Origin of the sequence: Thermus scotoductus DSM 8553, from assembly GCF_000381045.1 — a bacterium.
Classification (GTDB): domain Bacteria; phylum Deinococcota; class Deinococci; order Deinococcales; family Thermaceae; genus Thermus; species Thermus scotoductus.
The window spans coordinates 33,966-118,902 of the sequence record NZ_KB905732.1 but is presented as its reverse complement, the minus strand read 5'-3'; the positions used below and the strand labels follow the sequence as shown (position 1 = coordinate 118,902).

General features: G+C 65.0%; 88 protein-coding genes, 7 tRNA genes and 4 pseudogenes. 62 read left to right on the top strand and 37 right to left on the bottom strand.

Annotation, left to right across the window (positions count from 1 at the left end; all coding sequences use genetic code 11):
- From F604_RS0102770 to F604_RS0102760, 3 genes are all read left to right on the top strand, one after another.
- The coding region (locus tag F604_RS0102770) for a transposase (RefSeq protein ID WP_019550329.1) at positions 1-279 on the top strand (279 nt) is incomplete at its 5' end.
- A 174-nt stretch (positions 280-453) separates the two neighbouring features.
- Positions 454-1,062 carry a C39 family peptidase gene (locus F604_RS0102765; RefSeq protein ID WP_248644108.1) on the top strand — a complete coding sequence of 203 codons (609 nt, stop codon included), beginning with the start codon at positions 454-456 and terminating at the stop codon, positions 1,060-1,062.
- Positions 1,053-1,784 (top strand): hypothetical protein, encoded by a 732-nt coding sequence (locus tag F604_RS0102760; RefSeq protein WP_019550327.1) that lies wholly within the window; start codon positions 1,053-1,055, stop codon positions 1,782-1,784. Before F604_RS0102765 ends, F604_RS0102760 begins: the two co-directional genes overlap by 10 nt.
- Before the next feature lie 2 nt (positions 1,785-1,786).
- Here F604_RS0102760 and F604_RS0102755 read toward each other — a convergent pair whose 3' ends face one another.
- On the bottom strand, positions 1,787-2,530 hold the full coding sequence (locus F604_RS0102755) for a hypothetical protein (protein ID WP_018111708.1): 744 nt from the start codon (positions 2,528-2,530) through the stop codon (positions 1,787-1,789).
- A 32-nt stretch (positions 2,531-2,562) separates the two neighbouring features.
- Positions 2,563-3,454 (bottom strand): annotated as a pseudogene (locus tag F604_RS13500) (transposase family protein).
- Positions 3,455-3,535: 81 nt separating this feature from the next.
- Between F604_RS13500 and F604_RS0102745 the strand changes: the two are divergent.
- On the top strand, positions 3,536-5,272 hold the full coding sequence (locus F604_RS0102745) for a GNAT family N-acetyltransferase (protein WP_019550326.1): 1,737 nt from the start codon (positions 3,536-3,538) through the stop codon (positions 5,270-5,272).
- Here the strand turns inward: F604_RS0102745 and F604_RS0102740 are convergent.
- Complete coding sequence (locus tag F604_RS0102740; RefSeq protein WP_015717877.1) at positions 5,238-5,603, bottom strand: ASCH domain-containing protein; 366 nt, start codon at positions 5,601-5,603, stop codon at positions 5,238-5,240. The two genes, F604_RS0102745 and F604_RS0102740, sit on opposite strands and share 35 nt — an antisense overlap.
- A 23-nt stretch (positions 5,604-5,626) precedes the next feature.
- Between F604_RS0102740 and nth the strand changes: the two genes are divergently transcribed.
- From nth to F604_RS0102720, 4 genes are all read left to right on the top strand, one after another.
- The gene (nth, locus tag F604_RS0102735) at positions 5,627-6,280 is read left to right on the top strand and encodes an endonuclease III (protein ID WP_015717876.1); all 654 of its coding nucleotides are present in this window, start codon (positions 5,627-5,629) and stop codon (positions 6,278-6,280) included.
- A 40-nt stretch (positions 6,281-6,320) separates the two neighbouring features.
- Positions 6,321-7,466, top strand: coding sequence for an MFS transporter (locus F604_RS0102730; RefSeq protein ID WP_019550325.1), 1,146 nt, complete (start codon positions 6,321-6,323; stop codon positions 7,464-7,466).
- Positions 7,467-7,495: 29 nt separating this feature from the next.
- A complete protein-coding gene (locus F604_RS0102725) occupies positions 7,496-8,710 on the top strand; it encodes a molybdopterin molybdotransferase MoeA (protein WP_019550324.1) in 1,215 nt (404 codons plus the stop codon).
- A 75-nt stretch (positions 8,711-8,785) separates the two neighbouring features.
- Positions 8,786-10,351 (top strand): DEAD/DEAH box helicase, encoded by a 1,566-nt coding sequence (locus F604_RS0102720; protein ID WP_019550323.1) that lies wholly within the window; start codon positions 8,786-8,788, stop codon positions 10,349-10,351.
- Positions 10,352-10,430: 79 nt separating this feature from the next.
- On the opposite strand, the gene F604_RS0102715 is transcribed toward F604_RS0102720, so the two are convergent.
- Positions 10,431-10,507: transfer RNA gene (locus tag F604_RS0102715), tRNA-Arg, on the bottom strand.
- 158 nt (positions 10,508-10,665) lie between these two features.
- On the opposite strand from F604_RS0102715, the gene F604_RS0102710 reads away from it, so the two are divergent.
- From F604_RS0102710 to fba, 6 genes are read left to right on the top strand one after another with little or no spacing between them, the layout of a single operon-like run.
- Positions 10,666-10,899 (top strand): DUF433 domain-containing protein, encoded by a 234-nt coding sequence (locus F604_RS0102710; RefSeq protein ID WP_015717872.1) that lies wholly within the window; start codon positions 10,666-10,668, stop codon positions 10,897-10,899.
- Positions 10,896-11,153 (top strand): DUF5615 family PIN-like protein, encoded by a 258-nt coding sequence (locus tag F604_RS11820; protein ID WP_019550322.1) that lies wholly within the window; start codon positions 10,896-10,898, stop codon positions 11,151-11,153. Before F604_RS0102710 ends, F604_RS11820 begins: the two co-directional genes overlap by 4 nt.
- 57 nt (positions 11,154-11,210) lie before the next feature.
- Entirely contained in the window at positions 11,211-13,166 is a 1,956-nt protein-coding gene (gene tkt, locus F604_RS0102700; protein WP_019550321.1) for a transketolase, read from the top strand.
- 30 nt (positions 13,167-13,196) lie between these two features.
- Positions 13,197-14,060, top strand: a complete 864-nt coding sequence (locus F604_RS0102695) for a phosphoribulokinase (protein WP_019550320.1) — start codon at positions 13,197-13,199, stop codon at positions 14,058-14,060.
- 9 nt (positions 14,061-14,069) lie between these two features.
- Positions 14,070-14,738 (top strand): ribulose-phosphate 3-epimerase, encoded by a 669-nt coding sequence (rpe, locus tag F604_RS0102690; protein WP_019550319.1) that lies wholly within the window; start codon positions 14,070-14,072, stop codon positions 14,736-14,738.
- Positions 14,719-15,642, top strand: a complete 924-nt coding sequence (gene fba / locus F604_RS0102685) for a class II fructose-1,6-bisphosphate aldolase (protein WP_019550318.1) — start codon at positions 14,719-14,721, stop codon at positions 15,640-15,642. Before rpe ends, fba begins: the two co-directional genes overlap by 20 nt.
- An 88-nt stretch (positions 15,643-15,730) precedes the next feature.
- Here the strand turns inward: fba and F604_RS0102680 are convergent.
- Positions 15,731-15,807 (bottom strand) — tRNA-Pro (locus F604_RS0102680).
- A gap of 57 nt (positions 15,808-15,864) precedes the next feature.
- Between F604_RS0102680 and F604_RS0102675 the strand changes: the two genes are divergently transcribed.
- A complete protein-coding gene (locus F604_RS0102675; protein WP_019550317.1) occupies positions 15,865-16,182 on the top strand; it encodes a cupin domain-containing protein in 318 nt (105 codons plus the stop codon).
- A 42-nt stretch (positions 16,183-16,224) separates the two neighbouring features.
- Entirely contained in the window at positions 16,225-17,499 is a 1,275-nt protein-coding gene (locus F604_RS13180) for a sensor histidine kinase (protein WP_019550316.1), read from the top strand.
- Here F604_RS13180 and F604_RS0102665 read toward each other — a convergent pair.
- Complete coding sequence (locus F604_RS0102665; protein WP_019550315.1) at positions 17,467-18,639, bottom strand: MFS transporter; 1,173 nt, start codon at positions 18,637-18,639, stop codon at positions 17,467-17,469. The two genes, F604_RS13180 and F604_RS0102665, sit on opposite strands and share 33 nt — an antisense overlap.
- 36 nt (positions 18,640-18,675) lie before the next feature.
- Between F604_RS0102665 and F604_RS0102660 the strand changes: the two genes are divergently transcribed.
- The 4 genes from F604_RS0102660 to F604_RS0102645 are packed head-to-tail and all read left to right on the top strand — an operon-like array spanning position 18,676 to position 22,445.
- Entirely contained in the window at positions 18,676-19,530 is an 855-nt protein-coding gene (locus F604_RS0102660) for an NAD(P)H-dependent flavin oxidoreductase (protein ID WP_020700620.1), read from the top strand.
- Positions 19,531-19,555: 25 nt separating this feature from the next.
- On the top strand, positions 19,556-21,277 hold the full coding sequence (locus tag F604_RS0102655) for an FAD-dependent oxidoreductase (protein ID WP_019550313.1): 1,722 nt from the start codon (positions 19,556-19,558) through the stop codon (positions 21,275-21,277).
- A gap of 9 nt (positions 21,278-21,286) precedes the next feature.
- Positions 21,287-21,781 carry a DJ-1/PfpI family protein gene (locus F604_RS0102650; RefSeq protein WP_019550312.1) on the top strand — a complete coding sequence of 165 codons (495 nt, stop codon included), beginning with the start codon at positions 21,287-21,289 and terminating at the stop codon, positions 21,779-21,781.
- A 25-nt stretch (positions 21,782-21,806) separates the two neighbouring features.
- The gene (locus tag F604_RS0102645) at positions 21,807-22,445 is read left to right on the top strand and encodes a TetR/AcrR family transcriptional regulator (RefSeq protein WP_019550311.1); all 639 of its coding nucleotides are present in this window, start codon (positions 21,807-21,809) and stop codon (positions 22,443-22,445) included.
- Here F604_RS0102645 and uvrA read toward each other — a convergent pair.
- Positions 22,442-25,300 (bottom strand): excinuclease ABC subunit UvrA, encoded by a 2,859-nt coding sequence (gene uvrA / locus F604_RS0102640; RefSeq protein WP_019550310.1) that lies wholly within the window; start codon positions 25,298-25,300, stop codon positions 22,442-22,444. The genes F604_RS0102645 and uvrA overlap by 4 nt on opposite strands.
- A gap of 75 nt (positions 25,301-25,375) precedes the next feature.
- Here uvrA and F604_RS0102635 point away from each other — a divergent pair, with 75 nt between their 5' ends.
- A complete protein-coding gene (locus tag F604_RS0102635; RefSeq protein WP_026328929.1) occupies positions 25,376-26,407 on the top strand; it encodes an SIS domain-containing protein in 1,032 nt (343 codons plus the stop codon).
- Here F604_RS0102635 and F604_RS0102630 read toward each other — a convergent pair.
- Together F604_RS0102630 and F604_RS0102625 are read right to left on the bottom strand one after the other, a co-directional pair.
- A complete protein-coding gene (locus F604_RS0102630) occupies positions 26,404-26,733 on the bottom strand; it encodes a tRNA-binding protein (protein WP_015717854.1) in 330 nt (109 codons plus the stop codon). The two genes, F604_RS0102635 and F604_RS0102630, sit on opposite strands and share 4 nt — an antisense overlap.
- 82 nt (positions 26,734-26,815) lie before the next feature.
- Positions 26,816-26,892 (bottom strand) — tRNA-Ile (locus F604_RS0102625).
- A gap of 80 nt (positions 26,893-26,972) precedes the next feature.
- On the opposite strand from F604_RS0102625, the gene F604_RS0102620 reads away from it, so the two are divergent.
- Together F604_RS0102620 and F604_RS0102615 are read left to right on the top strand one after the other, a co-directional pair.
- Complete coding sequence (locus F604_RS0102620) at positions 26,973-27,164, top strand: YgaP family membrane protein (protein ID WP_015717852.1); 192 nt, start codon at positions 26,973-26,975, stop codon at positions 27,162-27,164.
- Positions 27,165-27,236: 72 nt separating this feature from the next.
- Positions 27,237-27,761 (top strand): DUF402 domain-containing protein, encoded by a 525-nt coding sequence (locus F604_RS0102615; protein ID WP_019550308.1) that lies wholly within the window; start codon positions 27,237-27,239, stop codon positions 27,759-27,761.
- On the opposite strand, the gene F604_RS0102610 is transcribed toward F604_RS0102615, so the two are convergent.
- The 4 genes from F604_RS0102610 to F604_RS0102595 form a co-directional block, all read right to left on the bottom strand.
- Entirely contained in the window at positions 27,758-28,777 is a 1,020-nt protein-coding gene (locus F604_RS0102610) for a hypothetical protein (protein ID WP_019550307.1), read from the bottom strand. The genes F604_RS0102615 and F604_RS0102610 overlap by 4 nt on opposite strands.
- A 3-nt stretch (positions 28,778-28,780) precedes the next feature.
- Entirely contained in the window at positions 28,781-29,329 is a 549-nt protein-coding gene (locus F604_RS0102605; protein ID WP_019550306.1) for a LabA-like NYN domain-containing protein, read from the bottom strand.
- A 67-nt stretch (positions 29,330-29,396) separates the two neighbouring features.
- Complete coding sequence (locus F604_RS0102600) at positions 29,397-30,404, bottom strand: NAD(P)/FAD-dependent oxidoreductase (protein WP_015717848.1); 1,008 nt, start codon at positions 30,402-30,404, stop codon at positions 29,397-29,399.
- Between the two features lie 152 nt (positions 30,405-30,556).
- Positions 30,557-31,588 (bottom strand): zinc-binding dehydrogenase, encoded by a 1,032-nt coding sequence (locus F604_RS0102595; protein ID WP_019550305.1) that lies wholly within the window; start codon positions 31,586-31,588, stop codon positions 30,557-30,559.
- Positions 31,589-31,704: 116 nt separating this feature from the next.
- Between F604_RS0102595 and F604_RS0102590 the strand changes: the two genes are divergently transcribed.
- The 9 genes from F604_RS0102590 to ttuA all read left to right on the top strand — a co-directional run bounded on the left by F604_RS0102590 (position 31,705) and on the right by ttuA (position 40,911).
- Positions 31,705-33,456 (top strand): ABC transporter substrate-binding protein, encoded by a 1,752-nt coding sequence (locus F604_RS0102590; RefSeq protein WP_019550304.1) that lies wholly within the window; start codon positions 31,705-31,707, stop codon positions 33,454-33,456.
- A gap of 55 nt (positions 33,457-33,511) precedes the next feature.
- Complete coding sequence (locus F604_RS0102585) at positions 33,512-34,495, top strand: ABC transporter permease (RefSeq protein ID WP_019550303.1); 984 nt, start codon at positions 33,512-33,514, stop codon at positions 34,493-34,495.
- Between the two features lie 9 nt (positions 34,496-34,504).
- A complete protein-coding gene (locus F604_RS0102580; RefSeq protein ID WP_015717844.1) occupies positions 34,505-35,863 on the top strand; it encodes an ABC transporter permease in 1,359 nt (452 codons plus the stop codon).
- Between the two features lie 71 nt (positions 35,864-35,934).
- Positions 35,935-36,954 carry an ABC transporter ATP-binding protein gene (locus F604_RS0102575; protein WP_019550302.1) on the top strand — a complete coding sequence of 340 codons (1,020 nt, stop codon included), beginning with the start codon at positions 35,935-35,937 and terminating at the stop codon, positions 36,952-36,954.
- Positions 36,951-37,934, top strand: coding sequence for an ABC transporter ATP-binding protein (locus F604_RS0102570; RefSeq protein WP_015717842.1), 984 nt, complete (start codon positions 36,951-36,953; stop codon positions 37,932-37,934). The genes F604_RS0102575 and F604_RS0102570 overlap by 4 nt, the downstream gene beginning before the upstream one ends.
- A 48-nt stretch (positions 37,935-37,982) precedes the next feature.
- A complete protein-coding gene (locus F604_RS0102565) occupies positions 37,983-38,609 on the top strand; it encodes a CBS and ACT domain-containing protein (protein ID WP_019550301.1) in 627 nt (208 codons plus the stop codon).
- A complete protein-coding gene (locus tag F604_RS0102560) occupies positions 38,603-39,730 on the top strand; it encodes an acetoin utilization protein AcuC (protein WP_019550300.1) in 1,128 nt (375 codons plus the stop codon). Before F604_RS0102565 ends, F604_RS0102560 begins: the two co-directional genes overlap by 7 nt.
- A 4-nt stretch (positions 39,731-39,734) precedes the next feature.
- The gene (locus F604_RS0102555; protein ID WP_015717839.1) at positions 39,735-39,956 is read left to right on the top strand and encodes a sulfur carrier protein ThiS; all 222 of its coding nucleotides are present in this window, start codon (positions 39,735-39,737) and stop codon (positions 39,954-39,956) included.
- The gene (gene ttuA / locus F604_RS0102550) at positions 39,946-40,911 is read left to right on the top strand and encodes a tRNA-5-methyluridine(54) 2-sulfurtransferase (RefSeq protein ID WP_015717838.1); all 966 of its coding nucleotides are present in this window, start codon (positions 39,946-39,948) and stop codon (positions 40,909-40,911) included. The genes F604_RS0102555 and ttuA overlap by 11 nt, the downstream gene beginning before the upstream one ends.
- Positions 40,912-40,943: 32 nt before the next feature.
- Here the strand turns inward: ttuA and F604_RS0102545 are convergent.
- Both F604_RS0102545 and F604_RS0102540 read right to left on the bottom strand, forming a co-directional pair.
- A tRNA-Val gene (locus tag F604_RS0102545) sits at positions 40,944-41,020 on the bottom strand.
- 6 nt (positions 41,021-41,026) lie between these two features.
- Positions 41,027-41,101 (bottom strand) — tRNA-Cys (locus F604_RS0102540).
- A gap of 83 nt (positions 41,102-41,184) precedes the next feature.
- On the opposite strand from F604_RS0102540, the gene F604_RS0102535 reads away from it, so the two are divergent.
- The gene (locus F604_RS0102535; protein ID WP_019550299.1) at positions 41,185-42,618 is read left to right on the top strand and encodes an ATP cone domain-containing protein; all 1,434 of its coding nucleotides are present in this window, start codon (positions 41,185-41,187) and stop codon (positions 42,616-42,618) included.
- Positions 42,611-42,949: a hypothetical protein gene (locus F604_RS0102530; RefSeq protein WP_026328928.1), complete on the top strand. Its 339-nt coding sequence runs from the start codon at positions 42,611-42,613 to the stop codon at positions 42,947-42,949. The genes F604_RS0102535 and F604_RS0102530 overlap by 8 nt, the downstream gene beginning before the upstream one ends.
- On the opposite strand, the gene F604_RS0102525 is transcribed toward F604_RS0102530, so the two are convergent.
- The 4 genes from F604_RS0102525 to F604_RS0102510 all read right to left on the bottom strand — a co-directional run bounded on the left by F604_RS0102525 (position 42,922) and on the right by F604_RS0102510 (position 45,689).
- Positions 42,922-43,218: a hypothetical protein gene (locus F604_RS0102525; protein WP_019550297.1), complete on the bottom strand. Its 297-nt coding sequence runs from the start codon at positions 43,216-43,218 to the stop codon at positions 42,922-42,924. The two genes, F604_RS0102530 and F604_RS0102525, sit on opposite strands and share 28 nt — an antisense overlap.
- Entirely contained in the window at positions 43,218-43,532 is a 315-nt protein-coding gene (locus tag F604_RS0102520; protein ID WP_015717834.1) for a hypothetical protein, read from the bottom strand. Before F604_RS0102520 ends, F604_RS0102525 begins: the two co-directional genes overlap by 1 nt.
- Before the next feature lie 12 nt (positions 43,533-43,544).
- Entirely contained in the window at positions 43,545-44,600 is a 1,056-nt protein-coding gene (gene thrC, locus F604_RS0102515; RefSeq protein ID WP_019550296.1) for a threonine synthase, read from the bottom strand.
- A gap of 90 nt (positions 44,601-44,690) precedes the next feature.
- Positions 44,691-45,689 carry a homoserine dehydrogenase gene (locus tag F604_RS0102510; protein WP_019550295.1) on the bottom strand — a complete coding sequence of 333 codons (999 nt, stop codon included), beginning with the start codon at positions 45,687-45,689 and terminating at the stop codon, positions 44,691-44,693.
- A 49-nt stretch (positions 45,690-45,738) separates the two neighbouring features.
- On the opposite strand from F604_RS0102510, the gene queG reads away from it, so the two are divergent.
- On the top strand, positions 45,739-46,887 hold the full coding sequence (gene queG / locus F604_RS0102505; RefSeq protein ID WP_019550294.1) for a tRNA epoxyqueuosine(34) reductase QueG: 1,149 nt from the start codon (positions 45,739-45,741) through the stop codon (positions 46,885-46,887).
- Here the strand turns inward: queG and F604_RS0102500 are convergent.
- Positions 46,795-47,499, bottom strand: a complete 705-nt coding sequence (locus F604_RS0102500) for a metallophosphoesterase family protein (RefSeq protein WP_019550293.1) — start codon at positions 47,497-47,499, stop codon at positions 46,795-46,797. The genes queG and F604_RS0102500 overlap by 93 nt on opposite strands.
- A 69-nt stretch (positions 47,500-47,568) precedes the next feature.
- Here F604_RS0102500 and lnt point away from each other — a divergent pair, with 69 nt between their 5' ends.
- Positions 47,569-48,900, top strand: coding sequence for an apolipoprotein N-acyltransferase (lnt, locus tag F604_RS12510; RefSeq protein ID WP_019550292.1), 1,332 nt, complete (start codon positions 47,569-47,571; stop codon positions 48,898-48,900).
- Positions 48,879-48,965, top strand: a tRNA-Leu gene (locus F604_RS0102490). The genes lnt and F604_RS0102490 overlap by 22 nt, the downstream gene beginning before the upstream one ends.
- 61 nt (positions 48,966-49,026) lie before the next feature.
- Here the strand turns inward: F604_RS0102490 and F604_RS0102485 are convergent.
- The 3 genes and pseudogenes from F604_RS0102485 to F604_RS0102475 form a co-directional block, all read right to left on the bottom strand.
- A pseudogene (locus F604_RS0102485) lies at positions 49,027-49,197 on the bottom strand (methyltransferase); the annotation flags it as partial.
- Between the two features lie 6 nt (positions 49,198-49,203).
- Positions 49,204-50,790 (bottom strand): alpha-amylase family glycosyl hydrolase, encoded by a 1,587-nt coding sequence (locus tag F604_RS0102480; RefSeq protein WP_015717827.1) that lies wholly within the window; start codon positions 50,788-50,790, stop codon positions 49,204-49,206.
- Between the two features lie 63 nt (positions 50,791-50,853).
- Positions 50,854-51,063 carry a CDGSH iron-sulfur domain-containing protein gene (locus F604_RS0102475; RefSeq protein WP_015717826.1) on the bottom strand — a complete coding sequence of 70 codons (210 nt, stop codon included), beginning with the start codon at positions 51,061-51,063 and terminating at the stop codon, positions 50,854-50,856.
- A gap of 31 nt (positions 51,064-51,094) precedes the next feature.
- Here F604_RS0102475 and F604_RS0102470 point away from each other — a divergent pair, with 31 nt between their 5' ends.
- The 3 genes from F604_RS0102470 (at position 51,095) to F604_RS0102460 (ending at position 53,094) form a co-directional block, all read left to right on the top strand.
- Entirely contained in the window at positions 51,095-51,487 is a 393-nt protein-coding gene (locus F604_RS0102470; RefSeq protein WP_019550291.1) for a hypothetical protein, read from the top strand.
- Positions 51,480-53,024 carry a tRNA lysidine(34) synthetase TilS gene (tilS, locus tag F604_RS12505; RefSeq protein ID WP_019550290.1) on the top strand — a complete coding sequence of 515 codons (1,545 nt, stop codon included), beginning with the start codon at positions 51,480-51,482 and terminating at the stop codon, positions 53,022-53,024. The genes F604_RS0102470 and tilS overlap by 8 nt, the downstream gene beginning before the upstream one ends.
- Positions 53,003-53,094: transfer RNA gene (locus F604_RS0102460), tRNA-Ser, on the top strand. The genes tilS and F604_RS0102460 overlap by 22 nt, the downstream gene beginning before the upstream one ends.
- 21 nt (positions 53,095-53,115) lie before the next feature.
- Here F604_RS0102460 and F604_RS0102455 read toward each other — a convergent pair.
- Both F604_RS0102455 and F604_RS0102450 read right to left on the bottom strand, forming a co-directional pair.
- The gene (locus F604_RS0102455; RefSeq protein ID WP_019550289.1) at positions 53,116-53,724 is read right to left on the bottom strand and encodes a YkgJ family cysteine cluster protein; all 609 of its coding nucleotides are present in this window, start codon (positions 53,722-53,724) and stop codon (positions 53,116-53,118) included.
- Positions 53,721-53,933 (bottom strand): hypothetical protein, encoded by a 213-nt coding sequence (locus F604_RS0102450; protein WP_015717822.1) that lies wholly within the window; start codon positions 53,931-53,933, stop codon positions 53,721-53,723. The genes F604_RS0102455 and F604_RS0102450 overlap by 4 nt, the downstream gene beginning before the upstream one ends.
- Before the next feature lie 21 nt (positions 53,934-53,954).
- Between F604_RS0102450 and F604_RS0102445 the strand changes: the two are divergent.
- Both F604_RS0102445 and F604_RS0102440 read left to right on the top strand, forming a co-directional pair.
- Positions 53,955-54,332 (top strand): annotated as a pseudogene (locus F604_RS0102445) (DinB family protein); the annotation flags it as partial.
- A 38-nt stretch (positions 54,333-54,370) separates the two neighbouring features.
- A complete protein-coding gene (locus F604_RS0102440) occupies positions 54,371-54,766 on the top strand; it encodes a DUF3197 domain-containing protein (protein ID WP_019550287.1) in 396 nt (131 codons plus the stop codon).
- On the opposite strand, the gene F604_RS0102435 is transcribed toward F604_RS0102440, so the two are convergent.
- The 8 genes from F604_RS0102435 to guaA are packed head-to-tail and all read right to left on the bottom strand — an operon-like array spanning position 54,763 to position 61,155.
- Positions 54,763-55,626, bottom strand: coding sequence for a hydroxymethylglutaryl-CoA lyase (locus F604_RS0102435; RefSeq protein ID WP_019550286.1), 864 nt, complete (start codon positions 55,624-55,626; stop codon positions 54,763-54,765). The two genes, F604_RS0102440 and F604_RS0102435, sit on opposite strands and share 4 nt — an antisense overlap.
- Positions 55,627-55,634: 8 nt before the next feature.
- Positions 55,635-57,317, bottom strand: a complete 1,683-nt coding sequence (locus F604_RS0102430; protein ID WP_019550285.1) for an acyl-CoA carboxylase subunit beta — start codon at positions 57,315-57,317, stop codon at positions 55,635-55,637.
- Between the two features lie 24 nt (positions 57,318-57,341).
- Entirely contained in the window at positions 57,342-57,827 is a 486-nt protein-coding gene (rnhA, locus tag F604_RS0102425; protein WP_015717817.1) for a ribonuclease HI, read from the bottom strand.
- A complete protein-coding gene (locus F604_RS0102420; protein ID WP_019550284.1) occupies positions 57,824-58,345 on the bottom strand; it encodes a Uma2 family endonuclease in 522 nt (173 codons plus the stop codon). Before F604_RS0102420 ends, rnhA begins: the two co-directional genes overlap by 4 nt.
- A gap of 4 nt (positions 58,346-58,349) precedes the next feature.
- Complete coding sequence (locus F604_RS0102415; RefSeq protein WP_019550283.1) at positions 58,350-58,730, bottom strand: VOC family protein; 381 nt, start codon at positions 58,728-58,730, stop codon at positions 58,350-58,352.
- Positions 58,730-59,017 (bottom strand): glutamine synthetase/cystathionine beta-lyase binding protein, encoded by a 288-nt coding sequence (locus F604_RS0102410; RefSeq protein ID WP_019550282.1) that lies wholly within the window; start codon positions 59,015-59,017, stop codon positions 58,730-58,732. The genes F604_RS0102415 and F604_RS0102410 overlap by 1 nt, the downstream gene beginning before the upstream one ends.
- Before the next feature lie 54 nt (positions 59,018-59,071).
- Positions 59,072-59,644, bottom strand: coding sequence for a Uma2 family endonuclease (locus F604_RS0102405; protein WP_019550281.1), 573 nt, complete (start codon positions 59,642-59,644; stop codon positions 59,072-59,074).
- The gene (gene guaA, locus F604_RS0102400) at positions 59,644-61,155 is read right to left on the bottom strand and encodes a glutamine-hydrolyzing GMP synthase (protein ID WP_026328926.1); all 1,512 of its coding nucleotides are present in this window, start codon (positions 61,153-61,155) and stop codon (positions 59,644-59,646) included. The genes F604_RS0102405 and guaA overlap by 1 nt, the downstream gene beginning before the upstream one ends.
- A gap of 31 nt (positions 61,156-61,186) precedes the next feature.
- On the opposite strand from guaA, the gene F604_RS0102395 reads away from it, so the two are divergent.
- The 11 genes from F604_RS0102395 (at position 61,187) to F604_RS0102345 (ending at position 71,848) form a co-directional block, all read left to right on the top strand.
- Positions 61,187-61,654: an S-ribosylhomocysteine lyase gene (locus tag F604_RS0102395; RefSeq protein WP_019550279.1), complete on the top strand. Its 468-nt coding sequence runs from the start codon at positions 61,187-61,189 to the stop codon at positions 61,652-61,654.
- On the top strand, positions 61,651-62,316 hold the full coding sequence (gene mtnN / locus F604_RS0102390; protein ID WP_019550278.1) for a 5'-methylthioadenosine/S-adenosylhomocysteine nucleosidase: 666 nt from the start codon (positions 61,651-61,653) through the stop codon (positions 62,314-62,316). The genes F604_RS0102395 and mtnN overlap by 4 nt, the downstream gene beginning before the upstream one ends.
- Before the next feature lie 14 nt (positions 62,317-62,330).
- On the top strand, positions 62,331-63,254 hold the full coding sequence (locus F604_RS0102385; protein WP_019550277.1) for a ribose-phosphate diphosphokinase: 924 nt from the start codon (positions 62,331-62,333) through the stop codon (positions 63,252-63,254).
- 87 nt (positions 63,255-63,341) lie between these two features.
- On the top strand, positions 63,342-63,962 hold the full coding sequence (locus tag F604_RS0102380; protein ID WP_019550276.1) for a 50S ribosomal protein L25: 621 nt from the start codon (positions 63,342-63,344) through the stop codon (positions 63,960-63,962).
- A gap of 98 nt (positions 63,963-64,060) precedes the next feature.
- Complete coding sequence (pth, locus tag F604_RS0102375) at positions 64,061-64,639, top strand: aminoacyl-tRNA hydrolase (protein ID WP_019550275.1); 579 nt, start codon at positions 64,061-64,063, stop codon at positions 64,637-64,639.
- Positions 64,640-64,648: 9 nt separating this feature from the next.
- Entirely contained in the window at positions 64,649-65,617 is a 969-nt protein-coding gene (gene ddl, locus F604_RS0102370) for a D-alanine--D-alanine ligase (protein WP_019550274.1), read from the top strand.
- Between the two features lie 94 nt (positions 65,618-65,711).
- Positions 65,712-66,308: an MFS transporter gene (locus tag F604_RS11785; protein WP_155984143.1), complete on the top strand. Its 597-nt coding sequence runs from the start codon at positions 65,712-65,714 to the stop codon at positions 66,306-66,308.
- Between the two features lie 12 nt (positions 66,309-66,320).
- Positions 66,321-67,769 (top strand): glycoside hydrolase family 36 protein, encoded by a 1,449-nt coding sequence (locus F604_RS0102360; RefSeq protein WP_019550272.1) that lies wholly within the window; start codon positions 66,321-66,323, stop codon positions 67,767-67,769.
- Positions 67,753-68,823: a galactose-1-phosphate uridylyltransferase gene (gene galT, locus F604_RS0102355; protein ID WP_019550271.1), complete on the top strand. Its 1,071-nt coding sequence runs from the start codon at positions 67,753-67,755 to the stop codon at positions 68,821-68,823. Before F604_RS0102360 ends, galT begins: the two co-directional genes overlap by 17 nt.
- The gene (gene glpK, locus F604_RS0102350) at positions 68,820-70,313 is read left to right on the top strand and encodes a glycerol kinase GlpK (protein WP_019550270.1); all 1,494 of its coding nucleotides are present in this window, start codon (positions 68,820-68,822) and stop codon (positions 70,311-70,313) included. The genes galT and glpK overlap by 4 nt, the downstream gene beginning before the upstream one ends.
- Positions 70,310-71,848 carry an FAD-dependent oxidoreductase gene (locus F604_RS0102345; protein WP_019550269.1) on the top strand — a complete coding sequence of 513 codons (1,539 nt, stop codon included), beginning with the start codon at positions 70,310-70,312 and terminating at the stop codon, positions 71,846-71,848. The genes glpK and F604_RS0102345 overlap by 4 nt, the downstream gene beginning before the upstream one ends.
- On the opposite strand, the gene ftsH is transcribed toward F604_RS0102345, so the two are convergent.
- Complete coding sequence (ftsH, locus tag F604_RS0102340) at positions 71,845-73,698, bottom strand: ATP-dependent zinc metalloprotease FtsH (RefSeq protein ID WP_019550268.1); 1,854 nt, start codon at positions 73,696-73,698, stop codon at positions 71,845-71,847. The two genes, F604_RS0102345 and ftsH, sit on opposite strands and share 4 nt — an antisense overlap.
- Before the next feature lie 73 nt (positions 73,699-73,771).
- On the opposite strand from ftsH, the gene F604_RS0102335 reads away from it, so the two are divergent.
- Positions 73,772-75,124, top strand: a complete 1,353-nt coding sequence (locus F604_RS0102335) for a tetratricopeptide repeat protein (RefSeq protein WP_019550267.1) — start codon at positions 73,772-73,774, stop codon at positions 75,122-75,124.
- Here F604_RS0102335 and F604_RS0102330 read toward each other — a convergent pair.
- Together F604_RS0102330 and ruvB are read right to left on the bottom strand one after the other, a co-directional pair.
- A complete protein-coding gene (locus F604_RS0102330) occupies positions 75,121-76,158 on the bottom strand; it encodes a DUF4388 domain-containing protein (RefSeq protein WP_019550266.1) in 1,038 nt (345 codons plus the stop codon). The genes F604_RS0102335 and F604_RS0102330 overlap by 4 nt on opposite strands.
- A gap of 3 nt (positions 76,159-76,161) precedes the next feature.
- Positions 76,162-77,133 (bottom strand): Holliday junction branch migration DNA helicase RuvB, encoded by a 972-nt coding sequence (ruvB, locus tag F604_RS0102325; RefSeq protein ID WP_038044496.1) that lies wholly within the window; start codon positions 77,131-77,133, stop codon positions 76,162-76,164.
- A gap of 31 nt (positions 77,134-77,164) precedes the next feature.
- On the opposite strand from ruvB, the gene panB reads away from it, so the two are divergent.
- The 5 genes from panB (at position 77,165) to F604_RS0102300 (ending at position 81,251) form a co-directional block, all read left to right on the top strand.
- Positions 77,165-77,950, top strand: a complete 786-nt coding sequence (gene panB, locus F604_RS0102320; protein ID WP_019550264.1) for a 3-methyl-2-oxobutanoate hydroxymethyltransferase — start codon at positions 77,165-77,167, stop codon at positions 77,948-77,950.
- Between the two features lie 97 nt (positions 77,951-78,047).
- Positions 78,048-78,788, top strand: coding sequence for a metal ABC transporter ATP-binding protein (locus F604_RS0102315; protein ID WP_019550263.1), 741 nt, complete (start codon positions 78,048-78,050; stop codon positions 78,786-78,788).
- Positions 78,781-79,587 carry a metal ABC transporter permease gene (locus F604_RS0102310; RefSeq protein WP_019550262.1) on the top strand — a complete coding sequence of 269 codons (807 nt, stop codon included), beginning with the start codon at positions 78,781-78,783 and terminating at the stop codon, positions 79,585-79,587. Before F604_RS0102315 ends, F604_RS0102310 begins: the two co-directional genes overlap by 8 nt.
- Before the next feature lie 23 nt (positions 79,588-79,610).
- Positions 79,611-80,057, top strand: coding sequence for an RrF2 family transcriptional regulator (locus F604_RS0102305; RefSeq protein ID WP_026328925.1), 447 nt, complete (start codon positions 79,611-79,613; stop codon positions 80,055-80,057).
- 48 nt (positions 80,058-80,105) lie between these two features.
- Entirely contained in the window at positions 80,106-81,251 is a 1,146-nt protein-coding gene (locus F604_RS0102300) for a cysteine desulfurase family protein (protein WP_019550260.1), read from the top strand.
- Between the two features lie 2 nt (positions 81,252-81,253).
- Here F604_RS0102300 and F604_RS0102295 read toward each other — a convergent pair whose 3' ends face one another.
- Positions 81,254-82,936, bottom strand: a complete 1,683-nt coding sequence (locus F604_RS0102295) for a long-chain-fatty-acid--CoA ligase (RefSeq protein WP_019550259.1) — start codon at positions 82,934-82,936, stop codon at positions 81,254-81,256.
- A gap of 88 nt (positions 82,937-83,024) precedes the next feature.
- Between F604_RS0102295 and F604_RS0102290 the strand changes: the two genes are divergently transcribed.
- The 3 genes and pseudogenes from F604_RS0102290 to F604_RS13415 all read left to right on the top strand — a co-directional run.
- Positions 83,025-83,651, top strand: coding sequence for a phosphoribosyltransferase (locus F604_RS0102290; protein ID WP_019550258.1), 627 nt, complete (start codon positions 83,025-83,027; stop codon positions 83,649-83,651).
- Positions 83,639-84,019 (top strand): cupin domain-containing protein, encoded by a 381-nt coding sequence (locus tag F604_RS0102285; RefSeq protein WP_015717783.1) that lies wholly within the window; start codon positions 83,639-83,641, stop codon positions 84,017-84,019. The genes F604_RS0102290 and F604_RS0102285 overlap by 13 nt, the downstream gene beginning before the upstream one ends.
- Before the next feature lie 221 nt (positions 84,020-84,240).
- Positions 84,241-84,937: pseudogene (locus F604_RS13415) on the top strand (ISAs1 family transposase); the annotation flags it as partial.

The window sequence follows — 84,937 nt, the reverse complement described above, 5'->3', positions numbered from 1 at the left end:
CGGTTCTACGGGTACCCCAAGGTGCTTTGGCCGTACCTGCGGAGCACCAACCTGATGGAGCGGTTTATCCGGGAAGTGCGGCGGGGGACGAAGGTGCGGGACCACAAGTTTCCTAAGGAAGAGGCGGTGTACAAGCTTCTTTACCTGGAGTCGGAGAGGCAGGAAGGGAGGTGGGCAGAACGGAAACTAAAGGGGTTCTCGGAGGTGAAGGAGGTGCTGGAGAAGATGCTTCAGGAGCGGTATGCCCCCCGTACACAGACTCTTACACATAACTCTTGACACGACCCTGAGCCTTAGCCTTTGATGATTTTCTTGTCAGATCGAACACCAGGCTGGTTCTACTCAGGATGGCTAGGGTGGAGCTAAGAGGTAACACAGGAAGGCGTAAGTCAAAAGATGGCTTGTGTCCCCGCGGCTCCTATATTGCATCTCATCCTCCCACTTCTCTTCTGGGTGTTTTTTGCCGAAGCAAGTGCCCTGTCTTCTTATCGCACCCTTCGCTACACCCACGTCGTCGGCCAGACGGACTGGTACACCTGCGGCGCGGCGGCGGTGGCCACGCTGCTCACCCACTACTATGACGACCCGGCCACGGAAAGCGAGGTCCTGGAGGTGGCCGTCCGTGAGACGGAGGCCTCGGGGAAGGACCCGCGGGAGGGGCTTACCGCCCTTTCCTTGAAGCGGTACCTGCAGGGGCGGGGGTACGAGGTGAAGGCCTACCGGGTGGACCTGGAGGGGCTCGCCGACTACTTCCGCCGCGGAGGGCTTCCGGTCATCGGCCACGTCACCAAGCCCCAGCTCCACTTTCTGGTGATCGCGGGCATCGTGGACCCGCCTGGGGGCGGCCCTGCCCAGGTGCTCCTCGCCGACTCCTCGTGGGGCCGGCGCATCGTACCCATAGAGGCCCTAGTGACGGAGAAGGGCTTCTCCGGGGTCATCCTGCTGGCCCTTCCCCGGTCGGCGGCCCAGATGGGGCGGGTAAGGGCCAACCAGGAGGCGGAGCTCTCCTGGGCGCTTTCCCGGCTTCGCCGGCTGGAGGCCCTCGGGGGGAGGTGGCCTTGAGGCTTCTGCCCCTCTTCCTGGCCTTCGCCGCCTGGGCCCTGGCCCAGGTGGACCCCTTGCGCCCGGCGGAGGAGCCCCCCCTGGGCTACCGCCTCACCCTCTCCTACGCCCCCTCTGCCCTCCAAGGGGTGGGGGCGGACGAACGGGGTCCCTACGCTTTCCTGCGGGTGGGGCACGGATTGAGCCTGTCCTTGGGTCTCAGCTACCGGGTGGCTCCAGACCTCTTCCTGGAGGGCAGGCTGGGGGGCGGCTACACCCTCTTTGGGGAGAGGCGGGACTACGGGGAGGCAGGGGAAGTCCTCTGGCGAGGGGAGGGCAGGCCTTCCCTTGGGGTGGGGCTGGCCTACCGGTTTCCCGACCTCTGGGGCCGCCCCCGGGTGCGCCTGGGGCTGGGGTACCCCTGGGCCCTGGAAGGGGAGGCCAGTGGGAGCCTCCTCAGGGATCCGGTGGTGGCCACCTGGGCCCTGGGGGTCTCCTACCCCCGGGGCGGTGTGCCTCTCCTGGGGCTGGGCTTGGGCTTATCCCTGGTGGCCAACGAGGTGTGGAGCCTAGGGCTTGGGACCTCCCTCTCCCTGCCTCTGGGGCTGGAGCCCCCCGGGGGAGCCCTCCTCCTGCGGGCGGGGTACGCCCTGGACCCCGAAGGGAAGGGAGAGGTGGGGGTGTGGGTAAGGTACGGCGACGGGGGCTTTGCCCTAGGCCTGGAACTCACGGGCCCCCTCTAGCCTCAGCGGAATAGGGCTTCCTCCAGGGGGAGGCTCACCTGGGCTTCCAGGGTTTCTCCCCGGGAGAAGAGGACCCACCGGTCCCCCGTCCGGAGGTAGCCCTCCGACCTCACGGGATAGCCCGCGCTCCCCTCCTTCCGAAGGTCCCGGTAGAGGGTCAGGGTCTCCATCCCGAGCACGGGGGAGAAGTGCCCCTCCCCCACCACCTTCCCTTCCTGTACGTAGACCTCTCCCTCGTAGGGTTTAGCCTCCAGCACTCCCTTGGGGAGACAGGCGTGGGACCGGCGCGCCACCCGGTAGGCCTCCGCCTCGCTGCCATCGGGGAGGGTCACTTTCCCCAGGGAAGCCACCTCGTCATAACCGAAGGCGGCCCCGGTGAAGCCTGTCTGCCAGGCGAAGATGAGCTCCAGGAAGAGGCGGTCGTCCAGGGGGGTTTCCCTGCCGTCCGGGAGGCGGAGGAACTGGCGCTCCCGGGTGTAGACCAGGGTGGCGGGCGCCTTCTCGCCCTCGGGGGCGATCTCCAGGCGAAGGCGGCAACCGCCGAGGTCAAGGTAGGTCCGGATCCGCAAGACCTGCGTTTCCTGGCCCTCGGGGGTGAAGTAGACTACCCGGTCCAGGCCCTGGTAGGTCTTGCCCCTCCAGTCGCCGAAGGCGGCCTTGAGGGCGGATTCCACCGCTTCCTTGGGGGACTGGGTGAGGGCCAACGGGCTGAACAAGGCCAGAATCAGGGCAAGGGATCGTTTCATGGTATGAGCTTAACATTCCTTCGTGTGCTACCTCATAGCTCCACCCCGGCCATCTTCAGGAGCACCCGGCTACGGATGAGGTTGTGAACGAGCAGGATGAGGTTCACCCGGGCCACCAGACCCCAGTAGGACCGCGCTTCTATCCGATGAAGCCCCAAAGACCGGACCATCACGCTGAAGCGGGTCTCTATCCAGTTCCTGACCCTCCCCATCCACTCTCTCCACCCCGTCTCCACCACCTTCCCTCCCCTGACCCGATAGGGCGGGGTCTTGACCCCCTGGACCCAGCGGAAGCCCCGGTCCCCCAAGACCGCGGGCAGACCGTCCAGCAGGTCCCTCCCCCAGGTCTCCCGGGCATTTCCGGGGAGAAGGGCCCAGCGAAAAAAGAGGCCCCGCTCGTTCATCACCGGCATGAGAACGTAGCCCGCGAAAGCCCCCAGGGGTCCCACCCCCACGGCGGCCTCAGGAAGAGAGAGGCCGTGAATCCGGTGGCCGTGAGCCAGGGGGATGGGTTTAAGGTCCACCACCTGCAGGAGGCCTTTTCCCCCGGAGAGCCTCATGGCCAGGTGAGCCAACAGCCCCTGGGCCTTCTGAAGGACCCGGTAGAAGCGAGAGCTGCTTCCCCGAAGGGGAACATCTTGGGGTGGGGGAGGGAGGGGAAGTAGGCCTTGAGGGTGGTCTTGGCGGCCAGGTAGCCTTTGGCGAGGTCCTGGCCCTGGAGGAGCAAAAAGATGGCGAGGGTCAGGAGCTCGGCCAGGGTGGCTTTCTGGTGCTTTTGCTTTGGGGGGAGCTTGAAGCCTTGGGCCTGCAGGGCCTTCAGTTCGTCATCTACCCAGATGTAGGTAGCCACCAGAAGGGTCTCTGCGTCAAGATAGTAGGTCAGCCAAAGGCTACGTTCTGGGGGTGCTCACGATCTTGCCGCATGGCACCCCCTCTTTTTTCACACCCCGAGGGTCTAGGTCAAGTAGCACACGAAGGCATTAAGTGGGGTACCATGGGGGCACGATGCGCGTCTTGGGGCGGAGGGTTTACTGGCGCTGGTTTGGGGAGGTTTTCCTCGAGGGGGGCCTGAGGCTTCGCATGACCGGGGATGCGGCCAAATGGCTTCGCCCCGCGGACCGGGTCAGGCTGGCCACGGAATACCGCAAACCCCTTCTGGACTTTGACGAGTACGCCCTCGAGGGGGCTTTCCCCTTGTGGCCTTTATTTTCCAGGGCGCTGGACCACGTGAGGGAAAGCCCCTTAGGGGGCGAGGTGTACCGCTACCGCCTCCGTGCGCGGGAGGCCATGTATGAGGCCGATTTCGAGGCCATCGCCGAGTTGGAGCAGTACCACTATGCCTCGGAGAAGGAGGTGGTGGCCCTATGGGTCTGCCCCCGCTGTGGCGAGACCCTCTTCGCCAACACCAAACCCCTTTGCGAATGCGGGGGGGAGGCCCGGCTAAAGGAGATCAGGGGTTCTACCCCGGCCAGCCGCTTCCTCATCCTGGAGCTGGTGGAGCGCTTACCCTTTGAGCCCAGGATCCTGGGCTATGTGCGTTTGGACCCCCCCATTCCCCGGATGCACCGCAGGGTTCCTGGGGGCGTGGAGCGGAACATCCGGGAGCGCATCTTTCCCAAGGACTGGTTCCACCCGACCTTTGAGGGCGGGAAGGACTGGGAAAGCGCTCTGGACCGGGTGCACACCGCCGCCAGCCGCATCGCCCGGGTGGTGGTGCACCCCGACTACCGCTCGGAGGGCCTGGGGGCTCTTTTGGTGGAGCTGGCTTTGGCCTGGGTGAAGGAGCGGGCTGTACCCGAGGGAAGGCGGGAGAAACACCTGGTGTACACCGTGGCCCAGATGGCCCGCTACCACCCCTTTTTTGAGAAGGTGGGCTTCCGCTACCTCTTCGACACCGCCTCGGGAAGGCCCGTGCTGGCCTATCCCCTTACGGAGGAGGCGGAGCACTACCTGGATCGGTTTTTGAAGGAAGACCCTTACGCCAGGGCTCATGGGGGAAGGCTTTTCGTTTCCCGTTTCGGGAGGGTGAGGGGGCTTCCGGGGTCCATCCGGCTGGTGGGGGTTCGTAAAGGCTACCGGAGCCACCTGGACCTTTCCGACCTTTCCCCAGAGGTGCAGGAAACCCTTGCCGCCTTCGGGGTCAAGGCCCGGGTGTTGGAGCGGGCGATCCTTAGGGAGGCGGACCTCGAGGTTCCCCCGGGCAGCGTGGTGGCCCTGGCCGGGGCCAGCGGAGCGGGGAAGACCACCCTCCTTCGCCTCCTCCTGGGGGAGCCCCCGGATGGGGGAGAGGTGGAGGTACCCGAGGGCAGGCGGGTGGCCTATATCCCTGGGGAGCGGGAGGTGGACCTGGGCCAGGAGCCCCTCTTGGAGCGGCTTTACCGCCAGCTTCAGGATGTGGGGGCGGCCATTGAGGTGTTAAACCGGGTGGGGCTTTCCGACGCCGTGCTCTACCGGGCCAGGCCGAAGGAGCTTTCCACGGGCCAGCGGGAGCGCTACCGCTTGGCCCTCCTCCTGGCCCAGCGCCCCGACCTCCTCCTGATCGACGAGTTTGCCGCTCACCTGGACGTGCCCACCGCCAGGCGGGTGGCCCTGGGTCTTGGGAAGCTGGTGCGCCAGGCGGGGATCACCCTGGTGGTGGCCACCCACCGCCAGGAGGTGATCGCTTCCTTGGACCCCGACCTCCTGGTCTTCGTGGGGTACGGGGGGCTTATGGCCATACCTCGGAAAGATCCACGAACATGACCCTACCGGGCTTTTTGGGTATGAGGAGGGGTTTTTCGTAGCGGAAGGCGTTGTGCAAAACCCAGGCGTAAAGGGGCTGTTCCCCGGCATAGGCCCTGAGAAAGGCTTCCTCCGCCAGGTGCTTTTCCGGGTGGGCCAGAAGCTCCTCCACGGTGAAGGGGCCCTGCACGTCCAGCAGGTTCGCCTGGCCGATGAGATACCCTCCGGTGATGATCCCCAAGGGACCCCGGTGTCGGGTCTGGCGTTTGCGGATCTCCCAGGTCTTCCTTCCGTCCACGATGAAGCTGGCGTAGGGCTCCCGCACGATGAGGCCCAGCTTGGGCTTTTCCACGCCTTCATTGTAGAGTAGACCCCGTGGGTTGCCCTAAGGAAGGGCAAAAGGAGAAGAAAGCGCGGGCCTTGGCCATCCTGAAGGCCCTGAAGGCGGCGTATCCGGGGGCTAAAACGGAGCTAAAGCACAATAACCCCTTCCAGCTTTTGGTGGCCACGGTGCTTTCTGCCCAGGCCACGGACAAAAGCGTAAACGAGGCCACCCCGGCCCTCTTTGCCCGTTTCCCCGATCCCCAGGCCCTAGCCAAGGCGACTCCCGAGGAGGTGGAGCCCTATATCCGGCGCATCGGTCTTTACCGCACTAAGGCCAAAAACCTGGTGGCCCTGGCCCGGAGGCTGGTGGAGGAGCATGGGGGGGAGGTGCCGAGGGATAAAAAGGCCCTGATGAAGTTGCCCGGGGTGGGTTGGAAGACGGCTACCGTGGTCCTGGGAGCGGCCTTCGGCGTGCCGGGTATCGCCGTGGACACCCATGTGGCCCGCCTGGCGCGGAGGCTTTGCCTTTCCCTGGCCAAGGCTCCCGAAAGGATTGGGGCCGAACTGGAGGCCCTTTTCCCCAAGGAGGAGTGGGTGTTCGTCCACCACGCCCTGGTCCTTCACGGGCGGTACGTGTGCCTGGCCCGTAAGCCCCGGTGCGGGGCCTGTTCCCTGGCGCCTCACTGCCCATGCCGACAGGGGTAGGGGCCTTGGATCCGGGCTTGTTTCCTCGGAGAAGGGTTTTGTGAAGTATATACTCGGTTCACCAGCCTATCGCTTCCTCGCGGCCAGCTTCCTCTGGTCCTTCGGGGCTAACCTCATCTACTTTTTCCTGAACTTTCACCTCGAGGGCCTGGGCTTTAGCCGCCAGGCCATTGGGTTCGCCCAGGCCCTTTTGCTCCTGGTGGGCGTGGTCTTTGCCCTGCCTCTGGCCTACCTCATCCCCCGCCTGGGCTACCGGAAGAGCTTTCTTCTGGCTTTGGCCCTGGCGGTGGGAAGCGGGCTTCTTTTGGGGTTTGGTCTGCTGGTGTTCCCCTCGTTGGCGGGGTACGGGCTGGCGGGAGCCTTGGTGCAGGGGGCGGGGGCACCTCTCATGGCCCGGTTGATCCCTGCCGAGAGGCGGGTTTCCCTTTTCAGCTTGCAAGCAGCCCTTACCACTGCCTCGGGGTTTTTCTCCACCTTGCTTGCCGGGTTCCTTTCCGAATGGGTGGGGGCCAGGTGGGTGATCCTCTTCGCCCTTCCCTTTTTCCTCCTGACGCTTCCCTTTCTGGTTGGCCTTCCCGAAGGGCAGGGAACGCCCCCGAGGCTTGCGGGGCGGTTTGGGATTTGGCTGCGCCTCTTTTTGCCCCAGGCGGTGATCGGGTTTGGGGCCGGGCTGGTCATCCCCTTCTTGAACCTGTACCTTCGGGAAAAGTTTGGCCTCAGCTACGGAACCACGGGGCTGGTCTTCGCCCTTTCCGCCTTGGCTACTGGGGTGGCCATGTTGCTCCAGCCCCTTCTGGTGCGCCGGCTTGGGAAACTGGGGGCCATCGTGTTCGTGCAGGCCTTGTCCCTGCCCTTTATGGCCATCCTGGCCTGGGTCCCTTGGCTACCCCTGGTTACCGTGGCCCTCCTCATCCGGGGAGCCCTTATGAACGCTGCCGGGCCTGTGTACGCCGCCTTGGTGGTGGACTACCTGGGGGAAGACGAGCGCCCGGGCTTCTTCCTGATGGAGTCCGCCCTCTGGAGCCTTCTCTTCGCCTTGGGGGGTGTCTTGTCCGGCATGGTGCAGGAGGCCTGGGGCCTTGTCGCCTTCAACTACCTCTTTGCCCTTACCCTGGGCCTTTACGCCGTGGGGATCGCCCTTTGGCCGTGGACCTTTGGCCGCGCCTACCGGGAATCTTCTTCCTGAGGCCTTGGCCTTTGCCCTAGACTGGGCCTATGCGCACGGGCATCAGCGTGGAGGAAGCGTTGGAGCTGGTCCTGGCGGAGGCCAAAGGGGAGCTTCCCGTGGAGGAGGTACCCCTGAAGGAAGCCTATGGCCGTGTCCTGGCGGAGGACCTGGTTTCCTTGGTGAACCATCCCGACCAGGACGACACGGCCATAGACGGGTACGCCTGCCGGCAGGAGGATGCCCTGGGGGCAAGCCGGGAGAACCCGGTGCGCCTCAGGGTCATCGGGCAGTCGCCGGCGGGAAGGCCCTTTGCCGGACGGGTGGGGAGGGGGGAGGCGGTGGCCGTCTACACCGGTGCCCCCATCCCCGAGGGGGCGGATGCCGTCATCCGGGTGGAGGACACCCGGCGGGAAGGGGATTACGTGCTCCTCTTCGCCCCGGCGAGCCCCAAGGACATCCGGCCCCAGGGGGATGACCTAAGGAAGGGAGAAGTGTACCTGCGCCGGGGGGACCTCCTCACCCCGGGAAGGCTGGGCCTGGCGGCGGCCATGGGCTACCCGCGCCTTAAGGTCTTCCGGCGCCCCCGTGTGGGCATCCTTTCCACGGGGGATGAGGTGGTGGAGCCAGGGGAGCCCCTGCCCTTTGGGGGGGTTTATAACTCCAACGCCTACAGCCTTCTGGGACTGGTAAAGGAGGCGGGAGGTGAGCCTGTTCTCCTGGGCAAGGTGGAGGACCAGCCGGAGAGGGTATTGGAAAAACTGGAAGCTGCGGGGCCTCTGGACCTTCTCCTTACCTCCGGGGGGGTATCCATGGGGGAGTACGATGTGGTGCGTAAGGTTTTGGAGACAGCGGGGGAAGTGGTCTTCTGGAAGGTGAAGCAGCAGCCTGGGGGGCCCCTGCTCCTGGCCCGTTTGGGTGGGCTTCCCATCCTTGGGCTTCCGGGAAACCCGGTTTCCAGCATGGTTACCTTCTTCCTCTACGGCAGACCCTTCCTTTTCCGGCTCCAGCGCCGCACCGACTCCCCTTACCGCTCCCTCGAGGCCAGGGTCCTTACCCCCTTTAAGGGCGCCCAGGGCAAAAAGGTCTTCCGCCGCGGGGTGCTCTCCTTTGAGGGGGAGATTGTGGTGCGCACCACCGGGAGCCAGTCCAGCGGGGTCTTGCGCTCCATGGCCTTGGGCAACGCCCTGGTGGTCCTCCCCCCCGACCGGGATGCCAGGGAAGGGGAAAGGGTGGAGGTCATTCCCTTGACATTCGTGCTCTAGTTCACTAAACTTGAAAGGTTTACGGGCTTTGCCCCTCCTTTTCGGGCGCGGGTGGGGCCCGGGAAGCGAGAGAGAATGGAGTTCAAAGATTTTCCCCTGAAGGACGAGATTAAGGAAGCTCTTTTGCGCCGGGGCATCACCGCCCCCACCCCCATCCAGGCGGCGGCCTTGCCCCTGGCCCTCGAGGGCAAGGACCTCATCGGCCAGGCCCGCACGGGCACCGGCAAGACCCTGGCCTTCGCCCTGCCCATCGCGCAAGGCCTCGAGGCCTCCAAGGAGCGGGGCCGCCTCCCCAGGGCCTTGGTGCTGACCCCCACCCGGGAGCTGGCCCTCCAGGTTTCCGGGGAGTTGCAGGCGGTGGCCCCCCACCTCAAGGTGGTCACGGTGTACGGGGGCACGGGCTACGGCAAGCAGAAGGAGGAGCTTACCCGGGGGTGCGATGTGGTGGTGGTCACCCCTGGGCGGGCCCTGGATTACCTGAGGCAAGGGGTGTTGGACCTTTCCCGGGTACAGATCGCTGTCTTGGACGAGGCCGATGAGATGCTCTCCATGGGCTTTGAGGAGGAGGTGGAGGCCATCCTCTCCGCCACCCCCAAGGAGCGCCAGACCCTTCTCTTCTCCGCCACCCTGCCCTCCTGGGCCAGGAAGCTGGCGGAGCGGTACATGAAAAGCCCCGTGGTCATCAACGTGGTGCGGGAGGAGGGCATCACCTACCAGGAGGAGGCTATTCCCGCCCCTGGGGACCGCCTTTCCCTCCTGTCCGATGTCCTTTTTGTCAAAGCCCCCAAGCGGGCCATCGTCTTCACCCGTACCAAGGCGGAAACCGAGGAGGTGGCCACGGGGCTTCTTCGCCTCGGGCACCCGGCGCGGGCCATCCACGGGGATCTTTCCCAGACGGACCGGGAAAGGGTCATGAGGGCCTTTCGGGAAGGGGAAGTAAGGGTTCTGGTGGCCACGGATGTGGCCGCCCGGGGCCTGGATATCCCGGAGGTGGACCTGGTGGTGCACTACCGCTTCCCCGACAAGCCGGAGACCTACCAGCACCGTTCGGGGCGCACGGGCAGGGCCGGGCGGGGGGGTGAGGTGGTGATCCTCTACGGCCCCCGGGAAAGGCGGGAGCTTTCCGAGCTGGAAAGGGCCGTGGGCCGCACCCTCAAGCGGGTGAATCCCCCCACGCCCGAGGAAGTCCTCGAGGCCAAGTGGCACCATCTCCTGGCCCGTCTGGCCCGGGTACCCGAGAGGGACTACAAGCTGTACCAGGATTTCGCCAGCCGTCTGTTCGCCGAGGGGCGGGTGGAGGTGGTGGCGGCCCTCATGGCCCTTCTCCTGGGCGGGGCACCCAAGGAGAAAAGCCTTCTTACCGGCGAGGAGGGCTGGCTTACCTTCAAGGCCACGGGGCCCAGGCTCACCCTGCCCCGGCTGGTGGCCCTCTTGAAGGAAGCGGGCCTCGAGGTGGGCAAGATCGCCCAGGGAGAGGAGGGCTTTTACGTGGACCTCCGCCCCCAGGACCTGCCGAGGCTTTCCGAGGTGCAGGGGGTGAAGCTGGAAAGGGCTAAGCGGGTGGAGGTTCTCCCTGAAGCCTATGCGGGTGCTGCCTCCCGGGGGGGATCGCCTCGAGGCCGCCGCACCAGCCGCTTCTAATACCACCCCACCCTGGCGAAGCCAGGGCGGGGGCCCCGGCAAAAATCAAGGGCCCGCCCCCCAGGGGGGCGGGCTTTCTTGGTGCGCCCGGAGGGATTCGAACCCCCGGCCTAGGGCTTAGGAAGCCCCCGCTCTATCCTGCTGAGCTACGGGCGCCCACACCTAGGTGCTTTGCCCGTAGGGCAAACACACTTAAGGATTCTAGCAGCCCTGGGGGGCCAAGGCAAGCGGATGGTCCTCGGGTAAGGGAGCGATTTGGAAAACACCTTTGCTATCCGCTGCCGAGAGGTTCGGGGTGGTATACTGGAGGACATATGGAAGCCTGGGTCATCAGGGATCCCGAGGTGATGCTGGGCAAGCCCGTGGTGGCCGGTACCCGGATCACCGTGGAGGAGATCCTCCGCCGTTTGGCTGCTGGGGAAACACCCGAGGAGGTTCTAGCTGCCCACCCCCGCCTTACGCCAGAGGGTCTGAGGGCAGCGTTGCTCTATGCAGCCGAAACCCTCGGGGCAGAGGTGTACTACCCGGTCCCTGATAAGGTGGCGTGAAGATTCTCGCTGACGAAGAGGTAGACGCCCCGATTGTGGCACGGCTACGGGCTGAGGGTCACGAGGTTCTGTACGTGGCTGAGCTGGCCCCTGGGTTGAGAGATCAGGAGGTGGTGGCCTTAGCCAGCAGACTATGGGCACTCGGGGTTTCCCCTGAAAGCTGGCCCGGAGCCTCGGCAAGGAGGAAGGGGGGCGGAAGAGGGTATAGTCTTTCACCGGGGGAAACGGGGTTCTACATAAGCCCCGGCTTATAGTAGGGCTCCCTGGCTCCGCTTGTGCCCTCCTTCACGGGGGCGTACCCTGGAGGCAACATGACCGAGACCAAGGACCTCACCCGCCTTTCGGTGAACGCCATACGGTTTTTGGCCATAGATGCCGTGGAAAAGGCCAAAAGCGGCCACCCCGGTATGCCCATGGCCATGGCCCCCCTGGCTTATCTCCTTTACCGGGAGGTCATGCGCCACAATCCTTTGAACCCCACTTGGCCCAACCGCGACCGCTTCGTGCTATCGGCGGGCCATGGCTCCATGCTCCTCTATGCGGTCTTGCACCTTACGGGCTATGACCTCTCCTTGGACGAGATCAAACGCTTCCGCCAGTGGGGCTCCAAGACCCCGGGCCACCCCGAGTACGGCCACACCCCAGGGGTGGAGGTAACCACCGGCCCCCTGGGCCAGGGTATATCCACCGCCGTGGGCTTGGCGTTGGCGGAAAGAAAGCTGGCTGCGGAGTTCAACCGCCCAGGGTACCAGGTGGTGGACCATTACACCTACGTGTTGGCCTCGGATGGGGATTTGATGGAGGGGGTTTCCGGGGAAGTCAGCTCCTTGGCGGGCCACTGGAGGCTATCCAAGCTCATCGTGTTTTGGGACGATAACCATATCTCCATTGACGGCCCCACCGATTTGGCCTTCACTGAGGACGTTTTGGCCCGCTACCGGGCCTATGGCTGGCACACCCAGAGGGTGGAGGATGCCAACGACCTCGAGGCTCTCCGCCACGCCATCCGCCTGGCCCAGCTGGACGAAAGGCCTTCCCTCATCGCCGTGCGGAGCCACATCGGCTACGGCTCCCCCAAGCAGGACTCCCCCAAGGCCCACGGGGAGCCCTTGGGTCCGGAGGCGGTGGAGGCCACCCGCAAGAACCTGGGTTGGCCCTATCCCCCCTTTGAGGTACCCCAGGAGGTCTACCGGCACATGAACATGTGGGAAAAGGGAAAGGCCTGGCAGGAAGCTTGGGAACAGCTTATGGAGGCCTACGCTAAGGCCTATCCTGACCTCCACCAGGAGCTTGTGCGCCGTCTGAAGGGCGAACTCCCCTCCCTTCCCGAGGAACCCCCAGCCTTTGACAAGCCCGTGGCCACCCGGGCAGCCAGCGGTAAGGCTCTGGATGCCATCGCCCCCAGGATGCCCGAGCTTCTTGGTGGGAGCGCTGACCTCACTCCTTCCAACAACACCCAGGCCCAGGGCATGGCGGACTTCTCCCCCCAAAACCCCACCGGGCGCTATATCCACTACGGGGTGCGGGAGCATGGGATGGGGGCCATTCTGAACGGCTTGAACCTGCACGGGGGCTACCGGGCCTACGGAGGCACCTTCTTGGTCTTCTCCGATTACATGCGCCCGGCCATCCGCCTGGCGGCCCTCATGGGCACCCCCACGGTCTTCGTCTTCACCCACGACTCCATCGCCCTGGGGGAGGATGGCCCCACCCACCAGCCCGTGGAGCACCTCATGAGCCTGAGGGCCATGCCCAACCTCTGGGTCATCCGCCCCGCCGATGCCTATGAGACCTTCTACGCCTGGCAGGTGGCCTTAAAGCGCAAGGAGGGCCCTACCGCCCTGGTGCTCACCCGCCAGGCCGTCCCCCTCCTTTCCCCGGAAAAGGCCAAGGGAGCCCTGAAGGGAGGGTACATCCTCGAGGATGTGGAGAATCCTGAGGGGGTCCTGGTGGCCACGGGAAGCGAGGTGCACCTGGCCTTGAAGGCCAGGGCCCTTTTGGCGGAGAAGGGCCGCCGGGTGCGGGTGGTGAGCCTGCCTTCCTTTGAACTCTTTGCCGCCCAGCCGGAGGAGTATAGGCGGGAGGTGCTTCCTCCAGGCCTCCCCACCGTGGCGGTGGAGGCGGGGGCTACCCTGGGCTGGGAGCGGTACGCCCACAAGGTGGTGGGTCTGGACCGCTTCGGCGCCAGCGCCCCTTACCCTGAGGTCTACGAGAAGCTGGGCTTCACCCCGGAAAGGGTGGCGGGGGCCTTGGAAGAACTCCTATGAGGTTTAGGGTGGATCCATGCCGGCACCGCCGTGGGCAAGCTGGAAGGCGACTCCAACAAGTACGACCGCAAGCAGCGCAAGGAGCTGGGCATCACCCCCTTGAACCCGGAGTGCAACTACATGGACATCATGGATCAGCACGTGAGGCTTCTTTACGAGGGGGAACCCATCCTGAAGCCGGTGTACAACCACTCCACGGGTACCTTTGACCCGCCGGTATACATTCCTGCCCCCCGGGCGGTGGAAGAGGAGGGTAGGCTTATCCCCCGGGTGGTGATCCTGGAAGGGCTCCTTATCCTTTTTTCCCCGGCCTTGAGGAGCCGCTACCACCTCACCGTCTACCTGGACCCCGAGGAGGAACTCAGGCGGGAGTGGAAGGTGAAACGGGATGTGGCCAAGCGGGGCTACACCCCGGAGGAGGTCATCGCCGACATCGAAAGGCGCATGCCCGACTCCCGGGCCTTTATCTGGCCGCAGAAGGAGCATGCGGACATCATCGTGCGCTTCTACCGGCCCGCTGGCTACGATCCGGAAAACCCCAGCACTCTGAACGTGAGGATCACCTTCAAGCACACCCTGCCCCGCCTGGATCTTTCCGAGGTGCTTCACTCCGCCTACGAGGACGAGGCCCTGATCCGCCTGGAAACCCGGAAGGAAGCCGATATCCTGGATATCACCGGCAACATTCCCCCTGAGCGGGCCCTTGCTTTTGAGCACATCATCTGGGACCACCTGGGCCATCACGTGGAGCACTTTGCCCCCAGCCTGGTGGGCACCTTCCTGGACAAGGCCGGGCAGAGCTACCCCCTGGCCCTGACCCAGCTCATCATCGCCTACTATCTGGTTAAGATGCGGGAGCTGGCCATCGAGCGGGGGCACCTGCGGGTGGCCTAGGGGGAAAGGATGCTGAAGTTTGCGCCCTCCATCCTCACGGCGGACCTGGCGAGGCTTAAGGACCAGATAGAGGAGGCCGAGGCGGCTGGGGTGGACTGGATCCATCTGGACGTCATGGACGGGGTTTTCGTTCCCAACCTCACCTTCGGGCCCCTTTTGGTGGAGGCGGTGCGGCGGGTTACCTCCTTGCCCTTGGATGTGCACCTGATGATTGTGCAGCCCGAGCGGTACCTGGAGGACTTCGCCCGGGCGGGGGCCGACGTCATCACCGTGCACTTTGAGGCCACCCCGCACGCCCACCGGGCGGTGCAGAAGGTGAAGGAGCTGGGGAAGAAGGCGGGGCTTGCCATCAACCCCGCCACGCCCCTCGAGGCCTTTGAGCCCCTGTTGCCCGAGCTGGACCTGGCCCTCCTCATGAGCGTGAACCCGGGGTTTGGGGGGCAGAGGTATATTCCCACCTCCACGGGAAGGCTTCGCCGGCTCAAGGAGATGCGGGATAGGCTGAACCCCTCCTGCCTCATTGAGGTGGATGGGGGCGTGAACCGGGATACCGTGGCCGAGGTGTACCGGGCGGGTGCGGACGTGGCCGTGGCGGGAAGCGCTCTTTTCAACAGACGGCCCGTGGCTGATAACCTTAAGGAGCTAAAGGAGGTGCTTTATGCCCTTGGCGATAGGTAAAGAGGTTTTGGACAAGGCGCGGCGGGAAGGCTATGCTGTACCCGGCTTCAACACCAACAACCTGGAGATCACCCAGGCCATTCTGGAGGTGGCCGAGGAGGTGCGGGCCCCGGTCTTCATCCAGATCTCGGACGGGGCCAGGAAGTACGCTGGGATGGAGAACCTGGCCAACCTGGTGAAGGACATGGCGAGCCGGGTGCGGGTGCCCGTGGTCCTTCACCTGGACCACGGGGCCGACTTCAAGATGGTGATGCAGGCCCTGAGGGCGGGCTTTACCAGCGTGATGATCGACGTCAGCCACCATCCCTTTGAGGAGAACGTGGCCGAAACCAAGAAGGTGGTGGAGGCGGCCCATGCGGTGGGGGTGAGCGTGGAGGCGGAGCTGGGCCGGATTCAGGGCATTGAGGACAACATCCAGGTGTCCGAGGCGGAGGCCTTCCTCACCGACCCCGATGAGGCGGAGCGCTTCGTGGCGGAAACGGGGATCGACTACCTGGCCATCGCCATCGGCACCAGCCACGGGGCCTACAAGGGGAAGGGCCGGCCCTACATCGACCACAAGCGCCTCGAGGAGATCAGCCAGCGGGTTTCCATTCCCCTGGTGCTCCACGGGGCGAGCGGGGTTCCCACCTGGCTTAAGGAGAAGCTCTTGGCCACGGGGGCCGAGCTCAAGGAGGCCACGGGCATCCACGACGAGGACATCAGGAAAGCTATCCCCAACGGCATCGCCAAGATCAACATCGACACCGACCTGCGCCTGGCCATGACCCTGGGGATCCGCGAGGTGGTGGTGGGGAACCCCAAGGAGTTCGACCCCCGGAAGATCATCGGCAAAGGTCGGGACTACCTCAAGCAGGTGATCCGGGAGAAGTTTGAACTGATGGGCACGGTGGGCCGGGCATAATACCACCCCACTCTGCCGCTAGGCAGAGTGGGGACCCCGGAAAAGGCCCAGAGAAAAGTTAAGCCCCGCCTAGCTAGGCGGGGCCTTTTGGTCGGGGAGGCCGGATTTGAACCGACGACCACACGCACCCCAAGCGTGTGCGCTACCAGGCTGCGCTACTCCCCGGCGCGCAAAGGTTAGTGTAGTGCCCCACTTAGGCTTTCGTCAAGTAGACTTGGGGCCATGGAGATTAAGGACCTGCGGAGTCTCGTGCGCTATAACCCGGAGAAAATGGCCAAAATCCCGGTTTTTGAATCCGACAAGATGTTCTTTGACCTTTACGCCCTCCTTCCTGGTCAGGCGCAAAAGACCCACACCCACGAGGGTTCCGATAAGATCTACTACGTGCTGGAAGGGGAAGTGGTGGTACGCATCGGGGAGGAGGAGGCCCTTTTGGCCCCGGGGATGGCGGCTTTGGCCCGTTCAGGGGAGGCCCACGGCGTGCGCAACGAGTCGGCGAACCCGGCCCTCCTCCTGGTGGTGATGGCTCCTAGGCCTTAGGTTTTCACAGGCTTTTCAAGGGCCTCGAGTAGCGTGGAGTAGATGGTAAAGGCCCCGCCCGCTCACCTAGGGTTTCTGGCGGAGGTCCTCCGCCGCTACCCGGTGCGGGTTTTCTTCCGGGGTGAGGTCCTTCCCGAGGGGCCCTTGCGGGGCGAGAAACTTTTTGAAGAAGGGGACCTCGCCCTTTACTGGGAAGGACCGCCCCCTTCCCGGGAGGTCCAGGAGGCCCTGCGGCTTCTCCTTCAGGTCTTTCGGGAGGTTTTGGAGCTAAAGGAGCGGGAGCTCGCCCTCCTAAGAAGCCAGGAGGAAAGCGCAAGGCTTCTGGGTCTCCTCCTCCACGAGATCAAGAACCCCTTGATGAGCGTTCTGGGAGCCTTGGAGCTTGCCTTAGAGACCGAAGGTCTTCCCCAGGAAGGCAAGGAACTTCTGGCCATTGCCGAAAAGAGTGCCCGTCGTATTCAAGAGCTTCTGCAGAAAGCTCAGGAATACCTACGCCTGGGCCAGGGGGTTCGGCTCAAAAGCGAGCGGGTAGACCTAAAGGCCCTTCTCCGCCAGGTGGCCGACGAGATACGGCCTTTGGCCCGCAGGAAGGGAATCCAGCTCCGCTTGGTCCTGCCGAAACGGGAGGCCTGGGTGTATGGGGACCGGGAATGGCTTTACCAGGCTGTGCTGAACGTCCTTAACAATTCGGTGAAATACACCCCGGAAGGGGGGCGGGTGGCAGTGCGCCTTCTTGTGGGGCAGGACCAGTATGGGATGGCTATTTCCGATACGGGTCCAGGTATTCCCCAGGAGGAGCAGGCCAGGGTCTTTGAGCCTTTTTACCGGGCCTCCACCCGGGGGGAGGTGGAGAACCGCTGGCACCGGGGGCTATGGGAGGTGCTTTGGAACCACCGCATCATGCTCTTCAACCCCCGGTATGGTCGGTTGGGCCTGGTGGCCATGCCCTACTTCCTCCTCTTTGAGGCCTTGGGTCCGGTGGTGGAGGTCCTGGGGTATGTGAGCCTACCCCTTTTTGCTGCCCTAGGCCTCCTTAACCCCCCTTTCGCCCTCCTCTTCCTTCTCTTCGCCCTGGGGTATGGGGTTTTGCTCTCCCACCTGGCCGTGGGGGTGGAGACCCCCCTCCTTAAGCGCTACCCTAGCCTGGGGGAGCGCCTGAGGCTTCTCCTCCTGCCCTTCCTCGAGGTCTTGGGCTACCTGCAGGTCCTGGCCCTGGAGCGCTTCTTGGCCACCTTCCAGGTGTGGCGCAAGCGGGGGGTTTGGGGGGAGATGAGAAGGAAGGGGCTAGAGCCTTCGCAGGAGAAGGACCACGCCTAACCGTAGGCCCAAGGAGAGCAGGATAGGGAGATGATAAGGGCTTGGTCCCACGCCCAGGCTGGCAACGCCTCCCGCTATTACACTTCCGGCAAGTCCGCCTAGACCCATGGCTAGCCAGAAGAGGACGAGGTAGCCGTTCCGACCTTCCCGAGGAGCCTGGGCCAAGACGGCGTTGACCAAAGCGGTGCCCAGGCCGCTCCAGGCCAGGGCGTCAGCAAGGGCAGAGAGCCATATGGGCCAGGGAAGGGCTGAAGAGCCCAAAAGCCAAAGGCCGGGCATAAGGGCTGCCACCATTCCCGTGCGGAAGAGAACCACCTTGTGCCCCTCGCGGTCGGCTACCCGTCCCCACATGGGACCGAACAAGAGGCCGCTGGTGGCGGAGATCACCGTCCATAGGCCCACTTCGGTCATGGACAAACCGCCAACCCTTATGAAATAGGGCACCACGTAGGGCCCCCCAACCATAACTGCTCCATACCACAGGAAGACGAGGACCAGGTACCGCCGGTAGGCTAGGTCCCGCCAGGCTATCCCGAGGGCCTTCCAGGCCGGGGGAGGTGGGGACTCCGGGGGCTCGGATTGCAGGCGGAGAAGCAAGACGGAAAGAAGGCCTGCGCCTACTCCCACAAGGAGGATGACTTGGTAGCCCGTGGGGGGCGGGAGGCGATCGGCCACCATGCCTCCCATGAGGTTCCCCAAGGTACCCACCAGGCCCAAGAGGGCATTCCTGAAGCCGAAGTAGCGCCCCCGCCTTCCCTCCGCCACCAGATCGGCCATCCAGGAGAGCCAAAGCACGCCCACGGGAGCGGCTAGAAGCTGGGAAAGCCCGGCAAAGAGGAGAAGGCTCGGTACCCTTAGGTCCTCCGGAAGAAAGCCAGCCAAGACAGCGGGCAGAAAGAGCAAGCGGGCTAGAAAGTTCAGCCGCACCACTAGGGCCTTGCGGCTTCCCCGTAGGAAAAGGGCCAGTGGAGCCAGGAGCTGGGCCAGGAAGGGAAGGGCCCCCAGGAGGGCCAAGGCCTGGGGGGAGGCCCCCAGAGCCAGGGCATACCCGGTGACGATCACCCCTGTGCTCCAGTTGAGGAAGAGGATGGCCAGGGCTCCTTCCCAGATGGAAAGCCTTAGGGAGCGTTCCGGTTCCACCCCATGATTATCCTTGAACCCAGTAAAATCTCTCCCATGGAAACCGCTATCACCCGCATGCTGGGTATCCGCTACCCCATCGTGGCGGCCCCCATGTTTTTGGTCTCGGGGGCTAGGCTCCTTAAGGCGGTGGCCGAGGCTGGGGCCATCGGGGTCATCCCCAGCTTGAACTTCCGAACCCATGCGGCTTTCCGGGAGTTCCTGGAGAGCTTTCCCCAGGGCCTGCCCTTTGGGGTTAACCTGATCCTCAAGGACAACCCCCGCCTCGAGGAGGACCTAAAGGCCGTGGTGGAACGCCGGGTACCCTTGGTGGTCACCTCCTTGGGGGATCCTACCCGGGTGGTGGAGCGGGTCAAGGCCTATGGTGGCGTGGTCTGGTGCGACGTGGTGGGGTTAAGGCATGGAAGAAAGGCCGTGGAAGCCGGGGCCGATGCCCTGGTGGCGGTGGCCAGTGGGGCTGGGGGGCATGCCGGGATGGTGAGCCCCTTTGTCCTCGGGCCCTGGCTTAGGGAGGAACTCGGGGTGCCGGTGCTCATCGCTGGAGGCATCGCCACAGGAAGGCAGCTTCTCGCCGCCTTGGCCCTGGGGGATGCTGCCTATATCGGCACCCGCTTCATCGCCACCCTGGAGTCCGAGGCCCCCTTGGAGTACAAGGAAGCCCTCTTGAGGGCCACTCCTGAGGACATCCAGTACACCCCGGAGGTGACCGGGGTGCCCGCCAACTTCCTCAAGGAATCCCTGGAGCGCTTCCGCCAGGGTGGGGGCAAGGCCTGGAAGGAAGTTTATTCCGCCGGGCACGGGGTGGCCTTCATCCGGGATCTCCCTTCCGCCAAGGAGGTGGTTGCCCGGCTGGTGGCCGAGTACCAGGAGGCCAAGCAAAGCCTGCCCTGATTCCATATCGGGGGTTTTCGCCAAGATGCTTACCGCCTTGCGCATCTTCTTTCCCTTTATCCTCTCCCTGGGCTTGACCTACGCCCAGTACGACCTGGTGGTCTACGGTGCCACCCCCCAAGGGGTGACGGCAGCGGTGGCCGCGGCCCAGGAGGGCCTTAGGGTCCTCCTCCTGGAACCCGGGCGGGGGGTAGGAGGGGTTCTCACCCAAGGGTGGCTGGCTACCCTGGACCTGGCCAAGGACCGGGAGGGTCTCCTCCAGGGAGGGCTTTTTCGTGACTTCTACCGCCGTATCGGGCAGGAGCCTTCCTTTGACGTGAGGCGGGCGGAGGAAGCCCTGTGGGCCATGCTCCGGGAGGCGGGGGTGGAGGTCCGGTTGCAGGTGCCCCTGGACCGGGTGGAGGTGGAGGCGAGCCGCCTGACCCTGGTGGCGATCCCTGAGGGCCCCGTTCAGGCTCCCTACTTCGTGGATGCCACCGATACCGCGGAACTCGCCTTTCGCGCTGGGGCCAGCTTCACCCAGGGGAGGGAGGACACGGGTCTGGACCAGCGGAGCATGGCGGCCACCTTGGTCTTCCGGTTGGAGGGGGTTCCCTGGGGTGCCGTCTTTCTGGCCCTCAACTACGAGGGCCAGGTGCGGCGCACGGGGGCGGGGGCCTGGGGGAGGAGCGGCTGGGGTTTTGCAGGCCTGGTGCGGGGTTACCTCCCCTCCGATCCCAGCCGCTATGCCCTTCGGGGCTTGAACCTGGCCCGCCAGGACGACGGGAGCCTGCTGGTCAACGCCCTTCTCCTCTTCGGGGTGGAGGGGGCGGATCCTTTGAGCCTGGAGCGCATGCGCCTGGAAGCGGCCCTCGAGGCCGAGCGGGTGGTGGCCTACCTGCGGGAGAAGGATCCCCTCCTCTTTGGCACCGCCCGCCTGGCCGGGGTGGCCCCTAGCCTCTATGTCCGGGAAAGCCGCCACCTGAAGGCCCTTTACCGCCTTAAGGCTGATGAGGTCCTCCTGGGCCGGACCTTTCCCGACGCCGTGGCCCTGGGGGGGTACCCCTTGGACGGCCAGGCCTACTTTCCGGGGGAAACCCCTTACCTTTTGGGTACCCCGGCACCCTACGGGGTGCCCTTCCGGAGCCTGGTGCCCCAGGAGTTGAGAAACCTCCTGGTGGTTTCCCAGGCGGCGGGGTTTGACAGCGTGGCCGCCTTTTCCGCCCGGGTGGTTCCCTTGCAGATGGCCTTGGGGGAGGCGGCAGGGGTGGCGGTGGCCCTCCTGCGGAAGGCCCCGCAAGCAGGGCTTATGAAGGTGCCCCTGGCGGATTTTCACGAGCTGGCCGCAAGCGGGCAGGCCCTCGAGGCGCTGCGCAAGCGGCTTGCCCAAAGGGGGGCCAGGCTTTCCTCCCCGGAGGGAGGCCGGGTGGAGGCGGAAAGGCCAGGGTACCGGGAGGCGGTGGCCCTCCTGAGGCGCGGGCTCTTCGCCGGACCCTACTATTTAAAAGGCTCCTTGGGCCTTTCTGAACCCATTCTCCTGGGGGATTTTTTGGCCAACCTGGAGCACTACTACCGGGCAAAAGGGCCTGAGGAGCGCCTAAGGGTGGTCCTGAAAGCCCGGGAGCTCTACCGGGGGGAACTGCAAAGGCCTTTAAGGCGGGCCCTCCTCAACCAGCTCTTGCAGGCTCTGGGAGAGGATAAGCTGGCAGGCACCGATCCCGTGACCCGGGGGGAGGCGGCCCTTCTCCTCTACCGGCTTCTGCCATAATGGTCTAAAGTGCTAGCCATCTTGCTCCTCCCCGAGTTCTCCGAGCTGGAGGCGGCCCTAGCCCTCGAGGCAGCCCGGCGCCTGGAATACCCTGCTTACACCGTGGCCAAGGGCCGCAAGGGAACCCCGGCCCTGGCGGGTTCCGTCTGGACCCCCACCTACGCCTTTCCCGCGGCCCCCCCGCCCAAAGCCCTCCTCATCCCCGGGGCCAAAAGGCCAGGCCGGATGGCCCAGGATCCTGCCTACCTGGCCTTTTTGCAGGAGATCTGGGAGGGGGTGGAGGCGGTGTTTTTGGGATTCAACGCCCACCTCTTCCTGGCGGAGGCGGGCCGGCTTCCTACCCGGGTGGTGGCCCCGGGGGAGGTGGCCCAGGCCTTGACCAAGCAGGGCTACCAGGTGGCGGATGGTTCCTTCCACCGGGAGGCCAAGGTCTATACCACCCTGGGGGGGTTATCCCTGCTTAAGGCTTTAGAGGATTGGGCGCAAAAAGCGATTGAGCTTTAAGTTTATACGGTAGTACACTACCCCCATGACCGTGAGGGAGTATCAGAAAAAGCGGCGCCGGGAGCGCATCTTCCAGGCGGCCATGGCCCTTTTCCGCCAGCAGGGTTTCCGGGAAACCACCGCCACCGATATCGCCAAGGCCGCCCACGTGTCCCGGGGTACCTTCTTCAACTACTACCCCTATAAGGAAGCCGTGCTCCTGGAGTACGGGAGCCTGCTTCTTGCGGACCTCAGAGAGGAGGTAAGGCGGCGCCTGGCCCAGAAGGAGGATCCCCTGGCCCTTTTGCGCTATCTCTTCCAGCGCCTTGCGGGCTTCACCCAGGCGGAGAAGGACCTTCTTTTGCCCCTTCTCTACGAGCTTTTAAACCCCGATCCGGTCCGGGCCAAGGCCGCCTTCCTGGCCCTGCCTTTGGGGGACTTGATCGCCGAGGTCCTGAAGCCCTTGCGGGAAAAGGGGGTGGTGCGGCAGGACCTTTCCCTGGAGCGGATGGGCCGCACCTTGGCTGACCTTTACTTCCTCGCCGCCTTGCGCTGGGCGGCCTATACCCCTAACCGGGATTTCGGGGAGGAGGTAGAGAAATCCCTGTCCTTGGCCCTGGAAGGGATTCTGGCCCGAAGCCAGCCCACCCAGGTTTCCAGGAAATCCGCCAAAGCCAAGGCTTAGTCCGCGGCCACCTTCAGCCTTTGGGCGATCTCGGGGATTCTGGCCAAAAAGACCCCTGTGGGGCTACCCGTGAGGGCCACCTCCTCCGGGGTACCCTCGGCCACGATCTCCCCGCCCCGGTCGCCCCCCTCGGGGCCCAGGTCTATCACCCAGTCGGCGGTCTTCACCACGTCCAGGTTGTGCTCGATGACCACCACGGTGTTCCCGGCGTCCACCAGGCGATGGAGCACATCCAGAAGCTTGGCCACGTCGTCAAAGTGAAGGCCGGTGGTGGGCTCGTCCAGGATGTAGAGGGTGCGGCCCGTGGACTTACGGCCCAGCTCCGTGGCCAGCTTGATCCTCTGGGCCTCCCCCCCGGAAAGGGTGGGGGAGGGCTGGCCCAGGCGCATGTAGCCCAGGCCCACGTCCACCATGAGCTGGAGCTTGCGGGCGATAGTGGGAACGTTCTGGAAAAACTCCAGGGCTTCCTCGGCGGTCATGTCCAGGACGTCGGCGATGCTCTTGCCCCTGAGCTTCACCTCGAGGGTCTCCTTGTTGTAGCGCTTGCCCTTGCACACCTCGCAGGGTATGTAGAGGTCGGGCAAAAAGAGCATCTCAATCTTCACCGTGCCGTCGCCCCCGCAGGCCTCGCACCGCCCCCCCTTCACGTTGAAGGAGAAGCGGCCCGGGCCATAGCCCCGCTTCCTGGCCTCCGGGGTCTTGGCAAAGAGGTCGCGGATCTCGTCAAAGATCCCGGTGTAGGTGGCGGGGTTGGAGCGAGGGGTGCGGCCGATGGGGGACTGGTCGATCTCGATCACCTTGTCCAGGTGCTCCACTCCCTCCAGGGATTCGTAGGCTCCAGGGGTGGTCTTGGCCCGCATGAGCTTTTGGGCCAAGGCGGCGTAGAGGACATCGTGGATCAGGGTGCTCTTTCCCGAGCCCGAAGGCCCCGTTACGGCCACGAACCGGCCCAAGGGGATTTTCAAGGTGATGTTTTTCAGGTTGTGCTCCCGGGCCCCTTTAAGCACCAGCCACTTGCCGTTCCCCTTCCTGCGCTCCCTGGGCACGGGGATTCGCTTTTCCCCCCTTAAGTAGGCCCCGGTAAGGCTCTCCTTGCTTTTAAGGATCTCCTCCAGGGGTCCTTGGGCCACTACCTCTCCTCCGTGGATGCCGGCCCCCGGTCCCATGTCCACGATCCAGTCCGCGGCCCGCATGGTTTCCTCGTCGTGTTCCACCACGATCAGGGTGTTTCCCAGCCCCTGGAGGCGCTTCAGGGTCTGGATGAGGCGCTGGTTGTCCCTGGGGTGGAGGCCGATGCTGGGCTCGTCCAGCACGTAAAGCACCCCGGTGAGGCCGCTTCCCACCTGGGTGGCCAGGCGGATCCTTTGGGCCTCCCCTCCGGAGAGGGTGTTGGCGGCTCGGTCCAGGGTGAGGTAGTCCAGCCCCACCCCCACCAGGAAGCCCAGCCTCTCCACGATCTCCCGCAGGATGGGGCGGGCGATCTGGGCCTGGAAGGGGGAGAGATAGGCCTCGAGGTTCCGGAAAAGCTCCAGGGCCTCGCGAACGGGCAGGGCCGAAACCTCGGCGATGTTCTTGTCCGCCACCCTTACGGAGAGCACTTCCTTCTTGTAGCGGGTGCCGCCGCACACCGGGCAGGGCTTCTGCGACATGAAGCCTTCCAGCACCTCCTTGACCCCTTCGGACTCCGCCTCCTGGTACCGCTTCTGCAGCCAGGGGATGACCCCCTCGTAGTGGACCTCCACCCGGAAGGTTTCCTTGCCTCCCCGGCGGAAGACCACCTCAAAGGGCTCGGGAAGGCCGTGGAGCACGGCCTGCTGGGCTTCCTCCGGCAGGTCCTTGAAGGGGGTTTTGAGGTCGAAGCCCATGTGTTCTGCCAAGGCCCGAAGCCGGTCCCAGAGGTAGCTTCGCCCCGTGTCCCGCCCCCGGGCCCAGGGCAGGATGGCCCCCTCGGCCAGGGAGAGCTCCGGGTTCACGATGAGCTCAGGGTCAAACTCCTGCTTGTAACCCAGACCCGAGCAGGCAGGGCAGGCCCCGTAGGGGGCGTTGAAGGAGAAGATGCGGGGCTCGAGCTCCTCCAGGACGCTTCCGTGCTCGGGACAGGCGAACTTCTCGGAGAAAAGCTCCTCCTGGCCGGAATCCGGGTAAAGGACCCGCATGAGCCCCTCGCCCCTAAGGAGGGCGAGCTCCACTGCCTCGGCGATGCGGGGGCGTTCCTCCTCCTTAAGGACCACCCGGTCGATCACCAGGTCAATGTCGTGCTTCTCGTACTTTTCCAGGTTTAGGTTCTGGGCCTCCTCCAGGAGGTAGATGACCCCATCCACCCGCACCCGGGCGTAGCCTTCCTTCATGAGTTGCTGGAAAAGCTTGCGGTACTCCCCCTTTCTCCCCCGCACCAAAGGAGCCATGAGGATGGCCCGGGTGCCCGGGGGGTTCTTCAGGAGGCGGTCGGTGATCTCGCTAGCAGACTGCTTCTCAATAGGGCGGCCGCACTCCGGGCAGTAGGCGGTGCCGATGCGGGCATAAAGAAGGCGGAGGTAGTCGTGGATCTCCGTCACCGTGCCCACGGTGGAGCGGGGGTTGTGGCTGGTGGTTTTCTGGTCGATGGAGATGGCGGGGGAGAGGCCCTCGATGCTTTCCACCTCGGGCTTGTCCATGACCCCCAGGAACTGGCGGGCGTAGCTGGAGAGGCTTTCCACATAGCGCCGCTGCCCCTCTGCGTAGATGGTGTCAAAGGCCAGGGTGCTCTTGCCCGAGCCGGAAACCCCGGTGATGACGATGAACTTGCCCCGCGGGAGCTCCAGGCTGATGTTCTTGAGGTTGTGCTCCCGTGCCCCCCGGATGACGATGCGGTCCATCCGTGGAAGTATACCACTACCTTCTGGGAAGGACCAGGTGGCAGGAGGGGGCTTCCCGTGCCCTATAGTGAACCTATGGCCTCTTGGATGCGTACCGAGGCGGAGGAAGCCCCCAAGGTCATAGAGCGCCTCCTTAGGGAGAACGAGGGCGAGGTGAGGAGCTTGGCCCGCTTCCTGAGGAAGCGCCCCCCGGCCCTCACCCTTACCGTGGCCCGGGGGAGTTCCGACCACGCGGCCCTTTTTGCCAAGTACCTCCTCGAGGCCCGATTGGAGTGGCCGGTTCTCTCCTTGGCCCCTTCCGTCCTCACCCTTTACCGGGCTAGGCCCAGGGTGCCTTTTCCCTCCCTTCTTCTCGCCTTTAGCCAAAGCGGGGAAAGCCCCGACCTTTTGGAGGTGGTAAGCGCCTACCGCTCCCAGGGAGCCCTCACCGTGGCCCTGGTGAACCGGGAGGAGAGCCCTCTTGCCCGGATGGCGGAGGTGGTCCTTCCCCTCCATGCCGGGGAGGAGAAGGCGGTGGCCGCCACCAAGAGCTTCCTCGCCATGCTGGCCGCCACCCTCCACCTCCTGGCCCAGCTGGTGGAGGAAAGCCGCCTGCGCCAGGTCCTTCCCGCCTTACCCGAGGCCTTGCACCGGGCCTTGGAGGCCTCGGGGGAGCTGGATTACCTGGAAGATGCGGAAAACCTTTTCGTCCTGGGGCGGGGGTTCACGTACCCCGTGGCCCTCGAGGCGGCCTTGAAGCTGAAGGAGGTGGCGGGGCTTCATGCGGAGGGGTTTTCGGCGGCGGAGTTCCTCCACGGTCCCCAGGCCCTTTTGGAGGCTGGCTTTCCGGTGCTGGCCTTGGTGCAAAAGGATGAGGCCTTGGAGGCCCTGCTTTCCACCCTCGAGGGGTTAAAGGCGAAAGGGGCTCATCTTCTCGTTCTCTCCCCGGAACCCGATGCCTTGGCCCTGGCGGATTCTCCCCTGGCGCTTCCCGTGGCCTCCGTGCCCGAGATCACCCCTCTTTTCCTGGCCCAGGCCTTCTATCCCAAGGCGGAGGCTCTATCCCGGGCCCGGGGCCTGGATCCGGACCGGCCCCGGCACCTCACCAAGGTGACCCGGACCCGCTAGAAGACCCTTTCCCCCAGGGGTACCTCCCGCTCTGTGGTGAGGAGGACCACCCGGCCCTCGGCATCCTTAGCCCCCAGGACCAGCACCTCGGAGGGAAAGCCTGCGATGGAGCGGGTTCCCAGGTTCACCGCGCACACCACCAGGCGGCCCACCAGGTCCTCGGGGCGGTAAAGCTCGGTAATCTGGGCGGAACTCTGTTTGACCCCTAAGGGCCCGAGGTCGATCCAGAGCTTGTAGCTGGGTTTGCGGGCTTTCTCGTGGGGTTCGGCCTTCAAGATGCGGCCGATGCGCAGATCCAGGATTTGAAAGGCTTGCAGGGCCTCCATAGCTAGATTCTGCCAGAGGAAGGGGCTGGTACAAACACGTTTCCCGCCTCTTGAGGAGGCGGGACTCTTGCAGATAGGGCGCTGGTGGGCCGTGCAGGACTTGAACCTGCAACCAACCGGTTATGAGCCGGCCGCTCTGACCGATTGAGCTAACGGCCCACGCCAGAAAAGCATTGTAGCACAAGGCAGGACAAGGGACCGCGCTTTAGGGTGTATACTTCCATTTAGAGGTGAAGCCTATGACCGTAAACGAGAGCACCACCGATAGGGTGATTCGCTTTATTCTGGCCCTGGTCCTCTTCTACTTCGCTTTCCAGTCGGCATCCCCCTGGAACTGGATCCTGGGGATCGTGGGGGTGGTCCTCCTCTTCACGGCGGTCACCGGCTTCTGCGCCCTCTATAAGGTCCTGGGCATCAGCACCAAGAAGTAGACCGGCTTTGCCCAGCCCTGGACCCCAGGTGAGCTGGGGCGTCATCTGGCTGAAGGCCGGGCCGGTGGGGATATGGATTGGCCGCTTGCCCCTGGGGATCGCGTTCGGGTGGAGTTTTGGAAGTTTCCCGGGGATGTGCTCCACTACTTCTGGGAAGCCTGGGTGGTGGAGGTGACACCTGAAGGCGTCCTGACCCTTTTGCCACAGGGCGGGACCTTTCACCACGTGGCCAAGGGGAAGGCGGTGGTCCTGGACCACGATGCCTATGTGGCCTTCTTCCCCGGGGCCTGGTACTCCGGGGGGCCGGATGTGAGGGAGGGCCGGGTGCTGGAGTATTACTGGAACGTGCAAACCCCGGCAGAGTGGACGGGAAGGGGTTTTCGCCAGTACGACCTCGAGCTGGACGTGCGTTGCCAGGCCGACCATACCTGCCAGGTCTTCGACCGGGAGGAGTTTTTGGCCAAGCGCTTCCTTTACCCCAAGGCTTGGGTGGAGGAAGCAGAAAAAGCGGTGGAGGCCATTTTCCGCCACATGAAAGAGGGGCGCTGGCCTGTTTTACCCCCCGGGGAGCCCCTTCCCTGGATGGAACGGATCTAGGGCGTTAGGGCGGGGACGGAGGAGGGAGCTGGGTCCTGTGCCCCAGGCCCCCAGGCTTTAAGGGGCAGGAGGGTGCGGCCTTCCAGGTGCCAGCGTCCTTCCAGGACCACCTGGTAGAGGAGGCCTTTGAAAAAGCCGTGGAAGCTATCCTCCCAGGTCTCCAGGTTCTGGGCCCGTAGGGGATGGTTGTGCCAGGCGGGGCCCAGGTAGTAGAGCCAGGGGTCATCCAGAAGGCGGGTATCCCGTGGGGGGAGGCCGAGGAGGGCGTTGAAGTAGCCTCTAAGCCGGCTTGCGGTGAAGAGGAGGTTGAGGTAGGGATCCTCGAGGGCCTTCCTGGCCTCGGCCTCGGTCTTGGGGAAGGGTCTTGCTGGATCCCAGGCCCCGAAGAGTCGCAGGCGGTCCTGTTGCTTGAGGGCATCCTCCCAGCTCATCTGGGCCGGGCCCAGGGTGCGGCTCAAAGGGGCGTGGCCTTGGACCTCGGCCAGACCTTGGGCTAAGCCGTCCGCCGCTTCCCGCACCCCCCGGGAAAGCCCCAAGGCCTTGTCCCCCCCGTACTGCTCGTTATCCACAATGGCGGCCAGCACCCCATAAGGAATGCCGAGGGCGGAGGCGGCGGCGCGGATCTCCCGGGCGTAGGGAAGTACGTGGTGGGGGGCGGTGGGTAGGCCCTCGAGGCTCACCTTCTGGCCCCGCTTGGCCTGGCCGATGGCCTCCACCCAGCGCTTGGCCGCCAGGAGGGCGCTTTTGGCTTCGGGGTATGCGGCGCGCTTGCCGGAGCGCTGGTTTTTGAGCTCGAGGCGCAAGAGGCGGTCGTAGGCCCGGGCCACTTTCTCCCCTAAAAGCAGGTGCAGGCTGGCCTTCAAGCTCAGGTGGAGGCTCACCCAAGCCTCCCGCTCTTCCCTTGGGTAGGGGAGAAGATCCCTGAGGCTTGGGGAGGGGGGTAGGGTAGGGGGGATGGGAAGGGCCAGGTAGAAAAGGCCCGCTGCCAGCAGCACCAGCCAGGGGCCCGGGGGCATAGGTCAGGACTGGGCGTCTTCCACCGGGGCGGGGGGCACCTCCACCGTGGCCTCCACGGGGTAGCCCGCGTAGATGCGGCGGCCCCCCAGGGTTCTCTCCAGCACCTCCCGCCACTCGGGGAGGTTCAGGAAGCGGTCCGCCTGGTTGCGGAGCTCGAGGTCCGCCAGCTCGTGCACGCCAAGGAGGTGGATTTCCTTCCCCATGGCCCTTAGGGCGCTGAAGGTGTGGGCCAGTTCTCCCGAACCGCTGGCCACGATGGCCCGGTCCCAGCGGGGGGCGGTGGTGAGGAGGTCCGTGGCCATCATGGCCTCAAACCGGGCTTCTCCCCGGACCAAGCGGCTCCGGACCGTGTAGCCCATAAAGACCAGGGCATCTATGAAGCGCTGCTGACGCTCGTCCTCGGGATCGGTGATGGGCACGTAGTAGAAGGCGTTGTAAAGCTGCTCCGGGGTGGCGAACTGGGTGAGCACCCGGCGGTGGTCCACGTTCCAGCCCAGGCGCTTGGTGGCAAGGTACATGTAGGATCCGTCAATGAAAAGGGCAACCCGCATATGCTCCCATCTTAGGACAAAGCCAGGCCCCGGGCTACTCGGGGCCCGTGAGTAGCGGAGAGGAATCTCAGGCCGGTGCTTTCTCCTCGGCCTTTTCCGAGGAGTGCCCGGGGTTCACCTTGAGGGCGGGGTTGGCGTAGGCGGCGGCGTGGTTGGCGGCGATGGCGGCTTCGCCGAAACCCAGCACGATTAGGGGAAGCTTCCCCGGGTAGGTGACGATGTCGCCGCAGGCGTAGACCCCGGGGATGCTGGTGGCCATGGTGGTGTCCACCTTGATCTTGTTCTTTTCCAGCTCCAGCCCCCAGTTGGCCAGGGGCCCCAGCTTGGTGAGGTAGCCCGCCAGGATCAGCACAGCGTCCACCTCTAGCTCCTTTTCCTCCTGGGTTCCGTTGTGGAAGATCACCGCCTTGCGCACCTGGGTATCCCCTTCAATCCGCCGGACCTCGTAGGGGGTGAGCACGGTAAGGCGCCCTTCCTCATGGGCTTTGAAAAGCTCCTTCACGCTGGCCTCGTGGGCCCGGAACTGGGGCCTCCTGTGGATCAGGGTGATCTCCTTAGCGGTGCCCAGAAGGTTCAGGGCCCAGTCCACGGCGCTATCCCCACCTCCCACGATGAGGACCCGCTTGCCCTGGAACTCGGCCTTGGTCTTCACCGCATAGTAAACGCCCTTGCCCTCCAGCTCCTTTTCCCCCGGGGCACCCAGGCGCCTGGGCTCAAAGGCACCCACTCCGGCGGCAATGATTACCGCCTTTGCGGTGTAGGTGTTCCCGGAGGAGGTGGTCACCTTGAAGTGGTCCCCTTCTCTCTCCAGGGTTTCCGCCCGCTCCCCCAGGCTGTAAATGGGGTTGAAGGGAGCCACCTGCTCCACCAAGCCCTTCACTAGGTCCTTGGCATACACCTTGGGAAAGCCCGCCACGTCGTAGATGTATTTCTCCGGATACAAAGCGGAAAGCTGTCCCCCTGGCTCGGGCAAGGGGTCGATGAAGCGGAAGGAAAGCCCTCGCATGCCCACGTAAAAACCCGCAAAAAGCCCAGCGGGGCCCGCACCAATGATGATCACGTCGGTGTGCTCCATGGCCTCACCTCGCCCTGCATTCTACCCTTAAGGAAACCCTATGGGCGGCGACTTCCGGTTAGGGACAAAGGTCTTGATCCCATCCCATAATCTTCGCCCTATGGTCCGCCAGTTTACCACGAAGGTGGGATCTTTCTCCCGCCTGGAGAAGACTAGTCCACCCGTAGCACCACTTTTCCAAAGACGCGCCGCTCCTCCAGGAGGCGGTGTCCCTCCGCAGCCTCCTCCAAGGAAAGGACCTGCCCCACCACGGGCTTTAGCCTTCCCTGTTCCACAAAGCGCAGGATGGGGAAAAGACGGCTTTTGGAGCCCATGGTGGAGCCTAGGATGGAAAGTTGCCGGAAGAACACATGGGCGAAGGGAAGGGTGCCCTCGTATCCCGAGGAAGCCCCGGCGATGGCAATCCTGCCCCCATTGGCCGTGGCCCGGATCACCCCCTCAAAGTAAAGGGCCCCGGTGTGGTCCACCACCTTGTCGGCGCCCTTCCCGCCGGTTAGGCGGCGCACCTCCTTGGGCCAGTCGGGGTGGGTGTAGTTCACGGTTTCATCGGCTCCCAGCTCCTTGGCCTTCCTGAGCTTTTCCTCCGAGCCTGCGGTGGCGATAACCCTGGCCCCGAAGAGCTTGGCGATCTGGATGGCGGCCACGCTGACCCCGCTTCCTGCGGCCATCACCAGGACGTCCTCCCCGGGGCGCACCTGGAGTTTGTCCACCACCATCTGCCAGGCGGTGAGGAAGGTCAGGGGGATGGCAGCGGCCTCTTCAAAGGAAAGGTTTGGTGGCTTCTTGAGGAGGTTCACCTCGGGTACCACCAGGTACTCGGCGTAAGCTCCAAAGCGGTGTTCGCCCAGTATCTCGTATTTGGGGCAGAGGTTATCTTCCCCCGCCAGGCACCGCTCGCAGTGGCCGCAGGAAAGGCCGGGGTTCACCACCACCTCGTCCCCCGGCGCGAAGGCCGTGACCCCGGGGCCCACCGCGTCCACCACCCCGCTGGCGTCCGCGCCCAGCACGTGGGGGAGGGGAAGCTTGGGGCTCGCCACCCCCTTGCGCACCCAGACGTCCAGGTGGTTGAGGGCCGCTGCCTTCACCCGTAAGCGCACCTCCTTGGGCCCTGGCTCGGGTGTAGGCACCTCCGCCACCTTGAGCACCTCCGGGCCGCCTCTCGCCTCCATGACCACCGCTTTCATGGCCGCCTCCTTATGCAGGGGATTTTTTCACGAACCCCCCCGCCGGTCAAGCGTGCTTGACAGGGGCTAAACGGAACGTGTAGCCTTAGCGCCGTAAGGCAAGGGGAGGCGAGAATATGAGAAGAGCCCTGGTGTGGATGGCAGGCCTTATCGCGCTGGCCGGCGTGGCCAGCGCCCAAACCTTTGTCTGGCCCCAGAAGTGGACGGTGGCCAAGCCCTCTGAGGTGAAGCGGGGCGGTACGCTGCGGGCAGCGGTTATTTCCGACTACCGTACCTTTAACCCCTTTATCACCGCCGAGGCGGACAGCGTCCCTGACCTCATTTCCGGGGATCGCGGCCTCGTGAGGCGCGACCCCACCACCGGGGATTGGATTCCCTACATGGCGGAGTCCTGGACCATCAGCCCCAACAAGCTGGAGATCACCTTCAAGATCCGCCGGGGGATGAAGTGGTCCGACGGCAAGCCCATCACTGCCGACGACTGGATCATGACCTGGCGCATCCACACGGATAAGGCGGTGGGGTCCAACCTCTACGATACCTTCTTTATTGACGGCAAGCCTATCACCCTGCGCAAGATTGACGACTACACCATCCGCTTCATCTACCCCAAGACCGATGCGGACGCCTTTGCCGTGGCCAGCTTTGCGCCGTGGCCGGCCCACATCTTCGGGCCCGTCTACCAGAAGGAAGGGGCCGAGGGCATCAAGAAGATGTGGACCCTGAACGAGAAGCCGGAGAACATCGTCTCCGGCGGGCCCTGGCTCATTGAGAGCTACCGCCCGGGTGAGCGCCTGGTCCTGAAGCGCAACCCGGCCTTCGGGGAGTGGAACAAGGACGAGGCCGGAAACCCCTTGCCCTACCTGGACCGCTACGAGATCAAGATCGTCAAGGACGTGAACGCCCAGCTGGCGGAGTTCCTGGCAGGCAACATTGACCTCTTTGCCCCCGCTACCGTAGACCACATTTCCCAGGTGCGCCAGGCCATCCAGCAGGGCCGCCTGGACGCCACCCTCAAGGTCAACGCCTCCCCCGTGGCCTCGAGCCAGTTCATGGTCTTCAACTGGAATAAGGCCTCGGACCCCTTCAAGCAAAGCCTCTTCCGCTCGGATAAGTTCCGCCGGGCCATGAGCCACCTGGTGAACCGCCAGGCGGTGATTGACATCGTCTACGGTGGCCTGGGCACCCCCATGTACAGCAGCGTCTACCCGGTCCTCACCCAGTGGGTGAACCCCAAGGTGCCCAAGTACGAGTACAACCCCAAGCAGGCGGCGAAGCTTTTGGCCGAGCTGGGCTTCACCAAAAAGGACAAGGACGGCTTCCTGGTGGACCGTCAGGGACGCCGCTTAGAGTTTAACCTCGCCACCAACGCCGGCAACAACCAGCGGGAGCAGATCGCCAAGATCTTCGTGGACGAGGCCAAGAAGGTGGGGGTCAAGGTCAACTTCCAGGCCATAGACTTCAACACCCTGGTGGGCCAGCTCCTCTCCTCTGGCCCCGACCGGCCTTTTGACGCCATCATCATCGGCCTCTCCGGCGGGAGCCTAGACTGGCCCTTTGGCCCCAACGTGGTGCCCTGCAAGGGCAACCTGCACATGTGGAACAAGTCGGGCCAGTGCCTGGACCCCAGGGAAACCCAGCTGGATGCCCTTTACTCCCGTGGCCGCACCGAGCTGGACTTCAAGAAGCGGGTGGAGATCGGCTACCGCATGCAGGAGATTGAGGCCCAGCTCCTTCCCGTCATCTACATCGCCGGGCCCAACTACCACCCCGCCTGGAACAACCGTCTGGGTGGGGAGCACCCCGATGCCATCATCAGCAGCATCTGGGGCCAGCGGGAGCTGGAGCTGACCTTCATCAAGAAGTGAGCTAGCTGTAGAGTATCCCCGGGGTCTATCGGCCCCGGGGATACTTTGGGAAGCCATGACCGCATATATCCTTCGCCGAATCCTGTACCTGATCCCCACCTTCTTCGGGGCTACCTTCCTGGCCTTCCTCATCATCCAGCTGGCCCCGGGGGATTACCTGACCCAGCTGGAGCTGGATCCCAAGGTAACCCCGGAGACCATCGCCCGCCTTAGGGCCCAGTTCGGCCTGGACCGGCCCATCTACGAGCAGTACCTCCTCTGGATGAATAACCTCCTCCACCTCAACCTGGGCTACTCCTTCGCTTTCCAAGCGCCGGTTCTGGAGGTGATCTGGCCTCGAGTGGTGAACTCCATGGTAATCGTCATCCCCTCCACCCTTCTTCTGTACCTGGTGGCCATTCCCATCGGCGTCTATGGGGCGGTGCGCCAGTACTCCTTGGGGGACAGGATCCTTTCCTTTCTGGCGTATATCGGGCTTTCCGTGCCCAGCTTTTTCCTGGCGCTCATCGCCATCTACGTGCTTCTCCAGATCAAGTTCCGCACGGGTACCCTTATCTTTCCGGTTTCCGGCATGACCAGCAGCGGCTTTGAGCAGATGCCGCCCTTGCGCCAGATCCTGGACATCGCCTGGCATGCGGTGGTGCCTGTGCTGGTGGCCACCGCCAACGATATCGCCGGGCTTTCCCGCCTCATGCGGGGACAGATGCTGGAGGTCTTGGGGCAGGACTATATCCGAACCGCCCGGGCCAAGGGCTTGGCCGAGCGGGTGGTCCTCTACAAGCATGCCTTTCGCAACGCGGTGATTCCCTTTGTGGCCACCTTGGGCGGGCTTCTTCCCAGCCTGATCTCGGGAGCGGGGTTCGTGGAGGTGGTTATGGCCTGGCCGGGTATTACCCCCTTTTTCCTGGACGCCATCGCCAACCAGGACCTTTACGTGATCGCCGGTTTTCTCACGGTGAGCCTGGTCCTCTTGATGATCGGCAACCTCATCTCCGATCTCCTCCTGGCCTGGGTGGACCCCAGGATCCGCTACGAATAGGGGTGATCTGTGGAACGCCTTTCGTCTTCTACCGCCCGCACCCAGCTGGTTTTGCGCCAGTTTCGCAAGCACCGCCTGGCGGTCTGGGGCGGGCGCATTCTTCTGGTGCTTTACCTGATGGCCGCCTTCGCCGGGTTTTTCAGCCCCTACGATCCCAACTACTATGAGCTCTATCCCCCCAAGGGGAACCACCCGCCCACCCGAATCCACTTTGTGGACCCCGAAACGGGAAGGCTCAGTCGGCCTTTTGTCTACGCCACCAAACGCAGCATTGATCCGGTAACCCTCCAGCCCCGTTACGAGGAGGATCCATCCCAGGGCAAGTTCTACCTGCGCTTTTTCGTGCGAACCCCCGACCAGCCCTACACCGTCTTCAAGGTGTTCCGCTCCGACCTAAGGCTCATTGGGGTGGATCCCCCGGGGCGCATCTTCCTTATGGGTACGGATAACTTTGGCCGGGACCTCTTCAGCCGGATCGTCTACGGGGGGCAGGTATCCCTTACCATCGGTATCCTTTCCGCTTTGGTTTCCTTCGCCCTGGGGCTCTTGCTGGGGGGCATCGCCGGCTACTTTTCGGGGCGGCCCTTTGCCCTTTCCCTCCCCCCTCGAGCCTGGCGCGGCTGGAGCGGGGTGCTGGGGCTTGTGGGCCTTCTTCTCTGGCTGGCAGTGGCCGCTGGCGTTCTTTTCTTGGCCTGGTCCTTTGTGCGGCTCAGCCCTGGCAAGGGTGTCTTTTCCCTGGCGGTGGATGGGGTCGTCCTGCTCCTGGGTTTTGGGGGAGCCCTTCTTATCCTTTGGAAGGTTTTCCGGGAGCCTTTGAAGCTCGATCCTGACGACCTCATCATGCGCACCGTGGAGATCATTGCCGCCATTCCCAGCCTTTTCCTCCTCATCTCCTTGCGGGCGGTGTTTCCCACCAACATTGATCCGCTCATCACCTTTTACCTGGTGGTGGGGCTTTTGGGCTTCATCGGCTGGGGGGGATTGGCCCGGGTGGTGCGGGGGATCGTCCTCTCCGTGCGGGAGATGGACTACGTGCAGGCGGCCAGGGCCTTGGGGGCTTCGGATGGGCGCATCATCGCCCGCCACATCCTGCCTGCCACTGCCAGCTATGTGATCGTGAGCCTCTCCCTGACCATACCCGGCTTCATCCTGGGGGAAAGCGGGCTTTCCTTCCTGGGGCTTGGGGTCACGGAGCCCTACACCAGCTGGGGGCTTCTCCTGCAATCGGCCCAGCAGGGGGGGTTTGCCTCCTTCACCGACCGGCCCTGGGTGCTGTGGCCCGGGTTCTTCATCTTCCTTTCCGTGCTGTCCTGGAACTTCCTGGGCGATGGCCTGCGGGATGCCTTGGATCCCAGGCGGAAGGCCTAGGCCTTCTCTTTTGACCCGGTATGGCGTATAACGGATGAGGTGTTTAGACGGCGGTGCTCAAAGGAGTACGCATGGATGAAAAGCGGTTACTGGAGGTGAGAGACCTTAAAGTCCACTTCTTCACCGATGACGGAGTGGTGAAGGCGGTGGACGGGGTTTCCTTCCATGTGGACAAAGGGGAAACCCTGGCGGTGGTGGGGGAGTCGGGGTCGGGCAAGAGCGTGACCTCTTTGGCCATCATGCGCCTGATTCCCACGCCTCCCGGCCGGATCGTGGGGGGTCAGGTCCTCTTTCGGGGGAAGGACGGGCAGGTGAAGGACCTCACGCGGCTTTCCGAGGCGGAGATGCGGAGGATCAGGGGCAACGACATCGCCATGATCTTCCAGGAGCCCATGACCTCCTTAAACCCCGTGTACACGGTGGGGGACCAGATCGCCGAGGCCATCATGCTCCACCAGGGGAAAAGCCGGAAGGAGGCCATGGAGCTGGCCGCCCACATGCTGGACCTGGTGGGGATTCCCGAGCCCAAGAAGCGGCTTGCCAACTACCCCCATCAGATGTCCGGGGGAATGCGGCAAAGGGTGATGATCGCCATGGCCCTTTCCTGCAATCCCTCGCTGCTCATCGCCGACGAGCCCACCACGGCCTTGGACGTCACCATCCAGGCGCAGATTTTGGAGCTGATGAAGAGGCTGCAGGAGGAGCTGGGGATGGCGATCCTCTTCATCACCCACAACCTTGGGGTGGTGGCGGAGATGGCGGACCGGGTGGTGGTGATGTATGCGGGGCGGGTGGTGGAGCAGGCGGACGTGGTGCCGCTTTTCAAGGATCCCCTCCACCCTTACACCCGGGGGCTTCTGCACTCCGTGCCCCGGCTGGACCTGGCGGCGGAGCGGAGGGAGCGCCTCGAGGCCATCCCCGGAAACGTGCCGAACCCCCTGTACCTGCCCCCAGGGTGCGCCTTCCACCCCCGGTGCAAGCACTACGTGGAGGGCCTTTGCGACCGGGAGGTGCCACCCCTGGAGGACACGGGTGACGGCCGCCAGGTGCGGTGCGTGCGCTGGCGGGAGATCCGGGAGGTGCGGGCATGAACGGCAACCATGTCCTCCTGGAAATCCGGGACCTGAAGAAGCACTTCCCCATCCGCGGCGGGATCCTCTCCCGGGTGGTGGGAAGCGTCAAGGCGGTGGACGGGGTTTCCTTTGCCATCAAGAAGGGGGAGGTCCTGGGCCTGGTGGGGGAGTCGGGAAGCGGCAAGACCACGGTGGGCCGGACCCTGCTCCGCCTCATCGAGCCCACGGGGGGGCGCATCCTCTTCGACGGACAGGACATCACGGACCTGCCCAAGGACAAACTCCGCCCCTACCGCCGCCGGATGCAGATCATCTTCCAGGATCCCTTCAGCTCCTTGAACCCCCGCATGACCGTGGGGGACATCATCGCCGAGCCCCTCATCATCCACGGGATCGGCAAGACGCCCCAGGAACGCACGGAAAGGGTGGCGGAGCTTCTTAAGCTGGTGGGGCTTTCCCCGGACCACATGCGCCGCTACCCCCATGAGTTCTCGGGCGGCCAGAGGCAAAGGATCGGCATCGCCCGCGCCCTTGCGGTGGCCCCGGACTTCATCGTGGCGGACGAGCCGGTTTCCGCTTTGGATGTATCCATCCAGGCCCAGGTGGTGAACCTTCTCCAGGACCTTAAGGAGGAGCTGGGCCTGACCCTCCTCTTCATCGCCCACGACCTGGCGGTGGTGGAGTACATCTCCGACCGGGTGGCGGTGATGTACCTGGGCAAGGTGATGGAGGTTGCCTCCTCGAAGGAGCTTTACCGCAATCCCAAGCACCCCTACACCGAGGCCCTGCTCTCGGCGGTGCCCATCCCCGACCCCACGGTGAAGCGGGAGAGGATCGTGCTGCAGGGGGATATCCCCTCGCCCATCAACCCGCCCTCGGGGTGCGTTTTCCGCACCCGCTGCCGCTACGCCCTCCCCGAGTGCGCTCAGGTGGTGCCGGAGCTTAAGGAGGTGGCCCCCGGCCACTATAAGGCCTGCATCCGGGACGACATCTTGTAGGTTTTAGGGAGAAGGCCCCGGCGGATCCCGCCGGGGTATACTTTTTTCATGTTGGTCCAGGACGTGATGCGCTTCCCCGTGATCACGGTGGGGCCCGGGGTGACCCTCGAGGAGGCCAACCGCCTCCTTTTGGAGAAGGGCATCCGTCACCTGCCGGTGATGGAGGAGGGAAGGCTGGTGGGGATCATCACCGACCGGGATATCCGCCTGGCCACCAGCCACCTAAACCCCAAGGGGCCTTGCCCTGGGTGCGCCCAGGTGGGGGAGGTGATGACCCGGGAGGTGGTCACCGCCCATCCCCTGGATCCCGTGGAGGAGGCCGCCCGGGTGATGCGGGAAAGGAAGATCGGCTGCCTGCCCGTGCTGGAGGATGGCGCTTTGGTGGGGATCGTCACGGGGATTGACCTTCTGGACGCGCTCCTTAAGCTCACCGGGGTTACGGAGCCCTCGGGCCGCCTCGAGGTGCGCCTCCCCGACCGCGTGGGGGAGCTCTTCCGGCTTACGGGGTTTCTGGCAAAGCGGGGGGTGAACATCCACTCCCTCCTCTCCTACCCGGAGGAGGAGGCCTTTGTGCGGGCCGTGGTCCGGGTGAACACCCTGGAAACCCACCTTCTTGCGGAGGGGCTACGCCAGGAGGGGTTTGAGGTGCTCTGGCCCCCCAAGAAGCCATGGTGATCTACCGGGACGAGTACCGCCTGTACAACTTCGGTCCTAGCCACCCCTTCAGCCCGGTGCGCCTGGAGATGCTCACCTCCCTTCTTCAAGCCCTGGGGGTATGGCGTGAACCCCTGGTTCCAGGAGAGGCCACCCGGGAGGACGTGCTTTCCGTGCATTCCGAGCGCTTGGTGAAGCGGGTGGAGGCGGCAAGCCGGGGGGAGGGGGTGCCCGATTTGGAGCATTACGGCTTGGGCACGGGGGACACCCCGGTCTTTCCCGGCATGGACCGGGCGGCCAGGATCCTGGTGGGGGGCACCCTGGAGGGAGCCCGGCGGATCCTGGCGGGGGAGAAGCGGGTGCTCCAGCTGGGCGGGGGTCTACATCACGCCCAGTACGACCGCTCCAGCGGCTTTTGCGTGTACAACGATCTATCCGTGGCCATCCGGCACCTGGTGCGCTCGGGGCTACGGGTAGCCTACCTGGACATAGACGTCCACCACGGGGATGGGGTGCAGTGGATCCACTATGAGGAAAAGGAAGTCCTGACCATAAGCCTGCACGAGTCTGGCCGCTACCTTTTCCCCGGTACCGGGCACGTGCACGAGATCGGGCGGGGAGAGGGGGTGGGGAGGAAGCTCAACCTGCCCCTGGAGCCCTTCACCGAGGACGAGAGTTACCTGGAGGTCTTTGAGGCCCTGGTGCCCTGGGCTCTTGGGGCCTTCCGCCCGGATGTGCTGGTGGTGCAGGCAGGGGCCGATGCCCACTTCTTGGACCCCCTGGCCGACCTTCTCCTCACCACCCGGGCCTACGAGCGCCTCTTCCGCCTGGTGCTGGAGTACGCCGAGGCCTACGCCGGGGGAAGGATCCTCCTCACCTTGGGGGGCGGGTACAGCCTGGACGCCACCGTGCGGGTCTGGGCCCTTCTCTACCTCGTCTTCCATGGCCTTCCTCTTCCCGAGCGCCTGCCGGAGGGGTGGCTTCGAGAGTGGGAGGCAAGGCTCGGCCAACCCCTTACCCCCACCCTCCACGATCCCGAGGCGCCTTACCCGGAGATTCCCAGGAGGCAGGAGATAGAGAAGCGGAACCGCCTTACCCTGGAAAGGCTCACGGAGTTGGTGCGCCCCCACCTGGTACACTAGCGGGATGAAGCTGGTGTTGCGCCTTCCCGAGCGCAAGGAGGTGGAGGTAAAAGGGGATAGGCCCCTAAAGGAGATCCTCCTGGAGCTGGGCTTGAACCCGGAAACGGTGGTGGTGATCCGGGGGGAGGAGCTCCTCACCCTGGATGAGAGGGTGGGGGAAGGGGAGACCCTCGAGGTCCTCTCCGCCATCTCCGGGGGGTGGGGTGAAAGCGGCCATGGTGTGTAAGGTTTGCGGCGAGAAGGCCCAGGTGGAGCTTCGGGGCAGGGGCTTTTCCCTGTGCAAGGCGCACTACCTGGAGTGGTTTGTCAAGGAAACCGAGCGGGCCATCCGCCGCCACAGGATGCTTCAACCGGGCGAGCGGGTTTTGGTGGCGGTTTCCGGGGGTAAGGATTCCCTGGCCCTTTGGGATGTGCTTTGGCGGCTCGGCTATGAGGCGGTGGGGCTTCACCTGCAGCTCGGAATCGGGGCTTACTCGGAAAGGAGCCTTGAGGTTACGCAAAGCTTTGCCCAGGACCGGGGCCTCGAGCTTTGGGTGGTGGACCTGCGCCAGGCCTATGGCTTTGGCGTTCCGGAGCTGGCGGAGCTTTCGGGGCGCGTGGCCTGTTCCGCCTGCGGCCTTTCCAAGCGGTACATCATCAACCAGGTGGCGGTGGAGGGGGGCTTTAGGGTGGTGGCCACCGGCCACAACCTGGACGACGAGGCGGCGGTCCTCTTCGGCAACCTCATGAACCCCCAGGAGGACGCCCTGGTCCGCCAGGGGCCGGTGCTTCCCGAAAAGCCGGGCCTGGCCGCCCGGGTCAAGCCCTTCTTCCGCTTCAGCGAGCGGGAGGTCCTCTCCTACACCCTCCTAAGGGGGATCCGCTACCTGCACGAGGAGTGCCCCAACGCCAAGGGGGCCAAGAGCCTCCTTTACAAGGAGGCCCTAAACCTGGTGGAGCGGGAGATGCCCGGGGCCAAGCTGCGCTTCCTGGAGGGGTTTCTGGATAGGATCCAGCCCCGCCTGCAGGCGGCCGAGGAGGTGCAGCTGCGGGAGTGCGAGCGCTGCGGCTACCCCACCACGGGGGCGGTGTGTTCCTTCTGCCGCATGTGGGATGGGGTGTACCGCCGGGCCAAGAAGCGGCGCCTTCTCCCGGAGGAGGCCGAGTTCCACCCCCTGGCGCCGGTGGCGCGCCTGGGATGAGAAAATCCCCCGGGGCCAGCCCCGGGGGTTCTTGGTGGGCGCGAGTGGACTTGAACCACCGACCCCTACCGTGTCAAGGTAGTGCTCTGGCCACCTGAGCTACGCGCCCATGCTTTGGAGGCGCCGGCCGGATTCGAACCGGCGAATGGAGGTTTTGCAGACCTCTGCCTTACCACTTGGCTACGGCGCCAAGCCGTAAGGTATGGTAGCACGCGGGGAAAAGGCCTGTCAAGAAAGGCCATTCTCATGAGTAAAGTGCTATGATGCCAGAGAATGGCTGAGGTTTTTGTTCGCCTGCGCAGAGGAAGGTGGCCTCTTTCCAAGGGGCTTCTGGTGGAGGCGCTTTTGCCCTTGGGGGTGCCCCTCGAGGCCGCCCAAGCCGTGGCCCACACCGTGGAGGAGAGGTTGAAGGCGGAGGGGCAGCTGGCCGTGCCCCCTCGGGTCTTGCGCCGGGTTTTCTTGGAGGAGGTGGCCCGGGCCCTGGGGGAGGAGGTGGCGGATAGCCTTTCCAGGCAGACCCTTCCCTTTGAGGAGATCCTGGTGCTCCAGGGGAGGAAGCGCCGTCCCTTTTCCAAAGGGCTTCTGGCGAGGAGCCTCGAGGAGGCGGGTTTTTCCTTGAAGGAAGCCCACGACCTGGCCAAGGAAGTGGAAGGGCATCTCAGGCAAGAAGGGGTCAGGCAGATCTCCGCCCGCCGCCTGGAGGAGATGGTGGCCCAGGTGGTGGGCCGGGCCCTGGGGAAGGGGGCTCGCAGGCGCTACCTCCAGCGCCAGGCCTTCGCCGGGGAGCTTTTCGTGGAGGAGGAAAGCGGCGAACCCCGGATGCCTTTCTCCAAAGGTATCCTGGCCCAGTCCCTGATGGGCATTGGGTTCTCCCCTGAGCGGGCGTACCGGCTGGCCCGGGAGATGGAAAAGGCCCTGCGCCAGGAGGGGCGGAGGGTGATCCGGCGGAATGAGCTTCGGGAAAGGGTGTACCAGGCCCTTCTAAAGGAGGCGGGGGAGGAGGTGGCCAGGCGGTACCTGCTCCTTAGAAGCCTGAGGCGAAGCGCCCGCCCGGTGCACATCCTCATCGGTGGGGTAACCGGGGTGGGGAAGAGCGTGCTGGCCTCGGCCCTGGCCTACCGCTTGGGCATCACCCACATCGTTCCCTCCGATGCCGTGCGGGAGGTCTTCCGGGCCTCCCTTTCCCAGGACCTCCTTCCCACCTTACACCTTTCCACCTTTGAGGCCTGGAGAGCCCTTCTGCTGGACCTGAGCGGGGAGGAAAGCCATGAGGTGCGGGTGATGCGGGGCTTTTTGGACCAGGTGGCCCGAGTGGCGGTGGGTTTGCGGGCTATTCAGGAGCGAAGCGCCCTCGAGGGGACCTCCATCGTTCTGGAAGGGGTTCACGTGGTCCCCCGTTACCTGGACCATCCTTACCGGGAGCGGGTCCTCACTGTACCCATGCTGGTGGTGCTTCAGGACGAGAAGCTTCACCGGGACCGCTTTCTCCTTAGGGACCGGGAGACGGCCCGCGCCCGGCCGCAGGAGAAATACCTCACCCACTTCGCCGAGATCCGCCTCATCCAGGAGCACCTCCTCCGCTGGGCCCAGGAGGAGGGGATTCCCGTTATCCCTGGCGAGGATCTGGATGAGGCAGTGGAGAAGGCCTTGGAGGTCCTGGTGGCCTACCTCGAGGCCCATGGCTCCCGGGAGGTGGCCCGTGCTTGAGGTGCTCGGGTTTTTGCTCCTCCTCTTCGTGGCCTTTCGCTGGCAGAACCGCCTTCCCCTCTGGGCCTTGGGGGTCTGGGTCAATCTCATCTGGTTTGTGTATCAAAACGAGCTGGGCTCGGGGTGGCTGGCCTACCTGAGGGGCCTGGGTGTAGGAATCTTCCTGGCGGCAGGGTACGGCAGGCCGGGATTGGCCTGGGCCCTCACCCCTTGGCCCCTCCTCCTCTACCTGCGCTTGGACGTCCGGGAACTCCTCCTTTACCTGCCGGCCCTGGGAGAGGGAATGCTCCTTGGAGCCCTCCTCTACCTGGCGGGCTTGCGCAAGCGGTAGACCAGATAGGGAAGGCCTGCCCCCAGGGCACCCCCTGTGAGGAAGGGGATGGGGTGGCCGAAGAGGAGCTGAAGGAGGAAGAGCAAGGCGAAAAGCCCCACAAAGAAGGGCACAAGAAAGGGCTTCTCCCCATAGGCGACGCCCATGGTGCCCACGAAGAGGCCCACGGCCAGGGCCATTCCCTCCTGGTTGGGGCGCAGGAAGAGGAAGTAGGCGTAGGCGGCCACACCCAGGAGGGCCAGGCTTTGGGATAGGCGGTTAGGGTTCATCAGGTCCAGTTAAAGCGTTTGACCAGCACCTGGGAAAGGGCCAGGGCTACCCCGCCCCAGGCCACCTGGGGCTCCTGCCCCAAAAAGCCCATGACCGCGGAGAAGACCCCCGCCACGAGAAAGAAGGGGACATACTTGGGGTTTACGGTAAGGCCCAGGACGAAGGCCACCAGAAACCCCGCTATCCCGGGGGGAAGGGTGGCTCCCAGGACCATAAAGAAAAGCATGAGGGCGATGGTGATGGCCCCTGCCAGGTAGTAGGCTCCGGGGAAGGGTTCCTTGGGCTTCCTGCGGGCGTCTTTGGCCTCGGACATGGCCCAAGCTTATCACAATAGCCCCGCGGCCTCGGCTACCGCCTCGAGGTTCGCTGGCACCGGGGGTAGAAGCTCGGCCACCTTTTCCGCGGTGGCCGGGTCCTTGAGGCCGTGGCCCGTGAGGGTGAGGACCACGGTGCTTCCCGGATCCAACCGATCCTCCCTGAGGAGCTTCCACACCCCGGCCATGGCGGCGGCGGAGGCGGGCTCGCAGAAGATTCCTTCCTCCTGGGCCAGGTAGCGGTAGGCGAGGAGGATTTCCTCGTCTGTCACTGCCTCTATCGTCCCGCCGGATTCCTCCTTGGCCCGCATGGCTCCTTGCCAGCTGGCCGGGTTGCCGATGCGGATGGCGGTGGCCAGGGTTTCCGGCTTCTCCACGGGCCGCCCCAGGACCAAGGGAGCGGCGCCCGCCGCCTGGAAGCCCAGCATCCGGGGGAGGCGGCTCGCCTTGCCCAAGGCGTGGTATTCCTTGTAGCCCATCCAGTGGGCGGTGATGTTACCGGCGTTGCCCACGGGCAGGGCGTGGTACTGGGGGGCATCCCCCAGCTCGTCCACCACCTCGAAGGCCAGGGTCTTCTGGCCTTCCAGGCGGTAGGGGTTCAAGGAGTTCACCAGGGCCACGGGATAGGCCTCGGTGAGGGCCTTGGTAAGGGCCAAGGCCTGGTCGAAGTTGCCTTCGATTTGGATAATCCGCGCCCCATGGACCAGGCTCTGGGCCACCTTGCCCAGGGCCACGTAGCCCGCGGGCAGGATGACGATGGCCCTTATCCCCGCACGGGCGGCGTAGGCGGCGGCGCTGGCGGCGGTGTTTCCCGTGCTGGCAGCCGCCACCGCCTTCGCTCCTTCCTCCACCGCCTTGGAAACCGCCAGGGTCATGCCCCGGTCCTTGAAGCTCCCCGTGGGGTTCAGCCCCTCGAACTTGGCATAGAGGCGTATGCCCCGTCTTTGGGCTTCCTCAGGGCCTTTTAAGGGCATCAAGGGGGTGGAGCCCTCCAAAAGGGAGATCACGGGCGTGTTGAGAGACACGGGAAGGTGGGCCCGGTACCGCTCGATGAGGGGAAGCCGCATGGGGATATGTTTCCCCCTAGGGGGCTAAGCCGTCAAGGGTTCCGGAAAGCCTTGCTCATGGGGTGGAGAAGGTCCAGAAAGGGCACGCCCTTATTCTACCCCGGGGAAGGGGGTTCCCTCTTCCGTGGGAGGCTTTGGGGCCGGGGCGGGCAGGTGGCCCAGGTGGCCGGAGAGGAAGCGAAAGAGGTCGGCGAGGAGGCCGCTGGCCGTGGCCCCGCCCCCGGCTCCCGGTCCCGTCACGAAGACCTCGCCCAGGGGCCTTGCCCGCACCCACAGGATGTTGCCCTGGGCCCGGGCTAAAGGGTGGTCCTGCGGCAGGCGCCTGGGGGCCACCGCCGCGCGCCAGCGCCCACCTTCCCCGTAGAGGCTTGCCACCAGGCGTACTTTTTCTCCTTGGGCTTGGGCGGTTTGGAGGATTTCCGGGGTGAGGCGGGTAATGCCCTGGGTTTTCACCTCCGGGAAGGGGAAAGCAGGGTCCACCAGAAGCCTGGCCAAAAGGGTGAGCTTGTGGGCGGCGTCTATGCCCTCCACGTCCAGGGTGGGATCCGCCTCGGCGTAGCCCAGACGCTGGGCCTCGAGGAGGGCTTCCTCATAGGTCCGCCTCTTTTCCATCTCCTGCAGGATGTAGAGGGTGGTGCCGTTCAGGATCCCGTGGAGCTCTACAAGCTGGCTTCCCCTGAGGGTTTCCAAAAAGGATAGGGCCGGGGTGCCGGCCATGACGCTGGCCTCGTGATAGATCAGCCCTTCCTCAGCGAAGGGGCGCAAGGCCTCCCAGGCCTCCGCCAGAAGGGCCTTGTTGGCGGTGATGAGGGGGATACCCGCTTCCAGGGCGGGGCGGACCAAGCTGAGGGGGGCCTCCACCCCACCCATGGCTTCCACCACCACGTCCGCCTGCAGGAGGTCCATGGGTTCGGTGCGCAGGAGTTCGTCAGGGATGGGCCTGGGCTTGGTCCTTTCCCGCACCAGTACCCCCAGAAACCGAGGGGAGAAGCCCAGGGCATGGAAGTCCTCGAGGCGCTCCTGGACCAGGGTGTAAAAGGCGCTACCCACGGTGCCTCCGCCCAGGAGGGCGATCTTCACCTCTTCCATGCCGGGGATTATACCAGCTTCCCCTCGGCCTTTGCCCTAAAGTGAAGCCGTGGAGGCCCGCCCGCTTCTAGAGGAAGCCCTTCGGGAACGGGGGCTTCTTTACGCCTGGGCGCCCCTGGCCATACCGGAGGAGGCGGAGGGCCGCTTCCGGCGCTTCCTGGCCGAGGGACGGCACGGGGGAATGGCCTATTTGGAGCGGGGCGTGGAGGCTCGTTTCCACCTGGAGCACCGCTTTCCCTGGGCGCGAAGCGCCCTGGTGGTCTTCGCCCCCTACGCCTACCCCGACCCCGGAATACCCAAAGGGGGAATCCGGGTGGGCCGGGTGGCCCGTTACGCCTGGGTCCGGGACTACCATCTGGTTCTGGGGGAGGAGGTTAGGGCCCTCGAGGGCCTGGCCCGAAGCCTGGGCGTAGAGGCCAAGGGGTACGTGGACCACGGGCCCATCCCCGAGCGAACCCTGGCCGCCCTCACCGGGATGGGCTGGATTGGCAAAAGCGGCATGTTTCTTTCCCAGGGGTTTGGGGTGCACGCCTTCATCGGCGTTCTTCTCACCTCCTTGGAGGTGGAGGCACCTTTCCCGAATCCAGGCCGCTGCGGCCGCTGCACCCGTTGCCTGGTTTCCTGCCCCACAGGGGCCCTTTTAGGGGACGGCACCCTGGATGCCCGGGTTTGCGTGAGCTACCTTACCGTGGAGCATAAGGACTTCATTCCCCCGGCCCTCTGGCCGGGAATGGGGGACTGGCTTTTGGGGTGCGACCTCTGCCAGGAGGTCTGTCCCTGGGAGCGGTTTGGCAAGGTGTGGCAGGGCTTTAGGCCGGAGCCCGAGCTGGCCCATCCCAACCTGGAGGAGTTCTTCCGCCTCTCGGGAAGAGCCTTTCAGCGGAAGTTTGGGGATACCGCCTTCGCCCGTCCAGGGAGGACCCGCATGGCCCGGAATGCCCTCATCGTCCTGAGCAACCTGGGCCTGGGGGAGGATCTCCTGCGGGAGGCAGCGAAGGATCCCCATCCCTTGGTGCGCCGCACGGCCCTCCATGCCCTTTTTCTGGCTGGCTTGGGGATTGAGGGGTTTCTAAGGGATCCCGATGAGGGGATTCGGGCCGAGGCCTCAGTCCTCCTTGGGGAAGCGCCCCGTGCGGTAGACCTTTTCGAGGACGGGGGGAAGTCCCCAGGCCCTGAGGTCAAAGATGAGGGGTCCTAGGTCGTAGGGCACCTTGAGGAAGCGGACCTCGAGGGTTTCCGTGTCCAGGATCATGGCATCGGCCCCGGGCTCCCCGCTTAGGCTTAGGCCCACGCTACCTGGATCGGCTACAAGACCCATGCCCACCCGGCGAGAAAGGGGCAGGTGGCGCCCCCCCAGGAGGAGGACCGCGGCCCTGTACCGTTCCAGAAGCGGCACAAACGGGTTGGCCGGGCCCAGGAGGTCCAGGTGGCTTTCGGGGTTACCGGGGGTGCCGTGGAAGGCCACAAGCCGTCTTTCCCCGTAGATTTTGCGGTGGGATAGACGCAGGGAGCGGAGATAGTCCAGCTCCTTTTCCGCAAGCTGGGACCGGGTCCACTCCAGGGTGGCCTTGCCCACGCCTTCGGGCAGGGTGCCCGGTAGAGGGTAGGCTACCCTTAAGTCCCAGGCCCCGGCGATGGCCGGAAGCCCTTCCTTGAGAAGACGGCGGATGACCTGCTTGGGATGGGGGCCGTAGCCCACCAGGTCCCCGAGCACCAGGGCCTCGTCCACGCCTTCATCCCGCAGGGCCTCGAGGGCCGCTTCCAAGGCGGGGAGGTTGGCGTGGATGTCCGAGAGGACCCCCAGGCGCATAGGTCCATTCTTTCATAGACCCTGGGAAAATCCCGTGAAAACCTGGCCCGTACCCTTTATGTTAGGAGGGTGCGGCCTTTCCTCCTGGGCCTCCTCCTGGCCCTCACCCTGCCCCCCTTCCCCCTGGGCTTTTTCACCCCCTTGGTTCTGGTCTTTCTCCTGGGGGGAGGTTTCCGCACGGGGTTCCTGGCGGGCCTGGGGTTTTGGGGCCTCCACCTTATCTGGCTTCCCCAAAGCTTTACCCAGCTCTTTGGCCCCTTAGGGGCTCTGCCCTTTCTGCCCCTGGTGCTTTTCAAGGCCCTTTCCTTCGGGCTTCTTTTCGCCCTCACCCCCACGCCCCTGGCCCGGGTGGGGGGGTGGGTGGCGCTGGAGTGGCTCACGGAGCAGGGGGATCTGGCCTTCCCCTGGGGTTTCCTGGGCTACAGCCTGGTGGAGGCTCCCGGGCGGGTGCTCGCCGCCTGGGGTGGAGTGTACCTCCTTTCCCTTTTGGCCCTGCTCGTGGCCTGGGGCCTTAGGGAACGGCGCTACTGGATTCTTTTGCCCTGGGGGGTGCTGTGGCTTCTTCCCTTGCCTCCGGAAGCAGGGCCGGAAAGAGCCCTTCTGGTTCAGGGGAACGTTAACCCCCTGGCCAAGGTGCAAGGGGAGTTGGATCAGGAGGTCTACCTTCGTTTAACCAGGGAAGGTTTGGCCCAGTATCCGGAGGCGCGACTGGTGGTCTGGCCGGAAACGGCGGTGTGGCAGATCCCTGAGGAAGCGAAGCGCCTGCTTCAAGGCAGGTTCCTTCTCACTGGCCTGAACCTCTACGGGCCTAACCGGGCGGTTCTATACCAGGAGGGGCGGGTCCTGGGCCATTACGACAAGGTGCGCCTGGTGCCTTTCGGGGAGCGTTTTCCCTTCCGGGAGACCCTGGGAGGGGTGTACGGGTTTTTCTTCCGGGCCTTTGGCCTGGGGGAGCTGGCGGACCGGATGCCAGGGGACCGGCTGATTCCCCTCGGCCCCTATGGGGCCATGATCTGCTATGAGTCCGTCTTTCCCTCCGTGGCCCGCACCCTTGCCCGGGAAGGGGCTAGGGTGCTGGTTCTCCTCACCAACGATGCCTGGTTTGGGCCTTCCTTTGGGGGCAGACAGCACTTTGCCTTAGGGCGCTTGCGGGCGGTGGAAACGGGGCGCTGGCTCCTGAGGGCGGGAAACGACGGCATCACCGCCAGCATAGACCCTTATGGCCGGGTGGTGGCGCAGATTCCCCCGCACCAGGAGGGGTACTTGCTGGCGCCTTATGGCTTGAGGGAAGGAAGCACCTTCTATGTCCGCTATGGGGACTGGGCGGTGGGGGTGGCGTTGACGCTTTTCCTTTTGGGCCTTATCCTTAGGTTGCGCGCGCCGGGGTGGCGGAACCGGTAGACGCGGCAGACTCAAAATCTGCTGTCCGCAAGGACGTGCGGGTTCGAGTCCCGCCCCCGGCACCAAAAGGCCAGGCCCCAGGGGCCTGGCCAAGCCTTTGGTACAGTGCCCCCTATTTTTTCAGGGAAGGCGCCTAAGCCAGTAACCGGTTCCCGCTCCCACCTCGAGGAGGCTTTCCCCAGGAGGGAGGAGGGCCTTCAGGGCCTTTTCCTCCTCAGCGATGGCGAAGGCCCCCAAGGAAGTTTCGTACCAGGCCTCGTAGGCCTCGGCTAAGGGGGCAAAGGGATCCTTTCCCATCCCGCTCTAGCCTAGCCGGACTACCACTCCCTCGTCCGGGCGTAGGCGGAGGGTGTTGCCCACGGCCTCCTCCCGGTCCAGGTGGGTGGAGAGGACCACCCTGCCCTCCTGGGGTAGGTCCAGGGCCTTTTCCCGGTCCGTGAAGTTTAGGGCGATGAGGAAGCCTTCCCCTCTGAAGTAGGCGTAGAGGCCGTTGGCTGCTTGATGGGTGCGGTAGCGGCCATGGAGGAGATCGGGATCCTGGCGAAGGCGGAGGAGGTGTTTCACCAGATGGAGCATGGATTTCGGGTCCTTCTCCTGGGCGGCCGCGTTTCGCACCGGCCAGTCGGGGTTTAGGGGAAGCCAGGGCTCCACGGTGGAGAAACCCGCGTAAGGAGAGGTATCCCAGGGCATGGGGGTGCGCTCGGGGTCCCGGCCTGGAGGGAGGCCGTGCTCGCCCAGGCGCCCTTTCTGCCGTAGGGCGGCGGGGTCCTGGATCCTATCCGGGGGGATTTCCCCGTTGGGCAGGGCCAGTTCGTCCCCGTAGTACCAGGTGGGGGTGCCCCGCAGGGTGAAGAGGAGCATGGCCGCCACCCGGGCCTGGGCTTCTCCTAGCCTCGAGGCCAGCCGGGGTTGGTCGTGGTTGCCCAAAACCCAGTTGGGCCAGTCCCAGGGGGTGAGGAGGCTTTCGTACTCCTCCACGATACGGGCGATGTTCTCGGGCCGCCAGTCGGTGAGGCCGCGGAAGATCAGGTGGAAGTTAAAGGGCAGGTGGCAACCCGCCTGGTAGTAGCGCACCAGCTGTGGGTAGGGAAGGTAGATCTCCCCCACCATGACCCGCTCTTGCCCAGGCTGGCTGAACTCGTCCAGAACGTAGCGCATCTCTCGCACGTAGGCGTAGGTTTCCGGCTGGTCCTCGGTGAAGAGGTGAAGGTGCCGGCCCCGGTCCCACATCCCCGGGCGCCAGTCGGGGTTGCCGGGCTCGTCCCGGAAAAGGAGGTCTTCCGCCAGGAGCCAGAGCACGTCCACCCTAAAGCCATCCACCCCCCGCCTGAGCCAGAAGCGCATGGCCTCGTAGATGGCTTCCCGCACCGCGGGGTTGCGCCAGTTGAGGTCGGGTTGCTCGGGAAGGAACTGGTGCAGGTAGTACTGGCCGGTGTGTTCATCCAGGGTCCAGGCGGGGCCTCCGAAGAAGCTCTGCCAGTTGTTGGGAGGGCCGCCATCCGGGCCTGGGTCTTTCCAGATGTACCAATCCCGCTTGGGATTGTCCCGGGAGCTTCTGGATTCCAAAAACCATGGGTGCTGGTCCGAGGTGTGGTTGGGAACCAGGTCGATGAGGACCTTGAGGCCCAGGGCGTGGGCTTCCCTTAGAAGGCGGTCAAAGTCCTCCAGGGTGCCGAAGATGGGGTCCACGTCGCAATAGTCGGCCACATCGTAGCCGAAGTCCTTCATGGGGCTTTTGTAGAAGGGGGAAAGCCAGATGGCCCCTACCCCCAGGTCCTTCAGGTAGGGAAGCCTTTGCCGGATGCCCTCCAGGTCCCCGATGCCATCCCCGTTGGAGTCCTGAAAGCTCCTCGGGTAGATCTGGTAGATGACGGTTTCCTTCCACCACATGCCCCGAGTTTACCCCTCGAGGCCGCGCTATGGAAGGGCTTCCAGTCCCTCCTCCCAAAGGCTTTAGGGCTCCACCTGGATCTCCCCTCCCTCAGCCTGGAAGCCCACTTCCTTGTGGGTTCCGTCGCAGAAGGGCTTGTTCCGGGAATGGCCGCAGCGGCAAAGGGCCAGCTTGGCCCTTTCCAGGCGCCTTTCCTCCCCGTTGAGCCGGAAGGGGGTTCCCTCGGGCAGGTCCATCACGTAGGGCCCATCCTGGCGGAAGCGAAGCTTCATGGTTTCAGGATACCGAGGATAAAGTGGAGGTATGCTCTGCCCGCAGAATGGAAGAGTAGGCCTCGAGGTGCCCTTGAAGACGGTGAAGAACTTCCTCACGGGAAGGGCCCTGATGCGGCTTAACCCCGCTAGCCCCCACTACCTTTGCCAGGATCCCGCCTGCCCGGTGGTCTACTACGGGGAGGAAGGCGTGTACACCCTGGGGGAGGTGCGTTTCCCCATCTACGACAAGGGAGCCTCCCTCGTCTGCTACTGCTTTGACTGGACCCGGGAGGGATTGGTGGAGGCCCTGGGGCAAGGGGTGGATCCGGTGGCCCAGGTGGAGGAGGGGGTCAGGGCCAGGCGATGCGCCTGCGACCAGCGCAACCCCAGGGGGCGTTGCTGCCTTGCTACCTTGAAGGCGGAGGTGGCCAGGCTTGCCTGAGGGCTTCCCGCAGGAATTGGAGGAGGCTTTCCAGAAGCGCCTGGCCCGGCTTGCACCCCGGGGCCCTTTGGTGCTGGCGGTCTCGGGGGGCGGGGATTCCGTGGCCCTGGCCCACCTGGTGAAGCGGGCTGGGCGGGAGGGGGTGGTGGCCCATCTGGACCACGCTCTGCGCCCGGAAAGCGGGGGGGATCTCCTCTTTGTGAAGGCCCTGGCGGAAAGGCTTGGCTATCCCTTCTACGCCGAGCGGGTGGAGGTGGCCAGGGTGGCTAGGGAACGGAGGGAGAACCTCGAGGCGGTGGCCAGGGAGATCCGCTACGCCTTTCTGCACCGGGTGGCCAGGGAGGTGAAGGCCAAGGCCATCCTCACCGCCCATACCCTGGACGACCAGGCGGAAACGGTACTTTTAAAGCTTCTCCAGGGCACGGCCCGGGGTCTGGGCATCCGGGAGAAGGAGGGGCTTGTGGTCCGCCCCCTTCTGGCCTTTCGCCGCGAGGAGTTAAGGGCGTACCTAAAGGCCCTGGGGGAAGCGTGGCGGGAGGATCCCTCCAACCAGGACCTTTCCCGGGATCGCAACTACCTGAGGCTTAAGGTGCTTCCCCTTGTGGAGGAGCGGTTCCCCGGGGCCAAGGAGGCGCTTTCCCGCTTTGCCCAGGTGCGGATGGAGGAGGAGGCCCACCTGGAGAGGGAGGCTAGGGCTCGTCTCCTGCCCGATCCCCGCTTCTTCGTGCCTGCCTACCGGGCGGCACCCCTTTTGGAGGCTCCCGGGGTCCTTAGACGGAGGGCTTTGCGCTGGATACTGGAGGCCTTGGACCTCCGGCCTGAGGCCCGGCTTATCGCCCTTTTGGAGGAGGCTTTAGGGGGCAAGGTGGCCACCCTGCCCGGCGGCTACACGGCCAGGCGCAAGGGAGGTACCCTTTTCCTCCTTCCCCCCGAGCCCCGGCTGCCCCTTCCCCCCGGGTTCCGCCGCCCCTTGCCGGGGGACTACCTGGCCATGCCCTACGGGAGAAAGCGCCTGGTGGACTTTTTGGCGGAGAAAGGGGTGCCTAAGGAGCTCAAGCCCCTTTGGCCGGTGAGGGCGGAGGGTAAGCGGGTGGTGGAGGTCTTGGGCCTTTATCCCCCTTCCGAGGAGGAGCGGTACATGGCCTTGGCCCTCGAGGAGGCCAGGCAGGCCTTCCAGGAGGGGGAGGTGCCGGTGGGGGCGGTCTTGGTGGTGGGGGAAAGGGTGTACAGGGCTCACAACCAGGTGGAGGCTACCCGGGATCCTACGGCCCATGCGGAGATGCTCCTCCTTAGGGAGGTGGGCCGGGGGGCCCGGGGAGGAAGGCTTTACGTGACCCTGGAGCCGTGTCGCATGTGCCACCATGCCCTTCGGGAGGCGGGGGTGGAGGTGGTCTACGGGGTGGAGAACCTGAAGGAAGGGGCCTTGACCCGGTTCGGCCAGGGGGAAGGCCTCAGGGGTGGCGTCCTGGAAGGGGAGTGTGCTAAGCTCCTAAAGGGTTTCTTTGCCCGGCTCAGGGAGGGGTGCCGGAGCGGTTGAACGGGCCGGTCTCGAAAACCGGTAGGCCCCCCAAGGGGTCTCGCGGGTTCGAATCCCGCCCCCTCCGCCAAAGGCGGCCTGAGGGCCGCTTTTATACCACCTGGAACCCCCACCGCCCCCCGAGGATCCCCAGCGCCTCCAGGAGGGTTTCCGCCTCCTTCCTTTCCCCGGGAAACCCGGAAAGAAGCAGGTACAAAAGGGTGGCCAGCTCCCCCAGGACCAGGAAGCCGTACCGCCTTTTTTCCTCCTCCCAAACCGCCTCCATGCGCAGGCGGGCCATGCGCCAGGGAGCGGAAAGGAAATGGCCCCGTTGCAAGCCCGCCTCGGGTTCGCAAAGCCTCGGGTCGCCTTGGGTGAGAAGCCCCCGGCAGGCAAGCGGACGCCAGGGATAGACACCGCAGAGGCCCTCTTCCAGAAAGGGGCAGGGGGTGCGGGTTAGAAAGAACTGGCTTGGGAAGTGGGGGTCGTCCTTGCCTTCCCTGAGAAGGGCAAGCCGCCTAGGGCCTTCCTTAAGGAGCCTGGAGCACTGGGCCTCGCTGAGGTGGGGAAGAAGGGCTTCCCCTTCCAGGCGGGAAAGGGTCACCAGGCCATGGCAGCAGGCAAAGCATCCCGCGCGGCAGGAGGGGGTAATCCCCTTCTTGGCCAGGTAGTCGGCCAAGTCCGCCTCGAGGGCCAGCCAATGGGCTTCCACCGGGTTCATCGGCGCAGGCGGTAGACACCCCTTCTGGGGTCGAAGGGGCAGGCTCTCACGGCCACCTGGGGGCAGTGACGCCGGTACCGGGCCACCTCCTCCGCCAGGGCTTTGGGCAGGTGGCATCGGGGGCAACGGGCCTGGGGAGAGGCTTGCCGCAACCGGTAGGCGAGTAATAGGGCCAGGCCCGAAAGGATGAGAAGACCAAAAGCCTCCATAGGGGTTAGTGTAAGCTCTTCTCCGATGAGGGTTTTTGGTGGCGGCCCAAGGAGGGGCTGAACCCCATCGGGGGCCTGGTGCGCCACATCACCGGAAGCTCCTTGCGGCTCCTTTCCTACGCCTTCCCCCAGGAGCTTCCCGACTGGGCCAAAAAGGGGCGGGAGTGGGAGCTCCAGGGGGAGCCCGAGGCCAAGGAGGTGGTGGAGGCCCGCTTCCGGGAGGTTTGGGCCAGGCTCCTTTCCGCCTTCCAGAGCCTACGGGAGGAGGAACTTGGCCAGGAGGTTCCGGTGGGCACCCAGGGTCTTAAGGCTCCCAGGGCCCATATCCTCCACCACCTGGTGGAGCATGCCCAGCACCATGCGGGGCAGATCATCTACGCCCGCAAGCTCCTGGGCTGAGGACTCCTGTCCCCGGGGGATGGCTGTAAGCTGTTCCCATGGAACGCGTTGGTCTGCGCGCTTCTCCCAGGATTACCCTCGAGGCCCTCAAGGAAGCCCTTAAGGGCGTGCGCTTTCCTGAGGCCAAGGTCTATTTCATCACCGACTGGCAGGACCGCCGGCACCAGGCCCGGTACGCCCTTCTCATCCACGGGGGCAAGAAGGACCTCCTCACCCCTGACGCGTTCGGCCCCGCCTTTCAGGGAGGGGAAGAGGCGCTTTCGGAGCTGGTTAGCCTGTTGCTGGACCTTGGGGCCAGGAAGTTCTACGAGGCGGTGGTGTCCCCGGCGGAGATGACGGCCCTCTTGGAGCTACCGCCCGAGGAACTGGTGAGGCGGATCAATGCCATCGCCAACCCCACCGACCCGGGCATCTACCTGAAAAGGGCCGCCTAACCGTATAGAAGCTTAAGCCGGGCGGCTTCCCCTGCCAGCTCGGGGAGGGCTTTTAGGTCTATTCCCATGTGGAAGCCTTTGGCTTCCAGGTAGGGGAGGACCTTTTCCGTGGGCAGGTTTCCCACCAGCTCATCCCCGGCGAAGGGGCAGCCCCCTACCCCGGCCAAGGTGCCCTCCAACCAGAGGATGCCCGCCGCCAGCACCGCCTCCACCTTGGCCAAGACCCCTTCCGGGCGGGCGTGCAGGTGGGCCCCCAGGCCCTCGGGGCCAAAGCGGGCCACAGCCTCCCCTAGCACCTCCTGGATGCGGCTTGCCTCCGCCACCCCGTAGGTGTCCGCCAGGGCGATTTCCCTGACCCCAAGTTCCCGCAGCCTGGCGATGTCCTCAAGAACCCGTTCCACGCTCCAGGGGTCCCCGTAGGGGTTGCCGAAGGCCATGGAAAGGTAGACCACCAGGCCAAGCCTGCCCTCCGTGGCCTCCACCATGGCCTTTACCAGAGGCCAGGATTCCTGCCGGGTGCGATTGGTGTTCTTCCGCTGGAAGGTTTCCGAGAGGGAGAAGGGGTAGCCGATGGCCGTGAGGTTTGGGGCCTTAAGGGCCCTTTCCAAGCCCTTTTCGTTGGCCACGATGGCCAGATAGGTGCGGCCCTGGGGTGGAGGTAAGGCTCCTAACACCTCCTCGGCATCCGCCATCTGGGGTACCCACTTGGGGGAGACGAAGCTGGTGAGGTCCAGATGGCGAAACCCCGCTTCCAGGAGTTTCTTTAGGAAGGCCACCTTCTCCTCGGTGGGGATGAAGCGGCTGAAGCCCTGCCAGGCATCCCGGGGGCATTCCACATAGCGGATGGCGGTTTGGGCCATGGCTTCCCCTAGACTTGGAAGACTCCGGTGCGGAAAGGCTCCCGCTCGGGGTTTAAGGCACAGGCCTCGAGGGCCCGGATGAGCCACTTCCGGGTCTCGTGGGGGAGGAGGATCCCATCCACCCAAAGCCGGGCGGCGGCGTACCGGGGGTCCAGGGTTTCCTCGTAGCGGCCCTTGATGCGCTCGTAAAGCTCCTTTAGCTCCTCGTCAGAGGGTTCCTTCCCTTCCCGCTTAAGCTTTTCCACCTCCAGCTCCAAGAGGGTCTTGGCCGCCTGGGCTCCTCCCATCACCGCGTACTTGGCGCTGGGCCAGGCGAAGATGAACCTGGGGGCGTAGGCCTTGCCCGCCAGGGCGTAGTTTCCAGCTCCGAAGGAGCCTCCCAGGATCAGGGTGATCTTGGGCACCACGGAGTTGCTCACGGCATTGACCAGCTTGGCCCCCCGGCGGATGATGCCGGCTTGCTCGGACTCCTTCCCCACCATGAAGCCCGTCACGTCCTGGAGGAAGAGGAGGGGGATGTTCATCTGGTTCACCTCGAGGATGAACCGGGCCGCCTTGTCCGCCGCCTCCGCGTAGATCACCCCACCCACCTCGATCCGTCCCTTCTTCTTCAGGATAAGGCGCTGGTTGCCCACGATGCCCACGGGAAAACCCCCGATCCGGGCAAAGCCTGTGACCAGAGTCTCCCCGTATCCCCCCTTGTACTCCAGAAACTCCGAGCCATCCACCAGCCGGGCGATCACCTCCCGAAGGTCGTAGGGGCGGCTGCCGTCAGGAGCGATGAGGCCGTAGAGGTCTTCGGCGGGGTAAAGGGGTTCCCTGGGTTCCTTGCGCCCTTCTGCCCAGGGGGCGAGCCTGGAGGGCGGGTACAAGGCGATGAGCTGGCGGATCCTTTCCAAGGCGGCTTCGTCGTTCGGCTCGTAGAAGTCCACGGTGCCGGAAACCTCATAGTGCATGCGGGCCCCGCCAAGTTCCTCGCTGCTGACCTCCTGGCCGATGGCCGCCTTCACCAGGGCGGGGCCTGCCAGGTAAAGCCCGCTTCCCTCGGTCATAATGAGGACGTCCGTCATCACCGGGAGATAGGCCCCCCCAGCCACGCAGTTCCCCATGATGGCGGAGATCTGGGGGATGCCCAGGGCGGACATGCGGGCGTTGAGGTAGAAGATACGGCCAAAGTCGTCCTGGTCGGGGAAGACCTCGTCCTGTAAGGGTAGGAAAACCCCGGCCGAGTCCACCAGGTACAGGGTGGGGATGCGGTTTTCCAGCGCCATCGTCTGGGCCCGGATCACCTTCTTGGCGGTGATGGGGAAGAAGGCCCCCGCCTTCACCGTGGCGTCGTTGGCGATGATCATCCAGGTTTGGCCCTGGATCTGCCCGAGGCCGGTGATGACCCCTCCGGCCGGGGCCCCGCCCCACTCCTCGTACATCCCCCACCCGGCAAAGGCCATGAGCTCGTAGAACTCCGTGCCCGGGTCTAAAAGCCTCGCAATGCGCTCCCGGGCGGTGAGGCGTCCCTTTTTGTGCTGCCGCTCCACGGCCTTGGGCCCGCCCCCTTGGCGCACCTTCTCCAGGCTTTCCCTGAAGTCCCGCACCAGGGCTACCCAGGCGTCCTTATTGGCCTTGTAGACAGGACCTTCCCGCTCCTCCGGGCGGAGCTTGCTCTCGAGGCGGCTCGTGGGCTGGCCTAGCATGGCCTTAGTATAACGTTTTTCTGCTTATCGGGGAAAAAGCGTAGCCCCCTCAGGGGGACAAGGGGTTTGGGACAGGGCCTTTTGCCGCTGGGCCTGGCGCCTGGCTTCCCGGTCCACCCGTTCGTTCTCCGGGTGGCCGTTATGCCCCCGGATCCAGTGCGGCACCACCCGGTGCCGTTTGAGTTCCGGCATAAGGGCTTCCCAGAGGTCGCGGTTTTCTATGGGCTTGCCGTCCGCTCTGCGCATCCCCCTTTTTTCCCAGGCGGGGAGCCACTCGTTTAAGGCCTTTACCAGGTACTGGCTGTCGGAGAAGAGGTGTACTTCACAGGGTTCCTTGAGCGCCCTAAGCCCTTGCAGCAGGGCGGTGAGCTCCATGCGGTTGTTGGTGGTGCAGGGCTCGCCTCCGGAAAGCATTCGTTCGTGGCTACCGTAGCGCAGAAGCGCCGCCCACCCGCCAGGGCCGGGGTTGCCCAGGCAGGCCCCATCGGTGAATAGCTCCACCTGTTTCACGACCAGGGGATGGGCCGATGGGGGAAGGCCAGGGGAGCCTTGGCCTCGCCGGGGAAGAGGATCTCCCTAAGGCGGTAGTGGTCCTCTTGGGGGTGGCGGTAGACCTCCAGGAGGTTTTCCACCGGGTTCACGATCCAGACCTCAGGGATACCAGCTTTGGCATACAGGGCGAGCTTCCTGTGGTCGTGGTCCAGGCTGGTGTCGGCCACCTCTATGAGGAGGAGAACGTCCTGGGGCTCAGGGAGGCGCTCGCTGTACTGTTCTAGGGGGGGCTTCAGCACCTGAAGGTCGGGCTCGGGCTCGGAGTCGGGGGAAAGGCGCAGGGGGGATTGCACGGCGATGACCGCCTCCTCTCCCAATAGAGCCTGGAGCCTCTTGTCCAACTGGGCTACAGCAAAGACGTGCCTAGGACCAATCGGGCTCATCTCGTAGATCTCCCCCTCGAGGAGCTCGAGGTGCTTCACCCCCTGGAAGAGGCGCTCAAACTCCTCTACCCCGAAGCGGTACCGGGTGGCCATGCCCTCATTCTAGGCCCCAGATGGCGGCGGGGGCCAGCTCCACCAGGTTTCCCGCGGGGTCGCGGGTGTAAAGGCTTTTCCCCCGGGGCCAGTCCGCCCACCAGACGGGAAAGCCCGCTTCCTCGAGCTTCTTAGCCCAAAGGGGGAGGTCCTCCTCCGCCACCTTAAAGGCCACGTGGACGCTTCCTTGGGCCCCGTGGGGAGGAAGGTTTTCCTCCTTTGCCGTGTAATGGGGGTTGAAAACCAGAAAGACCCCCTTTCCCGCCCGGAAGAAGGCGTGGCGCGGGGGCTGGTACTGGAAGCAAGGAAGGCCCAGGACCCCTTCGTAAAAGGCCCGGGCCTTCTCCAGATCCTCGGCGTAGACGGCGGTTTCCAGAACCTCCACTACTTGAGCTTAGCGATGAGGTCGGCCACGGGGATGGCCTCGAGGGTGGAGGTCCTCACGCTTCCCCTGGCCGAGAGGTGGAGCATGGCCCGGGCCACCGCCAGGGCATCCTCTGCCTCCACGATGTTCACGAAGTCATAGGGCCCCAAAACCGCGTACTGGGCCACCACCTTGACCCCGAAGTCCCGCTCCAGCTCCTGGTTCACTTCCTTGATGCGCTCGGGGTTTTTCACCAGGGTCTCAGCGCCGTCATCCGTGAGGGTGCTGAGAACGATAAAGGTGGGCATCTTGGCCTCCTTTCCCCCTCAGGATAGCCCAGGAGTTCCAGTTTGACAATTGAGCTAGTCTTCCTGAGGCGCTTCCAGAGAAATACCGCTATAGACCTCCTCCAAGGAGAGGGTTCCTTGGGGGCAGGGCAAGGGTACCTCCCCTTCTGTGAAGACCTGATAGAGGATGCCCGTGGCCTTTTTCTGATAAAGCTCTATTCGCCTTTCTTGGATATCCGCCAATACATACCCTTGCAAGGAAGGCAGGGAAAGATACCGCCAAAGCTTCTCCCGCCGGTCTATACCTTCGGTACTTGGGGAAAGGACCTCCACCACCAGGCAGGGAGCTTCCTCGTAGTAGGGGTTTTCGGGCGGGGGAGCACAAACCACCATGAGATCCGGGTAGTAGACGGTCCTTTCCCCCACCTTGAGCTTCATATCCGCCACGTAGAGGCGGCATCCCTGCCTACGGGCTAAGGGGCCCAGGAGAAGGGCCAGGTTGGTGGTTAAAAGGGCGTGAGCCCGGCTGGCCCCGGCCATGGCGTAGGGCAGGCCCTCCACCAGCTCATGCTTGGTTTCGGACCGGGCCTCCCATTCCAGATACTCTTCCAAGGAAAGGGGTTTCAGGGCCTTGGCGGGTTCGCCCATCACTCCCATTCTATGGTGGCGGGAGGCTTGGAGGTGAGGTCGTAGACCACCCGGCCGATCTCCGGCACCCTGCGGGTGATGCGCCGGGCTGCCTCGTCCAGGAAGTCCAGGGGCAGCCTGGCCCAGTCGGCGGTCATGAAGTCCTCGGTGGTCACGGCCCTTAAGGCCAGAACGTAGCCGTACTTCCGCTCGTCCCCTGCCACGCCTACGCTCCGCACGGGGGTGAGGACGGCCAGGGCCTGGGCCACCTGGGAATAAAGCCCCCACTCCCTTAGAAGGCTTATGAAGATATCGTCGGCCCGCCGGAGGATGTCCAGTTTTTCCTCCGTGACCTCCCCCAGGATGCGCACCGCCAGGCCCGGCCCCGGGAAGGGGTGGCGCAGGCGGATAGGGTCGGGAAGGCCGAGAAGCAGGGCGAGTTCCCGCACCTCATCCTTGAAGAGAAGGCGGAAGGGCTCGAGGAGCTCGAACTTCAAATCTTCAGGAATACCGCCCACGTTGTGGTGGCTTTTGATCTTGGCCGCTCCCGGTTCCCCGGCGGACTCGATCACGTCGGGGTAGAGGGTCCCCTGGGCGAGGAACCGGAAAGGGCCTGCTTCCCGGGCCACCAGGGAGAAGACCTCCACGAACTCCCGCCCGATGATCCGGCGCTTTTCCTCGGGGTCTTCCACCCCCTTGAGAGCTTTAAGGAAGCGCTCCCTGGCGTCCACCACCCGGAGGTTTACCCCGAGGGCTTTAAGGGCTCCTTCCACCTCCTCCCGTTCCCCCAGGCGCAGGAGGCCGTGGTCCACGAAGACCGCCAGGTGGTTCACCCGGGCCTTGGCCAAGAGGAGGGCCAGGGTGCTGGAGTCCACCCCGCCGGAAACCGCCAGGAGCACCCGGTCCTCGCCCACCCTTTCCCGCACTTCCTTAACCAGGCTTTCCAGCACGTGCTCCGGAGTCCAGTCCCGTTTTACCCCAGCGATCTCCAGGAAGTTTTCCAGGATCTGCATCCCCTTGGGGGTATGGGCCACCTCGGGGTGGAACTGGACCCCGAAGGCCTTGCCGTCTTCCGCCTCCATGGCCGCCACTGGGTTTTCCTCGGTTTCCGCCACCACCCGCCACCCCGGGGGAAGCTCGGTCACGGCGTCGGCGTGGCTCATCCAGACCTGGACCTCCCCCTCCAATCCCCGGAAGAGGGAGCCCTCGTGGCGGGTGAGGAGGGCCTTGCCGTACTCGGCCCTACCGGAGCGCTCCACTCTCCCCCCAAGCTCCTGGGCGAGGAGCTGCATCCCGTAGCAGATGCCCAAGGTGGGAAGGCCGAGGGTGAACACCCGGGGGTCGGGGCGGGGGGCATCGGGGTCAAAGACGCTATTGGGTCCGCCGGAGAGGATTAGGGCTTGGGGCTTGTGCTTAAGGATTTCCTCCAGGCTCGCCCGCCCCGGCAGGATCAGGGAAAAGACCCGAAGCTCGCGGAGCCTTCTGGCGATGAGGCGGGTGTACTGGGAACCGAAGTCCAGGACCAGGACCATGGAAGCCAGTCTAGCAGGGTAGGATAAAGCCATGGCCGAGGTGGAAAGCTTTGCCCTGGATCACACGAAGGTAAACCCCCCCTATGTGCGCTTGGCGGGACGGAGAAAGGTGGGAAGCGGCCTGGTGGAGAAGTACGACCTGCGCCTGGCAAAGCCCAACCGGGAGGCCATTCCCACGGGGGCCCTGCACACCTTGGAGCACCTCCTGGCGGGTTACCTGCGCGACCACCTGGAAGGGGTCATTGACCTTTCCCCCATGGGGTGCCGCACGGGGTTTTACCTGGTGGCGGAAGGCCCTTTGGAGGAGGAGAGGGTTTTGGTGGCCTTGGAGCGCGCCCTAAGGGATGTGCTTTTGCATGAGGGCCCTATCCCCGGGGCCAGCCTTCGGGAATGCGGCAACTACCGGGACCATGACCTGGAGGGTGCCAGGGCCTGGGCGGAAAAGGTTTTGCGGCAAGGCCTCAAGGTTCAGGCGACGATTCCCCTGGAGGGCAGGTGACGGCCTTTTTCGCCGCGGAACCCGAGGAGGCCCTGGCCCTAAGGGAGGCCGTGGAGGCCAAGGAGGCCCTTATGGCTCCTTTTCCCCTCCACCGGGCCGACGGGGTCTTGGTGGCGGAAACCGGGGTAGGGAAGGTGGCGGCGGCCTCGGCGGTGGCCTATGTCCTTACCCGCTTTGCTCCCAAGGAGAGCTTCTTCCTGGGGGTAGCGGGGGCTTTGGACCCTTCCTTAAGGGCTTTGGACCTTCTTTTGGCGGAGAAAGCCGTGCAGTGGGATGTGGACCTCACCCCCTTTGGTCGGGAGCCTGGGGAGACAGCCTTTGGGATGCGTTTTTTCCCCTCAGACCCTGGCCTTCTGGCCCGGGCTGAGGTGGCGGCTTCCGCCTTAGGCTTTCCCGCCCGACGGGGGGTGGTGGCCACGGGGGACCGGTTTCTGGCGGATAGGGAGGAGGCAGGGAGGCTGGCCCGGCTCCACGGGGCCCAGGCGGTAGAGATGGAAGGGGCCGCGGCCCTCATGGTGGCCTGGCGTTTCCGGCATCCCATGGCCTTGATCCGGGCCGTGACCGATGGGGCGGGGGAGGAGGCAGCCAGGGACTTCCAGGCCTTTTTGCAGGAGGCCTCGAGGCGGCTTGGCCTTCTAGCCCGGGCCCTTTTGGCATACTGAGAGAGGAGGGGTCCATGGAAATCAAACTCTTCACGGGGAGCGCCCACCCCGATCTGGCCCGGCGGGTGGCGGAAGCCCTGGGGGTTCCCTTGGGAAAGGCGGTGGTGGACCGCTTCCCCGACGGGGAGGTGAGGGTGCGCCTTTTGGAAAGCGTGCGCGGGGATGATGTGTACCTCATCCAGCCCACCAGTCCCCCGGTGAACGACCACCTGATGGAGCTCCTCCTGCTGGCGGATGCCGCCCGCCGGAGCTCTGCGGGCCGCATCAACGCCGTCATCCCCTATTTCGGCTACGCCCGTCAGGATAAGCAGACCCAGGGCCGCGAGCCCGTGAGCGCCAAGCTGGTGGCCAATCTCCTGGAAACCGTGGGGGTGCACCGGGTGATCGCCATTGACCTGCACGCTCCCCAGATCCAGGGGTTTTTTGATATCCCCGTGGACCACCTCTCGGCGGTGCGCCTCTTTGCCCGCTACCTCCAGGAAAGGGGGTATACGGAGAACGGCGTGGTGGTTTCCCCGGATGCGGGCCGGGCAGAGGAGGCCAGGCGGCTTTCCGAAAGGCTGGGCCTGCCCCTGGCCATGCTGGCCAAGCGCCGCCATGGCCCCAAGGACACCTCCGTCACCTACGTGATCGGGGAGGTGGCGGGGAAGAGGCCTTTGATCATCGATGACATCGTTTCCACGGGGGGAACCATAAGGCGAGGGGTGGAGGCCCTCCTGCTGGCTGGGGCTTTGCCGGAAATGGTGGTCATGGCCACCCATCCGGTCCTGGTAGGGGAGGCTCGGGAAAACCTTTCCCATCCCGCCATCCGTGAGGTGATCTTCACCGATACCATCCCCTTGAGGGATGGGGGGTACACGGTGCTTTCCACCGCTGAGCTTCTGGCCCAGGCCATCCGGCACGTCCACACCAACCAGTCGGTGAGCGCGTTGATCTGAGGTGGCAGGAGGGCCTGGGGGTGTGGTAAGCTTTCCCATAGTGTGCCCCTAGGGGGCCTTTGCCTTTTGGGAGGTTGAGGAGGAGACATGGAATACCGTTTGAAGGCCCAGTACCGGGAAGGGGAGAAGCCCGCCGCTTTGCGCCGGGCGGGGAAGCTCCCCGGTGTCATCTACAACAAGCACCTGAACCGGAAGGTGTACGTGGAACTTGGGGAGTTTGATAAGGTTTTCCGTCAGGCTTCCATCCACCACGTGATCGTTCTGGAGCTCCCCGACGGCCAGGAACTGCCCACCCTGGTGCGCCAGGTGAACCTGGACAAGCGCCGGCGCCGTCCCGAGCACGTGGACTTCTACGTGCTCTCCGACGAGCCCGTGGAGATGTACATTCCCTTGCGCTTTGTGGGTACGCCCCAAGGGGTGCGGGAAGGAGGTGTCCTGCAGGAGGTGCACCGGGACATCCTGGTGCGGGTTTCCCCAAGGAATATTCCCGAGTTCATCGAGGTGGATGTCTCGGGCCTGGGCATCGGGGATAGCCTCCATGCCGCTGACCTCAAGCTTCCGGAAGGGGTTAAGCTGGCCATTTCCCCGGAGGAAACCATTGTTGCGGTGGTGCCTCCTGAGGATGTGGAGAAGCTTGCGGTGGAGGCCCTCGAGGCGCCCGCTGAGCCCGAGGTGATCAAGAAGGGCAAGAAGGAAGAGGAGGAATAGTACCGCCCTGTACTTGAGGGGCGGGGCCCCTGGAAAGGGGATTGGGCGCTGGCGGAGGGAAGGGGGGCGTTTTCGCCCCCTTTTTGCGGAGGGCAGGAATGTTCCTGGTGGTGGGCCAGGGAAACCCGGGGGAAAGGTACGCCAGGACCCGGCATAACCTGGGCTTCATGGTTTTGGACCAGCTGGGGCTTGAGTTCCGGCAGAAGGGAGAGGCCCTTCTGGCGGAAGCGGAGGTGGAGGGGGAGAAGGGGTTCTTCCTCAAGCCCCTCACCTACTACAACCTAAGCGGCCAGGTGGTGGCTCCCCTGATGCGCTTTTACAAGATTCCCCCGGAGCGCCTTCTGGTAGTCCACGACGAGATGGACCTGCCCCTTGGCCGCCTTCGCTTCAAGGCCGGGGGTAGCCCCGCGGGAAACCGCGGGGTGGCCTCCATCGCCGAGGCCTTGGGAACGGAGGCCTTCCACCGCCTGCGCCTGGGGATCGGCAAGCCTCCTTCCCGGGAGCTGGGGGCGGAGTACGTGCTTTCCCCTTTCCGGCCTGAGGAGTGGCCGGTGGTGGAGCGGGTCCTCGAGGCGGCCAAGGAAGCCGTGCTCTGCTGGGTGAAGGAGGGGCTTCTTCCCTGCGCGGGCCGTTTTAACGGCCTGGATCTTTCCCAGGGCTTGGGGGAAAAGGGCTAAGCTTTAGGCATGGCCGCGCCTAAGGTCCTCCTCATCGCCGGGGGAAGAAGCCCCGAGCACGAGGTTTCCCTGCTTTCCGCCCAGGGGGTTTTGGAGCACATGCCTTTCCCCACCGAGCTCGCCGTGATCGCCAAGGACGGTGGGTGGCTCCTTGGGGAGGAGGCATTTGCTGCCCTTGGGGCCAAGGTGGCCCCTATCGGCCGGTATGCCTTTCCACCCCCTTTGGATTGGAGCCGGTATGACGTGGTCTTTCCCCTGCTTCATGGAAGGTGGGGAGAGGATGGGACCATCCAAGGGTTCTTGGAAATTCTGGGTAAGCCCTACGTGGGAGCGGGGGTGGCGGCCAGCGCCCTTTGCATGGATAAGGACTTGAGCAAACGGGTCTTGGCCCAGGCGGGGGTCCCCGTGGTGCCCTGGGTGGCGGTCTACCGGGGTGAGGCTCCTCTTGTTCCTTTTGACCCCCCTTTCTTCGTCAAGCCTGCCAATACGGGCTCCAGCATCGGCATCCGCCGGGTGGAGCGCTACGCCGAGCTGGAGGAAGCCTTAGAGGAGGCCTTCCGCCACGACCAGAAGGCGGTGGTGGAGCAGGCGCTTTCGGGGGTGCGGGAGCTGGAGGTGGGTATTCTGGGGAATATCTTTGGCGAGGCCAGCCCCGTGGGAGAGGTGCGCTACCAGGCGGCCTTCTACGACTACGAGACCAAGTACACCCCAGGCCGGGCGGAGCTTTTGATCCCTGCGCCCCTGGACCCCGGTACCCAGGAGACCGTGCAGGAGCTGGCCTTGAAAGCCTACAGGCTTTTGGGCATCCGCGGCATGGCCAGGGTGGACTTCTTCCTTGCGGGGGGGGAGATCTACCTCAACGAGGTCAACACCATTCCCGGCTTCACCCCCACCAGCATGTACCCCGGGCTTTTTGCCGCCGGGGGTCTACCTTACCCCGAGCTGTTAAGGCGTCTGGTGGAGTTGGCCCTGGAGTGAGGGGCTTAACTCATCAAGGGGCTTGGCCAAGCCCCTTTTTGCTTTTTTCCCTGGCGGTGCGCTAGGATGGAATCCGAAGGGAAAGGGGGTTTTTATGGACCTTCTGGAGCGGCTTGGGCTTCTTGGGCGGCGGGTCCTCCTCCTGCACCACGATGACCTGGGCCTGACCCATGCGCAATTCGCTACGGTGCTCCTGGCCGCTTTGCCCTCGGTCTTCCTCTGGGCCCGGCTGGCAGGGGCCTTGGGTCCCAAGGGGGCCTGGCTTCTGGCCATTTTCCTCTTGGCCCTGGGGGCCCTTCTCCTTTTCCTGCCCCGCACTCTTCTTGAGGCTCTTCCCGTGGGCCTTCTCATCGGGGTGGGGTTTGGCGGGGTTCTGGTGCTGGGGGATGTCCTTTTGGCGGAGGTGATAGACCGGGACGCCGAGGTTACGGGGAGGAGGCGGGAAGGGGTTTACTATAGCGTGTACGGCTTCATCAATCGCCTTTCCGGGCCCCTGCAGGCTCTTTCCTTTGCCCTCCTCACCCCCCTCTTCGGCTACGTGAGCGGGGAGGTGCCGGGCCCGCGTCCCGAGGCCGCCTTCCGCTTCCTTATGGCGGGGCCACCCTTTTTGGCTACGCTCTTGGCCCTGGCCCTAGCCTTTCGCTTCCCTTACGGAGCGAAGGGTAGAATGCCGGGGGCAGGGAGCTCCTAGGGAGGATGGGGCATGCGGCTGGAGTTCTCGGATCCTCTTCGGGAAAGCCGCCTCGAGGTGCCGGTTCTGGCGGAGGCCTTGGGGCCTGTTCCCGGGGGTTACCTCCTGAGGGGCCGGGAGGTGCAGGTCTTTGCTCCCCTTGCCTCGAAGCGCTTCTTCCGCCACGGCTGGCAGAGCTGGAGCCTCACCACCTGGGTGGACCTAAACTTTCCCCCGAAGCCCCTTTTCCCCGAGGCCCGCAGGCCCCAGGCCGACGACCCCTTCCTCCTCGAGGCTTCCGAGTGGTGGGGAAGCGGCCTAGGGGCTCTCGAGGGGCCAGATGGGAAGGTGCTCCTCCTGGGGGCCCTGGGCGTGGGGGCGCGGGTCTTGGGGCGCGAGGACCTCCTCCTGGGCCGCTACGCCGAGGGGGAGGGGGAGTGGTTTCTGGGCTACGGGGAGCCAACGGAGGTGTTCGCCGCCTATGGCAGGCTCCTTCCCAGGCGGCTTTCCAAAGGGCCTCCCAGGCTGTGGTGCTCCTGGTATAGCTTCTACAACCGGATCCATGAGGCCTTGCTCCTCGAGGTGCTGGAGGAAGTGGCCGGGCTTCCCTTTGAGGTCTTCCAGATCGACGACGGCTGGCAGCGGGCCCTTGGGGACTGGGAACCCAACGAGCGCTTCGCCCGGGGGATGGCCTTTTTGGCGGAGAGGATCCGGGAAAAGGGCTTCAGGGCGGGGTTATGGCTGGCTCCCTTTTTGGTGACGCCGGATAGCCTCCTAGTGCGGGCCCATCCCGAGTGGATCCTGCGGGACGGGGACGGAAGGCCCATCCCCGCGGGCTTCAACTGGGGGAAACCCCTATACGCCCTGGATTCGGGCAACGAGGAGGTTTTGGACCATGTGGCGGGCTTGGTGCGCAAGGTGCGGGCCTGGGGGTACGACTACCTGAAGCTGGATTTCCTCTACGCCGCCGCTTTACCCGGGGCCGAGGGAGAGGTGCGGTACTGTAAGGCCATGGAGCGGATCCGCGAGGAGGCAGGGGAGGCCTACCTTCTCTTTTGCGGCGCTCCCATCCTGGCCTCCTTGGGGCTTGCCGATGGCCTCAGGGTGGGTCCGGATGTGGCCCCCTACTGGGACAACGAGGACCGCTCCTTCTGGCTACAGGACCCCACGGGCCCGGGGCTAAGGAACGCCCTCCGCACCACCCTGCACCGGCTTTGGCTGCGGGAAAACGTCCAGGTGGACCCGGACGTGGCCTTTTTCCGGAGCCGTTTCTCGTTGCTGTCCCTTGAGGAGATGCGCCTGCAGGAGGCCATGGGGGAGATCACGGGCTTCAAGGCCACCTCCGACCCGCCCTCCTGGCTTTCCCCGGAGGAAAGGGAAAGGCTTTGGGCCTTCCTGAGCCGGGATAAGGAGGTAAAGCCCCTTGGCCCCTACCGTTTCCGGGTGGGGGAGGAGGTGTTGGACTATGCCTTCCTTTTATAAGCATGTGCATCGCAAGAAGGACGGGCGGGAGCTGATCCTTTACGGGCTTCATCCCCTCGAGGTGGAGGTCTTGCCCGTGGCCGAGGAGCCCTCCGTACCGGAGGAGGCGGGGTCCATCTCCCCAAGCCCGCACCTCCGCTACCACCTCTTGCGGGGGGAGTGGGTGGTCTACGCGGCCCACCGCCAGGAGCGCACCTTCTTGCCTCCCAAGGAGCACTGCCCCCTTTGCCCAAGCCAGGAGGGAGGCTTTCCCACGGAGATACCTTTTGACCGTTTTCGGGTGGCGGTCTTTGAAAACCGGTTTCCCTCCCTGGTGCCAAGGCCCACCCCTCCCCCGGATGGGCTTCCCGTTCCCGCGGAGAGGGCTTTGGGCCGGTGCGAGGTGGTGGTGTATACCCAGGCCCACGTGGGAAGCCTGGCCACCCTCACGGAGGAGGAAAGGCTCCTCCTGGCCTGGGTTTGGCGGGACCGGTACCGGGCCTTGTATGCCCTCGAGGGGATCCGGTTCGTCATGCCCTTCGAGAACCGGGGGGAGGCGGTGGGGGTGACCCTCCACCATCCCCACGGGCAGATCTACGCCTACCCCTTTGTGCCCCCCATCCTGGAGCGGGAAAGCCAGGCCTTTAGGGAAAGGCCCGTGCTCCTGGAGCTTTTTCCCCACCTGGAGCCCTACCGGGTGGACCAGGAGGAGGGGTTTTTGGCCTTCGTGCCCCCCTTCGCCCGCTATCCCTATGAGGTCTGGGTGGCTCCTCTGGAGCGCCACCCAGGGCTTTGGACCTTTTCCGAGGAAGAGATGGCCGCCTTCGCCCGGCTTCTGGGCCGGGTGGTGGCCCGCTACGACGCCCTTTTCGGGGAGCCCTTCCCCTACGTGATGGTTTTCCACGCCGCCCCCTTGGGGGAGGAACACACCTTTCATTTCCATGTGGAGTTCTACCCCCCCAAAAGGGCCAAGGACAAGCTCAAGTTCCTGGCGGGTACGGAGCTTGGGGCGGGCACCTTCGTGGTGGACGCCCTGCCCGAGGAAGCAGCAAAAAGCCTAAGGGAGGCCTTATGAAGTACCTTTTGGCCCTGGACCAGGGCACCACCAGCAGCCGGGCCATCCTCTTCAGCCTGGAGGGGAGGCCCGTGGCCATGGCCCAGAGGGAGTTCCGCCAGCTCTACCCGAGGCCGGGCTGGGTGGAGCACGATCCCCTGGAGATCTGGGAAAGCCAGCTTGGGGTGGCCCAGGAGGCCTTGCGCCAGGCTGGGGTGGAGGCCAGGGAGGTGGTGGCCCTGGGCCTCACCAACCAGCGGGAAACCACCCTCGTGTTTGAAAAGGGTACGGGGAAGCCCCTTCATAACGCCATCGTCTGGCAGGACCGGCGCACGGCTTCCTTGTGCCAGGAGCTCAAGGCCCAGGGCTTGGAGCCCCTCTTCCGGGAGCGCACCGGGCTTCTTCTGGACCCCTACTTCTCCGGCACCAAACTGGCCTGGCTGTTGGCGAACGTGCCCGGCCTTAGGGAGCGGGCGGGGAGGGGAGAGGCCCTTTTCGGCACCGTGGACACCTGGCTCCTCTACCGCCTCACGGGGGGCAGGGTGCACGCCACGGATCCCTCCAACGCCAGCCGCACCCTTCTTTTTAACCTGCATACCCTTTCCTGGGACGAGGAGCTTTTGGAGGTTTTCCGCGTACCCCGGGCCATGCTTCCCGAGGTGCGCCCTTCGGATGGGGACTTCGGGGAAACCCTGCCGGAGCTTTTCGGCAGGGCCATCCCCATCCGCGGGGTCCTGGGGGACCAGCAGGCAGCCCTTTTCGGACAGGCGGCCTTGGAGAGAGGGGAGGGGAAGTGCACCTACGGGACCGGGGCCTTCCTGCTCCTGAACACGGGAGAGCGGCCCGTCCCTTCCCCCAAGGGCCTCCTCAGCACCGTGGCCTGGAGCGTGAGGGGCAAGGTCAGCTACGCCCTGGAGGGAAGCGTCTTCATGGCGGGGGCGGTGGTGGGGTGGCTTCAGGGCCTGGGCCTGATCCGGGAGAGCGCCGAGGTGGAGGCCCTGGCCCGGGAGGTGGCGGATAGCGGGGGCGTGTACCTGGTTCCCGCCTTCACCGGCCTGGGGGCCCCCTACTGGGACCCCTACGCCCGGGGGGCCATTTTGGGCCTCACCCGGGGCACCACCAAGGCCCACCTGGCCCGGGCGGCCTTGGAGGGGGTGGCCTTCCAGATGGTGGACGTGGTGCGGACCATGGAGGAGGCCGGCACCCCTCTAAAGGAGCTTCGGGTGGATGGGGGCATGGCCCAGAACGCCCTCTTTTTGCAGATCCAAGCGGATCTCCTGGGGGTTCCGGTCCTGAGGCCTAAGGTCACGGAAACCACCGCCTTGGGGGCGGCCCTGATGGCCGGGGTGGGGGCAGGGGCCATGGGGCTTGGGGAGGTCAAGGCGGCCTGGACCTTGCAGGCTCGCTTTGACTCCCGGATGCCGGAGGCAAGGCGGCAGGCCCTCCATCAGGGCTGGCGGCGGGCGGTGGAGCGCACCTTGGCCTGGGCCGAGGGAGAGGAGGAGGCATGACCCCAAGCCGGGAGGAGCTTTGGGAAGGGCTCACTAAACCCCTGGACCTCCTCATCCTAGGGGGCGGGGCCACGGGGGCGGGGGTGTTGTGGGAGGCTACCCTCAGGGGTTTAAAGGCCGCCTTGGTGGAGGCGGGGGACTTCGGCATGGGCACCAGTAGCCGCTCCACCAAGCTCCTCCACGGGGGGGTGCGCTACCTGGAGCTGGCCCTTAAAGAGCGGGATCCCCGGCAGCTTCGCCTGGTGCGGGACGCCCTCCGGGAGAGGAGGGTGGTGATGGAGCTCGCCCCCCACTTGGCCAGGCCCTTAACCCTCCTCACCCCCCTCTTCCGCCCCCTGGAGATCCCCTACTACGGGCTTGGCCTCAAGCTCTACGACCTGCTGGCGGGGGGAAGGCGCCTTTCCCTGAGCCGTTACGTCCCTTCCCAGGAAGTGAAGGCCCTCGTCCCCGGCCTCCCTCCCACCTTGGGGGGCATCCTCTACCAGGATGGCCAGTTCGCCGACTACCGCTTAAACCTAGCCCTCATCCTCTCTGCCCTGAGCCGGGGGGCAGTGGCCCTCAACTACGCCGAGGCCACGGGCTTCCTGGTACGGGAGGGAAGGGTGAAAGGTGCGGTGGTCAAGGACCGCCTCACCGGGAAGGAGGTGGAGGTCTGGGCCCAGGCGGTGGTGAACGCCACGGGGCCCCAGGCGGACCGGGTGCGCGGGCTTTTGGACCCAGAACTTCCTCCCCTCCTCACCCCTTCCAGCGGGGCCCACCTGGTCCTGGACTACCCCTTACAGGTAGGCCTCCTCCTGCCTAAAACCCGGGATGGCCGGGTGCTCTTCCTCCTTCCCTGGCAGGGCCGGGCCCTTTTGGGCACCACCGACCTCCCCGCCGAGGCCACCGCCTGCCCCCTTCCCCGGGAGGAGGAGGTGGCCTACCTTTTGGAGGAGATCCGCCCCTACCTGGGGGACCTTTCCAGCCGGGTTTTGGCGGCCTGGGCGGGTCTCAGGCCCCTGGTGGGAAAGGGGGAGACCAAGAGGCTGGTGCGGGACCACCTCATCGTGGAGGAGAAGGGCCTTTACACCCTTACCGGGGGCAAGTGGACCACCTTCCGCCTCATGGCTTTGGACCTGGTGGAGCGCCTGGCCCGGGACCTGGGCCTTTCCCTGCCTCCTTCAGAAAGCCACCGCACCCCCCTCCTGGGGGCGGGGCCCAGGCCTCCCCTGCCCCTGCCGGAGGGGGTGGCCGAGCACCTCTACACCCACTACGGCACCCTGGCTCCCGAGGTGGCGGCCTTGGGGGATAGGCCCCTTCTCCCCGGGCTTCCGTACCTGGAGGGGGAGGTGGTGTGGGCGGTGAGGGAGGAGCTTGCGCAAAGGCCTTTGGATGTACTGGCCCGAAGGCTTGGCCTGGCCCTCTTGGACCAAAAGGCGGCGGAGAGGGCCCCGCCCCGGGTGGTGGAGCTCATGGCGCCCCTCTTGGGATGGGATGACGGAAGGAAACAGGCCCTCCTACTGGAGGCCAGGAGGGCCCTTCCTGCCCTTTGCTAGGCGCTTTCCTCCGAGGCCCTTTGCACCGCTTGGGCTTCCTTGAGGATGGCCCGCACCCGCTCCCCGGGGATGGTCTCCTCCCTAAGGAGTTCCTCGGCGATCTTGTGCATGGCGGGGGCGTGCTCCATGAGGACCTGGCGGGCCTTGGCGTAGGCTTCGTCCAGGATCTTGCGGATGTCTTGGTCGATGAGGCGGGCGGTTTCCTCGGAGTGGTCCTTCTTCTTGGCGATTTCCTCACCCAGGAAGATGGGGCCGGAGTCCGAACCCCAGGCGATGTTCTTGAAGTGCTCCCCCATACCCCAGTCCAGGACCATGCGTTTGGCGATCTGGGTGGCCCGCTTGAAGTCGTCCTGGGCTCCGGTGGTTACAGTGCCGGTGAAGAGCTCCTCCGCCACCCGGCCCGCCATGAGGACGGCCAGTTCGTCCATGAGGTGGTCCTTGGAAACCAAAACCCTTTCCTCGGGTTTGCTCCAGCGGGCGCCCAAGGCCATGCCCCGGGGGACGATGGAGACCTTCTCCGTCTTGTCGGCGTGGGGCAGGACCTCCCCCACCACGGCATGCCCCGCCTCGTGATAGGCCACGGCCCTTTTCTCCTCCTCGGAAAGCTTTAGGGCGGGCCGCTCGAGGCCCAGGACGATCTTGTCCAGGGCCTTCAGAAAGTGCTCCTTGCGGATTTTCTTGGCGCCATCCCGGGCCGCCAGCAGGGCTGCCTCGTTGACCAGGTTCTTCAGGTCGGCCCCGGAGAAGCCCGGGGTGAGGTGGGCCAGCTCCAGGGCGTCCACGTCCTCGGCGATGGGTTTACCCCGCATGTGCACCAGGAGGATATCCCGGCGCTCCTCCAGGGTGGGTAGGCCCACCACTACCTGGCGGTCAAAGCGCCCGGGGCGCAGCAGGGCAGGGTCCAGGATGTCCGGGCGGTTGGTGGCGGCCAGGACGATCACCGAGGTGTCCTTTTCAAAGCCGTCCATCTCGGAAAGGATCTGGTTCAGGGTCTGCTCCCGCTCGTCATGGCCACCCCCGATGCCTGCCCCCCGTTTGCGGCCGATGGAGTCCAGCTCGTCGATGAAGATGATGCTGGGAGCGTTCCGTCGGGCGTCCTCAAAGAGGCTTCGCACCCGGCTTGCCCCCACGCCCACGAACATCTCCATGAACTCGCTGGCGGAGACGGAGAAGAAGGGGACACCTGCTTCCCCCGCCACCGCCCGGGCCAGAAGGGTCTTGCCGGTTCCGGGAGGGCCCACCAGGAGAACTCCTTTGGGGATTTCCGCGCCCAGCTCCAGGTACTTCTTGGGGTTCTTGAGGAAGTCCACCACCTCCATGAGTTCCCGCTTGGCTTCCTCGTGGCCGGCCACGTCCTTGAAGGTGGTGCCCACCTGCTTTTCCTTCCCGTAAAGCTTGGCCCGGCTCTGCCCGAACTGCATCACCTGCCCGGCCCCGCCCTGGGCCCGCATGAAGAAGAAATAGAAGAAAAGGATGAGGAGCAGGGTAGGGCCGAGGTAGAGGAGGAACTGGGGCCACAGGGAGGGAGGTTTGGTGACGATCCTCACCCCGTTTTCCTCCAGGAAGCGGAGAAGCTCGGGGTCGGTCACCTGGGCCGGGGGCAGGGGCACGGCGAAGCGCCTGGCCACCTGGCTTCCCCCCTGCGGGGTGGGGAAGCGCTCGGGTTCCTTCAAGGTGCCCAGGATGCGAGTTTCCTCCAGGGTCACCTCGGCCACCTTGCCTTCCCGTACCAGCTTGCGGAACTCCGTGTAGGGAAGGGTGGGGGCTGGGGGGCCCGTGAAGGCGGTATAGGCCAGATAGCCTAGAAGGAGCAAGAAAACTAGGGTGAAGGGGTTGATCCGCTGCGGCAAGGTCTACCTCCCTGGTCCTATGGTAGCGCCTTTGCGGTGAGAGGACTGAGGGGTGTGGTATCCTCTAGCGGCGATGAAGGGGGTCCTCGAGGCCCTGCACCAAGGGGATTACGATACCGCCATTGAACGCCTTACCCGGAAGGCCCTGTTCGGCTCCAAGGGGGAGGCCCGGGAGGCCCTTTTGCTCCTGGCGGAGGTGCACAGCCTCTACGGGGAGGAGGGGCTGGAGAAGGCCCACTGGGCCTTGGAGGAGGCCTATGAGCTTGGGGGGCTGGAGTACGACCCCCTGTACCGGGCCCTTCTGGGGGAGCTTCTGGCCCTCGAGGGCCGGGGGGAAAGGGAGGTGCTGGCCCTGTTCCTTCCCACGGAGGACCCCCGGGCCCGCTACCATCAGGCCCAGGCCCTTTTCTACCTGGGCCGGTTTGAGGAGGTTCTGAGGACGCTCAAGGAGGGGCTTCCCGCCTTTTTGGCCTGGCGGGCGGAGGGGCTTAAGGGAAGGGCCTTGGAAAGGCTCGGCCGTTACCGGGAGGCCGCTTTGGCCTACGAGAGGGGGGCGGAGCTGGCCTTGGGGCTGGAGCGCTACTGGCTCCTTTTGGATGCTGCCGCCATGTGGCTGGAGGCGGGGGAGGGGGAAAGGGCCCTTCTGGCCCTCGAGGAGGCCTCGGGAGCCGTGGGGGAGGAGCCCGTGGAGGACGCCGCCACCCGCCACTACCTCCTGGCCCGGTCCCATCTTCTCCTGGATAACCCCAACCGGGCCCTGGAGGAGGTGCGGGAGGCCTTAAGGCTCGAGGAGGAAAGCGGCCATCGGGCCTACGGTACCCCCCTTCTGGAAGGGCAGATCCTTTGGCGCCTGGGCCGTTACGCCGAGGGTATGGCCGCCTACCGGGAGGCCCTGGCCAGGGCTGAGGGGGTGGAGAAGGGATACGTTCTCCACGAGATGGCGGTGGCGGCCTTGGACCAGGGGGCCTACCTGGAGGCGGAGGAGTACCTGGAGGCCCTTTTGCGGGAAGAGGGCTACCCCTACCGGGCCCAGGCCCTGGCGGACCTGGCTGAGGCTTTGTACCGGCAGGGGCGGTACCAGGAGGCGGAGGAAATGGCCCATAGAGCCATGCGCCAGGGTGCGGAGGCCGCCGGGGAGCTGATTCTGGGCCACATCGCCTACGATCTCATGCACCTGGAGGAGGCCTTGGCTCATTACCGGAAGGCAGCGGAGCTTGCGGAGGAGGGAAGCCGGGAGTGGGTGGGGGCCCAGGAGATGGTGGTGGACACTCTGGTCCAGCTGGGCTACCGCTCTCCTGAGGAGATCCTGGCCCGTGCGGAGGCGGTGCTGCCCCATGTCCATCCCGCCGATGAATGGCGCCAGGCCTTGCTCTCCTACCGGGAGCGGGCGGAGGCCATCCTGCGGGAGGGGAGGCGGCCCAACTAGGTTCCGCTCCGCCTTAAGGGGGCCAGGGCCTTAAGCACCTCCTGGGCCTTTAAGGGTTTGGGAAGATGCAAAACCCTGAGGGGACGGAAGAGAAGCCCCGGGGGGGTTTCGCTCACCACGTACAGGGAGGCCAGCTTGCCCTCGGGGTGGGCCCGGAGTTTTCGGGCCATTTCTAAGGTCCTTTCCCCCTGGAGGATGATGGCCTTGGGCCTTTCCTTGAGAAGGCGCAGGGCCATCTTCAGGTCCAGGGGAAGCTGCACCCGGTAGCGGTGGGCCTCCAGGAGGTAGAGGAGAAGCCGCCGCACCACCCCGCTTTCCGCCAGCACCAGGACCAGGGGGTCTTCCAGGAGGAGGGTGGAAGGGCGGATCAGCCCCCGGCTTTTCAGCTCAGAGAGGATGTGGTAAACCTGCTCTTCCGGAAGGCCGGATAGCAGGGCCACGCTTCTCGCCCGGCGCACCCCGTCCAAGAGTTCCAACACCGTCCAGGCCTCGGGGGTGAGGGGGTGGCGGGTGGGGTCCTCCACCAGGTGGAAGACCTCGTCGGGGTCCACCTGGCCCTGGCGCCACTCGTCCAGGCGCCGGGCGGCTTCCAGAAGGGTGGCCTTGGTTTCCAGGGTTTCCGGCAAGGCCACCTGGCTTCCCTCCTCGAGGGGCTCGGCCAGGATCTCCCCTTCCTTCTCCCCCAGCAGGGTGGCCAGGGCCTCCAGGACCTGGGCCTCGAGGGCCTCCCTTAGCTCCTCTTCCCCGATGAGGCCCAGCTCCAGGGCCAGGGCCCCCAAGGGAGTGCCAGGGTTTTCCCACCCCTGGCGCTCCACCAACTCCTGAACTTCCTCCAGGGAAAGGTGGCCAAGGCGCACCAGGTACTCCCCCAGGTGGGGTCCCGGCTCGGTGCGGGCGTAGAGGATGCGCCCCTTTAGGAGATGGACCCGGCCGTAAAGGCGCCCCCGGAAGGTCACCACGGCGCTTTTGCGGTGGTCGGCCAGGACCCTCAGGAGTTCCGCCAGGTCCAGTTCTTCCAGGGTGGCCCGTACCATGGCCTAGAGAAGGGGTTCCACGGGAGGGGGATAGCCCAGGTGGCGGTAGGCCCGTTCCGTGGCCACCCGGCCCCGGGGGGTGCGCTTCAGGAGGCCCTGCTGGATGAGGTAAGGTTCGTGGACTTCTTCCAGGGTACCTGGATCCTCGGAGACGGCGGTGGCCAGGGTCTGCAGGCCCACCGGGCCGCCTCCGAAGCGGAGGATCAGGGTTTCCAGGATCTCCCGGTCCCGTTTCTCCAGGCCCAGCTCATCCAGGCCCAAGGCGTTTAGGGCTTCCAGGGTCCTTTCCTGGGTGATGGTTTCCTCCCCTGCCACCTGGGCAAAGTCCCGCACCCGCCGGAAAAGCCGTTTGGCCACGCGCATGGTGCCCCGGCTTCTTTTGGCGATCTCCAGGGCGGCCTCCTCGGTAATGGCCACCCCTAGAAGCCTCGCATCCCGCCTGACCCCTTCGGCCAGCTCCTCCAGGGAGTAGTACTCCAGGTGCTCCACGATGCCGAAGCGGCTCCGCAAGGGGGCGGTGATGAGGCCCGGGCGGGTGGTGGCCCCGATCAGGGTGAAGCGGGGAAGCTCCAGGCGGATGGTGCGGGCCGCCGGCCCCTGGCCGATGACGATGTCCATCTTGAAGTCCTCCATGGCCGGGTAGAGGTGCTCCTCCGCCTGGCGGCTTAGCCGGTGGATCTCGTCGATGAAGAGGATGTCCCCTTCCTCCAGGGAGTTGGCCAGGATGGCGGCCAGATCGCCGGGTTTCTCTATGGCGGGCCCCGAGGTGACGCGCAGGTTCACCCCAAGCTCGTAAGCGATCACGTGGGCCAGGGTGGTCTTGCCCAGGCCCGGGGGCCCGAAGAGGAGGAGGTGCTCTAGGGGCTCCCCCCGGGCCTTGGCCGCCTCGAGGTACACCCTCAGCTTCTTTTTCAACCTCTCCTGGCCGATGTACTCGTCCAGGGTCCTGGGCCTTAGGGCGAGGTCCGGGTGCACTTCCACGCCCTTTCATGATAGCCTTATTCCCATGCGCCGGACGGTTAAGGAGTTCCGTCACGCCAAGGGCCAAAGGCTGGTGTACCTCACCGCCTACGACTACCCCACGGCCCGCCTAGCTGAGCGGGCTGGGGTGGACGCCATCCTGGTGGGGGATTCCCTGGGCATGGTGGTCCTGGGGTATCCCTCCACGGTCCCCGTCACCCTGGAAGAGATGCTCCACCACACCAAGGCGGCCCGGCGGGGGGCCCCGGACACCTTTTTGGTGGCGGACCTTCCCTATCTTTCCTATGCCACCCTGGATCGGGCCCTTTTCGCCGCGGAACGGCTTCTGAAGGAAGGTGGGGCGGATGCGGTGAAGCTGGAGGGTGGGGAGGAGGTGGCGGAGATCGTCTTCGGGCTCAGCCGGGCGGGGGTGCCGGTCCTGGGCCACGTGGGCCTCACCCCCCAGACGGCGAGCCAGCTTGGGGGCTACAGGCTGCAGGGGAGGCACCCCGAGGAGGCCGAGCGCATCCTAAAAGGGGCCATGGCCCTCGAGGAGGCGGGGGCTTACGGGGTGGTGCTGGAGATGGTGCCCAAGGGGCTGGCCAAGGAGATTACGGAGAGGCTATCCATCCACACCGTGGGCATCGGGGCCGGCTCCCACACGGACGCCCAGATTCTGGTCTTCCACGACGCGGTGGGGCTTTACGGGGAGTTCAAGCCCCGGTTCGTGAAGCGGTACCTGGAAGGGGGGAAGCTCTTCCACGAGGCCCTCTCCCAGTACGTGCGGGAGGTGCGGGAGGGGGTTTTCCCAGGGGAGGAACACAGCTTTTGATGCCCCCCCACCCTGGGGGTCCCGGTAAACCACCCCTAGGGATGGATGCCGATGCCTGGGCTTGACGCATTTGTTGAAAATGGATTACCGTTATTGTGTGTTGGCCCTCGAGGTCCAGGACCTATCCGTGCGCTTCGGGGAGTTCCAGGCCCTGGAAGGGGTGAGCCTGGCGGTGCCGGAAGGGGCCTTCGTGGCCATCGTGGGCCCCAACGGGGCAGGGAAGAGCACCCTCTTGAAGGCCATCCTGGGCCTTGTTCCCTTCCGGGGCAAGATCCGGGTTTTGGGGCGTTCCTTGAGGGAAACCGATCCCCTGTGGTTCGGCTACGTGCCCCAGATCAAGACCTTTGACCGCTCCTTCCCGGCGCTTTCCCTGGAACTGGTGGTGACGGGTCTCAGGCGGCGCTGGCCCTTCCGCCTCTCCTCTCGGGAGAAGGAGGAGGCTCTTGCCGCCTTAAGCCGGGTGGGGGCGGAGGCGCTGGCCTTCCGCCCCTTGGGCCGGCTTTCCGGGGGGCAGCTCCAACGGGTCTACCTGGCCCGGGCCCTCATTCGCCGGCCGAGGATCCTCCTATTGGATGAGCCCGCCACCGGGGTAGACCGGGTGGGGGAGGTGGACCTCTACCGGTACCTGGAGGCCTACCAGGAGGAATCAGGGGCCACGGTCCTCATGATCACCCACGACTGGGAAGCGGCCCACCACGCCAGCCACGTGCTGGTTCTCAACCGCCGGGTGGTGGGGTTTGGGCCACCGGAGCGGGCCCTCACCGAGGAGTGCCTGCGCCAGGCCTTTGGACACCTGGGCCATGCCCACGGGCTGTATCTGGGGGGTGGGCATGCTTGACGCCCTGGGTTATCCCTTTTTCCAGAGGGCCCTACTCGCAGGGCTTTTGGTGAGCCTTCTTTCCGGATTGCTCTCCCCCTTCGTGGTGCAAAGGCGGCTTTCCTTCCTGGGGGACGGCCTGGCCCACGCCGCCTTCGCCGGGGTGGCCTTGGGGCTTTTCCTAAGGGGGGAGCCCCTTTGGTTTGCCCTGCCCTTCACCTTTTTGGTGGCCATGGCCATCACTCTGGTGAAGGAGAAGACCGAGCTTTCCGAGGACACCGCCATCGGGGTCTTCTTCGCCCTCTCCGTGGCCCTGGGGGCGGTTTTCCTCTCCAAGGCCCGGGGGTACGTGGGGGACGCCATGGGCTACCTCTTCGGCTCCCTCTTGGCGGTGAGCCCTGGCGACCTTTGGGCCATGGGTCTTCTCCTCCTCTTTGCCCTCTTCCTCCTTCCCCTTTGGGGGCCTTTGGCCTACGCCACCTTGGACCGGGAACTGGCCCTTTCCGACCGGGTGCCCGTGGTCCTTCACGACTACCTCCTTTCCGGCTTCCTTGCCGTGAGCCTGGTGCTGGCGGTGAAGGTGGTGGGGATCATCCTGGTGGCGGCCTTTTTGGTGATCCCCGGGGCGGCGGCCAGGCTCCTGAGCCGCACCTTTGCCGGGCTCACCCTTCTTTCCCTCCTCCTGGCGATCCTTTCCACGGTCTTAGGCCTTTTCCTCTCCTTCCTCCTGGACTGGCCCAGCGGGGCCAGCATCGTGCTTCTGCAGGCGGTCTTGTTTGGCCTGGCCTTCGTGAAAACCGTATTTTCGGTGAGGAAATAATGCCTTTGCGCTATACTGGGGGCATGTGGGTGTCCACGAAGGCCCAGTACGGCCTCAGGGCCCTGGTGGAGATTGGCCTCAAGGCCCCGGAGGCGGTGCCCCTTAAGGAGGTGGCGGAGGCCCAGGGCATCAGCCAGCACTATCTGGAGCAGATCGCGGCCCAGCTTAGGCGCTCCGGGTTCATCCGCTCCGTGCGGGGGGCCGGGGGGGGCTACCGCCTGGCCCGTCCCCCCGAGAGGGTGACGGCCCTCGAGGTGGTGGAGGCCCTCGAGGGCAGCCTGGCCCCGGTTTCCTGCATCGAGGACCCGGAGTCCTGCGCCAAGGTGGGGCAGTGCTCCACCGAGCTCCTCTGGAAGCGGGTGGATCTGGCCATGCGCCAGGTCCTGGGGAGCACCACCTTGAAGGACCTCATCGAGGAGCGGAAGCTCATCGAGGCCAAGCGCTTGATCCAGCTCCAGCCCGCAGGCTAGGCAAGGGGTCTTAGGAAGGGCTGCCAGGGCTTATCCCTGGCAAAGGGAATGGAGGGCAAGGAGGAAACCTTGGCTTTGGTCTATCTGGACTACGCGGCCACCACGCCCCTGGACCCCGAGGTCCAGCAGGCCATGCGCGAGGTGGAGGGAATCTTCGGCAACCCGAGCAGCATCCACCGCTTTGGCCAGGAAGCCAGAAGGGTGCTGGAGGGAGCCCGGGAGCGGATCGCAAGCCTCCTGGGGGTGCGTCCCAGGGAGGTGGTCTTTACCGGTTCGGGTTCCGAGGCGGATGCCCTGGCCCTGTTGGGGGTGGCCTTGGCCAAGGGGAAGGGGCATGTGGTGAGCACGGAAGTGGAGCACTCCGCGGTCCTGGGGGCCTTGCGGCTCCTTGAGCGCCTGGGTTTTGCCGTCACCCGCCTCAAGCCCGACCGCTTGGGCCTGGTTTACCCGGAGCAGGTGGAGGAGGCCCTGAGGCCCGACACCATCCTGGTGAGCGTCATGGCCGCCAACAACGAGCTCGGCACCCTCTACCCCATCCGGGAGATGGCCGAGATCGCCCACGCCCACGGGGCCCTTTTCCACACGGATGCCGTCCAAGCCATCGGCCAGGTGCCCTTCCGGACCGATGAGGTGGGGGCGGACCTGGTTTCCCTAAGCGCCCACAAGTTCTATGGGCCCAAGGGGATCGGGGCCCTTTTGGTGCGCCACGGTGTGGATCTTTTTCCTTTGGTACCGGGGAAGCAGGAGGGAGGCCGGCGGGGAGGGACCCAAAGCCCCGTTTTAGCCCACGGGATGGCGGTGGCCTTGGAGAAGGCCCTGAGGCTTTTGCCCGAGGAATCCTCCCGGCTTCTTGCCTCAAGAAAGCGCCTCGAGGCGGGCTTGCTTTCCGTGGAAGGGGTGGAGCTCAACGGTCATCCCGAGCGCCGCCTGCCCAAGCTGGTCAACGTGACGGTGAAGGGCGCGGATGGGGAGGCCTTGCTTCTCGCCATGGACCTCATGGGGGTGGCGGTTTCCTCGGGCTCGGCCTGTTCGGCGGGGAGCCTCGAGCCCTCCCATGTCCTCCTGGCCATCGGACGCTCCCCGAGGGAGGCCCGGGCCTCCTTGCGCTTCTCCCTGGGACGCTACACCACGGAGGCCGAGGTGGACCGGGCGGTGGAGGTCTTCAGGGAGGCGGTGGCCCGGGCGCGGGCCTAAAGCTAGGGCTGCCTTTTGGTAAACTCCTCGCGGAGTTCCCGCCTGAGGATCTTCCCCACGCTGGTTTTGGGCAGGCTGTCCCGGAACTCGATGATGCGGGGCACCTTATAGGCGGCCAGGTTTTCCCGGCAGAAGGCCTCGAGGTCCTTTTCTGTGACCTTCCCCTTGTACTCCTCCTTGAGGACGATGAAGGCGGCCACGGTTTCCCCGCGGTAGGGGTCGGGGACGCCCACCACGGCGGCTTCCTGAACGGCGGGGTGGGCGTAGAGGACCTCTTCCACCTCGCGGGGGTAGATGTTGTAGCCCCCGGCGATGATCATGTCCTTTTTGCGGTCCACGATGTAGAAGTAGCCATCTTCGTCCATCTTGGCCATGTCGCCGGTGTAGAGCCAGCCATCCTTGAGGGCCTTTTGGGTTTCCTCGGGGCGGTTCCAGTAGCCCTTCATGATGTTGGGGCCTTTGACGACGAGTTCGCCCACCTCTCCGATGGGGACTTCCTGACCCTCCTCGTCCACCACCTTGGCGTCCACGCTGGGCAGGGGCATACCGATGGAGCCCTTTTTGATCTCCCCCTGGACAGGGTTGGAGTGGGTCACGGGGCTTGCCTCGGAGAGGCCGTAGCCCTCGAGGAGCCGGGCCCCGGTGATCTCCTCAAAGCGCTTGGCCACTTCCACCGGCAGGGGAGCGGCTCCGGAGAGGCAGATGCGGATGCTCTTTACGTTCCGTTTCTCGATTCCCGGGAAGTTGTTGAAGGCCACGTAGAGGGTGGGCACCCCGGGGAAGTGGGTGACCTGGTGCTTTTCAATGGCCTCCACGATGGCATGGATCTCCGGCCTGGGCAGGAGGACGATCTTGTAACCGGAGTAGATGCCGTAGTTCATGGCCACGGTCATGCCGTAGACGTGGAAGAAGGGAAGGGCTCCCAGCATCACCCCCTTCCCCCGCAGGTCCTTGGAGGTGGAATCCCAGGCGTCGATCTGCAGGACGTTGGCCACCAGGTTCCGGTGGGTGAGCATGGCGCCCTTGGAGATGCCTGTGGTGCCCCCTGTGTACTGCAAAAGGGCCAGGTCCTCAGGATCAGCGGGATGGGGGGTGGCGGGGGGATGCTTCAGGAGGTCCAGGAAGGCGTGGAATCCTTCCCGTTTGGGAAAGCCCAGGGGTAGCTTGTCCCGCTTCGCCTTTAAGGGGTAAAGGAGGTTTTTGGGGAAGGGGAGGAAGTCCTTGATCCCCGTGACCACGGTGCGCTTCACTGGGGTTTCCCCCTCCACCTCCAGGAAGCGGGGCAGGAGGTGGTCCAGGATGACCAGGATTTCCGCCCCCGAGTCCTTTAGCTGGTGCCTTAGCTCCCTGGGGGTGTAAAGGGGGTTCACGTTGACCCCCACCCCTCCCGCTAGAAGGGTGCCGTAGAAGGCGATGACGAACTGGGGGGTGTTGGGGAGCATGATGGCCACCCGGTCGCCAGGCTTCACCCCTAGGGCCTTAAGCCCCTCGGCGAAGCGCCGGGATTTCTCCCATAGCTCCGCATAGGTAAGGGTTTTCCCCAGGAACTCTAAGGCGATGTGGTGCGAGTAACGCTGGGCAGCGTCTTCCAGGAATCGCCACAGGGGGATGGGGGGTACCTCCACCTCGTGCGGCACACCGGGGTCATAGTGGGCGAGCCAAGGCTTGGCGCTGACTTGGTCCATACCTTACCTCCTTCGCCCCGAGCTTATCAAAAAGTTTATACCGCGTTCAAGACCATGGGCCGGTGTAGCATGGATAAGGAGGTTTCCTATGCGCTTCCGCGACCGCAGGCACGCTGGGGCTCTTCTGGTGGAAGCCCTGAAGCCCTTGGGTCTAGAACGCCCTGTGGTTTTGGGCATCCCTCGAGGCGGGGTGGTGGTGGCGGACGAGGTGGCCAAAGGCCTTGGGGGGGAACTGGATGTGGTTCTGGTGCGCAAGATCGGGGCTCCGGGAAACCCCGAGTTCGCCTTAGGGGCGGTGGGGGAGAAGGGGGGTATGGTCCTCAAGCCTTACGCCTTCCAGTACGCCGACCAAAGCTACCTGGAGCGGGAGGCGGCCCGGCAGAAGGACGTGATCCGCAAGCGGGCCGAGCGCTACCGGAAGGTGAGGCCAAAGGTGCCCCTTGCGGGCCGGGATGTGGTGCTGGTGGACGATGGCATTGCCACAGGCTCCACCATGGAGGCGGCCTTGGCCGTGGTCCTCTCGGAAAAACCCCGGCGGGTGGTGGTGGCGGTGCCCGTGGCCAGCCCGGAGGCGGTGGAGAGGCTGAAGGATCAAGCCGAGGTGGTGGTGCTCTCCACCCCACCGGACTTCGCCGCCGTGGGGGCTTACTACATGGACTTCGGTGAGGTCACCGACGAGGAAGTGGAGGGCCTTTTGCTACAATGGTCGGCATGAAGCCCGTGGTCAAGCAGGGGGCCAGCGTGGAGGCCCGTCCCGTGGAGCGGGGGGAGAAGGCCTTTATCCAGGTGCTCATCGGCCCTGAGGATGGAGCCCCTCACTTCATCACCCGTAAGTTCACTATCCTGCCGGGGGGAAGGATTCCCAAGCACAAGCACCCCAGCATCGAGCACGAGCAGTACGTGCTCTCTGGGCGCATGAAGATCTACCTGGGCGACGAGGTGAGGGAGGTGGCGGCTGGGCAGGCGGTTTACATCCCCCCGGACACGCCCCATGCCTATGTGAACGAGGGGGATGAGCCGGTGGAGTTCCTCTGCGTCATCCCCAAGACCAACGCCTACGCCACCGAGTGGCTGGAGGATTAGAGAAAAGAGGGGGTGTGGGGGAGCTATAATCCCCCGGTTTCCAAGATAGCCCTCAAGATACGCTACCGCGTGACACAGGCTGACCAAACCGGGGATACATGGGTCAGCGGTCACGCGGTCACGCGCAGCGTACCTTGCAGCGTACCTTGCAGCTACATGCGACCGAAGGGAGCTTAGCTCCCAGACTTGACCGATATGCGGCCTTGGGGTAAAGAGGGGGCATGACCCTACGCGAGGCCTTGTCCCAAGTCCCCGACCCCAGGGCCCGCAACCGGCGGTATCCCTTGTGGGGCTTGTTGGCCCTCATCTTGGTGGCCTTTCTCGCCCGCGTGGACTCCCTGCGCGGCGTGGAACGTTTCGCCCGGGCCAACCCTCACCTCTTGCCCCACCTGGGCCTGCGCAAGGCCCCAGGCCACACCGCCATCACCCTTCTCCTTCACCGCCTGGATCCTGAAAAGCTCCAAGCGGCCCTCCTCCAGGTCTTCCCCGAGGTGGACCTGGGAGGGGTTCTGGTGGTGGACGGGAAGCACCTCCGGGGAAGCGGCAAGGGGAAGAGCCCCCAGGTCAGGCTCGTGGAGGTCCTGGCCCTGCACCTCAAGACCACCCTGGCCCAGGCCCGGGTGGAAGGGAGGGAGGACCAAGCGCTTCTGGAGCTCCTGGACCGCCTGGGGGCGGAGGGGCTCAAGGGGAAGGTGGTGGTGGGGGACGCGGGGTACCTGTACCCGGAGGTGGCGGGGAAGGTGGTGGAAAAAGGGGGGCATACCTCTTCGTTCTGAAGGCCAACCAGGGGGAACTGCTGGAGTGGGCTCTGGAGGTATTCAAGGGGATGGAGGAAAGGCGGCTTCCCGGGGAGACGGAGTCAGCTTGGGAGGTGGTGCGGGACGGGGAGGTGTGGACCTACCGGGTCTGGGCTTCCCC

Bases quoted from the DNA above. Each gene is read 5' to 3' on its own strand.
- F604_RS0102525 (WP_019550297.1), bottom strand. From the start codon at position 43,218: ATGAACCCTAACCGCCTATCCCAAAGCCTGGCCCTCCTGGGTGTGGCC.
- F604_RS0102405 (WP_019550281.1), bottom strand. From the start codon at position 59,644: ATGGGCGAACCCGCCAAGGCCCTGAAACCCCTTTCCTTGGAAGAGTAT.
- F604_RS0102720 (WP_019550323.1), top strand. From the start codon at position 8,786: ATGGAGTTCAAAGATTTTCCCCTGAAGGACGAGATTAAGGAAGCTCTT.
- F604_RS0102330 (WP_019550266.1), bottom strand. From the start codon at position 76,158: ATGGTACGGGCCACCCTGGAAGAACTGGACCTGGCGGAACTCCTGAGG.
- F604_RS0102395 (WP_019550279.1), top strand. From the start codon at position 61,187: ATGGCCGAGGTGGAAAGCTTTGCCCTGGATCACACGAAGGTAAACCCC.
- F604_RS0102470 (WP_019550291.1), top strand. From the start codon at position 51,095: ATGCTCTGCCCGCAGAATGGAAGAGTAGGCCTCGAGGTGCCCTTGAAG.
- F604_RS0102290 (WP_019550258.1), top strand. From the start codon at position 83,025: ATGCGCTTCCGCGACCGCAGGCACGCTGGGGCTCTTCTGGTGGAAGCC.
- F604_RS11785 (WP_155984143.1), top strand. From the start codon at position 65,712: ATGGACCTTCTGGAGCGGCTTGGGCTTCTTGGGCGGCGGGTCCTCCTC.
- F604_RS0102410 (WP_019550282.1), bottom strand. From the start codon at position 59,017: ATGCCCACCTTTATCGTTCTCAGCACCCTCACGGATGACGGCGCTGAG.
- F604_RS0102565 (WP_019550301.1), top strand. From the start codon at position 37,983: ATGTTGGTCCAGGACGTGATGCGCTTCCCCGTGATCACGGTGGGGCCC.
- ttuA (WP_015717838.1), top strand. From the start codon at position 39,946: ATGGTGTGTAAGGTTTGCGGCGAGAAGGCCCAGGTGGAGCTTCGGGGC.
- F604_RS0102305 (WP_026328925.1), top strand. From the start codon at position 79,611: ATGTGGGTGTCCACGAAGGCCCAGTACGGCCTCAGGGCCCTGGTGGAG.
- F604_RS0102560 (WP_019550300.1), top strand. From the start codon at position 38,603: ATGGTGATCTACCGGGACGAGTACCGCCTGTACAACTTCGGTCCTAGC.
- F604_RS0102450 (WP_015717822.1), bottom strand. From the start codon at position 53,933: ATGGAGGCTTTTGGTCTTCTCATCCTTTCGGGCCTGGCCCTATTACTC.
- galT (WP_019550271.1), top strand. From the start codon at position 67,753: ATGCCTTCCTTTTATAAGCATGTGCATCGCAAGAAGGACGGGCGGGAG.
- F604_RS0102380 (WP_019550276.1), top strand. From the start codon at position 63,342: ATGGAATACCGTTTGAAGGCCCAGTACCGGGAAGGGGAGAAGCCCGCC.
- F604_RS0102610 (WP_019550307.1), bottom strand. From the start codon at position 28,777: ATGCCCCCGGGCCCCTGGCTGGTGCTGCTGGCAGCGGGCCTTTTCTAC.
- F604_RS0102310 (WP_019550262.1), top strand. From the start codon at position 78,781: ATGCTTGACGCCCTGGGTTATCCCTTTTTCCAGAGGGCCCTACTCGCA.
- F604_RS0102420 (WP_019550284.1), bottom strand. From the start codon at position 58,345: ATGGCCACCCGGTACCGCTTCGGGGTAGAGGAGTTTGAGCGCCTCTTC.
- tkt (WP_019550321.1), top strand. From the start codon at position 11,211: ATGACCGAGACCAAGGACCTCACCCGCCTTTCGGTGAACGCCATACGG.
- F604_RS0102635 (WP_026328929.1), top strand. From the start codon at position 25,376: ATGGCCTCTTGGATGCGTACCGAGGCGGAGGAAGCCCCCAAGGTCATA.
- F604_RS13180 (WP_019550316.1), top strand. From the start codon at position 16,225: ATGGTAAAGGCCCCGCCCGCTCACCTAGGGTTTCTGGCGGAGGTCCTC.
- ddl (WP_019550274.1), top strand. From the start codon at position 64,649: ATGGCCGCGCCTAAGGTCCTCCTCATCGCCGGGGGAAGAAGCCCCGAG.
- uvrA (WP_019550310.1), bottom strand. From the start codon at position 25,300: ATGGACCGCATCGTCATCCGGGGGGCACGGGAGCACAACCTCAAGAAC.
- F604_RS0102595 (WP_019550305.1), bottom strand. From the start codon at position 31,588: ATGAAAGCGGTGGTCATGGAGGCGAGAGGCGGCCCGGAGGTGCTCAAG.
- F604_RS0102605 (WP_019550306.1), bottom strand. From the start codon at position 29,329: ATGCGGGTTGCCCTTTTCATTGACGGATCCTACATGTACCTTGCCACC.
- F604_RS0102430 (WP_019550285.1), bottom strand. From the start codon at position 57,317: ATGCTAGGCCAGCCCACGAGCCGCCTCGAGAGCAAGCTCCGCCCGGAG.
- F604_RS0102345 (WP_019550269.1), top strand. From the start codon at position 70,310: ATGACCCCAAGCCGGGAGGAGCTTTGGGAAGGGCTCACTAAACCCCTG.
- F604_RS0102600 (WP_015717848.1), bottom strand. From the start codon at position 30,404: ATGGAGCACACCGACGTGATCATCATTGGTGCGGGCCCCGCTGGGCTT.
- F604_RS0102555 (WP_015717839.1), top strand. From the start codon at position 39,735: ATGAAGCTGGTGTTGCGCCTTCCCGAGCGCAAGGAGGTGGAGGTAAAA.
- glpK (WP_019550270.1), top strand. From the start codon at position 68,820: ATGAAGTACCTTTTGGCCCTGGACCAGGGCACCACCAGCAGCCGGGCC.
- F604_RS0102575 (WP_019550302.1), top strand. From the start codon at position 35,935: ATGGATGAAAAGCGGTTACTGGAGGTGAGAGACCTTAAAGTCCACTTC.
- F604_RS0102590 (WP_019550304.1), top strand. From the start codon at position 31,705: ATGAGAAGAGCCCTGGTGTGGATGGCAGGCCTTATCGCGCTGGCCGGC.
- F604_RS0102385 (WP_019550277.1), top strand. From the start codon at position 62,331: ATGGAAATCAAACTCTTCACGGGGAGCGCCCACCCCGATCTGGCCCGG.
- rpe (WP_019550319.1), top strand. From the start codon at position 14,070: ATGCTGAAGTTTGCGCCCTCCATCCTCACGGCGGACCTGGCGAGGCTT.
- F604_RS0102645 (WP_019550311.1), top strand. From the start codon at position 21,807: ATGACCGTGAGGGAGTATCAGAAAAAGCGGCGCCGGGAGCGCATCTTC.
- fba (WP_019550318.1), top strand. From the start codon at position 14,719: ATGCCCTTGGCGATAGGTAAAGAGGTTTTGGACAAGGCGCGGCGGGAA.
- F604_RS0102440 (WP_019550287.1), top strand. From the start codon at position 54,371: ATGGAACGCGTTGGTCTGCGCGCTTCTCCCAGGATTACCCTCGAGGCC.
- F604_RS0102475 (WP_015717826.1), bottom strand. From the start codon at position 51,063: ATGAAGCTTCGCTTCCGCCAGGATGGGCCCTACGTGATGGACCTGCCC.
- F604_RS0102455 (WP_019550289.1), bottom strand. From the start codon at position 53,724: ATGAACCCGGTGGAAGCCCATTGGCTGGCCCTCGAGGCGGACTTGGCC.
- F604_RS0102570 (WP_015717842.1), top strand. From the start codon at position 36,951: ATGAACGGCAACCATGTCCTCCTGGAAATCCGGGACCTGAAGAAGCAC.
- F604_RS0102585 (WP_019550303.1), top strand. From the start codon at position 33,512: ATGACCGCATATATCCTTCGCCGAATCCTGTACCTGATCCCCACCTTC.
- F604_RS0102655 (WP_019550313.1), top strand. From the start codon at position 19,556: ATGCTTACCGCCTTGCGCATCTTCTTTCCCTTTATCCTCTCCCTGGGC.
- F604_RS0102285 (WP_015717783.1), top strand. From the start codon at position 83,639: ATGGTCGGCATGAAGCCCGTGGTCAAGCAGGGGGCCAGCGTGGAGGCC.
- F604_RS0102500 (WP_019550293.1), bottom strand. From the start codon at position 47,499: ATGCGCCTGGGGGTCCTCTCGGACATCCACGCCAACCTCCCCGCCTTG.
- F604_RS0102520 (WP_015717834.1), bottom strand. From the start codon at position 43,532: ATGTCCGAGGCCAAAGACGCCCGCAGGAAGCCCAAGGAACCCTTCCCC.
- F604_RS0102615 (WP_019550308.1), top strand. From the start codon at position 27,237: ATGGATTGGCCGCTTGCCCCTGGGGATCGCGTTCGGGTGGAGTTTTGG.
- F604_RS0102360 (WP_019550272.1), top strand. From the start codon at position 66,321: ATGCGGCTGGAGTTCTCGGATCCTCTTCGGGAAAGCCGCCTCGAGGTG.
- F604_RS0102620 (WP_015717852.1), top strand. From the start codon at position 26,973: ATGACCGTAAACGAGAGCACCACCGATAGGGTGATTCGCTTTATTCTG.
- F604_RS0102300 (WP_019550260.1), top strand. From the start codon at position 80,106: ATGGAGGGCAAGGAGGAAACCTTGGCTTTGGTCTATCTGGACTACGCG.
- F604_RS0102660 (WP_020700620.1), top strand. From the start codon at position 18,676: ATGGAAACCGCTATCACCCGCATGCTGGGTATCCGCTACCCCATCGTG.
- F604_RS0102535 (WP_019550299.1), top strand. From the start codon at position 41,185: ATGGCTGAGGTTTTTGTTCGCCTGCGCAGAGGAAGGTGGCCTCTTTCC.
- F604_RS0102335 (WP_019550267.1), top strand. From the start codon at position 73,772: ATGAAGGGGGTCCTCGAGGCCCTGCACCAAGGGGATTACGATACCGCC.
- F604_RS0102675 (WP_019550317.1), top strand. From the start codon at position 15,865: ATGGAGATTAAGGACCTGCGGAGTCTCGTGCGCTATAACCCGGAGAAA.
- F604_RS0102725 (WP_019550324.1), top strand. From the start codon at position 7,496: ATGCGCACGGGCATCAGCGTGGAGGAAGCGTTGGAGCTGGTCCTGGCG.
- pth (WP_019550275.1), top strand. From the start codon at position 64,061: ATGTTCCTGGTGGTGGGCCAGGGAAACCCGGGGGAAAGGTACGCCAGG.
- F604_RS0102510 (WP_019550295.1), bottom strand. From the start codon at position 45,689: ATGGAAGAGGTGAAGATCGCCCTCCTGGGCGGAGGCACCGTGGGTAGC.
- F604_RS0102630 (WP_015717854.1), bottom strand. From the start codon at position 26,733: ATGGAGGCCCTGCAAGCCTTTCAAATCCTGGATCTGCGCATCGGCCGC.
- F604_RS0102480 (WP_015717827.1), bottom strand. From the start codon at position 50,790: ATGTGGTGGAAGGAAACCGTCATCTACCAGATCTACCCGAGGAGCTTT.
- F604_RS0102295 (WP_019550259.1), bottom strand. From the start codon at position 82,936: ATGGACCAAGTCAGCGCCAAGCCTTGGCTCGCCCACTATGACCCCGGT.
- thrC (WP_019550296.1), bottom strand. From the start codon at position 44,600: ATGCGGCTTCCCCTCATCGAGCGGTACCGGGCCCACCTTCCCGTGTCT.
- guaA (WP_026328926.1), bottom strand. From the start codon at position 61,155: ATGGTCCTGGTCCTGGACTTCGGTTCCCAGTACACCCGCCTCATCGCC.
- F604_RS0102755 (WP_018111708.1), bottom strand. From the start codon at position 2,530: ATGAAACGATCCCTTGCCCTGATTCTGGCCTTGTTCAGCCCGTTGGCC.
- F604_RS0102435 (WP_019550286.1), bottom strand. From the start codon at position 55,626: ATGGCCCAAACCGCCATCCGCTATGTGGAATGCCCCCGGGATGCCTGG.
- panB (WP_019550264.1), top strand. From the start codon at position 77,165: ATGCGCCGGACGGTTAAGGAGTTCCGTCACGCCAAGGGCCAAAGGCTG.
- F604_RS0102710 (WP_015717872.1), top strand. From the start codon at position 10,666: ATGGAAGCCTGGGTCATCAGGGATCCCGAGGTGATGCTGGGCAAGCCC.
- F604_RS0102745 (WP_019550326.1), top strand. From the start codon at position 3,536: ATGCGCGTCTTGGGGCGGAGGGTTTACTGGCGCTGGTTTGGGGAGGTT.